This window comes from Pantoea ananatis PA13 (genome assembly GCF_000233595.1).
In the GTDB taxonomy this organism is placed as follows: domain Bacteria; phylum Pseudomonadota; class Gammaproteobacteria; order Enterobacterales; family Enterobacteriaceae; genus Pantoea; species Pantoea ananatis.
In genome coordinates, this window is record NC_017554.1 from 3045954 (window position 1) to 3160290 (window position 114337).

A 114337-nucleotide genomic window follows, 5' to 3' on the forward strand; every position below is an offset into this window, starting at 1 on the left:
GGCGACGCCACAGTCAGAAGCGCGCAACGGCACTATCCCGTTTGCCGCCGCCGCACCACTGGAGCTGGTTGCTGACAACCTGGTGGTCTGCGCGCCCGGCGGTAAAATCCTGTGTGGTCCTTTACATTTCACTCTGCGCTCGGGCGGACGCATCGCGCTGGTCGGTAAAAGCGGCGCAGGCAAAACCGCGCTGTTGAATGCGCTGCTGGGATTTTTACCTTATCAGGGCTCGCTTAAAGCCAATGGGATTGAGTTACGCGATTTGGTTCAACGCGACTGGCATCGGCATCTTGCCTGGGTCGGACAAAATCCCCAGTTACCGGCAGAAACCTTACGTGAAAATATCCTGATGGGCGCGCCCCTCGACGCCGCACGTCTGGATGCCTTAATCGCGGCTTGTGGCATCCACGAGTTTCTCTCACGACTGCCTGAAGGGTTGAATACCGCACCGGGCGATGCCAGCAGCGCGCTGTCCGTTGGTCAGGCACAGCGCATTGCGGTTGCGCGGGCGCTTTACAAACCGGCTCAGCTATTGCTCCTTGATGAGCCTGCAGCCAGCCTGGATGCGCTGAGTGAACATCATGTCATGCAGGCACTTCATCAGGCCGCGCGACAGCAAACCACCCTGATGATTACGCATCAGATCGATTCGCTGCGCGACTGGGATGAAATCTGGCTCATGGAGGCGGGAAAACTGGTACAGCAAGGCAGTTGGCAGGCACTGACGGCCCAGCCCGGCCCTTTCCGTGCACTGCTGCAACATCGTCAACAGGAGTGCATCTGATGTCTGCTCTGCGTCCTTTTCTGCGGCTGTGGCTGCGTCATCCCTTTCGGCTGGTGCTGGGGATTATACTGGCGATAGTCACGTTGCTGGCCAGTATTGGCCTACTCACCCTGTCTGGCTGGTTTCTGGCGGCATCGTCCGTTGTTGGCGTCGCGGGTCTGTACAGTTTTAACTATATGCTCCCGGCCGCCGGCGTGCGTGGCGCGGCCATTATACGTACCGCGGCACGTTACTTCGAACGGCTGGTCACGCACGATGCCACGTTCCGGGTGCTGCAGCATTTGCGCGTTTTCACCTTCAGCCGATTGATTTCACTGGCACCGGGTCAGCTTGCGGCCTTTCGCCAGGCGGATCTGCTAAACCGTTTTGTTGGGGATGTGGATACGCTGGATCACCTCTACCTGCGGGTAATATCGCCGCTGCTGGGCGCATTTATCGTTATTGTGGTGGTGACAGCCGGTTTAAGCCTGATTGATCCGCAGCTGGCACTCCTGCTGGGCGGTACCCTGCTTGCCCTGCTCTGTCTTTTTCCTCCCCTGTTTTACCACCTGGGCGCCCCGGCGGGCGTGGCGATAACCCGGCAGCGTTCGCACTGGCGCGTGCAGTTAATGCACTGGCTGGCGGGCCAGGCTGAACTGACGTTGTACGGTAACGCCTCCGCCTGGCGCGCGCGGCTGGACAGCAGCGAACAACAGTGGCAGGACGCGCAGCGCCAGCAGGCACGTTTTGAGGCACTGGCGCAGAGTCTGTTGCTGATGTGCAGCGGTATCACGGTGACCGCCTTGCTCTGGCTCAGCGCCGACAGCATTGCGCAGCAGCATCTTCCCGGTCCCTTTATTGCGCTGGTGGTGTTTTGTGCCCTGGCCGCTTTTGAAGCGCTGGCCCCGGTCGCGGGTGCCTTTCTGCCCCTGTCTCAGGTAATCACCGCCGCCCAGCGCGTCAATGAGATCATCGAGCAAACGCCGGCGATCGTTTTCCCCTCCGCAGCCGCTGTCCCGCCCGGCGCGCTCAGCATGAGCGTGCAGGCGCTTGAATTCAGCTATCCCGGTAGGCCGGAAAACGTGTTAAACCAGTTTTCCCTGCACATTAAGGCGGGTGAACATGTCGCGCTACTCGGGCCTACCGGCTGCGGAAAATCCACCCTACTTGGCCTCCTGACGCGCGCCTGGGATGTTGAGCATGGCGAGATAGCGCTGAACAACGTCCCGCTTGCCGAGTGGGATGAAGCGCAACTCCGTCAGCGCATCAGCGTTGTCACCCAGCGCGTTCATCTTTTCAGCCAGACCCTGCGTGATAATTTATTGCTGGCCTGCCCCGATGCCAGTGATGAAACCCTTACCGTGGCGTTAATGCAGACCGGCCTGCAGAGTCTGCTGGATAATGAAGAAGGATTAAATGCCTGGCTGGGCGAAGGCGGCCGGCCGCTGTCGGGTGGCGAACTGCGACGCCTGGCGATTGCCCGTGCGCTGCTGCACAACGGCGACCTGTGGTTGCTGGATGAGCCGACGGAAGGGCTGGATGCCGCGACCGAGCAGCACATTCTGTCCCTGTTGCAGCAGCTGACAGCGGGCAAGACCGTGATTATGGTTACCCATCGTCTGACCGGACTGGCGCAGATGGATAAAATTTGCGTTATGGACGGCGGGAAGATCATTGAGCAGGGAAATCATTCCGAATTAGTCGCAAAAGGTGGACGTTACTGGCGTTTCCAGCAACGCTTTGCGTTATAGTTTTGTAAAAGCTGATGGATAACTTAACGCGATGAGACTGGTTCAACTGTCACGGGAATCGTTGCTGTTTCCTCCTCCGGACACGGCGCTGCGTGAGCCCAATGGCCTGCTGGCAATGGGCGGTGATCTCTCGCCTGCGCGCCTGCTCAACGCCTATCAGCAGGGGATTTTCCCCTGGTTTTCCCCTGGCGATCCGATTCTGTGGTGGTCACCCGACCCTCGCGCGGTGTTACTCCCAGACCGTTTTCACCTCAGCCGCAGTATGAAGCGCTTTCACCAGCAATCACCTTATCGGGTTACGATGAATGAAGCCTTTTCCGACGTGGTCGAAGGCTGTGCGGCCGGTCGGGAAGAAGGGACATGGATTACTTTTGAAGTCAAACGCGCGTGGCTGAAGCTTTATGAGCTTGGTCATGCCCATTCCATTGAAGTCTGGCGCGAGCAAGACCTGGTGGGCGGCATGTATGGCCTGGCGCTGGGCCAGATATTTTGTGGCGAATCCATGTTCAGCCTGCAGACCAACGCCTCGAAAACCGCACTTTGGGTTTTCTGTCAGCATTTTATTAAGCACAAAGGACGCCTGGTGGATTGCCAGATACTGAATCCCCATACGGCTTCACTCGGTGCGGTCGATATTCCCCGCGAAGCTTACCTGGATGCGGTAAAAAACCTGTCCTCGCAGCCCGTTGACAGCGGCTGTTGGCGGAATCAAACCCTTTTTTAATCCGCGCGCAGATGTTTTGCACACATAAACCCGGTTAAGTGATATAATAGCGGCGTTTGGTATGTCGTCCGCGCTTGATTTTCAAGCCGGAATTGCCAGGCTGGGAATCTCATCGCACTCTCGGAACTGTTTCAATCGTGCGCGTGTTACCGGTTGATTCAGATTCTTAGCCCGCTAATCCCCCGCAGACGTCACATAAACACCCGAATTTAACCGACATGCTCGCGTTATAACGCGAAGCACGGCGATGCGTTGGCTTTATTGCCGACGGTTCTTTACATAACTTGTTGAATTGGGCATTATCTTGCCGGTTCAACTGAAAGGTAGTACACCCAGAGGATTCGATGGCCAAAGAAGACAATATTGAAATGCAAGGTACCGTACTGGATACGTTACCTAACACCATGTTCCGCGTAGAACTTGAGAACGGACACGTGGTTACCGCTCATATCTCCGGTAAAATGCGTAAAAACTACATCCGCATCCTGACGGGCGACAAAGTGACTGTCGAGCTGACCCCGTACGACCTGAGCAAAGGCCGCATTGTCTTCCGTAGTCGCTGAGTTGCGTTGATGCCGTTGCCTGCGCCTCGTGTGCGGGCAAACAAAAAAAGGCCGGATATTATCCGGCCTTTTCTCTTTCTGTCATACCGCGCTTAGTGCACGGTGCCTTCCGTTTTACGTTTTTGCGCACTCAGGAAGTGATAGGTCAGTTGCCCCTTCTCTTTATCCAGCGCAACAGAGACCGATCCACCGTCAACCAGCGAACCAAACAGCAGTTCGTTCGCCAGCGGTTTCTTCAGGCTCTCCTGAACGGTACGCGCCATCGGACGAGCGCCCATCGCTTTGTCATAGCCCTTCTCTGCCAGCCAGTCACGCGCTTCGTCACTGACCTCGAGTGAAACACCTTTCGCATCCAGCTGTGCCTGCAGTTCAACAATAAACTTGTCTACGACCTGATGAATAACGTCCGTTGACAGGTGGCTGAACCAGATAATGTTGTCCAGGCGGTTACGGAATTCAGGGGTAAAGATTTTCTTAATCTCTTCCATGGCATCCGTACTGTTGTCCTGATGGATCAGGCCAATGGATTTACGCTCGGTTTCACGCACGCCGGCGTTGGTGGTCATCACCAGCACCACGTTACGGAAGTCGGCCTTGCGGCCGTTGTTATCGGTCAGCATACCGTTGTCCATCACCTGCAGCAGCAGGTTGAACACATCCGGGTGCGCTTTCTCAATCTCATCCAGCAGCACAACGGCGTGAGGATGCTTGATTACCGCATCGGTCAGCAGGCCGCCCTGATCGAAACCCACATAGCCCGGAGGCGCACCGATCAAACGACTGACGGTATGGCGCTCCATGTACTCAGACATGTCGAAGCGCAGCAGCTCAATTCCCAGCGCTTTCGCCAGCTGAACGGTAACTTCGGTTTTACCGACGCCCGTTGGACCAGCAAACAGGAACGATCCCACCGGCTTGCGATCCTGCCCCAGCCCTGCACGGCTCATCTTGATGGCTTCGGTCAGCGCTTCAATGGCGTTATCCTGACCAAACACCAGCATTTTCAGACGGTCGCCCAGGTTCTTGAGCGTATCGCGATCGGTTGCTGAAACACTCTGCTCTGGAATACGGGCAATACGCGCCACCACGGTTTCGATGTCAGCCACGTTCACGGTTTTCTTACGTTTGCTCGCGGGCATCAGACGCGCACGGGCACCGGCCTCATCGATCACGTCGATGGCTTTATCCGGCAGATGGCGATCGTTAATGTATTTCACCGCCAGCTCAACGGCCGCACGCACGGCTTTGGCCGTATAGCGAACGTCATGGTGCGCTTCGTATTTGGTTTTCAGGCCGTTAAGAATCTGCACCGTTTCTTCCACCGACGGCTCGGTGATATCGATTTTCTGGAAACGACGCGCCAGCGCACGATCTTTTTCAAAGATGTTGCTGAATTCCTGATAGGTGGTAGAGCCCATCACGCGGATCTTACCGCTGGAGAGCAGCGGTTTGATCAGGTTTGCCGCATCGACCTGTCCACCCGATGCCGCACCCGCACCGATAATGGTATGAATCTCGTCAATAAACAGGATGCTGCTGTTATCCTGCTCCAGCTGTTTCAGCAGCGCTTTGAAACGTTTCTCAAAGTCACCCCGGTATTTGGTGCCCGCCAGCAACGAGCCGATATCGAGAGAGTAAATCGTGCAGTCTTTCATCACTTCAGGCACGTCACCCTGCACAATGCGCCAGGCTAGGCCTTCCGCAATGGCGGTTTTCCCGACGCCGGATTCGCCCACCAGCAGGGGATTGTTTTTACGGCGACGACACAGGACCTGAATAGTCCGTTCCAGCTCTTTGTCGCGACCGATCAGCGGGTCAATTCCGCCGACGCGAGCAAGCTGATTGAGATTGGTGGTGAAGTTTTCCATACGTTCCTCCCCGCCTGCTTGCTCTTCGTTAACCGGATTTTCAGCACCAGGTGCCTGGCCGGGTTCGTCTTTACGCGTGCCATGAGAGATGAAATTCACCACATCAAGGCGGCTGACTTCGTGTTTGCGCAGCAGATAAGCCGCCTGCGACTCTTGCTCGCTAAAGATGGCAACCAGCACGTTAGCGCCGGTAACTTCACTGCGTCCGGATGACTGAACATGGAAAACCGCACGCTGCAATACACGCTGGAAACTGAGCGTAGGTTGTGTGTCACGCTCTTCTTCGCTGGCTGGCAGCACAGGCGTAGTCTGTTCAATGAAGGCTTCGAGTTCCTGCCTTAGAGCCACAATGTCCACCGTACAGGCTTCCAGTGCCTCTCTGGCCGACGGGTTACTGAGCAACGCCAGTAACAGATGCTCGACGGTCATAAACTCATGACGGTGCTCACGCGCTCTGGCGAAAGCCATGTTTAAACTGAGTTCCAGTTCTTGATTGAGCATTAGGCACCTCCTCCAGTTAATCGCTCTGACCTGCTTCCTGTATGGAGAGAGGCTCAGGCTTTTTCAAGCGTACACAGCAACGGATGATGATTGTCCCGCGCGTAATTATTCACCTGCGCCGCTTTGGTCTCAGCGACCTCTGCGGTAAATACACCACAGATTGCTTTACCGTGGTAGTGAACTTTCAGCATCAGTTGCGTTGCACGTTCAATATCATAAGAAAAGAACTTTTGCAGAACGTCAATAACAAATTCCATAGGTGTATAATCGTCATTATTCAGAATGACTTTATACATGGAAGGCGGCTTTAACCCTTCGCGTACTTTATCGTCAGCTAATTGTTCAAAATTTAGCCAGTCATTTGTGTTTGCCATAGTGTTCCGTTGTGATTCTGTACATCGTCATAAACCCGGTTCATCTGTAGAGTTTAACACGTGTGTCAAGTGCACAGTCGCTAATGAATCATTCCGCTAAAAATGCCACACGCGACCTGTATCACAAAATTTCAAATAGCGTTAACTACCTCAAATTTTGATGATTTTTTCCCCGCCTTGCCCGGTGGTTTGCTTGACGACCACGCCAGTTTCTCTACATTCTACCTTCACAAGCTGATTGAGTTTTAATCAAACCCGACTCACGGCTTCAGTGACCTCACCTACTTATAAAATGTCTTGCGAGGGAAGTAAAAGCATGGAGACAGGTACCGTTAAATGGTTCAATAACGCCAAAGGTTTCGGCTTTATCTGTCCAATCGGGGGCGGAGAAGATATCTTCGCACACTACTCAACGATACAGATGGATGGCTACAGAACGCTAAAGGCGGGCCAGCAGGTCCATTTTGACGTTCATCAGGGCCCTAAGGGCAACCATGCCAGTCTGATAGTACCCGTTGAAGCGCAACAGGCTGTCGCCTGAGATCACCCCAACGTTGGACCGGTCCGTTGAAAATGCCAGCCTGCCGTGCTGGCATTTTTACTTGCGAATCGCTAACCCGCTTTACCCTGCGCCAGTCTGATAACGCGTGCAAACATGTCCCGCAGGCGTTCCGGTATGGCCTCGGTGCCGCGTTCGGCTGCCGCCATCGCGACCATAATGGCCAGTTCAGGTTTAGATGCACGATGAATCGCTTTGGTAATAATACGCCTGGGTTTCATCGGCACGTTTAACGGCAGGTGCGCTGCTTGTTGATAAATATCGCTAAAGCCATGCTGATAAAGGAAGTGCTCTATATCCGCCGCCGGTAGCGCCGTTAAGTGATGCTTCTCAACGTCAGGCGGCAGCAGCTGACTGCGCGCCGTGGCCGCGTATTTTTTCCCTGCCATATCACCGTCAGTCAGCACATGCCAGGCAATGCCCATACGCCGGGCAAATTTTAACAGCGGTTTTAATCCTGACTGGGCGAACTCAATCACCTTTATGCCTTCCGCGGCAAAGTGAAAGCCGCATTGTCGCGCCATCTCATTAATGATCCAGACTTCGGTTTCGCCTTCAACCAGGAGCCAGCAGCGGGCAAACAGGGCCGAAGGCCGGTTAACTTTAATATGGAAGCCGATTCGCCGGCTCTCTTCAGCACTCAGCCCTTCGGGACCGACGCGCCATGCGGCCACGCGCGCGGGCTCGCGAACCAGCCGGCAAACATGCTCGATCGCGACCTGAGAAAGCAGCTCTCCGGAATTGGTTGTCGCGATCTTCTGCAGCGGCAGCAGCGTCAGCAAATTCCACGCCACGGACAGCATAATGGGATGCAGGCGGGTCTCCGGATCCTCAATCAGCAGCAACGGCCGTGCGCCCGGCGCCAGAGGTTCGCTTCCCCGTGCCTGCACAAGCAGGGTAAACATGCGCAATAAAATAAGCTGACGGCTGCGAACGTCGGTGGCGGCAATCAGATGATTGAGCTGATCCAGCGAATGCCAGCCCCGGGCACCTTCACGGGACTGCGGCTCAACGCGGTGCGGCTCGCTGCCCCGCTCAGGATGCTGGATCAGGAAATAGTGTTCTACGAGCTGCTGCATCGTCTGCAATCCTTGCCGCAGCATGGCATTACTCATCTGCTGCGGGTGCTGCTCCAGATCTCGCGTGAGGGTATCCAGCTCTTTCGCCAGTTGGTTTAAGGTAGAGAGGCGGGCATCAATACCGCTCTCAACCGGTCGGATGCGGCGGCTGAAGCGGGCATCGCGCAGCCGTAATACCGGGTTCATGCGCAGCAGGTAATCTATCGCCGCCGCGCTTCCCGCTTCCGGTAATACCTGCCCATTCCCGTCGATAAAGCGGCGCGTCGAGGTAATCTGATCGTCACGCCGTCTGGCCTGCACGCTATAGCTCAGGCGGCGCTTTCCCTGCTCGCCGGGTTGCCAGAATGGCTGCAGCAGCTCGCTGGTGTCCGCTTCGTCATCCGCAAAGTGGAAAACAACCGACAACCGATGCACCCGATCCTTAACCTCACCCGGCGTAAAATGAAAATCATCAAGGGAGAACGCATAGTCGCGCGTGCAGGGAGAGAGCAGCAGGCTGAGCGCGTCGAGCAGGCTGGATTTCCCCCAGGCGTTTTCACCAATCAACAGGTTGATGCGCGTCAGCGGTAAAGAGAGTTGATTGATGCCGCGGAATCCCCGGATATCGATATGTTCCAGAATCATAGCGTTTTTATCCTCTTTGCTTTCCGAAGAATGGAGCGGCTTCATCAGGGGGTCAAGAGACTTTATGACAAAGGTTTACTCCCCTACGCTTTTTCGCTAGCGTGTCGTGACTTTCGACATGGACGAACCTTTCATTATGTATTCAGGACTCTTAATTATTCTTCTGCCTCTGCTGGCAGGCTGGCTGTTACCGCTTCGGCACGTTGCGTTCCTGAAGGCCGTAAACCGGCTGCTGGGTTGGATGGTCTACGTCATCCTGTTTTTTATGGGCATCAGCCTGGCCTTTCTTGATAATCTCAGCAGCAATCTGGTGACGGTGTTTTATACCGCCGCTGTGGCAACGGCTTGCATTCTACTGTGTAACCTGCTGGCGCTACGCTGGCTGGAACATCGCCTGCCTTGGCAGCACAGTCACAAACAACAAAAGCTGCCCTCACGTTTGCATATGGCGCTGGAATCGCTGACGCTATGCGGCGTGGTGATCGCCGGCTTTGTGCTGGGCCTGACCCAGTGGCCCTGGCTGCATCATGCGTCAGCCGCCAGTGAATATGCATTACTCTTTTTGCTTCTGCTGGTGGGGATTCAGCTGCGCGGCAGTGGGATGACGCTGCGGCAGATTGTGTTAAACCGCCGTGGCATGATGGTGGCGGGCGCGGTGCTGTTGAGCGCGCTGCTGGGCGGAATGATCGCGGCGCTGATACTGGGGCTGCCGCTGAAAACCGGTCTGGCCTTAGCCAGCGGCTTCGGCTGGTACTCGCTTTCGGGGATTCTGATGACGGAAGCCTTTGGTCCGGTGATCGGCAGCGCGGCATTCTTTAACGATCTGTTGCGAGAGCTTATCGCCATCATGCTGGTGCCCGCGCTGATTGCCCGCCACCGCAGCACAGCGCTGGGCTTATGCGGCGCCACCTCGATGGATTTTACCTTACCGGTATTGCAACGGGCGGGCGGTTCAGAAATCGTTCCGGCTGCGATTGTGCACGGTTTTGTCATGAGCCTGCTTGCGCCGGTCTTGATCGCGCTGTTCTCTGCCTGATGGCTGAATTCAACTTTTGATGCAATTTTTTACGGTTGAGTTGAATCAGCGTCGTCTACGCTTCTTGTGAGCTGTTTGATTCTGCTATCCGGTGGATGGCGACGGATGACCAAGGAGAAGAAGATGAAACAAACCGTAGCGGCGCTGGTAGCCAAAACGCTGGAAAACGCCGGTGTAAAACGTATTTGGGGCGTCACGGGTGACTCGTTAAACGGCCTGAGCGACAGCCTGAACCGAATGGGCACCATTGAGTGGATGCCCACCCGCCATGAGGAAGTGGCCGCCTTTTCTGCTGGTGCAGAAGCGCATGTCAGTGGGGAACTGGCAGTATGTGCGGGTTCATGCGGACCTGGTAACCTGCACTTGATTAACGGCCTTTTTGACTGCCATCGCAACCGCGTGCCGGTCCTGGCGATTGCGGCCCATATTCCTTCCAGCGAAATCGGCAGTGGTTACTTTCAGGAAACCCATCCTCAGGAGCTGTTCCGCGAATGCAGCCACTACTGTGAGCTGGTATCGAACCCCGAGCAGTTGCCGCAGGTGCTGGGCATTGCGATGCGTAAAGCCATCCTGAATCGTGGCGTATCGGTGGTTGTCCTGCCGGGCGATGTCGCGCTGCAGGCCGCACCCGAATCCGCCCGCGCTGACTGGTATCCACCGCAGTTGCCGCTGGTGCTGCCGTCCGCCGATGAGCTGACCACCCTGGCGCAAACCCTGAACGACGCGAAAAATATTACGCTGATGTGCGGCAGCGGCTGCGCAGGCGCGCACCGGGAAGTCGTGGAGCTGGCGGCGACGCTGAAAGCGCCGGTGGTCCATGCCCTACGCGGCAAAGAGCACATTGAATACGATAACCCGTACGATGTGGGCATGACCGGACTGATCGGTTTTTCCTCGGGCTATCATGCCATGATGAATGCCGACACCCTGGTCCTGCTTGGCACCCAGTTCCCCTATCGCGCCTTCTACCCGGAAAAAGCGAAAATTATCCAACTCGACATTAATCCGGGCAGCCTGGGCTCGCACTGCCATGTAGATCAGGCTTATATCGGCGATGTCAAAACCACGCTGCGCGCGCTGCTGCCAAAGCTGCAGGTCAAAACCGAGCAGCGTCACCTGGACAGCGCACTGAAGCATTATGCCGAGGCACGTAAAGATTTGGATTCGCTGGCAACCGCCAATGATAACCAGCCGATTCATCCGCAATATGTGGCCCAGCAAATCAGTCAACTTGCCGACGACGACGCGATCTTTACCTGCGACGTGGGCACGCCAACCGTCTGGGCGGCTCGCTACCTGAAAATGAACGGTAAACGCCGCCTGCTTGGCTCCTTTAACCACGGTTCAATGGCGAACGCGATGCCGCAGGCCATGGGCGCGCAATCACTCAACCGTGACCGTCAGGTCGTGGCGCTATGCGGCGACGGCGGATTCAGTATGCTGATGGGCGATTTCCTGACCGTCGCCCAGCTGAAGCTGCCGGTAAAACTGGTGATTTTCAACAACAGCTCGCTGGGCTTTGTTGCCATGGAGATGAAGGCCGGCGGTTATCTCACCGACGGCACCGATCTGCACAATCCTGATTTTGCCGCCATTGCTCAGGCCTGTGGTGTTAAAGGCATTCGCGTTGAGAAAGCCTCTGAACTGAATGGCGCGCTGGAACAGGCCTTTGCCCATGATGGCCCGGTCCTGGTCGATGTGATTACCGCAAAAGAAGAACTGGCGATGCCGCCGGAAATTAAGCTGGAACAGGCCAAAGGCTTTAGCCTCTACATGCTACGCGCCGTTATTAACGGCCGCGGTGATGAAGTGCTTGAACTGGCAAAAACCAACTGGCTGCGGTAAAACAGACGGATGTTACAGGCGGGTTCTCCGCCCGCCTGGCATTTTGCTGCCCAGGAGCACAATGTGATTGATCTACGCAGTGATACCGTGACCCGTCCCAGTGCCGCCATGCTACAGGCGATGATGGCTGCTGAAACCGGGGATGATGTTTATCGGGACGATCCTACCGTTAACGCACTGGAAGCCGAAGCGGCGAGGCTGAGTGGTAAAGCCGCTGCGCTGTTTCTGCCCACTGGCACCCAGGCCAATCTGGTGGCGTTGCTGAGCCACTGTCAGCGTGGTGAAGAGTACATTGTGGGCCAGCAGGCGCATAACTATAAGTACGAAGCAGGCGGCGCGGCGGTACTGGGGAGCATCCAACCCCAGCCGATTCTGGCGGCGGCCGACGGCAGCCTGCCGCTGGATGTGGTGGCCGACTTCATCAAACCTGACGATATTCATTTCGCCCCGACCCGGCTCCTGAGCCTGGAGAATACCCATCATGGCAAAGTCCTGCCCGCGGGCTATCTGGAGCAGGCGTGGCATTTTACCCGCAAGCATAAGCTGGCGCTGCACATTGACGGCGCACGTATTTTTAATGCCGTCGTGGCGCAGCAAACCACGCTGGAAAACCTTGCCCGTTATTGCGATACCTTAACCATCTGCTTGTCAAAAGGACTGGGCGCGCCCGTGGGTTCACTGCTCTGCGGCGATATAGATTATATTGAACGCGCGCGTCGCTGGCGCAAGATGACTGGCGGCGGTATGCGTCAGGCGGGGGTGCTGGCAGCGGCGGGGCTGTATGCGTTGCAACACAACGTCGCACGGTTACAGACCGATCACGAGAATGCGGCCTGGCTAGGAGAGGCGCTGCAGAAGATCGGCATTGAGGTCACGGAGCAGCAGACGAATATGCTGTTTGTGCGCGTCCCGGCAGACCAGGTTGACGCGCTGGGTCAGTGGATGAGATCCCATGATGTGCTGATGAGCGTGGGTCCCGTGACCCGAATCGTCACCCATCTGGATGCTGAGCGCCCGGCGCTGGAAAAGGTGCTGTCGCACTGGCGGGCGTTTTTGGCACAGCATCGTCCCGGAGCTCCCGTCACACCGTCTTCCCTTGCGGCGTCACCTTACGCGAGTCGCTAGATGTTGAGCGCGGTAACCACCGGTTATTGCGCTTCCCCATATTTTTCCAGCAGCGCCTCTGCAATCGCAAGGGTTTCAGCATCCGCTAAGCCCTGATAATTCGCTGGACGGAAATGCATCTGAAAGGCCGCAATCAAATTCTGTTGCTGGTTCGCGCTCATCCCTTCCGTGACCTCATAGCCGTAGCGCTGCAGGCGATCAAGCACTGTGGCAACCGGTACGGCGGCATCTCGATGCTGCCCGGCTAAGTAAAAAGCGACGCGCTGCGGAGCGGGCCAGGCGCCAATGCCCTGCTCAGCCAGCTGCCGCCAAGGGAATCGCGGGCCAGGATCCTGTTTACGCTGAGGGGCGATATCGCTGTGGCCCACGATATTTTCCGGCGCGATACCATACCTGCGGGCGATATCCTTGATGAGCGCGCCGAGCACACGGATTTGTTCGGGAGGAAAAGGCTGCCATTCCAGGCCGGTCAGGGTACGGCGATAGCCGTTGTTCACCAGCTCAATGCCCACTGACGTATCGTTGATACGGGTTGCGCCGCGCCAGAAGCTCGGCCCGGCATGCCAGGCCAGATCCTGCTCCGGTACCAGTTGCCAGATAATGCCCTGCCCCTTGTGCTGCGGCGGCTGGCGAGGAATAAGATAATGGACGCTGACGTCACGATCGGTCAACGTGGCCAGGGAAGAGGAAAAGTCTTCTGCGGTATAGTGAATCACCACCACTTTTACGCGCGGTCGCGCGCCCTGAGCGGGATGACGCAGATCGACCCAATAACCCGGTCGTGATTCAATGCCCGACTGGCAGCCCACCAGCAACCAGAGCGCCAACAGCAGCAGAATACGTTTCAACGAATCACAACCGCCGTGCCGGTCACGCTCACCATCAGCATGCTGCTGTCTTTACCCACGGTTTCGTAATCGATATCAATGCCGACGACCGCATTGGCACCCAGCACGCTGGCCTGCTCTTCCAGCTCTTTAAAGGCAATCTCGCGCGCTTTGCGCAGTTCCTTTTCATACGCGCCCGAGCGGCCACCGACAATATCGCGAATGCCGGCGAAAAAATCGCGGAAGATGTTGGCACCGAGAATGGCTTCCCCGGTGACCACGCCACAGTAATCCGTAATACTGTGTCCTTCCAGGGTTGGCGTCGTCGAAAATTTCATCGTTTTCTCCTGTTACGTAAACCGGCCAAAGGCTCTTTCACCTAAAAGCAGAACTATACTCTATGTTAAAAAGGCACCTTGCCAGAGAACAATAAGGAAATCGAGATGAGAAACAAAGGTTTTGCGCTTTTGCTCCCGGCCGCGCTTCTGCTGAGTGCCTGTACGACAGTAGAGCCGGTAATTAAGGATAACGGCCCACGACTCGCCCCTTGCGTTGAAGGCGGCCCCGACACCGTGGCACAAAAGTTCTACGATATGCGGATCGCACATCCCACCGCCGGTCTGCCTGATACCACCACGCTGGCAAACTATCGTCCTTACCTGAGCGAAGGCCTCTATCACGCCCTTCAGGAAGCAAGCCAAAGCCAGAACGCAACGCAATGGCACAGCGGCGATCTGTTCTCCAGCCTGGCACAGGGGCCAACTCAGGCTGATGTTGCTGATGCGTCGACCATTCCAAACCGGGATGCCCGCAATATCCCGCTGCGGGTAAACATGAGCCGTGACGATAAGCAGTGGCAGGATGAAGTGTTGATGATCCATCAGGGCAGTTGCTGGGTGGTGGACGATGTCCGCTACGTCGCAGACGTGCCTCACCCGGCAGGCGGTTCTCTGAGCCAGATGCTTGAAAAGGCGAAAAAATAAATAACCTTTACCTCCACGTCTGAACGCAAGGGCTTAACCGCCGGACGCGTTCAGACGGCATTCCGCCTGCCTTTCCAGAAACGCCCGCCGTTCACCTCACAACATCTTGTGCTAATCTTTTGGGTGTTTACCGCTTATTCGTAAATTTTAAGCCACCTTAATTGCATAACTATTTTGGTGACGTTAAAATCCGCAAAACTAATAGCTATTCAAAATTGGCGCATGAGTATTCAACTAAACGCGATTAACTGTTTCTACGGTGCTCATCAGGCGCTGTTTGACATTAACCTGGAATGTCCGCAAGGCGAAACCCTGGTGCTGCTTGGCCCAAGCGGTGCAGGGAAAAGCTCGCTGTTGCGTGTGCTGAATCTGCTTGAGCACCCGCGCTCTGGTCAGTTGCACATTGCAGGTCACGATTTCGACTTCAGCAAAACGCCTTCGACGGCAGCAATACGCGAGCTGCGCCAAAACGTAGGCATGGTTTTTCAGCAGTACAATCTCTGGCCCCATCTGACGGTACTGCAAAACCTGATGGAAGCGCCCTGCCGTGTACTGGGCTTAAGCAAAGCCGATGCCCGGGCCCGAGCCGACAAGCTGCTCGATCGTCTGCGTCTCACCAGCTACAGCGACCGCTTTCCCCTGCACCTCTCTGGCGGACAGCAGCAACGTGTTGCGATTGCCCGCGCGCTGATGATGGAGCCGCAGATCCTGTTATTTGATGAACCGACCGCTGCGCTCGACCCCGAAATCACCGCACAGATTGTCAGTATCATTCGCGAACTGGCCCAGACCCAGATTACCCAGGTGATCGTGACCCATGAGGTGGAAGTGGCGCGTAAAACGGCCAGCCGTGTGGTGTACATGGAAAACGGTCATATTGTGGAACAGGGCGATGCCAGCCGCTTTACACAGCCGCAAACCGAGGCGTTTGCACATTATCTTTCGCACTAAGTCAGGATGCTAAAAATGAAAAAAGTCGTACTTGCTGCACTGCTTGCCGGATTAAGTCTGAGCGCTTCCGCTGCCGAAACCATTCGTATTGCTACTGAGGCTTCCTATCCTCCTTTTGAATTTGTTGATGCGAATAACAAAATTCAGGGCTTTGATGTCGATCTGGCTAATGCGCTGTGTAAAGAGATGGATGCGACCTGTACATTCACCAACCAGGCCTTTGACAGCCTGATCCCCAGCCTGAAATTCCGCCGCTTTGATGCGGTGATGGCAGGCATGGACATCACCCCTGAACGTGAAAAGCAGGTCCTGTTCAGCAAACCTTACTATGACAACTCGGCGATCTTCGTTGCGCAGAAAGGCAAAGTGGCGAGCGTTGAGGCGCTGAAAGGCAAGCGCGTCGGCGTGCAGAATGGCACCACGCATCAAAAATACCTGACGGACAAGCACGCGGATATTACCGTTGTGCCTTACGACAGCTACCAGAATGCGGTACTGGATCTGAAAAATGGCCGCATCGATGCCGTCTTTGGTGACAGCGCCGTAGTCAACGAGTGGCTGAAGCAGAACGCTAACCTGGCCCCGGTGGGTGAGAAAGTAACGGATAAAGCGTATTTCGGTACCGGTCTGGGCATTGCTGTGCGTCAGGGAAATACCGAGCTGCAAAGCAAATTCAACACGGCACTGGACAAAATCAAAGCCGATGGCACCTACAAAACCATCTACAGCAAATGGTTCCAGCAGTAATTTCTGATGAATGAAATAATCCCGCTTGCAAGCGCCGCCGGCATGACCGTCGGCCTTGCTGTTTGTGCCCTCATCGCTGGCCTGGTGCTGGCGATGATCTTTGCCGGCTGGGAGTCACTGCGACTGAAGCCGCTGGCGTGGATCGGAACCACGCTCGTCACGCTGATTCGCGGCCTGCCGGAAATCCTGGTCGTGCTGTTTATCTACTTCGGCGCATCACAGCTGCTGCTGACCTTATCCGACGGCTTTACGCTGAACTTCGGCCTGTTTACGCTGCCGGTTCAGATGCACATTGAAAACTTTGACGTTAGCCCGTTCCTCTGTGGTGTTATTGCTCTGGCCATGCTTTATGCGGCCTATGCTTCGCAAACCCTGCGCGGCGCGCTGAAAGCCGTCCCGATTGGACAGTGGGAATCCGGCCAGGCGCTCGGCATGAAAAAGTCAGCGATTTTTTTCCGTCTGATTATCCCGCAAATGTGGCGCCATGCCTTGCCAGGCTTGGGAAACCAGTGGCTGGTTTTGCTAAAGGATACGGCGCTGGTGTCGCTGATTAGCGTTAACGATCTTATGTTGCAGACGAAAAGTATCGCGACCCGCACCCAGGAGCCTTTCACCTGGTTTTTAGTGGCGGCGGCCATTTATCTGGCGATCACGCTTTTCAGTCAGGCCGTACTGCGCCGAATTGAACTGCGCACCACGCGTTTTGAGCGGGGGAACAGCTGATGCTGAGCTATCTACCCGAACTGCTTAAAGGGCTTAACACCAGCCTGAGCCTGACCGCGGCCTCGCTCGTAACCGCGCTGCTGCTGTCGCTGCTCTTTACCATCGTACTGGCCTTGAAAACCCCGCTGTTTTCTCCGCTGGTAAAAGGCTTTATTACCCTGTTTACCGGCACGCCGCTGCTGGTGCAGATCTTCCTGATCTACTACGGGCCGGGCCAGTTTCCCAGCCTGCAAACGCTGCCCTGGTTATGGCATCTCTTGTCACAGCCCTGGCTCTGCGCCATGCTGGCCCTGTCGCTTAACAGCGCGGCCTACACGACTCAGCTGTTCTACGGCGCCGTTCGTGCCATTCCCGCTGGTCAGTGGCAGTCCTGTGAAGCCCTGGGCATGACGCCCCGCCAAACCCTGCGTATTTTGCTGCCTTATGCGTTTAAGCGCGCCCTGTCTTCTTACTCCAACGAAGTGGTGCTGGTGTTTAAGGGCACATCCCTGGCGTTTACCATTACGCTGATGGAGGTCATGGGCCATGGTCAACTGCTGTATGGCCGGACCTATGACGTCACGGTCTACGCGGCTGCCGGGCTGATTTACCTCTGTGTCAACGGGCTGCTCACCATTATGATGCGCCTGATCGAGAAACGCGCCCTGGCGTTCGAACGGCGAAATTAACCCGCAGGCAGGGCAGCCTGCCTGATTAATTTTATAATCATATTTATTGCATAAAAATTCATTTACTGGCATCGTGTGGCGCATTCACTTGCTGTGTTATTGATGGCTAACGGGAGCCTGTAATGAAAAAATGGATGATTGCCGCTGCACTGATAAGCCTGGCCGTAAGCGCTCAGGCTGCTGAGAAAATTCGCTTCGCGACCTCTGCCACCTACCCACCTTTCGAATCGCTGAACAGCGATAATCAGATTGTCGGTTTCGACATCGATCTGGCGAAAGCGCTGTGCGAACAGATGAAAGCGGAATGCTCGTTTACCAACACGGCCTTTGACAGCCTGATCCCCTCACTTAAGTTCCGCCGCTATGACGCCGTGATTGCCGGTATGGATATCACCGCTGAACGCAGTAAGCAGGTTGACTTCACTCAGCCCTATTACGCGAACTCCGCCATTGTGATTGCGCCTAAAGGGAAATTTACCGCTATTGATGCGCTGAAGGGCAAACGCATCGGCGTTGAGAACGGTACAACGCACCAGAAATATCTGCAGGACAAGCATCCGGAAATCAACGTCGTCGCGTATGACAGCTATCAGAATGCGATTCTGGACATGAAAAGCGGACGTCTTGACGGCGTATTTGGCGACAGCGCAGTTGTCAATCAGTGGTTAAAAACCAACAACGATCTGGCCAGCGTCGGTGAACACGTTACCGACCCGGCGTACTTTGGTACCGGCCTGGGGATTGCGGTGCGCAAAGGTAACGCCCCACTGCGGGATAAATTTAATCAGGCGCTGGCGGCCCTGAAAGCCAACGGCAGCTGGCAGAAAATCAATCAGAAATGGTTCCCTGAATAACGCTCATGGGCCAGCGGCGTTTCGGCTGATCGGTTCTGCACTCTCCTCCGTTCAGCAGAGGATCAGGCTGGCCCGCCTGACCGTTAACGCGTCAGTAGCGTCAGCACTTCAAAATGCGCCGTGTGCGGAAACATATCGAACAGCTGTACCTGGGTCACCTCGTAATCCTTCAGCCGGGCAATATCCTGTGCCATGGTCTGCGGATTGCAGCTTGAATAGAGCACATAGTCAGGCGCCATGGCGCTGAGATAATCACACAGCGCTTCCCCAATCCCGCGACGCGGCGGATTCACCAGCACCAGCTGTGGCACCCTATCCCGCTCAGTGGCAAACGCGGTGGAATCCAGTGCGGCAAAACTGACGTTGTTCAGACCCAGCATCTGCGCAGAGCGCTGCGCGCACTGGATGGCTTCGGGACTGATCTCAATACCGGTAAGCGCTAACGTGGGTGAGGCACAATGCAGGCCAAATCCGCCCACGCCGCAAAACAGATCCCACATGCTGGTCACCGGCAGTTGACGTACCCAGTCGCGCGCCGTCGCGTACAGCGCACTGGCGACCTGAGGATTGGTCTGGAAAAAGCTTTGTGGCCGAATCCACAACGGCACGCCGTTAAACTCGTCCGCCAGCGCCTGAGTGGATGTCAATGCGACCTCCTCGTCCCCTTCCAGAATAGCCATATGCACCGGCTGTATGTTGGCTGAAATGACCTTTAGCTGTGGGAGTTGCTGCTGTAGCCACGGCAGGGCGTTACGCAGCTGTGTCAGTTTGGTGTGCGACCGCAGGACAAAACGCAGCATCATGCCGCCCTGGGTACTTTCGGTGAGCAGCAAATACTTCAGTTCACCGCGCTGACGTTCAATGTTATACGGCGTTAAACCGGCACGCGCGATAAAGGGTTTTAAGGTCGCCAGTACCGGGGAAAAGCTGTCGGGATAAAGCGGACATGCGCAAAGATCTGTCGCCTCGCCGTTGCGCTGCACTATGCCGAAAACCGGACGCTCAACGCTGCCGCTTACCACCATCTTTGCTTTATTGCGGAACCCTTGCTGCGCTGAGGTTACCGGCGGCAGCCACTGTTTAACCGGAAACGCGGCCAGCAGTTGGTTCAGCCGGGCCCCTTTATCATCAAGCTGCTGGGGATAGGGTTTTTCAAGCCACTGGCAAGAGCGGCAACGGTGAGCGTCATAGAGCGCGCAGTGCATGGTAAAGCCTGTATTAACTGTCGGGAAGGTTGGCGGAGCGCGATTGTATCACCGCTTGCGGAAAAATGCGCGGCTGCTGGCGGGCAGAAAAAGCAGTAATAACACCATCAGATCGGGCAGTTTTTGCAGCAGCGTGCGGTGAATAATCTGCAGATTATTTTCACCTGCAATACTGTAGATTTCCGGATAGATCCCGCCTGTGGAGGCCATCAACATATATAACAGCACCACAATTTGCGCCGCCACGAATCCCCAGCGTCCCCGGTTGCTTCCGCGCATCAGCGTAAAGGCACAGCGCAATTCAAATAAGAAAATGACCTGGCTGGCGATGAAGATCAGCGTGGAATCCCATGACTGCGCACTGCGATGGACAAAGTTGGCCAGCTCGGTATAACCCAGTTCATTCGCCAGCATCAACACGCTCAGGCAGCGCGTCGCGATAATCGCCACGCCCGCCACCGTGACGGGGACCGGGGCAGCCGGTAAAACAGCGCCGTGTTTAAGCATTTCCGACATGTCTTTCACTCCACCATGACGATAAAAAGGCTGGATTAACCAGCCCTTCTATAGAATGGCAAAAGTCGGGGATTTCAGCCACGTTTCGCTTTCTGAATATCGCTTAAACGCTGTTTTTCTTCATGTGCCATGACGCGCCAGGCAATAAAGCCCACGATGCCCACAACGAACAGGATCAGGGAAGCCAGCGCGTTGATCTCCGGATTAACGCCACGTCGTACCGTGGCAAAAATCGCCATCGGTAAGGTGGTGGCACCCGGGCCGGTCACAAAGCTGGCAATCACCAGGTCATCCAGTGACAGGGTAAAGGCCAGCAGCCAGCCGGTCACGATGGCCGGCGCAATCATCGGCACCGTGATCACAAAGAAGACCTTCAACGGCGTCGCGCCAAGATCCATTGCGGCTTCCTCAATTGAACGGTCCAACTCGCGCAGGCGCGAATTGATCACCACCGCCACGTAGGCGGTACAGAAGGTCACGTGCGCCAGCCAGATGGTGAGCGTACCGCGTTCTGTCGGCCAGCCCAGCGCATTGCCGAGCCCGACAAACAGCAACAGCAGCGACAGGCCGGTAATCACATCGGGCATGACCAGCGGTGCAGTGAGCATAAAGGCAAAGCCGTTATGGCCACGAAAACGCCCAAACCGCACGATGATCACCGCCGCCATGGTACCCAGCACCACCGCCATGGTGGCGGAAAGCGCAGCAATGGTGAGGCTCAGCAGCACCGCATCGATCATGGCATCGTCCTGAAACAGCACCTGATACCAGTGAAATGAAAACCCTTCCCAGACCGTAACCAGCTGGGAACTGTTAAAGGAGTAAACCACCAGCAGCAGCATCGGCGCGTACAGAAACATAAAGCAGCAGGCCAAAATCGCCGTGCGCCAGGGAGAGCGGATCGTTGGCAGATTATTCATCCCTTCTCTCCCATTTCTCGGTTTTGATGTTTATGGAACCAGATAATCGGCAGAATCAAAATCAGCAAAATGATCACCGCCAGCGCGGAGGCCACCGGCCAGTCGCGGTTGTTAAAGAACTCCTGCCAGAGAATACGACCAATCATGATGCTGTCCGGTCCGCCCAGCAGTTCGGGAATCACGTACTCGCCGACCGCCGGGATAAACACCAGCATGGAACCAGCAATGATGCCGCCTTTGGTCAGAGGCACGATCACGCTGAAGAAGGTTTTCAGCGGGCGCGCGCCCAGGTCCAGCGAGGCTTCCACCAGCGAGTAATCGATACGCGTCAGCGCGGTATAGATGGGCAAGACCATAAACGGCAGATAGCAGTACACAATCCCGATATAGACCGCCGTATTGGTGTAGAGGATCACCAGTGGATGATCGATCACGCCTGTCCACATCAGAAAACGATTAAGAATACCGTTATTGTTCAGCAGCCCCATCCAGGCGTAAACCCGCACCAGGAACGACGTCCACGACGGCAATATGACCAGCAGCAGCAGGACAGACCGCATCGAGGGCTTACTGTGCGCGACGGCCCAGGCCAGCGGATAACCAATCAGCAGACAGATGACAGTGGAGATCGCGGCCACTTTTAACGACTGCAAATAGGCGTCGATATACAGCGGATCCTCACTGAGCGTGACATAGTTGCCCAGATTCAATACCAGACTCAGTTGATCGTCAGCCCAGGTGACCAACTCGGTGTAAGGCGGAATGGCACGGGCAATATCCGCAAAGCTGATTTTTAAAACAATCAGGAACGGCAACAGAAAAAACAGAATCAGCCACAGGTAAGGCAATGCAATGACGAGCTTGCGCCCGTGCTGCATTTTTATGCGCGTTGCCCAGCGCTGCAACGGTGTACCGAGCAGCTTAGCCGGGGCTTTCGTGCGTTGAAAAATCTGGCTCATCGCGCCTCCTTAAACTGTCAAAACCACGCAGCTGTCACTGTCCCAGCACAGGCGCACCTGGTCGCCCCAGGTCGGCATACCTTTGCGGTAGCGATGTTCATTTTGCAGCTGGGCACTGAGCATCTGACCGCTGTGCAGGCGAACATGGTAAATGGAGAGATCGCCCAGATACGCGATGTGTACCACCTCACCGTCCGCGACGTTACAGCCATCGGCAGGGATCTCTTCACACAGCATCACCTTTTCCGGGCGCAGGGCAACGTGAACCGGCACGTTATCGACGACCGACACATCGGAATCCACTTTCAGAGGATGCTTGAGGCCCGGACTGTCAATCACCAGGCCGTCTTCCTGACGTTCACGCAGCAGACCGTCGAACACGTTAACTGAACCGATAAACTCGGCGCTGTAGCGGCTGGTAGGATGCTCGTAAATCTCTTCCGGCTCACCAATTTGGACGAATTTGCCCCGGTTCATGATGGCAATTCGCCCCGCCATCGTCATGGCCTCTTCCTGATCGTGCGTCACCATCACGCAGGTCGCCCCGACCCGCTCCAGAATATCGACCACTTCCAGTTGCATACGGTCGCGTAGCTTTTTGTCCAGCGCCCCCATGGGTTCATCCAGTAGCAGCAGTTTAGGCCGCTTTGCCAGGCTGCGCGCCAGCGCCACGCGCTGCCGTTGACCCCCTGAAAGCTGGTGCGGCTTACGTTTGGCAAATTCCTGCATGTGCACCAGTGACAGCATTTCTTCCACGCGGCTGGCGATTTCGCCCTTTGCCAGTTTGTCTTGCTTTAGGCCAAAGGCGATGTTCTGCTCAACCGTCATATGGGGGAACAGCGCATAGCTCTGAAACATCATATTGATCGGCCGCTGATAGGGCGCGACATGGGAGAGATCGTGCCCATCCAGCACAATCTGGCCGCTGGTGGGCTGTTCAAAACCCGCCAGCATGCGTAAAAGGGTAGATTTGCCACAGCCGGACGCGCCGAGCAGAGCGAAAATCTCCCCTTTGTAAATGGTCAGGCTGACATCATCCACGGCATGCTGGCCGTCAAACGATTTGGTCAGGTTGCGAATTTCCAGCAGCGGCGTTAACGCTTTTGCGGTTTTATTTTGCGGGCGAGGGATGGCATCGTTCACGAATGTAGTTCTCCGGAGCCAGGCGGAACAACGCGGCAAACAGTGCCGCTAAAAATGGCACAACAGAGGCCTGCACTGCGCCTCTGTTGCTGTCACAAAACATATGCTGTCGAATTACTTACCGCTTTTAACCTTAGTCCATGCACGCGTACGCACACGATCCAGTTTTGGATCTTGGACCTTCAGCACAAACAGTTTGGCCATGGCATCCGGCGTCGGGTAAATACCCGGGTTATTACGGATATCGGCATTAATCAGCGGCAGTGACGCTTTATTGCCGTTGGCGTAATTCATTTTATTGGAGATGTCAGCAATCACTTTCGGATCCATGATGTAATTCAGCCAGGTGTAAGCGGCATCCACATCTTTCGCGTCTTTTGGAATCGCCATCATATCGAAGAAGGCCAGTGCGCCCTCTTTCGGTACGCTGTAACCAATGTTGACGCCATTCTTTGCTTTCTCCGCACGGTTTTTCGCCTGAAGAATATCGCCTGACCAGCCAATAGCCACACAGATATTGCCGTTCGCCAGATCGTTAATATATTGCGAAGAGTGGAAGTAACGAATATTCGGACGCAGCTTAAGTAGCAGATCCGTCGCGGCGCCAGAATAATCTTTTGCATCGCTGCTGTTAGGATCTTTGCCCAAATAATTAAGTACGGTTGCGAAGATCTCTTCAGGCGCATCCAGGAAAGACACGCCACAACTTTTCAGTTTTTCCAGGTTTTCCGGCTTCAAGACCAGATCCCAACTGTTTACCGGCGCATCCGCGCCCAGCGCAGCTTTCACTTTTTCGACGTTATAGCCAATGCCGGTGGTGCCCCACAAATAAGGAATCGCATATTTGTTACCCGGATCGTGTTGCGCCACTTTCGCCATTAACGCGGGATCCAGATTTTTATAGTTTGGCAGTTTGCTTTTATCTAGCGGCTGAAACACGCCGGACTGAAGCTGACGCGCCAGGAAACTGGAAGAAGGCACCACGACATCGTAACCCGTACTGCCGGCCATCAGTTTGCCTTCCAGCACTTCATTGGAATCAAACACGTCGTAGACGACTTTAATGCCGGTCTGCTTTTCGAAATTAGGCACGGTATCTGGCGAAATATAATCCGACCAGTTATAAACGTGCAGCGTCTTATCTTCCGCCATGGTACTGGCTGAAGCAGCCATCAGCACCCCAGCAACCACACCTGACAACCATTTTTGACGTTGGTTGAACATGCTTTTAATCCTCCTGAGCGGGTTATAACAACGCTGCACATCAGTGATTCAGTTTTGCGTTTTGTGATTAAAATTCAGTGACACAATGAATCATTATTCAGTGGACGTTTAATAGTAAAAACCTATACCTGCGCGGCAATCTAAGGCTTGTCGCCGCCCCGCAAGCATAGCCCCCCCGTTAAGGGTTCACCAGACCTCAGCGTAAAAAACGCCTGAACTCAATATTTTAGGCATGTTTAAGCTATGAGGTTCGGCTTTTATGGCATAAAGAACGTCATAAATCTGGCAATTAAGGGCTTAATGCAGAATAAAACATTACGGTTATAAATTAATCTATGTCGTTCACAATTGATAACATTAAGAATTACGCGTGCCGGAGACAGGGATCTTTGCGGCTGCATCGGCGGGGCGGGAAATAGCGCGGGTCAGCAAGTAGACATTCGCCGGGAATAAAAAAAGCCGTCACGGGTGACGGCTTAATCAGATCCTGTTCTTAGTGCAGAACAGAATGGATGCTGCTGCTTGAGACGTGCTCTTCGTCTTCACCTATCATCAGCAGATTATTGGCAAAGGCTTCCATAATGACCATGGAAATTTCTTCTTCGCTCTGCTTCATAAAGTGTGCAAACTGCCCGAAGGTTAACCCGGCAGTGGTCATCATTGACTGACAAACAATAAGCTTAGGCAGGTTGTCATCCTGTATATCGATGAACGCCTTCACCGTGAGCGAACTGGCGTTAATTTGCGATAAGTCACCCACCAGCGGAATAAGCGCAGTCGGTTTTACTTCGGCCAGTGCCGAAAACAGAATGACGTTATCGACCAGGTCGATTTTAGCGTCAAACACCCCGTCGAAGTTTTGCATGTGCGGCAAATGAAGTGCCTGACAAGCATCACATTCAAACCAAGTGATATTTTGCTGATCCAGCCAACGACGCAGCAGGTCGATATCCGGAACGACAAGAGAATCCATTGTAAAATCCCATGGGGTGATAAATAAGCGACCTAGCTTACGGAAAAACGTGGTGAGATTCCACGAAAACCACTGAAAAGCGCGGGTCAACCCGTGGTTTTAGGACGGAGCCCGGGGGTAGCATGCCGTTCAATGTGGTCAATCATCATGCCTGCGATGTCAAGACCGCTTGTGGTTTCAATCCCTTCCAGACCTGGTGAAGCATTCACCTCCATCACCAGCGGGCCGCGCGCCGAGCGCAGAATATCCACCCCCGCGACGTCCAGCCCCAGAACCGCGGCGGCTTTGACTGCCATCTCGCGCTCCTGCTCGCTAATGTCAACCGTGCAGGCTTTGCCGCCGCGATGTAAATTCGAGCGAAAATCGCCCTCTTTCGCCTGGCGCTCAATGGCCGCCACGACCCGATCGCCAATGACCAGACAGCGCACATCGCGTCCGCGTGCTTCCTGAATAAACTCCTGCACTAAAATGTGTGCATTCAGCCCACGAAAGGCATCGATAACGCTTTCTGCCGCCTGGCGCGTCTCTGCCAACACCACGCCGATCCCCTGCGTGCCTTCGACCAGTTTCACCACCAGCGGCGCGCCGCCTACCATGGCGATCAGATCCTGCGTGTCGTCAGGAGAAGAGGCAAATCCCGTTACCGGCATATCAATCCCGTCCCGTGCCAGCAGCTGCAGGGAACGCAATTTGTCACGCGCGCGGGTCACGGCGGCGGATTCATTTAAAGGATAACTGCCGCACATTTCGAACTGGCGTAGCACCGCCGTGCCGTAGAAGGTAATCCCGGTGCCAATGCGCGGAATAACGGCATCGAAGTGCCCCAGCGGCTCGCCACGGTAGTGAATACCGGGCGAGGCGGGGTTGATGTTCATGTAACACGAGAGCGGATCGATGATTTGAACAAAATGACCGCGCTGTTCGGCGACGTCACGTAAACGGCGACAGGAATAGAGCGTTCCATCGCGCGACAGAATGGCCATTTTCATCAATCAAAATCCTTGCGTTAAATTAGCGTGTTGCCCAGCCCTGCTGATGCAGGTAATCCAGCATAAACGGGCGCGTCTCTTTGATGATCAGGCGCTGAATCAACTGGCTCCAGGTTTCGCTACGCTGGTTGCTGTCGCGTTGTTCATAGTAGATCGCCGTGCGGCTATCGTAATCAGCCAGCACCGCAGGATCCACTGGTTGATAACGATTTTCGTGCACCAGCATCGACTGCGGGATGCGCGGTTTAACATCCGGTATGGATTCAGGATAGCCAAGACAGAAACCAAACAGCGGCAGCACAAATTTTGGCAGGCCCAGCAGTTCGGTAACCTGAGCGATATTATTACGAATGCCGCCAATAAAGACGCCGCCCAGCCCCAGGGATTCCGCTGCCACCATGGCATTTTGCGCCATCAGCGCCGTATCCACACAGCCCAGCAGCAGCTGTTCTGCCCGGCCTAACTGGGCATCAGGGCAGATTTGCAGGTGACGATTAAAGTCAGCGCAAAATACCCAAAACTCCGCCGCCTCGGCCACCCATGTCTGACCGCCCGTCAGGGTAACCAGTTGGTCACGTAACGCCGGATCGGTGATGCGTACAATAGATGAGCACTGCAAAAAGCTGGATGTGGACGCCGATTGCGCCGCAGCAATAATCGCCTCACGCTGTTCAGCACTCACCTTTTGATCCGTAAAAGAACGGATGGAACGGTGGCTGCATAATAAATCGATAGTCGGTGTCATAAAATCTCCAGCTAATTATCTTTTTTTTCAGAAAGGTTGAACAACTGCGGCGCAAGTGCTTTGGCACAGCGCCACATCAATAGCCAGGCGGCAGGTAACATCAGCAGAATGCCAATAATAAACAGTGCGGTCGCCAGGCGCGTGCTCCCGGCACCGGCAGGCAGTGCGGGTAACCACTGGTTAACGACCAGCAGCGCGCTCGCGATAAGTACGCCGCCCAGCGCCTCCATTGCCAGTATGGTCTTGGGCAATTTTGCGACATTCCGCATGGTTTCCTCCTGCCTCAGGGCTGACTGAGTCTCAATTATGGATAAGATCCTTAAAATTGCCCATCAGCGGTTTCGGAGAGTGCCATTGCAGAGCACCGGGCCCGGCTTTGCGACGTCATAGGATGCGGGCATCAGACTAACAGGTAAATCCTGCTTTCTTTAAGCACGACGAGCGGGCATCATTACCGGCTTTCCAGACTTTGTCGTGTGATCGTCATCACACACTGACCTCGCAAGGAGTTCTCAATGATTGCTGTTATTTTTGGTCGTCCCGGCTGCCCTTACTGTGTTCGGGCGAAAGAACTGGCGGATAAGCTGCAGGCCGGGCGTGACGATTTCAATTACCAGTATGTTGATATTCAGGCGGAAGGCATCACTAAAGCCGATCTGGAAGCCAGTGCAGGTAAACCTGTCAGCACCGTACCGCAGATTTTTCTGGATGAGCAGCATATTGGTGGCTACACCGAATTCGCCGCCTGGACAAAAGAGAATCTGGGATTTGTTGCCTGAGCAACGGATGTATCAGAACTGACGTCCTGAAAAGTGCGCGCTGGCGTGATGCCAGCCGCGCCTTGATGATCGGTTAAGCCAGCTCCGCGTGCGATAACGCGACAACGGCAGGATGCAGCTCAACACAGTAGCCTAACGCTTTGACGCCGCGATCAGTCGCAGCAATCGCACCAGCAATGCCCCGCATCCCGCCCAGAACATACCGCTCATGCTCCAGACAGCAATATAATTCCAGCTGGCACTCCCGGCAAACACGCTATGTAGCAGCAGTGCAGCCAGCACCGTTCCAGTAAACGCCATCACCAGCGTGCTTTTTAGCGGCGCCTCCCGCTGCATGAGCGCCATGACGGCACCCGGCAGTAAAAAAAGCAGCAATTCAGGCTGGCTGTGTAGCGTCTGCGTGCCTGACAGCCGGAAATCCTGGGTAAACATAAACACGACACAATAAAACACGCCACCTGATACGCAGGTTGCCCAGAAATAATAACGCTGCGGCATAACTCCCCACTCATTAAAAACATGCCAAAACTTCGCCTTTGACCTTGCCGAGCCTGGTGGAAATAAAAAGAAACAGTCGTTTTGAGAACGAATGAAAGTCGCCAATGGCTGAGAATGATTTTTCTGATTAGAATATTGGCCGCGTTACCTTTTCAGACATCAGTGATAGCTGGAGGTAATCTTACGGCCTGCTCAAGATAGCGAAAAACAGGCCTCTCTTCAATAGGTTACAAGTAAACAAGAAGTTAAAATGTTGAATGTTAACATCGCAGAATTGTTAAGAGGTAATGACATTCTGTTATTATTTTTCGTACTGGCACTGGGACTTTGCCTGGGGAAATTACGTTTTGGCTCGATACAACTCGGAAATTCCATTGGCGTATTAGTGGTTTCATTATTATTAGGTCAGCAACACTTCTCGATGAATACGGATGCCCTGAGCCTGGGTTTCATGTTGTTTATTTTCTGCGTCGGCATTGAAGCAGGCCCCAACTTTTTTTCCATTTTCTTTCGGGATGGCAAAAATTATTTCATGCTCGCCATTGTGATGGTGGTCAGCGCCCTGCTGCTGGCCCTGGGATTCGGCAAGCTCTTTGGCTGGGACATCGGCCTGACCGCAGGCGTACTGGCCGGCTCCATGACGTCCACGCCGGTCCTGGTTGGCGCGGGTGATACGCTGCGCCAGAGCATCAGCGATCCCAGACAGCTGAGCATCATGCAGGATCAACTCAGCCTGGGTTATGCCGTAACCTATCTTGTCGGGTTAGTCAGCCTGATTTTCGGCGCACGCTATCTGCCCCGTTTACAACATCAGGACTTACCCACCTGCGCCCAGCAGATTGCGCGCGAACGCGGTCTTGACGCCGACAGCCAGCGCAAAGTGTTTCTGCCGGTGATTCGCGCTTACCGCGTCGGCCCGGAACTTGTGGCGTGGAGCGGCGGCAAAAACTTGCGTGAGCTCGGTATTTACCGGCAAACCGGCTGCTATATCGAACGAATTCGCCGCAATGGCATCCTTGCCAGCCCGGATGGTGATGCGGTGCTGCAACTGGGGGATGATATTTCCCTGGTGGGCTATCCGGATGCCCACGCGCGCCTGGATGCCAGCTTTCGTAACGGCAAAGAAGTTTTTGACCGCGATCTGCTGGATATGCGGATTGTGACGGAAGAGATCGTGGTGAAAAACCACAATGCCGTCAACAAACGGCTAAGCAAACTCAACCTTACCGATCACGGCTGCTTTCTCAACCGCGTGATTCGCAGCCAGATCGAGATGCCTATTGATGACAACATCATGCTGAACAAAGGTGATGTGTTGCAGGTCAGCGGCGAAGCGCGACGGGTGAAGAGCGTAGCGGATCGCATCGGCTTTGTGGCGATTCACAGTCAGATGACCGACCTGCTGGCATTCTGTGCTTTTTTTATCATCGGTCTGATGGTCGGGTTAATTACGTTCCAGTTCAGCAACTTTAGCTTTGGCATCGGTAACGCCGCAGGGTTGTTGTTTGCCGGCATTATGCTGGGCTTCCTGCGCGCTAACCATCCTACCTTTGGCTATATTCCGCAGGGTGCGCTGACGATGGTGAAAGAGTTCGGGCTGATGGTATTCATGGCGGGCGTCGGGCTGAGCGCCGGCAGCGGTATCGACCACGGTATATCGGGTAACGGCGCACTGATGCTCTTATGCGGCCTGCTGGTCAGCCTGTTACCGGTAGTGATTTGCTACCTGTTTGGCGCCTATGTTCTGCGCATGAACCGCGCGCTGCTGTTTGGCGCCATTATGGGTGCACGCACCTGCGCGCCAGCCATGGAGATAATCAGCGACACGGCTCGCAGTAACATCCCGGCACTTGGCTACGCCGGGACCTATGCTATCGCGAACGTTTTGCTGACGCTGGCGGGAACATTAATCGTTATTATCTGGCCGTTACTGCCCTTATAAAATTTTTTTACTGACGTCCAGAACTTTTTTTCCCGACCACAGTCTGAATAAGTGCCACTGCTTTTCTTTGAAATCCCCAAATTGTGGAGCCCGCTGGTCTTTTTCCCAGCGGGTTTTTTTATGCCTTTCTCCTGCCCGCCCTGCCTGGACACTAAAACATCATTAAACTTAAACCGTTTTGCAACCTTAACGCAGATTAAGAACCTTGTGATGGACTCTCTGACCGTCTGCACGCAGGATAGGCAGCTTATTTTGTTAGCAGTATGTGCTAGCAGATGCGACAGACTCAATCCGGTTTCGCCCGTTAGCTTAAGCCCTTTTTCCCGGATTGAGAGAATCTGAACATCAGTAAGAGGAACCGAGCCCGTAATGGAAGAATTGAACCGCACCCTGTTTATGGCAATTAACGCAACACCGGATTCGCCTCACTGGTTATTGCAGCTTGCCATCTTCATCGCCAGAGACTTAATCGCCATCGTTCCGCTGCTGATTGTGGCACTGTGGCTGTGGGGACCGCGCGATCGGGTTGCCTCACAACGTGTGCTGGTATTAAAAACCGGCATTGCGCTGCTGTACGCGCTCGCCATCTCCTGGTGCGTTGGGCAGCTGTTACCGCATCCGCGCCCTTTCGCGATCAATTTTGGTCATCAGTTTCTTGCGCACGCGGCCGATGACTCCTATCCCAGCGATCACGGCACCACGATTTTCACCTTTGCGCTGGCTTTCCTGTTCTGGCATCGGCTCTGGTCGGGCATCATTCTGATGGTGGTCGCCACCGCAATCGCCTGGTCCCGTGTTTACCTTGGGGTTCACTGGCCAATGGATATGCTGGGCGGTTTTCTGGTGGGAATGCTGGGTTGCCTGGCGTCACACCTTGCCTGGCAACTGTATGGCGAACGCCTGCTCAATATCATCAACCCGCTCTATCGGGCGCTGTTCGCTTTACCGATTCGTAAAGGCTGGACACAAGGTTAAAAAAAAGGGACGCCACGGCGTCCCCTGTTTTTAGCTGAACCACTTCCCGAACCAGCCATTAAATTTCATCATGACGAAATCAATGATGCGGCTGAAGAAGCCGCCTTCCGGCACATCCTGCAGCACCACCAGCGGACGTTGTTCGATCGTTTTACCGTCCAGCTGAAAATCAATGGTGCCCACGACCTGATTTTTCTTCAACGGCGCCTCAAGCTGCGGCGATGTCAGGCTGTAGCTGGCTTTGAGGTTTTTCATCTGCCCTTTAGGAATGGTCAGTGCCGCGTCTTTTTCCACGCCCAGGTTGACCTGATTGTGTTCGCCAAACCAGACGCGCTGCTGGGCAAAAGGCGCACCTGCTTTAATTGGGGTCACGGTTTCAAAGAAGCGGAAGCCCCACGTCAGTAATTTTTCACTTTCCCGGAAGCGAATGGCATCACTGGCGGTGCCCAGCACAACCGAGATCAGTCGCATATCGCCTTCGGTGGCTGAAGCGACCAGGTTATTTCCCGCGCCAGAAGTGTGGCCGGTTTTAATCCCATCCACCTTCAGATTGCTGCTCCAGAGCAGACGGTTGCGGTTCATCTGACGAATATTGTTAAAGGTAAACTCTTTTTCCTTGTTCAGGGCGTACTCTTCCGGCACATCCCGAATCAGTGCCTGACCAATCAGCGCCATGTCCCGCGCGGTGCTGTACTGACCGTCGGCATCCAGACCATGCACCGTCATAAAGTGGGTGTTTTTCAGGCCAAGCGCTTTCACATAGTTATTCATCAGACCGATAAAGGAATCCTGACTGCCGGCAACATAGTCCGCCAGCGCGATGCAGGCATCGTTCCCGGACTGGATCACAATCCCTTTGTTCAGCTCATGCACCGGGATACGATCGCCGGGCTTCAGAAACATCAGAGAAGAGCCCCGCAGTTTAGGATTGCCGGTAGCCCAGGCATCCTGCCCCACTGTTACCATGTCGTCAGGTTTAATTTTGCCGGATTTGATTGCCTGGCCAACCACATAGCTGGTCATCATTTTTGTCAGGCTGGCGGGATCGAGTCGCTGATCGGCATTGGATTCGGTCAACACTTTGCCGCTGGCGTAGTCAATTAAAATCCAGGCTTTGGCGTCAATTTGAGGGGCGGCCGGTGCCTGTTCCGCGAAAACAGCCATCGGCGCAACGAGTAGCAAAGAGGTTGCAGCAATACGCCGCAGGTGAGATGAAAAGCAAGTATTTGTCATGGGCTTGGCCGGATTGTCCTTAGTAAAACGAGAGTCAAAGGCTTAACACCTTCTGTGAGAACGCTACCCGCTGGCGTCAATGAAAAAAACCGCTTAATCGTAAAGTTTTATAGATTTTAGTAGATTAACCCTGGCAAGCGTGCCGCGCGCGTGCCATTTTCCCTCACGAATGTCGCACATAAAAATGCGCTAAATTCTGATTTTTTAATCAGAAAGTTAAGGCCGTCACAAAACTGGGTTACCCTGACTTTATTCAATTGAGGAGAACCCCTATGGATCTAGCCCTGTTTGATCTGGACGAAACGCTGATTAGTGAGGACAGTACCGGCCTGTGGCTACGCTGGCTGGTCTCACAAGGCTTTGCCTCCAGTGACCTGATTGATGAAGAACAGGAATTAATGCGTCAATATTATGCCGGGACGCTGTCGATTGATGAGTACATGCATAAAACCCTTTCCCCGCTGACCGGCATGGCGACGATGACGGTGGAAGGATGGGTTCGACGCTTTATCCACCGTGATATCATGCCGCGCGTTTACCCGGAAGCCCGGGCGCGGCTTGACTGGCATCAGGCGCGCGGTGACAGAATTATCGTGATCTCCGCCAGCGGCGAACATCTGGTGAATCCTATCGCCAGCCAGCTCGGTGCCTGCGGGGCCCTGGCCATTGGTGTCGAAGTGGTGGACGAACGTTATAGCGGCAACACCTACGGCACCCTGACGTTTCAGCATGGCAAAGTGAAGCGGGTAGAAGAATGGAAAGCCGCGCGCCCTGCCGAAACCTACGCGCACACCTGGGCTTACAGTGATTCCATGAACGACCTGCCCATGCTGGCGCAGGCCGACTATGCACACGTAATTAATCCGGCGGAACCGCTGTTACAGGAAGCCGAAAAGCGCGGCTGGCAGGTCTGCCACTGGGCTCGCTGAGTTAACCGCGGGACGCGCTGGCGTCCTGCGTCAACCCAACCCTGAGCAATTTACCGTTAGCCTCATCCGTCAGTAAATAGAGATAGCCATCGGGCCCCTGACGGACATCGCGGATACGCTCATTGCGCCCGTCCAGCAACCGTTGTTCTTCGACGACCTTCTCGCCATTGATATGCAACCGAATCAGGTTCTTCTCTTTCAGCGCGCCAATAAACAGCGAATTTTTCCACTGTGGAAAACGTGCGCTGTTATAAAACGCCATACCGCTGATCGCTGGCGAGACTTTCCAGTAAAACGCCGGCTGTTCCGTGCCTGCCACATGCGTGCCTTTGGATTCCGGCACCTTATTGCCGTTGTAATCAATGCCGTAGGTTGCCAGCGGCCAGCCATAATTTTTGCCCTTCTGAATAATATTTACCTCATCGCCACCGCGGGGACCATGCTCACTTTCCCACATCACCTGAGTCCAGGGATTCAGTGCCAGCCCCTGAGGATTGCGTAAACCATAGGCCCAGATTTCGGGGCGCGCGCCGGGTTTATTGACGAAGGGATTATCGTTTGGCACGCTGCCGTCCGCGTTCAAACGCAGCAGCTTGCCCTGAAGTTTATCGAGGTCCTGTGCGGCACTGCTGACAAAGTTGTCGCCAAAGGCAATCCATAAAAAGCCCTGACGATCGAAGGCCAGCCGGGTGCCGATATTATTGCCACTTGAGAGGCGCGGCGTTTGCTGAATCACCTCATGAAAATCGGTTAACTGGCGGTTATCAGGGCTGAGTTTGCCGTAGCCCACCACGGCGCCGGCCTTGCCGTTGCTGTCCGCTTCGGTATAGCTGAGCCAGACGCGACGGCTCTGGGCAAAATCGGGGGCCAGCACCACATCCAGCAGTCCGCTCTGACGCTGCGCCCAGACCTTTGGCACGCCCTGAATCGGTTCGGACAAGCCGCTGTCAGGCCGCCAGCTGCGCAGTTGGCCGGATCGTTCAGTAATCAGCAACGTCTGATTATCGGGCAAAAATGCCACAGACCAGGGGTGATCCAGCTTATCCTGAAGCACCTCAACCTTAAGGTCACTCGCCCACAGCGGGCTGGAAAAGAGTAATGCGCCACTCAATAACAACGGGGTCGGAATACGAACCATAGTCTTCTCCTGACAGCGTGCAGTGCTGTTAAGCGTAGTCAGACCGTCTGGAATGCAGTAAAGGATTTACAAAAGATTAAACAAGGCGTTGGCAGCAGGATGGGCAATGGCATGCGCTGGGAAAACCGACCGAAAAGGGATCGTGAAGAGAAAAGAAGAGACCGCCCGAAAAGTGATCGTGAAGAGAAGAGACCGCCCGCAGTAAGATAGCGGGCGGAAGCGGTTATTCGAAACAGGTATCGGGATTTTCTGCCAGTGAGATAAACTCTTTACCGCCCGGCGTCAGCGCCAGAATCGTACCGCTCTCAATATCGTACACCCAGCCGTGCAGGCGCAGCTTGCCCTGACGTAACCCGACCGAGACTGACGGGTGGGTTTTCATGTTGTTCAGCTGGGCAATCACGTTTTCCTGCACCATTTCGTTGAGCTTCTTCTCAGGCGAATCGTATTCACGCTGCTCAACCACCGCTTTTGCCGCATCGGCATAACGCAGCCAGTGCTCGACGGCTGGCATCGAATCCATACAGGCACAGGAGGCGATAGCGTTCATCGCGCCACAGTTTGAGTGACCACAGATAATGATGTCAGAAACCCCCAGCGCCATTACGGCATACTCAATTGTCGCTGACACGCCGCCCGGTTCCGGACCAAAAGAGGGCACAATGTTGCCCGCATTACGGATGACGAACAGCTGTCCGGGTTCCTGCTGAGTAACGAGTTCCGGCACCAGACGGCTGTCTGAGCAAGAGATAAACAGCGCTTTTGGATTCTGATTAGATGCCAGACTTTTAAAAAGCGCCTTTCTTTCGGGAAAGACTGTCTGCTGAAAACTCAGAAACCCGTTGATGATCTCTTTCATTATTTTGCTCTCACATTGTCCACGTCATGATCTGAAGAAACGACGCCTTCAGTACTGGTTAAGCGATTCATTATTAATGAAAACAAGCAAATATCAACTTAGAATGTGACCAAAATCGCTGTCGTAAAGTTAAAGATGTTTAATATTTATCCACCTGATTATTCGGTGTTTATTAGAAATTCTTTTACACAACGGTGAGTTACTGACTTTCGGTTGCCCTCGTGTTCTGCCGTCCGACCCCGGGCGATGGGTGCAGACCTTTACGGGTTTTTGCGTTACTTTACGCTTAACTAATCCCTTACAGATAACGCTACAATTTTCATCACAACACAGGTAAAATCGCGCGCCATTGCTGTGCTGAACCGGAAACCACCTTATGTCCACTACCAATACACTGCCGCCGCGCGTCGGATTTGTCTCGCTCGGCTGTCCAAAAGTAAATAATCCAATCTAAATATTGAGACAAAAAAAGAGGCCGTAGCCTCTTAGATTAAGAGAAGGTTTTTAACCCTTCGGTGGGAATGGATCTTTGCCGTGTGAATCCCTTGCTCGGATCTGTCCATCACGTCCATGTATTAAAAGTTCACTACCCTGATTCTGGGCGATTGTTCTTGCAGCATCAATTGCTTGCTGTTGAGTATCATGAACTGATGTAGCCTTTCCATTACCCTCACCTTTTACTGCCCAATCGCCATTGTGAGGCACTACGTGTTGGTTCTTACCCATTCTACAGCCCTCCAGTTTAGTGAGGTTGTATTTTACACTAACAAACCGACCGCTAACACCATATATGGTGTTTAAATGAGAAATTGATCACTACATATATTCAACCGTCACTACCTCACACACTACGTTAGTCCCATGCCACTGATCCCGGTAGATCGACGTATCAATCCCACATCCTGCTTCAAAGTGAAAGCCAGTCTGTTCCGCAAACTTGCTGTACTTCGTCGATTCCTGACGTTCATAGCAACGAGCACCGCTGTAGACAAAGCCCGCCGAACCCTGTGGAACAATCCATACGCCATAAGGTGCCAACGATGCACCGTGGGTAATCACCTTGTATTCAAACTCAGAACCTCTGTAAGAGCCTGTAGCAGCCTCAGAGGTTTTGATCTTACCGAATGGTGGATTGCCATAAACAATGTCGTAAGGCTGTTCTGAGACGTATGTAAGGGCATCACCAACAATCCATTCAGCCTCTGGTAGTACTCTCATACCTATCTGAACGTAATGAGGATTGAGTTCTACGCAGGTGATATGTTGTGGTTTACATCTTGTGTACTGACAGAAACTTAACGCCCCTATACCAGCACATAACTCAAGGCATCGCCCCGATGAATAGCTATCAATGGTGAAATCCCATGCGAACATTTCAGGTGTGAAAAATGCCCCAGTACTGCCAATGCCATCACCTTGATAGTTCCAAAGAATGAATTCCTTTTCTTCAAATGATAGTGGCTTGTCTGAATGAACTAAGTCCATTACCTGTTGATGTAGTTTTGATTGTTGTTTCGTAATACGTGCCATAAAAAATACCTGCATAAGTCAATATGCAGGTATTTAGTTTTGAAATTACTTTACAGCGAAAAACTTAAATAGATGTGGTTCACCTTCGAAGTACGCAGCGTGTGATTTATTGAGTTCATCCTTTGCAGTTGAATAGTTACTCACAAAATTTATAACATTCAACTTGGATTCTTCATCTAAACCTTGAAATAAAGGCCGTCTGGTAACTAATTCATCAGCATTCAACTGTTTGACTTTTTTGGGGAAATCGTCTTTGAAAATACTACGATCCATCATAAAAGAGCCAGTGTAGTTAGTTAAAACTTGAAGAGCCATTGAATAGTTTCTTGCTGATTCGATAAGCTTTTCATATTGGGTTTGCTTACCGCTCACAACACCCCAACCACACGTAGATAGTCTCCTCAATACCTTATCGAATTCAAAAAGCAATTCCTGAAATCTTACACATTCAGCATCGCATACTTTGAATGATTCCATAAAATGAACAAAGTAATCCCTTTTTGAGAATGGTTTTTCAGAAATTAGTTTAACGCCGTGATTCATATTACTGATAGTTACACCGCCAAAAAAGTCGGGCTTCAAATGAGGAAGTATCTCTTCTTTTAGTTGAACAGCGGCTTCATAACCATCTTTAGTTGCAAGTTCATTGACATATTTACGAGCATATACAACACCAGTAATAGCAGCACCAGCCATTACAACGTTGGCAATTGCAATAATCCAGTTCGTTGTTTCATTAACAGCAGTTGATTTATTAACTATCAAGAACATAACGAATATTATCAAAAACGCATACGTTATGTGTTCCAAACGTTTCTTCATTAGCATCCCTCCTAAAAACCTCATTAAACTACTGAAGCATTTGGAAATCAACTACCATCTTTTTTGCTTCATGTAGTTAGGTATAAACATCCCCTTAGCTCACGGGATCATGGGATGCAATACTTGTTAGTAAAACACATCTTTAGCCATTTGATAATTGAAATCCATATAGCCATAATTATATATAAAATCAATCAACTTCAAACTAGATTATAATTTTTAGCCTTCACCTTAAGAAAAACTTAAAGTTTTCTTCAAACCAGCCGATAACTATTATTTATTCTTACTTCACAACACATGGAAGCAACATCTTTAATTTCAACTCAAATCAATGGATAATATCATGGAAAAGATAGACCTTCAGAAAGAAACTAATAGAGAAAAAGTACGCAAAGCTATTGAAGCAAAGATAAAAGAAATAAAAGACTACACACCTAAAATTGGTATCTGGGGCTCTACTGGCGTTGGTAAGTCCTCTCTTTGTAATGCATTATTTGGTCGCGACATTGCTAAAGTGAGCCATGTCGCCGCTGGAACTAGAGAAATTCAAGAAATACACTTGAAACCTGAAAATGGTGAAGGTGGCGGTGTAATTATCGTCGATTTCCCAGGAATTGCGGAAACCGTCGCAAGAAACGAAGAGTATTTGAAGTTATACAAAGAGAAAGTAAGCGAATTGGATGTTGTTGTTTGGGTTATAAAATCAGATGAAAGACAATATGCTGACTCACAAAAGGCATACCAAGAAATCCTACTTCCAAACATTAAAAAATGCCCAGTGATATTTGCTATCAGTGCTACTGAAAAAATTGAACCCATGGAAGATGATGATGGGGAAAGATACTGGAGTAAAGCAGAGAACAAACCGACCAGCTTACAACTGCATAGCGTAAGCGAGAAAGTGCTTGAAATTAGTCGTGCCTTTGACATGCCTGCCAAAAATATTATTGCAACATCATCGAAGAAGAATTACAACCTTTCCGAACTTATGGAGTTGATTATAGATGTGATCCCAAACGAAAAAAAGTACGGATTTTACCGAGAAGCAGGAGAAAGCGTAAAAACAGAAACCATGGCGGAAAAAGCAGAAAAAGGCGTGTGGGATTCAGTTAAAGAATGGGTTGGTGATGCCTGGCATTCAGTGAAAGATGTGGTAGTTGAAGCAGCGGCAGCAACACTAATCGCAGTTGGTTCTAAGCTGCTTGGTAAATTTAAGTTTTGGTAACTTCATTGTGATTGGTGTGTCTAAAAATTGGCAAGCTTTTATTCTTAAACTTGCCTGCATTAGGTATTAATTACCACCAACAAGAATAATCAGTACTTTCCACACATCAGCAAGTGGGATTGTGGGAAGTACAACCCCAAACAATGCCAATATTGGAATCACTACATAGTTCCATGCGACGATAAACGTAAGCACATAGCCTAATGCCTGACGCCACGTAAAGCCATTACGCGTCTCTTCAAGAGTGATTTCATTTTGTTGTTCTGAGTTCTTCGCATCTAACTCTAGTTTGCTGTCCTGCTTCTTAGTGAAGTACCCTACTGCGGTCTTCACCAAATCTATGATTGTCCCTAATCCGAACAATTTACTAACTCCTTTAGTTGTACGACGAATAGTTGAACCCATACGCCCTTTATATATACTTTTCTTTTACGTAGAATCCTACAAGGCCATTCTTCATCGTATCGTTTCCATACTGAAAACTGACCGGGTTTAAGTGATGGTTCAGAACCATCCATGTGACCTGCTCCTCATTGATCATCAGTCGTAAGAACGGATATGAATCATGCTCATGGTCGAGTACTGATACCGTTTGGAAATCTATTGGAACGACCAACACCAAGTTGTGATCCATGAAATACTGTACTTTGTCTTCCAGTCCTTCAAGCAACTCCCGGCTGAACTTGCCCTGATATTGAAGCCCTATAATTTGCCCATCGACATTGTTTAAAACTGAACAAAACGCTTCCATTTATCGATATCCAAAATGAATAAAAAAATCATTATTGATCACTTTTAGATATCAAAACAGTGCAAATAGCACTCAATGATCAATGTAAGTTGCTGAAAAAGATAATTTTTTATCTATTCCCCCTTTAACTTTGTAATTCATCAAAGAGACTGTGAATACATACAGTACTGTAATACTTAGAAGGTAAACCAATGGGGAACAAAGACGGATATGATCCGAGCACTACACGGTGGGCTTCAGTACTGCGTAATCCGTGGTGAACGTTTTTCAATCATCCATAAGTACGGTTATCTTCAGAAAATAGAGCAGGGTGAGCTGGTACTCTCTGAAACGAAGCCACGCGAGGCTGAAAGATTGTTTTGGGTTGGAAGAAAGACAAACACGGCATATTGGTTGAGGTTTGATACAACACAGACAATCTTTGAAGTGATTACTTGGTTAGGCTATCAGCAGGACATGATTCTTGCTCATGATGGAGAGTTTGATTTCGTCGATGTGGATAGGCAAGATGAATTGCTGTTTTGATAGTGCTAAACAACAACAAGTGATGCATAATTCTTAGAGCTAAAAACCTGGAGTTGAATATATGGAATTAGGTAATGCGTCAGATATTGTGAGTGCTGGATGTAATATAGCTATGGCTGTGGCTGCTATATATGCTGCATGGAATGCGAGAGATTGGTTTTCACAAAAAACTCATACCAAAGGCTTCGATAAAGCAGAAGATATACTATCTTCTATCGATGAATATACTTTGAACACAAAAAAAACCGTTAGCGAAACACACTCAACCTTTTCACTGTTTGAAGAAATATATCAAAGCCGTTCGGTTCCTAATAAAAGGTCACAATCTGAATATAATGTAAAGTTGTTATGGCATAGTAACTATAAAAATAGCGTTCAAACCTTGGTTGAGGACTTATTTCGTCTAGAGCGTTGGGCCATAAAAGTTTCAAATCCCGGTGATATTTTAAATGTAACGAATGAATTGATTAATATGCACATATCTGCTGCTCACTTCTATACATGTTGTGATAGTTGCCTATATCAACTATATAATATGGGTTGGTCTGAATTTGAGCAAGAGTTCAAATTACTTAAAACCAATTACAATGATTACCTTTCATCTTTAACTAAGCTAGAGAAGGCTTACGATAAGTTTAAAACCCAAAGATTTGAACATTTCTTTAAATTACAATAAAAATAGCCCTGAACCACGGAAAGTTTGTGCAGAACAACCCGCTGTTAACGGTCCAGGGTTGAAGTATAATATACTATTTTCCCGTCAATTACTCAATAAAAATCAAATCAATATCGTTGGCTATTGCATCGCCATTATATTCTGTGATAGGAATGCAGTGAATCAGCGTTGAATGAGATAACTCTAGGGTTCCCATTTGAGGTTGTTATCTTTTGATTCGTGATCATACTTCTCTTTGAGTACTTCCAAAGTAATCTTCTCTGGTGAACCATACTCAAGTTCAGCATATGACACTTCTTCGCCATCGATGAAGTATCTAATCACACCCTTAGTGTTTGTTAGACCGAAGCGGCCTATTGTGAATTTATCTATTTTCATAGTGTTAATCCTCTGAAGTTTATGGTATTTATCATGTTTTGGGTTGAGGGATAAAACCATGATTAGGAAGGTGTGGAAGGTAGTTAAGGAAGTAGCGATTGCAGTACTTTTAGTTGTGGGGTTGTGGTTAGTTATAGGCAGTGCTTATAAGAAAGATATTGGCAATCTATCTGATTGGATTAGTGCGGCATGTAATGTGGTAATGGCATGTGCTGCTGCTTATGCTGCTTATCAAGCTAAGAATTGGTTTCGTTCAAAATCACAGCAATTTGCATTTGACAAATCAGCAGATTTCTTCTCAAAACTAGATGATGTGGTCTACGAATACGATATGATTTTTCAAGAGTTTCGCGTGGTCAATCAATTTGTTGACAATCCAATTGAATCATTTGAAGAAACGATGATTAGGATTAATTCACTCGAGCTCGAGTTAGTTGAAATTATTAAAATGAAGAATAAACTTAATCGATTTAATGTTTCCTTTAATATCCCTATTGATGAAGCGTTGAAAAGCATCAAGCAATTCTCAAGAAAATTTAGCGAGCATCTTTACTTTAGCATTGATCATCATAGATCTTATAATCCTAATGCGAAACAACAAACACCCGAATACCTTACCAAATTTATAGAAAACATTGAGTCACTCAACTCCTTGTTTGAAACTATGGACAGGTCATCAAAATTAGTTATGGAATCTTCTAAAAATATTAAATCAGCAGTTAAAATAGGCTATTGAAATCTGCAATTTTAAACAATCTCAATTAAACTAAAAAACATTGAGTTATATCTACAACCCGTCTATCGGAGAGTAGTTTGGCAGTCATACTCAGCGTATATCCATTCTGATGTTGGTTAAATCTTCCATAGATCTTAACCAACTCATGAGGTATCTGTAACGCATATCGAATACTGAAGTCTGGATGGTAGATAACAGCAATGAGATCATCAAATTGATTGAGTTCATAGTTTCGAATTATACCAAGTATCATTGATTTATTCTTAGCATTATTCTTTCGTGACTTTATCTGAACTTTTCTACCACCACTGGTGATTGCGTCATACCCTTTGGTACTTGCAGGTGCAAGTACCATTCCCATACGATTTGATACAAGCCATTCTGTATACTCACTAACTGGATTATTTCGTGTACGTAAAACATTTCTAAGCTCAAGTTCAGCCAAGGTTTTTTGGTTAAGCTGCATCAACTCGATTGTACTTAGCTCTGATAATTCCATTACCGCATTTTCTCTTTAAGAGTTTCAATGCTAAGTACTTCACTACCACGATGCACCATTGCGTGACAATTGGGGCAAAGTGGAACCAAGTCTGTTATTGGGTTAACTTCGTAATCTTCACCGACTGTGTACAAAGGCTTGATATGGTGCACGTGAATGAAGCCTTTACCATGCTCGCCATAAACCTTCTCGAAGTCGAAGCCACAACACCCGCATGTAGTTCCATGATGGTCAATACAGGCTTGTCTTGCCTTTGGATCACGCTCGTAAGAGTTTACTGTTACTTGCTTCTTCGCACCTTCCGCGTAGTTCTCTGGTGCTGGGATTTCATCAGGAAATGGGTTTGGTAAGTAGTCAGCGTACCAGACAGTACCTTCTTTTCTCAGAAAACGTTTTTCGATTTTCCGCTCAAAGTCCTTAATGACTGCGACTTCTGGATTATCTGGATGCTCAGCAAACACCATATTGAAAGTGTATAGTTCGTAACCTTCGTGAACCAACTGTATGTGTTCAAGTGCCTGGGTATAGCCTGGTTGCTTCTTGTTATTGGAATTGAACTCCCAACGCTCACGAAGGATTACAGACCTCTCCTGCTCACTTTCCACGTCCCATGCACCAAAAATAACTTTCTTATTTTCATGGTCAACAAACGACCAACTCCAGGTCCAGTTGCTGCAAGTAGCCCCATGTGACTGGATAAACTGTTTTCTGTTCATATTCATGCCCATTTCCCTTTGAAGTTCTTCTTTGTACATACAAACAGAGCTAATGATCCAGTACTTTATGTGGTTTTAATCATGAGGGGGATTTGGACAATTGGTCGGCATGGTGGCTACTTGTCCAAGTCACATTGGCAGTACTTTAGAGAGGCTTAAACAGCCGAACGACCCAAGCAAGCGGAGCAAAGCGTAGTGCGGTAGTTACTCACGAAGACGGCAGACCAAATCATTTTGTTCAGTACGATTTAGTGACCGAGCAAAGCGAGAAACAAACGCGGCGTTCTTTGGAGTACTTCAGTGCGACAAAAACGCAAGTTATGATCTTATCATTGAGTTTTATAGAGACTGGCGAGCAAAGCGAGTCAGGCTCTCTGAGACTGAAAGATATGTAAGTCAATTGCCTTTTAAAGTAAAAAGTGAAAGTTATATTATATTAAGTTACGGTTATTCCTGAAAACGGCCAAGAACGCATAAACAATGAATAAAAAGGCTAAATTATGCATAAATTGTGCTATTTAATGCATTATTATGCACTAATTAATCACTTCAAAAAATTATAACCGTATTTTTTTACTACCATGTTACGGTTATAGTTACGGTTATCTTATGGTCTGTAGAAATGCGATTACCTCACTTGCGGATGCATTTGCATTCAGTAGTTCTTGTACTGCCTGCTTGTGGGCATCGCTCATTGGCTTTGGAAGTACTTTTTCCGTAGCGGCCTTTAGTCCACACAGTAGACCGCCACCTTCTGTAAATGCTTCAAGAGCAATAGCTACGGCTGAACATGCCTTCTTGTACTTCTCTATGGATGAAACGCTATTGGGTAGCTTTTGTGATTTGTCGCTACGGTAGATTGTTAGATGGTACTCAACCTGTGCCTTTGAAAGTTCACCAGCATTACGGATGATGTAGAAAACATCATCAACTGGTAGTTTGTACTGTCCGAGTGATGGACAATTCTGAATGGCTTCATTAATAACTATTTTGGCTTCATTTGATAGGCCATTGTAGGTTATACGCTTCAATGCTGCGTTAAGCTTGCTGTTGTCGAGAATTACTTCTTTTTTAGCCATGATAAATACCTGTGTGAAAAGATTCCTTTTTCATAATCAAAAATTTCCTTATATTAATCAAAGCCCGGTATTGTGACATTTACCGGGCTTTTCATTTTTTAGTATGTCTTGCGACTTGCGTTAAGTACTTTGATAGCCTCACGTTGTTCATCAGTGAGATAACCTTCATACCAGTCCTTGTAGTGCTGGCCTTTGATGATACACATGTACACGATTCGGTGTGAGTTACGCCCATACGTATCATTCATGTAATCGGTTATCTGATAGTGTGAGTACTTGCCAGTTAGAAATGCATACATCAAATCCATCCATTGATGTAACTCAAGATGTTTTTCCTGTACTTTGCGTACCTTCTGGTTAAGCTGTTGTTCAGTGCGTGTAGCCCAACGTAAGTTGACAAGTCGGTTATCTTCCCCGTTACGGTTGATGTGATCAGGTGTATAAAGTTGTTCATCATCAGGTTTAGGTACTTCAAAGATAGCCAACATTAGTTGGTGTACATACTTGTAATCGACTCCAACACTTTTAGGTATCATTACATACCCATTAGGGTTTGTAGTTAACTTCAAGTATTGTTCACGTCGATTACTCCAGATTTGACCGTTACTGTTTATTGAGTACTTGTCATTGATTTGTTTCCATTCCATATTGTATTTCCATATACATTAGGCAACGTCCTGTTACCTTCCCGGTGTTTTGCGACCACCAAACGCTTTTACTTTTTACCTAAGATCCCGTATTGGTTGATTAGGTAAACAAGTGCGGCACTTTGTGTTTTGACAGTACCGTTCTGTACGAGACTTTGAAGGATAGCTATCTGATCCTCAGTTAGTCGCACATTGATTTGTTTGTTCTTCATTAGCTATACATTTCCGTATTATTTCCAAACGAAAAAACACCCCATAACATGGAGTAATTTTTCGTTTGGAGGTTATAAACTGTCACGCTGAGCCGGTGACGGGATGATACATAGATTATACCGCAAGATATTTTTTCGTTCCAAAAACTTTCAATAAATCTTTCAGGTATTGTGATTCGTATTAGTGCCAGTACCGAAGAATGACTTTGCTAACTATCTTCAATGTTAATGGTAGTGATACTGCGATTAAGATAACTGTGATCATATGATTCTCCCTTTCATTTATTTATGAATTCGTGGGGAAAATCGTCTCAATTAAAACCGGTCAATGTTATGACCGCCACAAGTTTTTCACTTGTGTTTAATACTATAAGTTACTTCGCCATAAGAGCATTAGCAAAGGTAACATGATCATTAAACAGACCGTCAGGATCTTCACTCAAGAGTTGACCATTAATGTAAGTTGAAAGTGTTACATCATCAGCAAGGCGGAAGTAGAAACTATCATCCTCGTGATTCTGTTGAATCGTTCCTTTGTTAGTAATATACAATGTTTGAATACACTTCTTACCATAGAATGGAGAATCTGACTTCTTACCATCTGTATATTCTACTTCATCACCATTCTTACATGAGTATGTTAGATTACCATTGCTCCAGATCTCTTTGTCCTGGATATTTACATTATGGTCGTCGCTAAAGAATTTATGAGCTTCAAGAATGTTAAGCATAATAATTACCTTTTTATTCAATAGAATACCCGCTACTGTTTCAGTAGTGAATGTGTGTTTAATGTTTTTCACCCGCTCGTTTGGGCTGAATTTAATTTATCAAAGCACGGCGAGGTCAGCAAGTAATTTCATCAAATATTTAAAATTAATTCCTGATAAATTGATATTAAATAACGATCTATCACTATATACATTCCAAATAAGTATGTATTTTAATTTATCAAATTTGATAGTATTTAAAGGCTCAATAAGTCTTGTTACCCATCCAACGTTTCATAGACTATCTGAACTACAACATACCAAGAATCTGCTTCAACCCATTCCAAGAGTATCTCTTGTCTGAGTATGTTAGTCACCATTACACATGAAAAAACCCCATAGAATCGCTCCTATGGGGCTAGATGCATCTTGAAACGTGTCCTCGCTCTATCAAAAGCATCAACCATTGCTGGCTACTTCTGAAGAGGCTTACCTTTCTTATTCTCACTTTCAAGTTTCTCTTCAGCTTTCATTGCTGAAATAACCATACATTCAGCTATTCTCTCGTCAAAGCCTGCTTCAACAAGGAACTTCAATAACTGTGATTTTCTTTCTTCACTCATTGTCCAGTTCCAATACCTTGTGAGTATCAAGAAACTCTTTGCGTGTGTAACCACTGGCTTTGATCATATTCTTCACATCCTGTGGCAAGTTACCAGTTAATGAAACCGAATAACGAACATGCTGATATTCAATCATCACCTTTTTGCCACCACTGGTATTAGGCCAGAACATTTTTCCGTCGATCTCAGGATATCCAAGTGGGATTAGTGCTTTTGTCATAACATCACCAAGCAGTTTCCTATACTCACACAACACGTTATCTTTAATCCTAAAGGCTTCATTGAATGCGTCTGACTTAATCAAAAGATCTTCAATTGGTTCGCCTTCAATCATGAAATCCACATCAAATTTCCAATGAGGTTTCCTACCTTCACCAGTAAAGATAAAGGTAACATCATCATTGTATAACTTGGTCTGTATTGATATACAGCCATCTACTTTATCTACCACTACTTTTTCAATGATTGCATCAATAACAGGTCTGAGTTTATGTCTCATTTCGTTAGAAGTATCACTAATGACCGACCAAGTTATCATTGAGAAAAGTTCATCCATAGCAACATTAATCCCACCTTTTCCTTCAAGTGCGATCATCCGCTGCTTTATCTTATCAATATTAGTTATTACTCTTTCGCGTTCATTTGATAATTCTTTAAGACGCAATACCATAGCTTAAAGATTCACACCTTGCTCAAGAGCATATGACACATTTGCAATGGTTTTATCTAAACGCTCTAACTCACCAAGATCTTTTTCCAGTAGTGAAGTGTTTTCAGTATTATCAATCTGTGAATCTTTCTTGTCATTGATATAACCAATAACTAAAGTAGCGATTAAACAATATTCAATCAATAATGCATTAACTGACCATCCATGACAGTTTTTCTGTAAGTGTCTCCCATTGAGACAAATGTATCTTGGTTTCTCTTTATTCATAAAGGAAGACATTGTACCGCCACACTTACCACATCGTAATAGTGACAAACCTGATAACAGCTTAATGTTTACCACATCATCTTTATCTTTTGATTGATAATCATTCTTCCTTTTCAATTCCTGTAAACGTAGGTATTCAGCCTCATCAGTGCATAAGGAAGGATAATAGTTAACTAACTTAAATGCCTTACCATTGATGTTAAGTGTGCGTTCACCATACAATGCCTTATTCTTACGCATACGGATTAACATCTGGTAATCCCACTCCTTACCCTCATAACCATTTGGGTACTTTGTATCAAGGTGACGTTTCACTTTATACGCACCCTTTCCAGCCAAATAGAGATCAATGATTTCCCTTGCGATGGGCCAGTACTTTTCATCTTCGCGTACTGCTTCGTACTGGGAACCAGAATCATCAATCCACCAAGGATGTTTACCGACACTTTTGATGTTAACTGGTAGTCCTTCTTTGTGACGGGCAATCAGTGCCAGTACGTTTCCCTTTGTCCTTTCTGATTTGGTCTTACTCTCTTCATTCGCACGACTGAACAACAAAATGGAAATCATGAATTCAGTAGGATTGTTGTTAACTGAATCCAGCGTGTAAATCCGTTTATCCATTCCAGTTACAAGGGTTAAGCCAAGATTCAACAGTCGGATGAAAAGAGTTTGTGCTTCGGTTGCTGATTGACGCGTGAGGCGATCAAGGTTCTCAACATATAGCCAGCTATCCCGTTCAATGGCTCCGGCTTCAACTGCATTGATGAAATCACCAAGTTTACCGTCTTTTGCATTCTTACCTTTGAAGGCCGATACACCTGGTTCGATGATTTCAACAAGATCTAAACCATTATCATTAGCAAATAGCTTTGCACTCGCCATCTGACGTTCAAGGGTAGTGCCTTTAGTTTGTTTATCTGACGACCACCGAACGTAGGAATAAAGTTGAGGCATATGTATAATCCCGTAATCTTCTTGAGAGCAATGTACAATAAAATGTCTAAGATTGGATTTATATCACTCGGTTGTCCAAAAAACCTTGTCGACTCAGAGCGCATCCTGACGGAACTGCGCACCGAGGGTTATGAGGTGGTACCACGCTATGACGATGCTGAAATCGTTATTGTTAACACCTGCGGATTTATCGACAGCGCCGTCCAGGAATCTCTGGAAGCGATCGGTGAAGCCCTGAACGAAAACGGTAAGGTCATCGTGACCGGCTGTCTGGGCGCCAAAGTCGATCAAATTCGTGAGGTGCATCCGAAGGTGCTGGAGATTACGGGTCCACACAGCTATGAACAGGTGCTGTCGCATGTGCATCGCTACGTGCCTAAGCCGCAGCACAACCCGTTCCTGAGCCTGGTGCCGGAACAGGGCGTGAAGCTGACGCCGCGCCATTACGCCTACCTGAAGATTTCTGAAGGCTGTAACCATCGCTGCACCTTCTGCATTATTCCTTCGATGCGTGGCGATCTCGACAGCCGTGCCATTGGTGAAGTACTGGATGAAGCGAAACGTCTGGTTGAAGCTGGAGTGAAAGAGTTACTGGTGATTTCACAGGATACCTCGGCCTATGGCGTGGACGTGAAGCACCGGACGGGCTTCTGGAACGGTGCGCCGGTAAAAACCAGCATGGTCAGCCTGTGTGAGCAGTTAGCCAAACTCGGCGTCTGGGTCCGCCTGCATTACGTCTATCCGTATCCCCACGTTGATGACGTTATTCCGCTGATGGCTGAAGGCAAAATTCTGCCGTATCTCGATATTCCGTTACAGCATGCCAGCCCACGCATTCTTAAACTGATGAAACGTCCTGGCGCAGTAGAACGGACGCTGGAGCGCATTAAGCGCTGGCGTGAAATCTGCCCTGAGTTAACCCTGCGCTCAACCTTTATCGTTGGCTTCCCCGGTGAAACCGAAGAAGACTTCCAGATGCTGCTGGACTTCATTAAAGAAGCCCGTCTGGATCGCGTAGGCTGTTTCCAGTACAGCCCGGTCGAAGGCGCGACGGCGAACCAGTTGCCCGATCCGGTTGATGAAGCTGTTAAGCAAGAGCGTTACGACCGCTTTATGCAGTTGCAGCAGCAGATCTCTGCTGAACGCCTGCAGGAAAAAGTGGGACGCGAGATTATGGTCATCATTGATGAGGTCGATGAAGAAGGTGCGATTGGTCGTAGCATGGCTGATGCGCCGGAAATCGACGGTGCCGTTTACCTGAACGGCGAGAGCAACGTTAAGCCGGGTGATGTCCTGCGCGTGAAGGTGGAACACGCAGACGAATACGATTTGTGGGCCAGCCGCGCTTAACCGTACTTCTGCTGGTGCGCTTTTTTGCGTGCCAGGTAGTCATCATCAGCACGTAGCTTGTCCCAGTATGCTTTGAAAATGGCCGCCGCAGCGGCCTTTTCTTCGTCCCTGCCCCAGGGCAATTCCTTCCCCTGGGCATCGTATTTCCGTCCGCCCTTGTGGTTGCTGTAGCGACGCGCGCGGGTATAACCCATCTGGATAAATTTGCGTGCCATGTCCATGCCGACAAAATCATCCTGCTGACGATAGGCTTCGAACAGCGCCATGATTTCTTCTGCCGAAGCTTTGGCAACCTCAACGGTACGAAAACGCCAGTGCGGTAAGATCTCGCCCTTATAAGGCTGGACCATGAGCACGCCCTGCTCTCCGCGCCCCACCTGGTAACGCTCAGGCTGCTTGCGAAAATCGATGGTGCTGAAGTCCTGGTCATAATCAAAAGGTTTCATGCCTTAAGTTTAGGATCAAGTGCGTCACGTAGCCCGTCGCCAAGTAAATTAAAGGCTAAAACCGTAAAAAAAATGGCCAGCGCCGGAAAAATCGCCACATGCGGCGCAATGACCATATCGGCCCGCGCTTCGTTGAGCATGGCACCCCACTCCGGCGTGGGCGGTTGCGCGCCCAGTCCCAAAAATGACAGGCTTGCCGCCGTGATAATCGAGGTACCGATGCGCATAGTGAAGTACACCACAATGGACGATACCGTCCCTGGCAACAGGTGGCGCAGGATAATCGTCCAGTCGGATGCCCCGATGCTGCGTGCAGACTCGATATAGGTTTGATGTTTCAGCACCAGCGTATTGCCGCGCACCAGACGGGCAAACGCCGGAATACTGAAGATCGCCACGGCGATAATCACGTTGCTGATACCGGTGCCCATAATGGCCACCACGGCAATGGCGAGCAGAATACCGGGAAAGGCAAACAGGACGTCACAAACGCGCATGGTTATCCTGTCCCACCAGCCTTCGTAGTAGCCCGCCAGCAGGCCCGCCAGGGTGCCGATAAACGCGCCTATTGCCACGGAGACAAAACCGGCAATCAGCGAAATTCGGGTGCCCACGAGTACGCGGCTGAAAATATCGCGGCCCAGTGAGTCCACGCCAAACCAGTGCATCAGGGACGGCCCGTCATTCAGGCGGTCATAGTCAAAATAATTTTCAGCGTCGAACGGCGCAATGGCCGGGGCCGTAAATGCCAACACAATCAGCACCAGCACGAAGAGACCGGCCAGTAACGCCACGGGCTGATGGCGAAAGCGCCGCCAGAACTCGCGCCACGGTGTTCTCACCCGGTTGCCGTTTAACAGCGGCATACTTTTTAATGCCGCTTCCCGTCGCCAGTTTTTCATCAGGTGTCCTTAAAGCGAATCGCCGGGTTAATGACGGCATATAACATATCGACAAACAGGTTAATCAGGATAAACTCCAGCGAAAACAGCAACACCTCCGCCTGAATGACCGGATAGTCACGCATCTGCACTGAATCCACCAGCAGACGCCCCAACCCCGGCCAGTTGAACACCACCTCCACCACAATCGACCCGCCCAGCAGGAAACCAAACTGCAGGCCCATCATGGTCACTACCGGAATCATGGCATTCCGTAATCCATGTTTAATCACCACGCCGGATTCACGCACGCCTTTCGCGCGCGCGGTGCGCATGTAATCTTCCTGCATCACCTCAACAAAAGAGGCCCGGGTAAAACGCGCCATGACGGCGGCGACGGCCGCCCCCAGGGTAACGGAAGGCAAAATGTAGTGCTGCCAGCTATCGGCTCCCACCGTGGGTAGCCAGCCCAGTTGGACAGAAAACACCTGCATCAGCAGCATGCCAAGGGCAAACGCCGGAAAGGAAATGCCCGAAACCGCCAGCGTCATGCCCAGGCGGTCCGGCCAGCGATTGCGCCACACCGCAGAAACAATGCCAATCGCCATTCCCAGGATCACCGCCCATACCATACTAACTAAGGTCAGCCATAAGGTTGGCATAAAGCGGGTGGCGATTTCCTGTGAAACCGGCCGCCTCGACACCAGCGACTGGCCAAAATCCCCCTGTAGGGCATTGACGACAAAGTGCCAGAACTGCAGTGGCAGCGGTTGATCCAGCCCCAACTCCTGGCGTACCAGCGCGACGACGGAGGCATCGGCTTCCTGGCCGGCAATCAGGCGTGCGGGATCCCCTGGCAGTAAGTGCACAAACATAAACACCAGCACCGCCACGATAAACAGCGTGGGAATCAGGCCCAGCAGTCGTTTCAGAAAATAGTTAAACATGTCAGATCCTACACAGCCGCCAGCCGTCGCGGCTGGCCTGCCCGCCCGCTTCAGCACACACGGCAAAAGCGGGCATTACACGGCCCGCTCAGGTTTGGCTGTGGGCCGTGCCCCCTCGCGTCAACCTGAACGGGTCCGCTGGGTTACTTCAGCTCGGCATCGTCAAAACTAAATGAGGTATCCGGCATCATATAAAAGCCACTCAGGTTTTTGCTGTGGGCTGAAACCAACTGCTCCACCACCAGTGGAATCCAGGGATGATCGTTCCAGATCGTATCCTGCGCATCTTTGTAGAGTTCGGCTTTTTGCTTGCTGTCGGTGGTTTTCAACGCATCGGCCAGATCCTTATCGACTTTCGGATTGCTGTAGAAGGCAGTATTAAAGATCGCTGGCGGCCAGGCGGTCGTGGCAAACAGCGGCGTTAATGCCCAGTCAGCTTCCCCGGTGGAAGCAGACCAGCCGGTATAAAACATGCGTACGCCGCTCTCTTTCTGACCTTTGCCTTCCACTTCCGCCGCGCGCTGTCCCGCATCCATGGCGGTAACCTTCACCTTAACGCCCACCTGTGCCAGCTGCTGCTGCACAAACTGCAGAACTTTCTGTGCCGTACTGTGGTTGTGAGAGGACCAGAGCGTGGTTTCAAACCCGTTCGGATAGCCGGCTTCTTTCAGCAACACTTTTGCTTTGGCAGGATCATAGGGAATGGGCGGATAGGTTTGAGCGTACTCAATCGATGGCGGCACAATACCCGTAGCCGGTGTGGCATAACCGGCAAACGCGACTTTGACCAGGGCCTGACGATTAATCGCGTATTCCAGCGCCTCACGCACCTTGGGATTATCGAAAGGCTTTTGTGTCACGTTCAGGCTGATATAGCGCTGCATGATCGAGGGCGAGACCACCACGTCAAGCTTGCTGTTTTTCTCCAGCAGTTTGGCCTGCTCGTAGGGCACCGGGAATGCAAAGTTCGCCTCGCCCGTTTGCAGCATGGCCGCACGGGTGTTGTTATCCACCACCGGACGCCACGTGATACTGTCGAGTTTTGGATAGCCCTTCTTCCAGTAGCCATCCCATTTTTTTACCTTAACAAAGTCGGTCTGGTTCCAGGTGACGAATTCAAACGGCCCGGTTCCCACCGGATGGAACCCAATCTCCTTACCATATTTTTTCAACGCAGCGGGCGAGATCATCGCGGCGGCCGGGTGCGCCAGAATATTGATAAAGGCCGAGAAAGGCTGTTTGAGCGTGATTTTTACCGTCACAGGATCGACGGCTTCCGTGCTGGCGATATATTTGAACAGGTTATAGCGTTTCAGATGATTATCGGGATTACTGGCACGGTCGAGGTTGGCCTTCACCGCCTCGGCATTAAAGTCGGTGCCATCCTGAAACTTCACGCCGGAGTGCAGTTTAATCGTATAGGTCAGACCATCCTCGCTCACCTGGTAGCTGTCGGCCAGCACGTTGATGCGCTTCATGTCTTTATCAAAGCCGAACAGCCCCTGATAGAACGACTTTGCGACCGCCTGCGACAGCGTATCGTTAGCGTCGTAGGGATCGAGGGTGGTGAAATTAGAGGCCACGGCAATGACTGCATCCTGTGCGGCCCAGGCGGGTAACGCCATTGCACTGCTGAGTACGCCCGCTGCCAGTAAGCCTTTTCGCATCGTTATCTGCATTGTCTTCTCCTTGTTATCCCTGTCTGATTTGTCGCCGTAGCGACGGCTTAGTTATTCAGGTCGCGCGCTGGCGTGACGTGCCACGAAATGGCCGGGCGCGACTTCCATCAGCGAAACCGTTTCGGGTTCATCGCCCAGTAAACGAATTGGGCTGGGGATCTCATCGACCAATAAACTGCGCTCGCGCTGCCGCTGCGACGGATCGGCAATCGGCACGGCGGCCATAAGCTTTTTAGTGTAAGGATGCTGCGGGCGTTCAAACACCGCCTGACGCGGCCCCATCTCGACGATTTGTCCAAGATACATCACCGCAACACGATGGCTGATGCGCTCAACGACCGCCATGTCATGGGAAATAAACAAAAATGCGATGCCAAACTCGCGCTGTAAATCCAGCATCAGGTTAATAATCTGTGCCTGAATAGACACATCCAGCGCCGAAACCGACTCATCGGCAATCACCACTTTCGGGTTCAGCGCCAGCGCCCGCGCAATGCAAATACGCTGCCGCTGGCCGCCGGAGAACTCATGGGGATAGCGCCTTGCATGCTCCGGCAATAACCCGACCTTTTCCAGCAACCACGCGACGCGCTGCTCTGCTTCATGGCGCGGCATCACCTTGTGGACCAGCAGTGGCTCCATAACAGAGAAGCCGACGGTCAGGCGAGGATCCAGCGACGCATAGGGATCCTGAAAAATAAACTGAATATCGCGCCGCAGATGGGCCAGGGCTGGACCGGAGAGATCGTTTATGCGCTGACCGTTAAAGGTGATACTGCCGCCCTGGCTGGCAACCAGCTTTAGCAGGGAGCGTCCGGTGGTGGATTTTCCGCATCCGGACTCCCCCACCAGCGCCAGCGTTTCACCTGCGTAGAGATCAAAACTGACATTCTCGACCGCGTGTACCCGACTTTTCACCCGGTTAAATAACCCTGAGCGGATATCAAACCGCGTGACCAGATTGCGTACCTGTAAAATCGGTGGCCGATCGTGGCGTACGGTATTCTGTGGTACTGCCGGTTCGTCGTCGCTGCCAATCAGCGGGAACCTGGCGGGCAGCGGCTGGCCCCGCATGGCACCCAGCGCCGGTACGGCAGCCAGAAGGGCGCGCGTGTAAGCCTGGCAGGGCGCACTGAACAGCTGAGCCGTTTCGGCATTTTCCACCACTTCGCCACGGTACATCACCTGTACCCGGTCAGCCATTTCAGCCACCACGCCCATATCGTGAGTGATAAAAATCACCCCCATCCGCATCTCTTTTTGCAGTTCGCGAATCAGTTGCAGAATCTGCGCCTGAATCGTCACGTCAAGCGCGGTGGTGGGTTCATCTGCAATCAGCAGCGCAGGTTGACATGACAGCGCCATGGCAATCATTACGCGCTGACGCATGCCGCCCGAGAGCTGGTGGGGAAAGCGGCGCAGGATCTTTTGCGCATCGGGAATACGTACCCTGTCGAGCATGCGACGCGCTTCTGCCAGCGCCCCGGCGTGGGATTGGCCCTGATGAAGACGAATGGATTCGGCAATCTGCTCGCCAACCGAGAACACCGGATTAAGCGACGTCATGGGTTCCTGGAAGATCATCGCCATATCGGCCCCACGTACCTGCCGCATCTGACCGCGCGGCATGCGCATCAGATCCCGTACCTCGCCGTTACGACCGCGCAACAGGATCTCGCCGCTGACGTCTCCGCCGGCCTGCTCAATCAGGCGCATCAACGCCAGCGAGGTCACTGACTTGCCCGAACCAGACTCGCCCACCAGGGCCAGGGTTTTACCCCGGTAGACGTCAAGGGAAAGATGGCGTACAGCCTGGGTGACTACGCCGTCGTTTTCAAAACGCACGTTGAGATCGCGTACGGCCAGCACCTGCTCGTCGGTCAATACTGTTGTGCCAGACAGGCTGTTGTGGAGGGCCTCACGATTAGCTTTCACGGTAAATTGCCACCTCTGCGGCCTCATCTGTGCGGGCATAAGCCCGGTACATGCCTTCGCTGTTGAAAGGCAGCGCGACGTTGCCCTCACGATCAACCGCAATCAGCCCGCCGCTGCCGCCTAACTCCAGCACGCTGTCGTGAATAACATTTACGCTGGCCTGTTGTAACGTGCGTCCACCGTAGCGCATCTGCGCCGCCACATCGTAAGCGGCCAGCGTGCGGATAAACACTTCTCCGGTGCCGGTACAGGACACCGCAACACTGTCGTTGCTGGCATAGCAACCCGCACCGGGTAAGGGCGAGTCGCCAATGCGGCCAACCTGTTTATTGGTCATCCCGCCGGTAGAGGTGGCGGCGGCGAGATTGCCATCGTTGTCCAGTGCAACCGCGCCCACCGTGCCGAACTTACGGTCCGGATCAAGGGGATCGCCGCCCTGAGCCGCACCATCATGGTCCAACAGCGCGGTATCGCTGCCGAGCGCGCGCTGCAGTTGCTCCCAACGTTCAGGCGTAGAAAAGAAATCAGGCTCAACCTGCTCAAGGCCTTGTGCCCGGGCAAACGCTTCAGCGCCCTCGCCCGCCAACAACACGTGCGGGCTGTTTTCCAACAGCGCGCGGGCCGCCAGCACCGGATTGCGTATACGGGATACGCCCGCCACTGCGCCGGCCTGTAACGTCCGGCCATCCATGATGCAGGCATCCAGTTCATGGGTGCCCTGCCGCGTAAACACCGCGCCTTTACCCGCATTGAATAACGGGCACTCCTCAAGCCTGCGCACCGCCTCAGTCACCGTATCCAGCGCAGAAGCCCCCTGAGCCAGCATGCTCTGCCCGTGCGTCACAATGTCGTAAAGCGCCTGTCGGTATGCCTGCTCTTTTTCTGCGCTCATGGCGGCGCGGGTAATTGCCCCCGCACCGCCATGAATGGCGATCGCTGCTTTAGCCATACTGCGTTACCCTGTGGTTGCATCAGAAGGAAAAACACTGATTTTGAATGGTTTTAACTCGGTTTGGACCATTTTTGAATATAGAAAGCCCGCTATAGGTTGTAAAGCGGAAACTGACAATGCGCTAATAACCTTTCGTTGTGCCTTATGCCGATGTGACTCTGAAGGGAAAAGTCACCATAATAGACAGCCCTTGCAACAGACAAGCTGAGAATAGAATGGAAAGCTTTACTGCCGGACTGATTTCCCTTGAGGACGCGCAACAAAAGATGCTGGCGTCGCTAACGCCCATCACAGACTCGCTTGAGCTGAGCCTGCCAGACGCGGCCGGGCGCATTACTGCCTGCGCGGTCACGTCACCGATCGATGTTCCCCCTTTCAACAACTCGGCGATGGATGGTTACGCCGTCAGGCTGGCTGATATTGAGAGTAACCAGCCTCTGCCGGTTGCGGGTAAAGCCTTTGCCGGGGCCCCGTTTAGCGGTGAATGGCCGGCGGGTAGCGTGATCAGAATAATGACGGGCGCCCCTGTACCTGCCGGTTGTGACGCGGTCGTTATGCAGGAGGAAACCCGTCTGCAGGATGAGAAGGTGATTATCACCGCCCCGGTCAACGCCGGACAAAATATCCGGCTGACGGGTGACGATATTCGGGCCGGCCATCAGGTGCTGGCGGCGGGCGTGCGTCTGGGTGCTGCCGAACTGCCCTTACTGGCCTCGCTGGGGATCGCGACCGTGCGGGTGCTGCGTAAACTGCGCGTCGCGATTTTTTCCACCGGCGACGAACTTCAGCCTGTGGGCCAGCCGTTAGCGGCGGGGCAAATCTATGACACCAACCGTTTTGCGATTTCGCTGATGCTGCACAAGCTGGGATGCGAGGTTATCGATCTGGGCATTATCAAAGACGATCCTGCTGCACTGCGTGCGGCCTTTACCGAAGCCGATCGCCAGGCTGATGTGGTCATCAGTACCGGCGGCGTTTCGGTGGGCGAAGCCGATTTCACCAAAACGATGCTGGAAGAACTCGGCGTGATTCGCTTCTGGAAGCTGGCGATGAAACCCGGTAAACCTTTTGCTTTTGGTCGTCTGGCGAACAGCTGGTTCTGCGGCTTACCCGGAAATCCGGTTTCTGCCGTAGTGACCTTCTATCAACTGGTGCAGCCGCTGCTGTCCACCCTGACGGGACAAACGGCTGCCGCGCTGCCGCCCCGCCAGCGCGTACGCACGGCAACCGCGTTGAAAAAATCGCCTGGCCGGCTGGATTTCCAGCGTGGCGTTCTGCGGCAAAACAGCCAGGGTGAACCAGAGGTTGTCAGCACCGGCGCGCAGGGCTCCCATGTCTACAGCTCTTTTTCTCAGGCCAACTGCTTTATTGTGCTGGAACGCGATCGCGGCCCTGTTGAAGCAGGTGAATGGGTGGATGTCGAACCCTTTAATACGCTGCTGGAGGGGTAAATGCTGCCCGAACTGAGCCACGAAGAGATGCTGCGCTACAACCGACAGATTGTATTGCGTGGTTTTGACTTTGACGGTCAGGAACGATTAAAAGCCAGTCATGTGCTGATTGTCGGGCTGGGCGGTTTAGGCTGTGCGGCCTCGCCCTATCTGGCGGCAGCGGGCGTGGGCAATCTTACGCTAGTGGACTTTGATACGGTCTCACTTTCTAATCTGCAGCGACAGATTTTGCATTACGATGCCGATATTGGCCGCGCCAAGGTGGAATCCGCCCGGGAAACGCTGGCCGCCATTAATCCTCACTGCCAGTTACAGGCTGTGCAGGGTCAACTGGACGATGAGGCGCTCAACGCCCTGATTGCCCGGCAGCAGGTGGTGGTGGACTGCACGGACAATGTGGCGGTGCGCGAGCAAATTAACCGGTTATGCTACCAGTTGAAAGTGCCGCTGGTCTCAGGCGCGGCGATTCGTATGGAAGGCCAGCTCAGCGTGTTTGACTGGCAACCCGATACGCCCTGTTATCGCTGCATCAGCAGGCTATTTGGCGCCCAGGTTCTGAGCTGTGTGGAGGCCGGCGTAATGGCACCGCTGGTGGGCGTCGTCGGCGCTATGCAGGCGATGGAAACCCTGAAGCTGCTGACGCACTTCGGCTCACCGGCGCGCTCGCGTTTGCTGATGTACGATGCGCTGAGCGCGGAGTTCCGTACCCTGAAGGTCGCGCAGGATCCCCATTGTGAAGTCTGCGGTCATCATGATTGAGCCGTTAATTGGTAGGGTTCATGCGTAAAGCGGAGGGGGCTGCAGGTCAGGTAAAGAAAGGACTTTAAGCCGGATCGTCGCAGGCAATCCACCCTGACGCACAGACCCAAACGATAACGGGGTAGCCATCGCTACCCCGTTCTTGTTAGACGATGCCCTGGCTGCGCAGGTAATCTTCGTAATTACCGGTGAAGTCCACAATGCGATCGGCTTTGATTTCCATCACTCGCGTCGCCAGTGAACTGACGAACTCACGGTCATGAGATACAAAAATCAGCGTACCTTCATACATTTCCAGCGCCATGTTTAATGACTCAATGGATTCCATATCAAGGTGGTTTGTCGGCTCATCCATAATCAGGATGTTGGGCTTTTCCATCATCAGCTTGCCAAACAGCATCCGACCTTTTTCCCCACCCGACAGCACCTTAGCCGGTTTTTTAATATCGTCCTGTGAAAACAGGAGGCGGCCAAGAATCCCACGCACGGCCTGTTCATCATCGCCCTGCTGTTTCCACTGGCTCATCCAGTCGAATACCGTCAGGTCGTTAGCAAAATCGTCTGCATGATCCTGGGCATAATAACCAATCTTCGCGTTTTCAGACCATTTAACGCTGCCGCTTTCCGGCGTCAGTTCACCGACAAGCGTTTTTAACAGCGTGGATTTACCAATACCGTTAGCGCCGAGGATCGCCAGCTTTTCGCCCACTTCCAGCAACAGATTTAAATTTTTAAACAGCGGACCGTTATCAAACCCTTTCGTCAACGCTTCGACTTCCAGCGCATTACGGAACAGTTTCTTATCCTGTTCGAATCGAATATATGGGTTCTGACGACTGGAGGCTTTTACCTCTTCCAGCTTTATTTTGTCCATTTGTTTCGCACGCGAGGTCGCCTGACGTGATTTAGAGGCATTAGCACTAAAACGGCTGACAAAGGATTGCAGATCGGCAATTTGTGCTTTTTTCTTGGCGTTATCCGATAACAGTCGCTCACGCGCCTGGGTGGCAGCGGTCATATATTCATCATAATTACCAGAATAAACACGCAGTTCGCCGTAGTCCAAATCAGCCATGTGGGTACAGACCATATTGAGGAAGTGACGGTCGTGCGAAATGATAATCATGGTGCTGTCGCGTTCGTTGAGGACCTGCTCCAGCCAGCGAATAGTATCGATATCCAGGTTGTTAGTCGGTTCGTCCAGCAGCAAAATATCCGGGTTGGAAAACAATGCCTGAGCCAGGAGAACACGTAATTTAAAACCCGGGGCAATTTCGCTCATTGGGCCATAATGCTGCTCTACCGGAATACCGACGCCCAGTAATAATTCACCGGCGCGCGGTTCAGCGCTGTAGCCATCCATTTCACCATACAGCACTTCAAGGTCGGCGACTTTGTAGCCTTCCTCTTCTGTCATTTCAGGTAAGGAATAAATACGGTCACGTTCCTGCTTCACTTCCCATAATTCATGGTGCCCCATGATGACCGTATCTAACACGCTATATTCTTCGAAGGCGAACTGATCCTGACGTAATTTACCAATACGTTCATTAGGATCGTAAGAGACATTGCCGCCTGATGGCACCAAATCGCCACCCAAAATCTTCATGAAGGTGGATTTTCCGCTGCCGTTCGCACCGATTAAACCGTAACGATTACCGCCGCCAAATTTTACGGAGATATTTTCGAACAGTGGCTTGCTGCCAAACTGCATGGTGATATTGCTGCTAACTAACACGGCGTTGACCTTAGTGAAGAGAGTGGATGGAAAAACGGCGGCTATTATGCCAGATGTGACGTAGCGCACGCCAGTCTCCGGCAAGGATTGCCTGAGTGTCCCTTGAAAACGCGCAACTTTTAATTATCGTCCTGCACGGTTTCCTGCAGCTGGCGCGCAGGTCGCATCGGGTTGCCACGCATGCCACAGACGTTGCCGTCACGCACGACGAGATTAATTAACGTGTGGAGATCGTAAACAGGGAAACGGCACGCAGGGTTTTTTAAATAAAAAAAGCCGGGAACATAAATGCACCCGGCTACCGCTTACAAGGATTGTGTCGATTAATCGATCAGGAAACTGTCCAGGCTTTTACCTTCATCCAGCGCTTTTTTAATAGCTGCTGGGGTGCGACCCTGGCCGGTCCATGATTTTTTCTCGCCGTTTTCATCGGTGTAAGAATATTTAGCCGGACGCGGCGCACGCTTAGTGCGTTTTTTACCCTGCTCCAGGGCACCTAATAATTCATTAGGATCGATGCCGTCAGCCAGCAACATTTCGCGATATTTAGATAACTTCTCTTCTTTTTCACGATTCTGCTGCTCTTCAGCGTGAGCTTCTTCACGGCGTTCAGTCACAACGACGGTCAATTTCTCAAGAATCTCTTCCAGATCGCTCAGTGGCAGTTCACGAGCCTGGGCACGTAATGTGCGAATGTTGTTTAGAACTTTAAATGCGTCACTCATCACAATATCCTTGATTAAGGGGGTTTAATTAAACTGTAGCGACAAGACTACCTAATTCAAATAAAAAAATAAATTAATTTATTACTACAGATAATTCCGAGTGTTTTTTTAAATGGCCGTGAAGTATTCAGAATCCTTATGTGGAGAGATTATTAACCACGAATTAACACTAAACGCCTGCTATCCTTGCACAATGTAAACGATTTCATTGATTACGCACGCTGCATGAATCCACCCCAAAACTTTATAACGTTCCGGTCGATTATTTTATCGTCTTTAAAGAATTTGCATTAAATTCGCTGCCTTCCCGTCTGTTTTTCTCACCACGACCGCTCTGCCGCTCACAAAATTAACCTGCATATAACGGCAAAGTTATCCGGTTACTCGGGACAATATCGGGATGCTTTTTTATCATTCCGGCGTTTGTATCGCGCGTTCCTGCGTTTCTCTGACGTAAAAAAATACGCGCGCGTTTACAGACCCGGTGAGTGCTACTTCGGCGAGGACGTGATTCCTTCTCTTAACGTCGGGCGTAAAAGATAAATAGCGGAGCGTCGTTGGGCGGCGAGTTCGACAGAGTAACATGAGGCGTTTGATGATTTTTATTTGACGATAAAACGCATAAATAATAAATCATGGGTATCAGTAGAGCGGATTGTCAGGCCGCGCCCTTTTAACAGGGGGCACGGCCTGAACGCTTAGTTCACCTGCGTGGCGGGACCAAATACATCGTACTGCGGCAACTGCACGTTCTGGTAGGTCTCCCAGCCGCCCCCTAAGGCTTTATACAGGGCGACGAGATCCAGCCCGCTTTGCATGCGCGCCTGGGTCGCCTGTTCCCGGGCCTGCGCCAGCTGGCGCTGTGCATCCAGCACCTCAAGGAAAGTGGATAATCCCTGACGATAACTGTCACTGGCCAGATCGAAGGTACGCTGCAGCGCGCCAGTCGTCTCATCCAGTGCCGTTACCCGTTGCTGATCGGCACGGTAACTGACCAGGGCATTTTCCACATCCTGCAGGGCAGTCAGCACCGTCTGACGGTAGTTCAGTGCCGCGCTGGCCTGTTGCGCCCGCGCCAGCCTGACGCTGGAAACCAGCCTTCCTCCCTGGAAGATGGGAATAGATAACGACGGTCCCACGCTGTAGAAATGACTGCTCCAGTTATCAAGATAGCTGACGTCAGTGTTACGCACGCCCAACTGACCGGTCAGCGACAGGCTGGGGAACAGCTGCGCAACAGACACGCCAATCTCGGCGGTCTGTGCATGCAGTGTGGCTTCTGCCTGACGAATATCCGGACGACGTCGCGCCAGTGTGGAAGGAATGCCCACAGAAACAAACGCAGGCAGTGCAGACAGTGCTTTCGGCTCGCTTAACTCGGCATCCAGCGCGCCCGGCGTTTTGCCCAACAGCACGGCCAGCCCGTTCATCGCCTGGCGCGTTTGTGCCTGATACTGCGGCAACTGCGCCTGCAGACTGCTTAACTGCGCGCGGGCATTTTCGACATTAGTGACTGGCGCTAAGCCGTTGCGCTGTTGGCTTTCCGTCAGTTGCCAGGTCTGATCCGCCACCGCAATCTGTTGTTGTAACGTTTTTACCGTTGCCTGCGCGCCACGCAGCTGTAACCACGCGCGCACCACTTCGGCCTCAAGCGACACCAGCGCGTCGTTGCGCTGCTCAATCGCCGCCTGCTGTTGGGCATTCGCTGACTCGATCTGGCGGCGCACCTTGCCCCACAGATCCAGTTCCCAACTGGCATCGAAACTGCCCTGATACAGCGTGACGGGCTGTGTCAGGCCGTTCAGCTGGCTGGCGACATTACTGTCGAGCTGGTCGGCACCGTTGGCTTTCAGTAGCCCTTCCAGGCCAAGCTGCTGACGGGTAACTTTGGCTGAACCGTTAAGGCTGGGAAACAACCCGCCCTGCGCCTGTGATAACTGCTCGCGCGCCCCGGCAATGCGCAATACAGCCTGTTGTAATGAGAGGTTACCTTCGATGGCGCGCGCAATCAGGCTATCGAGCTGAGGATCCCCGAAATTGCGCCACCAGCGCGAATCCACCGCTGACGTTTGCGGCCTTGAGGTTTCCTGTGAATCCAGCGCGTGATAGCTGCCCGGGAGCTGGGGCTTTGGCGCCTGGTAGTCCGGGCCAACGCTGCAGCCCGTCAGGGCGAACAACAGCATCAGGTTGAGTGGATTCAGGCGATGCGTAGTCATAACTTTCATGTCAGTGTGCTCCTGCACTGCCTTCGCTCTTGACAGGCGACAGCAGCCAACAAAATGGAATCAAAATCAGGGCAACGATACTCAAGCCTGAAAAGACGTCGATATAAGCCAGAATGCGGGACTGGACAATCATCTCTTTGTAGAGCTGACCCGTTGCCAACGTAACGGGATCGCCCACCGCAGAAGTGAAGTCGCGAATCGCCTGTGCCCAGTGCTGAACGGTGATGTTGAACTGTTCGTTCAGCGGCGTCATGTTGTGCACCATATGGGCCGAACGCGCCTGCTCCCGTTCAGTAATCGCCGCAGTGGACAACGAGATACCAATCGAACCCGCTACGTTACGGAACATGGTGAACAGGGCTGAGGCGTCCGCATTCAGGCGCTGGGGAATCGTAATAAAGGCAATGGTAGTCAACGGCACGAACAGGAAGCCCAGGCCAATTGACTGCGCACTGCGCATCATGACCAGCGTAGTGAAATCGACATTAGGCGTTAAGGACGCTGAATAGAAGAAGGCCAGCGCCAGGCAGCTAAAACCAAAGGCAATAATGTAGCGGGTCTGCACCACCGGCATCAGTTTCAAGACCAGCGGAATGGTCAAGACAATCAACACCGCGCCGGGAGACAGCACCAGTCCCGACCAGGTCGCCGTGTAGCCGAGATCCTGCTGCGCCAGCTGGGGCAGAACCACCGAGCTGCCGTAAAGTATCATCGCCATGCCGGCCATTAATAAACCGGCGACCCAGAAATTGCGATCTTTCATGACCAGAATGTCAACGACCGGTTTACGGGCATACATCAGCCAGTAAATGGCCCCCACGATCCCGACCAGCGCCAGCACGGCAAACAGGACGATAAAGTGCGAGGCGAACCAGTCTTCATCCTCGCCACGATCCAGCATGACCTGCAAACATCCCAGGCCGAGCGTAATCAGGCTGATGCCGATATAGTCGATCTTGAGTTTGCCCTTGGCCCATTTACGCTCCCACGGCGGATCTTCCAGCAAGGGTAAAATGGCCATGATGGTCAGCACGCCGACCGGGATATTAATAAAGAATACCCAGCGCCAGCTGTAATTATCGGTGATCCAGCCACCCAGCGTCGGGCCAATAACCGGCGCAACGATAATCGCGATGGAAGAAAGGCCAAACGCTTTGCCCCGATCTTCGGGTTTGAAGTAGTCGAGCAGCACCGACTGTTGTACCGGCTGCAGCCCGCCGCCAAAAAAGCCCTGCAGGACGCGAAACAGAATAATTTGCCAGAGTTCCGTGGCAATACCGCACAGGAAGGAGCAGATGGTAAACATCACAATGCAGATTAAAAAAAACTGTTTGCGGCCAAACAGACGGCTGAAAAAGGCAGAGATGGGCAGCACGATACCGTTCGCTACCAGATACGACGTCAATACCCAGGTTGATTCATCGTAACTGGAAGAGAGTGAACCCGCAATGTGCGGCAGGGCCACGTTAACGATGGTGGTATCCAGGATTTCCATAAATACCGCCAGCGTGACCGTAATGGCCACTAGCCAGGGGTTACTGGCGGGTTTCCAGCTCTGCGATTCGCTCATTCCACGGTTACCTTGGGTTCAACCGATAATCCCAGTGGCAGCGGTCGGTTTGGATCCAGCCCTTTATCAATCACGATTTTCACCGGAACACGCTGGACAATTTTCACGTAGTTACCCGTGGCATTCTCAGACGGGAAGGTGGAGAAACGCGATCCTGTGCCCATCTGAATACTGTCGACATGCCCTTCCAGCTTCATGTCTGGCCAGGCGTCTACGCTGATTGCCACTTTGTCACCGGAATTCATTCGCTCAAGCTGAGACTCTTTAAAGTTTGCGGTGATCCAGATGTCCGGAGAAACCAGCGAGAACAGAGCACTTCCCGCCTGGACCAGCGTGCCCATCTGGACATTGCGCTTCGTGACAAAGCCATCGTAAGGCGCACGAACCTGAGTGTAAGAGAGATTCAGCTCAGCCACGTTGAGCTGCGCTTTGGCCTGCTCAACCTGCTCCTGACGCGCTTCAACATTGGTTTCCTGCTGACGAATTTGCAGGGCAACCTGCGAGGCCACTTCCACCTGAGCTTTGGCACTTTGCAGCTGTGCCTGCGCAGAACGGAGCTGTGCAGATGCCGAGTCGATGTTTCGCTGGCTGGTGGCGCGCGGATCGACGCCACGCTGGCGCCGGTAGTCCGCCTGGGCGTTCATGTAGTTGGCTTCGGCTTTCGCCTGGTCGGCCAGCGCCTGATCGCGCTGGGCCGGATACTGAACACGAGAGAGCGCTAACTGCGCCTGCGCCTGATGCAGCTGTGCCGTGGCCAGACCCAACTGGGCTTTAGCCTGAGCACGCTGGGCCTCATTGTCACTCGGATCGATTTCAACCAGCAGATCGCCCTTCCTGACGCGTTGGTTATCGTTAACCAGCAGTTTAACAACATAGCCGGACGCTTTTGCGGCGATGGTGACCGCATTGCCTTCGGTAAAGGCGTCGTCAGTGGTTTCTTCGTTACGGGTCGTAAACCAGAAGAAAAAGGCCACGATTAGCATGACCACCACGACAACGGCCAGGATGATTAACGGTTTTTTGCCGGGGCGTTTGCGCGGCTTTTCGTCGTCATGATCCTGATTGTCATGTGGCTGGCTGTTTTTATCTGGCGCGTTTTCTGCGTCTTCCTGATGTGAATCGCGGTTGTTGTTCTCGCTCATAGTGTCCGTCGCTGGCTAAGGCCCTCTGTCCTGGGCGTAGAAAGTCCACTAAACATTAGATCGAAAACTGACAAAATCCAGTACAACTTTACGTAACTTGAGAAAGGCAGCACATCCTGCACCGCGGCAGGATGTGTCTGAGTCAGGCGACCAGTTTCAGCAACAGCCAACCCGTGAGCATTGACCAGGCGAGTAAGGGCACGGAGAAGAGATGAAAACGCCACCAGATGGCGCGATCTTTGGCCATTCGTAGCGCAATAAGGTTAGCGAGCGAACCGGGAAGCAAACCAAAGCCACCAATATTGACCGCCCAGGCAAGCACTTCTGTCGGCTGCACTTTTTGCAGTAGCAGGATGGTGGCCGGCACATTACTGATGACCTGGGACAGACCGATGGCCAGCAGATAAAGCTCGCCTTTGCCCAGATGCGTAATGGCATCGAAATGCGCCTGAACGACCGGTAAACGCGTCAGCAAGAAGACATCCAGGAACATCACGATGAAGACCACCAGCAGGCTCCAGTCGATATTGAGCAAGACCTGACGAGCCATAATCAGGAAACACACCATAATCAGCAACAGGGCCCAACCGGTCACATGCCATTCCAGCGCGGCAATAAAAAGCAGATACAGCACGACACTGACGGCAAAAAGGGGTTTCTGCCAGCTGTGCTCTTCGCTGGTCTCGTGCTTGTCAATCGTGCGTTTGGCAAAGCTGAACCAGGTCACCACCATCAGGCTCAGCAGCAGCCAGGCGGCCAGCGGCGTCATTTGCAAGATAAAACCGCCCACGCTCAAAGAGCCGTGGCTCCACAGCAAAATATTTTGTGGATTGCCCACCGGGGTGAGTAGCGAACCGGCATTGACCGCCAGCGCTTCAAAGATAATCAGGCGCGAGATAGGTAAATGCGAAAATTTGCGTAACGTCAGCGTCAGCGGCACCAAAATAAACAGCGCCACATCGTTGGTTAAGAAGGTCGACAGCAGCGCCGCCGCCAGCACCATAAAGAGTGCCAGCGTGCGTTCGTGTTTGAAGCGCGCAATTAACCTGGCCCCGAGAACATCAAAATACCCGCTGGTTTCTAACCCTTTTGTGAGAATAAGTAATCCACTCAGGGTAATGATGGTATGCCAGTCCACCGCGGCGGGAAGATCCGGCCAGCGATAGTCAGCAAGAAACAGCAGAACAACCCCAACAACGACTAACAAGTGCAATATATGGTCATGCAAAAATGAGCGAAGCACGATGGGCATGATGTCCGGCGCCTTACCTGAGGGTTAATTGTTTTCGTAAAATTTCTGGAATACAGCCAGGGTTTCATCACTCACGTGATGTTCAATGCCTTCTGAATCGCGCCGTGCCGTCTCCGGACTGATGCCAAGCGCTAACAGAAAGGTTTCAACAATATGATGGCGGGCGCGGCTCTCTTCAGCCAGCTTTTCGCCTTCACGTGTCAAAAAGACACCACGATAAGGGACCTGCTCTACCAGCCCGGCGGTACCTAATCGCTTTAACATTTTTGCGACGGTGGGTTGCGAAACCCCCAGGCGCGCCGCCATATCGACCTGACGTGCTTCACCAAATTCACCAATTAAATCAGAGATTAGCTCAACATAATCATCAATCAGCTCACGGCGATGCGCCTCGCGCACCTGCCGAAACCCTTCGACATGCTCTTCAATATCTTTTAGTGGTCCTTGCGGGGCAGAAACCACGCTTTTGGCACGACGACTCATTCAGCTTCCTCTTTATTTTTTTCCACACCAGCCCTGCCGTATGGATTTAGCTGCGCTCATTGTAAACCAGGCGCAAATAAGCTCAAATTTTTCGTCGTTAGCCTTGGCTAAACGATATAGCCAATGCTATATTTGTTGATAATGTAAACAGAGTGGTGCATTAAAGCACGATTAGGCCAGTCTGCTTACCGTTGCGTTAAATTAATTGGGAGGTGATGTTATGAGCACCCTGAAAAGCTGCATCGACTGCGGCAAATGCTTTCAGGCAGAAAAATCTACATCAGGTATGAAATCCTGGTGGTGCCTGCTGACGCGTTCTCCTTTTACGCTGCGCCTGATGTTGATCAACAAACTCCTGGGTCACGAACCTGAAGAACGCCACTGCCAGAAACTGATCTGGCGCGGCTAATCGTTGATACCGCCTTCTGGCTGCAAGCCTGAAGGTGCCATCTTTCGGCTGCTCGCCCTTCTTTTTCGCTGTCTGGCTGTGCCATCAACGCACGATTTGCCTTTTGCTGTCGCCCGTTTGCACACCTCCAGCGCTTCTCGCTTTTGCATCACCCTGTCTGTGGCAATCCCACGTTTATTTTGCCACCCACGACCACGTGGCTGTCTCCGGCATCGCCTGGCGAATCGCTTTTCTCATTGTGCAGCCGTCGTTTTCAGCACGAGCAAGCCGGTAAGCTCAGAGGGAGACAGACTGCGGTGCCGCATCCGGTAGGGAGTCAGGGTACTTGAAGATATCGGGAAGACGTGAAGGCCAGGCTGACGCTCTCTGGCGGGCTGTTTTTTTGTCACCAATAAAAACGGCCCTTAACAGGGCCGTTTTTTTAAACTCGACTAAGATCACTTAGAAGCTGTAACCTACGCCAGCAATCCAGGTGCCAACGTCAACGCTACGGATGCGGCTCTGCTCATAGCCCACGTCCAGTGCAACGTTTTCCATTGGGTTGAACTGCATACCTGCGCCGTAAGAGAAACCGTAATCGCTGGTATCAGTTTTGCCGCGTGAAGCAGTGTCGTTCTGCTGGTATTTACCGTAGCCAACACCGACTACACCATAGATGCTTGCCCAGTCATTCAGACGGAATGCTGGACCACCGGTGATGCCGTAGTACTGGCCTTTATTGTAAATGCCATCTTCGGTACGATCTTTCTCGGTGTAGGTGAATGAGCCGATCCAACCCAGTGGGTTAGAACCGTCTTCATAACGATATTTCAGGTTGAAGCCGTTTGCTTTGTTAGCAACGCCCTGGTAGTCGCTCTGTGCGTAGCCACCGGTTACAGTGCTTTGTGCCATGGCGGAACCTGTCGCTACTGCTAACACACAGGCTAATGCTGAAAGACATGCAATTTTTTTCATAACCACCTCAAATGTGAAAGTACTTCTCTCCTGACAACGCTAAAAATATAACAAAAATTAGCGAGAAACTCTGCCCGCATTTTGTTGTCTAACACATAGTTTGGTGTAACAGGAAGTTAATGAAGTTTCGTATGTCATTATTTTTTCTTATAAAATACGTCATATGATTGCAACAAACCTGCTTAATAAATTTTCATGCTTTAAGTTAATTCCTAAAAAATCCTGACATTAATTTACTTTTGCAGCCGCAAATGTGCCTAAAATCCAGGCAAACAGACAAAATTAAAATCGGTTTACGTCCTCTTTTTGACCGCCACTTCCATTACACTGGTCATCTTTAGCTCATGTTTGGGAAGTGCCTACAGGATGTCAGCCACCTCATTAAAGTCCATTACACCCGTTTTTATTCCCGTTATTGTTCTGCTTGTCTCAATGTTGTCACTTCAGGGCGGTGCCTCGCTGGCGAAAACCCTGTTTCCCACCGTGGGCGCAACCGGCATTACTGCGCTGCGTCTGGGATTTGGCACCCTGATCCTGTGCATTATTTTCAAACCCTGGCGACTGCGTTTTAGCCGGGAACAACGTACGCCACTGCTGATTTATGGTTTGTCACTGGGCGCGATGAACTTCTTGTTCTACCTCTCCATCCGTACCGTGCCCTTAGGCATTGCGGTGGGCCTGGAGTTTGTCGGTCCACTGACGCTGGCGCTGCTCGGTTCGCGCCGCGCGCTGGACTTTGTCTGGGTCCTGCTTGCCGTGGCAGGGCTGTGGTTCCTGCTGCCGTTTAGCACCGGCATTGCCTCGGTGGATCCGGTCGGCGCGCTGTTCGCGCTGGGTGCCGGCGCCTGTTGGGCGATATATATCTTATCGGGCCAGCGCGCAGGGGCAGAACATGGTGCTGCGACCGTGGCCATCGGATCGCTTATTGCCTCGCTGGTTTTTGTTCCCGTGGGTCTGACGTTTGCCGCCAGTGGCATCTGGCAGTGGAGCGTGGTTCCCGTCGCGATTCTGGTGGCGTTTCTTTCTACAGCACTGCCCTACTCGCTGGAAATGGTGGCATTAACGCGCTTGCCGGCGCGCATCTTTGGCACATTGATGAGCCTTGAGCCTGCAGTGGCAGCTCTGTCGGGGATGATGTATCTGCATGAAAGCCTTTCGGGTAAGCAATGTCTGGCGTTGCTGGCCATCATTCTGGCTTCCGCAGGCGCCACCCTGACGATGCGTCCAAGAAAGAGTCAGTTAAATGAAGTTGAATTGACCGACAACGCAAAAAAATAATCCGCTTTAGCCTGTTGAAAAACAGGCTAAATAACAATAAAAATCATCTTGATAATTATTTCATTAGAAATGTCATTGAAAATTAATATTTTGAAACACACAAAACCTCTTTCCAGAACTCCCACCTAACCAACTGATTTTTATTACCTTTAAAGCGCTGTTAAATTTAACATATTATTAACTCTTTCGGTGTTTACGTCGTTAGAGCTAAGGCAGATGCTATTTCAGCCATTGATAAGGCCAATCCTGCAAACCCCGGAATCGCTGCTATACTTAGTTTCGTACTTGATTAGGACAACCATTGAATGAGAGGACTGAAACAATGAGTACCGCTAAACTGGTTAAAACAAAATCTTCTGATCTACTTTACACCCGTAATGATGTGGCAGATGACGAAAAGAGAGCCACCATTGAGGTGCTCAACCGCCTGGTAGTGGAGTTCATTGATCTGTCGTTGATCACCAAGCAAGCCCACTGGAACATGCGTGGTGCAAACTTCATCGGCGTGCATGAGATGCTGGATGGCTTCCGCACCGCGATTACCGATCACCAGGATACTATCGCAGAACGTGTTGTGCAGTTGGGCGGTGTGGCACTGGGTACGACCCAAGTTGTGAACGACAAAACGCCGCTGAAAAGCTATCCGTTAAATATTCACAGCGTACAAGATCATCTGAAAGCGCTGGCCGATCGTTACGGCATTGTCGCTAACGATACGCGTAAAGCGATTTCGGAAGTTAAAGACGAAGATACTGCAGATATTTTCACTGCCGCCTCGCGTGACCTTGATAAATTCCTGTGGTTTATCGAATCCAATATCGAATAATGCCAGACACTGAGGTGTCAACAGGCGGGGAAACCCGCCTTTTTTACGTCTGTGTAATTATAATTTTATGACTTTGTTAACAGTTCTTACTTCCTGCCCTTCCTGTTTTTCCCGTCTGATGCACACTACCTCTGCACCACCGCAGCACACCGCACCAACACAGAGCACCAAAACAGTGCACACCGTTTGACCTGTGCAGAATCGTGTCAGCGATTGTGTCTCAGGCGGTGAATTCTGCGGTTTTTGCAAAGTTGGCATAATTTTTTCATATGATAGCCCGCAAACGATAGCTCGCAAACCTGGCTTTGAGCCCGGTCGTAAAAAGGAAAAATAATGAAATCGCTGTTTAACGTCTCTGTGGCCGCCCTGGCGCTGGCCTTCTCTCTCTCCGCTACCGCAGCCGAAAAGAAACTGATTGTCGCCACTGATACCGCCTTTGTCCCGTTTGAATTTAAACAGGGTGATAAGTACGTTGGGTTTGATGTGGATTTGTGGGACGCCATCGCCAAAGAATTAAAACTGGATTACACCCTGAAGCCAATGGATTTCAGTGGCATCATCCCTGCACTGCAAACGCGCAACGTTGACCTGGCCTTAGCCGGTATCACCATTACGGATGAACGTAAAAAAGCGATCGAATTTTCTGATGGCTATTACAAAAGTGGTCTGCTGGTGATGGTGCGTAAGAACGAAAACGACATCAAAAGCATCAATGACCTGAACGGCAAAGTGGTCGCGGTGAAGAGCGGAACCGGCTCGGTGGATTACGCCAAGAGCCACATTAAAACCAAAGATCTGCGTCAGTTCCCTAACATCGATAACGCCTATATGGAACTCGGCACCAACCGTGCTGACGCCGTGCTGCACGATACGCCAAACATCCTCTACTTTATTAATACTGCGGGCAAAGGCCGCTTCAAGGCAGTCGGTGATTCCATTGAAGCACAACAGTACGGTATTGCCTTCCCGAAAGGCAGTGACGACCTGCGTGAAAAAGTGAATGGTGCCCTGAAAACGCTTAAAGAGAACGGTACGTATAACCAGCTCTACAAAAAATGGTTCGGCACCGATCCTAAATAATAACTGAAACGGTTTTACTTTTTTCAGCAGGGAAGATTTCCCTGCTTTTTTCCATCGCAACAACTGGAGTTTCACCATGGAGTTTGACTGGAGCGTCATTTGGCCAGCCATGCCCGCGCTGCTCGAAGGCGCAAAAATGACCTTAATTATTTCCATTATCGGCCTGGTGGGCGGTTTGATCATCGGGCTGGTCGCGGGTTTTGCGCGCGCTTACGGCGGCTGGATAAGCAATCATATTGCCCTGGTTTTTATTGAAATCATTCGTGGCACGCCTATCGTTGTGCAGGTCATGTTTATCTATTTCGCCCTGCCAATGGCTTTCCCGGATTTACGTATCGATCCTTTCACCGCTGCCGTGGTGACCATCATGATCAACTCGGGCGCTTATATTGCGGAAATCACGCGCGGCGCAGTGCTGTCAATTAATAAAGGTTTTCGCGAAGCCGGCCTGGCGCTGGGCCTGTCGAGCCGTGAAACCCTGCGCTATGTGATTATGCCGTTAGCGCTGCGCCGTATGCTCCCTCCGCTTGGTAACCAGTGGATCGTCAGTATCAAAGATACCTCTCTGTTTATCGTGATTGGCGTGGCCGAACTGACGCGTCAGGGCCAGGAAATTATTGCCGGTAACTTTCGCGCGCTGGAAATCTGGAGTGCGGTAGCGATTATCTATCTTGTGATTACGTTGGTGTTGAGCTTTGTGCTGCGCCGCATTGAGAAAAGGGTGAAAATCCTGTGATTGAATTTAAAGACGTCTCAAAGCATTTTGGCAAAACCCAGGTGCTACACAATATCGACCTGAAAATTAAGCAGGGAGAAGTGGTGGTGATTATTGGCCCATCCGGCTCCGGTAAATCCACACTGCTGCGCTGTATTAACAAGCTGGAAGAGATCACCAGCGGTGAGCTGATTGTCGATGGATTGAAAGTTAACGATCCGAAAGTCGACGATCGCCTGATTCGTCAGGAAGCGGGCATGGTGTTCCAGCAGTTTCACCTTTTCCCGCAGATGAGCGCCCTGGATAACGTGGCTTTTGGTCCGATTCGGGTACGGGGTGCCAGCAAAGAAGAGGCTCGTCAACTGGCGCAAAGCCTGCTGGCTAAAGTGGGCCTGGCCGAACGCGCCGGTCACTTTCCCTCTGAGCTGTCCGGCGGCCAGCAGCAGCGTGTCGCGATTGCCCGCGCGCTGGCGGTTAAGCCTAAGATGATGCTTTTCGATGAGCCGACCTCTGCGCTGGACCCGGAGCTTCGTCATGAAGTCTTGAAGGTGATGCAGGATCTGGCTGAAGAAGGCATGACGATGGTCATCGTCACCCATGAAGTCGGCTTTGCACAGAAAGTCGCATCGCGGCTGATCTTTATTGATAAAGGTCGCATTGCTGAAGACGGCGATCCTGATACGCTGATCAGCCATCCGCCAAGTGAACGTCTGCGCGAATTTTTACAGCACGTCTCCTGAGTGATTAACACAGCAGCCCATAACGGGCTGCTGTCTCATCGTGACAGACGCTGTGCGCGTTGGGCGGCGGACATAAAGCTCCACGCCAGAAAACGGCTCTGCTTCTGCCCCTGCGCCATATTGACGACCCGGACCACCGCGGTATCCAGTGCCTGTAACTGTTTTTCCAGCGCAGGCAAATGCTCTTTTCGCGATACCAGTGAGGTAAACCACACCACCTGACTTGCCAGGCCAGCGCTTTCCGCAATCATTTTCCCCACAAACGCTTTTTCACCGCCTTCGCACCAGAGCTCATTATGTTGACCGCCAAAGTTGAGCGGCGCCGACTGCTGTAAGCCCAGATTTCGTGATTTACGCTGTGAACCCGCCGCCGCCTCTGCAGCCGACGCATGAAATGGCGGATTGCAGATGACCGCATGGAAAAACGCACCTTTATTCACAACGCCGTTCAGCACCGCCTGAGGATTTTTTTGCCGACGTAAGCGGATCAGACGCGCCATACCGGCGTTGGCGGCGACAATTTTACCTGCGGCTTTCAGGGCAGCATCGTCGATTTCGGTTCCGGTGAAACGCCAGCCGTATTCTGCGGCCCCAATCAGGGGGTAGATGCAGTTTGCCCCGCAGCCAATATCCAGCACGTCGGCCGAGGGAACCCTGCCCTGATTATCCAGCGCCAGGAGATCCGCCAGATAATGCAGGTAGTCGGCGCGCCCCGGCACGGGCGGACACAGCGATCCCGGCGCCAGCTGCCAGTCGAGTCCGTAGAAGAGTTTAAGCAGCGCCTGGTTAAGCAGCATCACGGCCTCGGGATCGGCAAAATCAACCGACATGACGCCATAACCATTGGGCCGGACCTTTGCTGCCAGCGGTGGATGCGCCGCCGTGAGGGCAGCAAAATCATATTCACCCTGATGGCGGTTTCGGGCGTGGAAAAGCGACGGGCTGGCAGACTTTTTCATACTTTCTCTCATGTTTTCAGGCGCGCGTACAATACGCTGTGACTGGCAGAAAATAAACAGCATTCTCGGCTGAAAGCAGACTTTATGGCGGGCAAGCCAGGTGACGTTATGCAGGCGAACCGCAGTTTAGGGTGTTTTGCAAAGCGAATAAAAGGCAGACGAAGGGAAAAGCATGAGCAGAGAGCAAAATGCGCGCCGCCAGTCATCATGCTGGCGGCGCGACGCACGAATGCGGGATTATTTAAAATCGACGCGCATTAAATCCTGGATGGGCATCCCTTTCGTCGTTTCTACACAACGATCGATATAGCTGGTAAAGCCCGGGGGCGAACTCATTCCCAGACGCAGCAACTTATCATTAGAGAACACGACATTCAGACGGGCAAACTCGCCGTACAGACGCATCGCGCGCAGCATCAGGCGTTCGTTGCAAGGCCCGTAAATCTTTTTAAAGTTCTTACGCTCTTTAACGATTTCGCTGAAATCAACTTGCAGATAGTTAGGTGCCAGCGGTGCACTTTTTTCTGCGGTGGCAAAGGCCGAATCGATCTCAGAGAAGGTGTTGCTGCTGCGCTCACCGGCAGAAATATGGTAGACCATCTCTTTGGTGCAGCCGTGATCCATCAGAAATACCAGGGATTTTGCACAGTAGTCCACCGGGATAACATCGACACGGTCATCAAGCGAGCAGAGGAATTTCTCCAGCTTCATCACCATTTTAAATACCCAGAAAATACTGCCTGACGGCGTACAACCTTCCTGAGAATGGCCAACAACGATGGACGGACGGGCAATGACCAGCGGCAGGTGCGGTAACTCCTGCTTGATCTTGTTTTCGATATAAGATTTGGAATAGGTGTAATCGACAATGTGATCTTCACGTGACGACAGCACCAGGTCCTCTTTGACGACTTCACCCTGATCCGGCGCGGAAGACATTGCCGTGCCCACGTGAACAAATTTTACGAATTCAGGCAGCCCAGCCATCCTGGCAGCCAGCTTAAAGGTGCCTTCGACGTTGACGCGCCAGATATCGTTATTTTCACCAAATGACGCAATCGCTGCGCAGTTGATAACGTGGCTGACCTGATCGATACGCGCATCACCCAGAAAAAGTTCGGGTGCAAGGAGATCGCCGACCAGAATATGATCTGCGGTCAGGCGTTGAATCGCCTGTGCCGAACATGAAAACTTGGTTAAATTTTCTTTAACCCTCTCCAGTCCCTGGTTAGCATCGCTGGCTCTGACAAGCAGCAGCAACTCAACATCCTGGCGCATCAGCAATTCTGCCACAACTGCACCACCAACGAATCCAGAAGATCCTGTAACAAGAATTTTTTTCATATCGACCACGAGAACAATTGATGAGGTTGTATAGTGCACCTAATTCGTTAAACAAATACGAAACTTTGTTAGCACAAAATGTATAAAATGCAATCGTTTACTTTTCGTTTACTTTTGCACCATCTGTTTTCAGCAGTAAAATCGGAAAATAACACTTAACTAACTGATATAAATAAAAATTCATCCGTTAGCACAGAAAGTAACGGCTGTTATTATTCAGGAATAATCCGGTACCTGATCGAGACCTTTTTTACAGATTTGCCCCGCCAACAGCCATTTACCCACTACGCTTGAATCAGCTTTTACAGGGAGACAACCATGAACAAACGTTATTCATACCAGCCACGCGCCGGACACGGTCTGCCGCACGATCCACTCAATGCGATTATCGGCCCGCGCCCCATCGGCTGGATAAGCTCCACCAGCGCCAAAGGCATACGTAATCTTGCCCCTTACAGCTTTTTCAACTGTTTCAATTACCTGCCGCCGATCATTGGTTTTGCCAGTAGCGGCTGGAAAGACAGTGTGCAGAATATTGCTGAAACCAAAGAATTTGTCTGGAATCTGGCGACCCGTCCGCTGGCTGAGGCCATGAATGAAAGTTCGATTTCTGCGCCCGCCGATCAGGACGAGTTTGCCCTTGCCGGTTTAACGCCCCTGGCCGCCTCTCAGGTTAACGCCAGTCTGGTGCAGGAAAGCCCGGTGAATTTTGAATGTAAACTCACGCAGCTGATTCAGTTGCAGGATGCGCAGGGAAAAGCCATCGACAGCTGGCTGGTGTTAGGCGAAGCCGTCGCTATCCACATTGATGAAAGGCTACTGGAAAACGGGATTTATCAGACGGCAAAAGCCGAACCGATTCTGCGCGCGGGCGGCCCCAGTGCCTATTACGGGATCACTGAGGCGCAGCGGTTTGACCTGGTGCGTCCGGATGCGCGGCGGGGATAAATCTCAGAGCACCTCTGGCATCTGGGTTCGAAGGACCTGCACCGCGCGGGCAATCTCCGGTGCCAGCCAGCGATCCTCTTGCCAGCAAGGTACAATCTGACGCAGACGTCGCCAGGCGCGAAGGGTTCCACTTGCCAGTTGCGCCTCACCGTGGAACTCCAGCGCCTGGGCCGCCAGCAGGTATTCAATGGCGAGAATGTGATAGACGTTACTCACGGTTTTCAGCAATTTTAATGCCGCACCGGTTCCCAGACTGAGGTGGTCTTCCTGTAGCCCGGAGGTGATGTAGTTATCCAGCACCGCCGGCTGGGCCAACTGGCGATTCTCAGCACAGAGCGAGGCCGCCACGTATTGCGCAATCATCATGCCGGAGTTGACGCCGGGCTGGCCGACCAGGAAAGGCGGTAAGCCGCTGACCAACGGGTTGACCAGACGATCCAGGCGCCGTTCGGCAATGCTCCCCAGTTCCGCCAGGGCGATGGCCAGCAGGTCGCAGGCCATCGCGACCGATTCACCGTGTGGATGCGCTTGTGAGACCACCCGCCAGGCCTGCGGTGTGCCCATTACCAGTGGATTATCGGTACAGGCGTTGAGTTCGGTTTCAATCTGACGCTCGGCATGTGCAAACTGATCGCGGCAGGCACCGTGCACCTGCGGCATGGATCGCAGGCTCAATGCATCCTGGGTCCGGATGCCGCTGCTTATCTTCAATAGCGGGCTGTCGCCCAGTAAACGCCGTAACCGCTCGCCGCTGCGCTGGATACCCGGGCTGGCTTTAAGGGACAACACCTCTTCATCAAAGGCAACCAGTTGCCCACGCAAGGCTTCAAAACTCATGGCTCCGGTAACGTCTGCCCAGTCCAGCAAACGGCGGGCATCATCCAGCGCCAGGCAGGCCAGTCCGGTCATGCACGGCGTACCGTTTACCAGGCTAAGCCCCTCTTTTGCGCCGGGTCGATAGGGCGTGAGTCCGGTCCGCGCCAGCGCCTCACAGGCAGGCACAATCTGCCCATCAAGTTCCGCCTCGCCCACGCCAATCAGCGTCAGGCTGATATGCGCCATGTGCGTCAAATACCCTACCGATCCCTGCGAAGGCACCTGAGGCGTAATGTGCTGGTTAAGCAGCACCAACAGGCGCCGAACCAGTTCGACCGACACGCCGGATTTCCCGTGACTGTAGTTCGCTATCGCGGCGCATAAGATAGCGCGCACCTCATGTTTTGCCAGTAGCGGCCCCACGCCACAGGCATGACTTAACAAGGTGTTACGCGACAGCTGACTCAGCTCTTCTTCCGCCAGCATAATATTGCACAGCGCCCCCAGCCCCGTGTTGATGCCATAGGCGATCTGACCACTCGCAACGATATTCGTTACGATTTCTCGCCCCCGGCCAATGCGCTGCCAGGCACTCTCGCTCAGCACCAGCTCGGCATCGTGGCGGGCGACCTCAACCACCTCCTGCCAGGCTACCGGCGCGTCTCCCCAGACAACAACGCGACTCATTACACAGACTCCGCTGCATGGTGGCTGGAGATAAACTGCCTGAAGCGCGCCGAGCCGCCCTCACCGAACATGTCATCCGGCGTTCCCTGACAGTCAATGGTGCCTTGATGCATAAATATCACCCGGTTTGATACGTGGCGGGCAAACCCCATTTCATGCGTCACCACTAACATGGTGCGCCCCTCTTCTGCCAGACTGCGCATGACCTTCAGCACTTCACCGACCAGTTCAGGATCAAGTGCCGAGGTGGGCTCATCAAATAACATCACCTCCGGGTCCATGGCTAGCGCACGGGCAATGGCGACGCGCTGCTGTTGACCCCCCGACAACTGGGCCGGATAAAAACCTTTGCGATTCAAAAGTCCGACCCGGTCCAGCAGCTGTTCTGCCTGCGCAATACAGGTTTTCTTATCGCGTTTCAGAACATAGTGCGGCCCTTCAATGACGTTTTGCAGCACGGTCATATGGGACCAGAGATTGAAGCTCTGAAAAACCATCCCCAGGCGTGAGCGCAAACGTTCCACCTGTTTGGGATTCGCGGCCAGTTGATGCCCACGGGCATGGCGTTTCATCTCAATGGTTTCCCCGCCGACGCTTACCACGCCGGAATCGGGTGTTTCCAGCAGGTTAATACAGCGCAGCAAGGTACTTTTGCCCGAGCCGCTGGCACCGAGGATCGAAATGACGTCACCTTTGTGGGCCTGTAATGAAATGCCTTTCAGCACTTCCATGGCGCCAAATGATTTATGGATATCGCTGGCGGACAGCGTTACGGCGGATGAATCCTGCATCTTAATCTCCCCCAGGGACGGGTTTAATGGCCGCTAGCGGCTTCTTTGCGGGCTGATGAACCGGCGTCAGTCGACGCTCAAGCAGGGCATACAGCTGCACGATGATGAAATTGAGGATCAGGTAAATGGCGGCGGCACACAGAAACACTTCCATCGTGCGGTAGGTACGCTGGATAATCTGCTGCGCCACGCCCGTGACATCCCACACGGTAACCAGGCTGGCAAGTGCGGTGGACTTCACCAGCAAAATGGCTTCGGTTGAATAGGCCGGCAAGGCATAGCGCAACATCACGGGCGCAATAATGCGCCGCAGCAGCAGCCAGCGCGACATACCGCACGCCATACCGGCTTCCACCTGCCCGGCGGGCACCGCCAGCAACGCACCACGCAGGATTTCTGCCGTATAGGCAGCGGTGCACAGGGACAGCGCCAGCACGGCACAGCTGAATGGCTCACGTAAAAACGGCCAGACAAAACTGTGGCGAATCACGCCAAACTGGCCCAGGCCGTAATAGATTAAAAACAGCTGGATCATCAGGGGAGAACCGCGAAACACCAGAATATAGCCACGGGCAAAACTGCTCAGTATGCGCCAGCGGCTCATGCGCAGCGCCAGAATGCCCACCGCCAGCACGCCGCCGCACAGGAATGAACTGATAAACAGGCCGAGCGTAACCGGCAGGGCGGCGCTTAACTTCAGGAAAGTATCAGCAAGAAAGGCAAAATCGATCATGGTGCGGTTCCTTAATGCTGTGCCGCCGTTCGGCTCTGCCAGGCGCGGCCCAGACGAGCTTCCACGCGCAGAAAAGCCCGATTCGACAGCACAGTTAACAACAGATAGCATCCGCCGCCGATCAGATAAAAGGTGAAGTAGTCACGCGTAGAACCCGCCGCCACCTGACTGGCGCGCATCAGCTCCACGATGCCGGTGACCGAAACCAACGCAGAGTCTTTCAGGCTCATCTGCCAGACATTGGACAGGCCAGGCAGCGCGTAGCGCGCCACCTGAGGCAGCAGGATGCGCTGACGAATTCGCCAGCGCGACATGCCTGTTGCCACCGCCGCTTCCACTTCGCCCCGGGACAGCGCCAGCCGGGCAGCACGATAAACTTCAGCCTGATAGGAGCCCGAAATCAGCCCGATCGCCAGTGCGCCGATCAGAAAAGGCGGCGCCTCAATAAATCCCTGCGCACCAAATATTTGACCAATCTGGGTGATCAGGCCTGAACCACCAAAGTAAAACAGGTAGATCACCAGTAGCTCCGGGATGCCGCGAAAAATCACCGAATAGCCCTCACCCAACCAGCGTAAGGGACGGTGAGAAGACAATTTCGCCGCGGCGATGCCTGAGCCCACGACCGCTCCTACCATCAGCGCGACCAGCGACAACAGCAATGTAGTAAGCGTTGCGCTCACTATCAGCCGCCCCCAGCCATCTGCGCCAAAACCCAGCAGGCTTATCATGCTCGACCTCACTTATGGCGTAACGTCAGTTTTAAACCATTTCTCGCTGAGCTCTTTTACGGTGCCGTCAGCCAGCGCGGCCTTAATGGCATCGTCCAGTTTTGCTTTCAGATCGCCGTCTGCCATCCGCACGCCCATGGCTTCACCTTCGCCCCAGATCGGGCCGCCCAGTTGCGGACCGCTGAAGGCCAGGTTGCTGTTGTCTTTGCGCGTCAGCATTGATTTAGCAAAGGTCACATCGTCAAACACCGCATCAATACGTCCAGCCTGTAAATCCAGAATGGCATCGGCAGAGGTGGTGTATTCGCGTATGTCGGCCACGCCTTTGAAATATTTATCGATAAAAGGCGTGTATACCGTGCCGGAGGCAATACCGATGGTTTTTCCTTTCAGGGCCGCCTTTATCGGTGCCAGTGCGGCTTCAATCTCTTTTTCATCATCATGCAACTTCGTCACGCCCTTGCCCGGGGGGAGCAGCGTCCCTTTTACGGCAATAAAGGTGGCTGGCGTAGAGGCATAGGGAAGCGTAAAACTGACCACTTTTTTTCGCTCTGGCGTGATCACAATGGCGTCCATGATCACGTCGTATTTACCCGCATTCAGCCCGGCAATCATGCCATCCCAGTTCTGGACAACCAGTTTGCATTCCATGCCCATGCGCTTGCACAGGTTGGCCATGAGTTCCGGCTCAAATCCCCCGAGTTTGCCGCCGGGCAGCGTCAGGTTCCAGGGTTCATAGCTGCCTTCCGTCGCTATCGTGATCGATTTCCACTCTTTCGCCTGCACCGCAACGGTGCTGAGCAGCAGGCTGGAAAACAGGGTCGTAAGGCAAAAACGGCGAAACGCTTCGGGGTGCTTCATACGGCTTCTCCTGGATGAAAATGCGTTTTAAGAGTGTCAGTGTTGTTTTAACAAAAAACTTACAAGATGATGAATCATGTATATACAAGCTAACATTGTCGAATTCATTGTCGGCTTGATCGTTTTGTGAGCCAGACACGATAAATAGCAACGGGATATCGAACAGAGCTAACTTGTACATACAACCTAGCAAAGGTCGTGCCAGTTCAGGACGCTCGGCAACCGCCGCCCCATTGCCCGGTGAAAGTGCTCTTACCAGGCCAATGCCCGTTTCAGGTGCAGCACTGCACACATTCAGCGCAAACTTGCGCGCAGTGCTGCGGCGGACAGAAACAGATCGGCAACCGATTATGTTATCGCCTGGCGGGGATCACGGATAAGCGCCCTGCATTTAGCCCCTCTCACTGGTCTGGCGAACATCATCGCTCAGCCTCTTCATGCCTGGCGCGCACCTGTAAATGCCTTGCCTGAACAGGCGAAAAGATGCTGAGAGTCGTGGGAGAAAGTCGTGCGCTATGCGGTAAAAGGAGGCAGCCGGGACCCAGCGTGGCGCCCGGCTGTGTGCTATTGTGCCAACGGGCGCTAAGTGGCCGAAGCCCATCAGGTCCGTTATTCTGCGCCGGCCAAAACCGCCAGCCGGGCCGCGGTGATTGGGTTACGCCTCAGCCCGTTTTTCCCTGTTCGAGAAAGCTATGCAGCAGCGGTTTTAACACCTTCTTCAACTGCGCAGCCCGCGCTTCATGCCAGGTAAACGGCGGCGTTTCATCCATATAGTTAATTTGCGACAGCTCCAGCTGCACAGCCTGAACCTGCTGCTGCGGCTGCCCGTAAGCACGCGTGATATAGCCGCCTTTGAAACGGCCGTTCACCACCCAGCTGTAGCGATCCTGCGCGCGGCACACCGAGGTGAGTCCGTTAATCACGGCACTGCTGCAGCTCGCCCCATCGTTGGTACCAATATTGAGATCCGGCAACCGCCCCTCAAACAGACGGGGAATTTCACTGGCAATAGAGTGCGCATCAAACAGCAAAGCGTAACCAAACTCCGCTTTCATTTGCGCCAGCGTCTGCTGAATCTGCTGATGGTAAGGTTGCCAGATAGCGTTGATGTAGCCCTGGCGCTGCGCATCCGTGGGCGTTTTGCCCTCGATAAAAGTCGGCGTGCCGTCAAACAGGGTTTCGGGGAACAGGCCGGTCGTGGCCGTGGTATAGAGCGGTTGATTATCCGACGGGCGATTCAGATCGATAACAAATCGTGAGTAGCGACCGATGATAATGCTCGCTCCCATATCACGCAGAAAATCATAAAGTTGTGGCAGGTGCCAGTCGGTGTCAGGTAAGTTGCGGGCGGCCTCGCTGAGTCCCTCCTCCACTTCCGGTGTCAACAGCGTACCGGCATGAGGGATACTGACCAGTAGGGGAATATTGCCCTGGGTGAAATGAAAAGGTGTCATTGTGCTTCTCCGCGATAGATGACAGTACAGGGCAGTTCACCGCCCAGCCAGTAAACCAGTTCCGCCGGGCGAGCCAGCGGCCAGTGGACAAAACTGGCAACTTTGCCAGCCTCAAGCGAGCCGTGGCTGGCTTCCAGCCCTAGCGCCTTCGCGCCCCACAGGGTGACGCCGGCCAGCGCCTCTTCCGGCGTCATGCCAAATAACGTGCAGCCCATATTGAGCATTAACCGCAGTGACAGGGCCGGAGAGGTGCCAGGGTTGGCATCACTCGCCAGCGCCATGGGCACGCCATAGCGGCGAAACAGCGCCACAGGTGGGCGCTGCGTTTCCCGTAACAGGTAAAATGCGCCGGGCAGCAGTACCGCGACCGTGCCGTGCCCGGCCATCGCCTGGACATCCTGCTCGGTAGCATATTCCAGGTGATCGGCTGAGAGCGCGTCATGGCGTGCTGCCAGCGCCGCACCACCCAGCGCAGACAACTGCTCTGCATGAAGTTTTACCGGCAGCCCCAGCGCCTTTGCCCGCTCAAACACCCGGGCTACCTGCTGAGGAGAAAAGGCCAGATGTTCACAGAAAGCATCAACCGCGTCAGCCAGCCCTTCGGCTTTGACCTGAGGCAGCAGGCGTTCGCAGATAATCGCTATCCAGCCCTCGGGATCCTGTTTAAATTCCGGCGGAAAAGCGTGCGCAGCAAGGCAGGTTGCCTGCACATCCGCAGCCACCTCTTTACCCAGTTGGCGGATGGCGCGCAGCATACGTAATTCGCTCTCTTCGTCCAGCCCGTAACCGGATTTGATCTCGACAGTCGTCACGCCTTCAGCCAGTAAACGATTCAGTCGCCAGCGGGCCGATGAAACCAGTGCCTGCTCGCTGGCCGCGCGCGTAGCCCGAACGGTAGAGAGGATGCCCCCGCCCTGTGCCGCTATGTCGGCATAACTGACCCCGTTGAGACGCTGTTCAAATTCCTGACTGCGATCCCCACCAAAAACCAGATGCGTGTGACAATCGACGAGCCCTGGCGTGATGATCCCGCCCGGTAACTGATGATGTTTTTGTGCGCTAAAGGCAGGCATATCCGCGGCGGCGCCTACCCACACCAGCTTGTCTGCCTTCACCGCCAGCGCCCCCTGCTCAATCATCGCGTAGCGGCCACCGCGCATGGTCACCACATCAGCACCGGTCCACACACTGTCTACCTGGAGTTCTTCTGCCATTCCTGCCTCTCGTTACTCTCGCCGTTTACAGCCCACTTTAAAGTATGTATATGTATATACAACCACATCCCTTGAGGATCAACTATGGCAACTTTTTTTGCGCCCCGCGCACTGCTGGCTGACGGCTGGTACAAACAGGTACGCATCCACGTCAGTCCGGCCGGAATCATTGAGGCCATCACGCCCAACAGTGATGACCGTCAGGCATGTCGCTTACCCGGCGAGGTCATTCCCGCTATCGCGAATCTGCACTCTCATGCTTTTCAGCGCGCCATGGCCGGTCTGGCCGAAGTGGCGGGCGATCCGCAAGACAGCTTCTGGACCTGGCGCGACTTAATGTATCGCATGGTGCAGCGCCTGACGCCCCAGCAGGTGGGCGATATTGCCGCGTTGCTGTACATCGATATGTTAAAAGGTGGCTACTGCCAGGTTGCAGAATTCCATTATCTGCATCACGACGTTAACGGCCTGCCCTATGCGGATGATGCCATGCTGCAGCAGTTGATTGCCGCCGCCGAGACGGCAGGCATTGGTCAGACCCTGCTTCCGGTGCTTTACAGCTACAGCGGGTTTGGCGCGCAGCCGCCTGTGGCCGGGCAGAAACGCTTTATTCAGCAGACCGACAACTACCTGCAACAGCAGGCACGCCTGCAGACGTGGGTGAAAGACAAGCCATTGCACAACGTGGGCCTGTGCTTTCACTCACTGCGTGCGGTGAGCGAAGTGCAAATGCACGAAGTGTTAGCCGCCAGCGATCGGTCGTTACCGGTGCACATCCACGTTGCCGAGCAGGAAAAAGAGGTGAACGACAGCCTGGCCTGGAGCGGCGAGCGCCCGGTGAGCTGGCTGATGAACCGCTTTGACGTTGACGCGCGCTGGTGCCTGATCCATGCCACACATCTTGATGACAGCGAGGTGACGCGCCTTGCCACCAGCGGCGCGGTCGCCGGGTTGTGTCCGACTACCGAAGCCAATCTTGGCGACGGCATTTTCCCGGCGGTGGACTATATCGCTCAGGGCGGTCGCTGGGGCATCGGCTCTGACAGCCATGTCTCATTGAGCGTTCAGGAAGAGCTGCGCTGGCTGGAATATGCTCAGCGTCTGCGCGACCGCCGTCGTAACCGTATCGCCCTGGCTCACCAGCCTTCCGTCGGCGACCTGCTGTGGCAGCAGGCAGCTGCAGGCGGCGCTCAGGCCTGTGGGATCAGGAGTGGTTCACTGGCCGTGGGGCAGCGCGCCGACTGGCTGGTACTGCGCGATCAGGCCTGGCTGGGCAGCGTGAATGAACACGCCCTGCTTAACCGTTGGCTGTTTGCGGGCCAGCGCGATCAGATTCGCGACGTGTATGTGGCGGGCAATCGGGTCATTAACGACGGGCATCATGCCGAAGAACACGCCTGCGCGGCGCGCTTCGCCCAGGCAATGGCGGCGCTGCAATGAGAACATTATTTTCTCTGGAAAACTTACCCGTCAGCCGCTGGCGCAACGGCGGAGGCGAAACACGCGAGATTATCAGCTTTCCGCCTGATGCCGACGATTTCGCCTGGCGAGCCAGTATTGCGACCATTGCTCAGGACGGCCCGTTTTCGACGTTCAACGGCATAGATCGCACCATTACTCTGCTGAACGGCAGCCCGGTGCTGCTGCGCGGTCCGGCAGGCGAGCACCGCTTACTACCTGAAGTCCCCTGGGCTTTCGCGGGGGAATGGGCGCTTGAAGCCAGTCTGGAAGGCAAAGAGGCCAGTCAGGATTTTAACGTCATGACGCGGCGTGACGCATGGCGGGCGCAGGCCGACGTCGTTACGCAAGCCGTCTGCAGCGAGCACGGCGTAGCGTGGGTGTTAGCCGGAGAATGGCGCATCGCGGATGACGCGCGGTTAGAGGCGCAGCAGGGGACATGGTGGGTAGATCACTCCACCCTGCTCTCGCCAGCCAGTCCGGAGGCAAGACTGCTGTTCGTGCGCCTTACCCGTGTCCTTTGAAGCGGCCCAGCAGCTTATAGCGCGAGCCCGGATAGAGTAATCGCGCATAGGTCACGATTTTATTGTCGCTCCAGGTCTGGCGGCGGATAAGCAGACAGGGCTCATGCTCATCGATCGCCAGATGTTTACGCTGACGCGCATCGGGCATCACCGCTTCAACGATGTGCTCGCCTGCCGTTAACGGCGCCGCCCGCATCAGATAAGTATAAGGCGTGAGCGTATGGTAATCCTGAGTCAGATAGTCCGGAGCCAGCTGCGGATTCACCAGTCGGTCTTCAAGCTGCACAGGCAACTCGTTTTCATAATGCACAATCAGCGAATGAAACAGCGTTTGCCCGGTGGTCAGCCCCAGAACCGAAGCCTGCTCGGGATCGGCTTTGTTCTGACCCATCATCAGAATTTTGCAGCTGTGCTGGTGACCGCGCTGGGCAATTTCATCGGCGATGTTATGCACTTCGAGCATGGCCGTATAGCCTTTCATTTCGGCAACAAATGTCCCCACGCCCTGCATACGCACCAGAAACCCTTCGCTGGTCAGCTCGCGTAATGCACGATTGATGGTCATCCGGCTCACGCCGAGTTCATTGACCAGCTCGCTTTCGGAGGGCACGCGCTGATTTGCTTTCCAGTGTCCTTCACGAATCTGGCTGATGATAGCCTGCTTGACCCGTTGATAAATAGGCGCAGGTTCATCGCTCATGGCCGCCGCCAGTTGTGCAATTGCCGTATGCTCGGCCATAACGTTTTCCTTTCGCAGATAATGCGCAGAGTTTACTGCCTGCAGGGTTGGATGTATATACATTCAGACGCGGTTTCAGCACTTTAACCGTGCACCTGCTGCCTGATAAAGGTGCAGCAATACCGGTCGTTGCTCGCTCCCCCCTGTCCTGACGCCCGATCAATTTTGTGATCGGTTTGGCACGCTGATTGCAACTTGTATAGACAAGAATAGACACTTATGGTTCACTCGCGTTATTCAGTTGATCAGGGTCAATAAAGATGCCCTGCGGCAACCCAACCCTTGTATAGACAGGAGCAGGTTATGTCATGTTCGACTCAGGTATTACACCTGGTGCCAGGTAATGTTGATCTCGCGACGTTACGCGCAATTTATCAGGGCAACGTTACCCTCAGCCTCGACGATGGCGCCCGCCAGGCCGTCGCCGAGGCACAACGCACCGTTGACGCGATCGTCGCCTCCGGCAGCGTGGTTTACGGCATTAACACCGGTTTTGGCAAACTGGCCCAAACTCAGATCCCCGCCAGCCGTCTGGCGGATCTGCAACGTAATCTGGTGCTGTCCCACAGCGTCGGGTTAGGGAATTTACTGCCTGATAACGTCACGCGGCTGGTCGTCGCCAGCAAAGTGATCAGCCTTTCGCGGGGCCATTCGGGTGTACGCATCGAACTGATCGATGCCCTGCTGGCCCTGTTTAATGCCGGCATCATGCCGTGCATTCCGGAAAAAGGATCGGTGGGTGCCTCGGGCGATCTGGCACCGCTGGCGCATATGTCGCTGATGCTGCTTGGTGAAGGTCAGGTCAGGTTCAAAGGGGAACTTATTGCGGCGACAGAAGGCCTGGCTAAAGTCGGGTTGACGCCCTTTGTTCTGGGCCCGAAAGAAGGTCTGGCATTGCTTAACGGCACCCAGGTTTCCACGGCGCTGGCGCTGCGTGGCCTGTTTGAAGCCGAAAACCTGTTTGCCGCAGGTTTACTGGCGGGCGCCCTGTCATTAGAAGCGATCAAAGGTTCGTTAAAACCCTTCGATGCACGTATCCATCAGGCGCGCGGTCAGCACGGGCAGATTGCCGTGGCCGCCGCGATTACCAGCCTGATTGAAGGAAGCGAAATCCTCGGTTCACATACCCACTGTGGCCGGGTACAGGATCCCTATTCTATCCGCTGCGTACCTCAGGTAATGGGCGCCTGCCTGGATAACCTCTCTCATGCCGCGCGCGTCCTGCAAATTGAAGCCAACGCCGCCTCTGATAATCCGCTGGTTTTCAGCGAAACCGGCGATGTGATCTCCGGCGGCAACTTCCATGCTGAACCGGTCGCCTTTGCAGCCGACATTATTGCGCTGGCCGTGGCTGAAGTGGGCGCTATCTCGGAACGTCGACTGGCCCTGCTGCTGGATACCGGCCTGTCCGGACTGCCACCTTTCCTGGTTCGCGACGGCGGCGTGAACTCCGGCTTTATGATTGCCCAGGTCACTGCGGCGGCGCTGGCATCAGAAAATAAATCGCTGGCCCATCCCGGCAGCGTAGACAGCTTACCGACCTCGGCTAACCAGGAAGATCACGTTTCCATGGCCACCTATGCCGCCCGCCGCCTGGGGGATATGTGCTTTAACAGCGCCGCCGTGGTGGGCATTGAAGCGATGGCCGCCGCCCAGGGCATTGAGTTTCATCGTCCCTTGCAAAGTTCTGCACCGATAGAGCAGGCCCTTGGCCGCATTCGCGAACGCGTTGCCTTCCTGGAAGAAGACCGCCTGCTGGCACCCGACATTGAGGCGATGCGTCAGTGGGCAAGCCGCTGCGACTGGCCAGAGGCACTCACCGCATTACTACCCAGCATGGGCACCTATTCAGTTAAATAAGGAATCCGTCATGAGCGAAACCCTGTCTAAAGCGGTAGCACGCGAGATCCGTGCGCCGCGTGGAAATGAACTGCACTGCGCTAACTGGTTAATTGAAGCTGCTTACCGCATGATTCAGAACAACCTGGATCCCGACGTGGCAGAACGTCCGGAAGATCTGGTGGTGTACGGCGGTATTGGTAAAGCCGCGCGCAACTGGGAATGTTTTGAGCAAATTTTACGATCGCTGCAGCTCCTGCAGCCGGACGAAACCCTGCTGATCCAGTCGGGCAAACCCGTCGGCGTGTTTCGTACCCATGCGGATGCTCCCCGCGTCCTGCTGGCCAACTCCAATCTGGTTCCTCACTGGGCTAACTGGGATCACTTCCACGAACTGGATAAAGCCGGGCTGATGATGTATGGCCAGATGACGGCCGGCTCATGGATTTACATTGGCGCCCAGGGAATCGTTCAGGGCACCTACGAGACGTTTGTCGAGGCCGGACGCCAGCACTATAACAATGATCTAAGCGGACGCTGGATCCTGACCGCCGGTTTAGGTGGCATGGGTGGTGCGCAACCCTTGGCAGGCGTGCTGGCGGGCGCCTGCGTACTGGCGATTGAGTGTCAGGAATCCCGTATCGATTTTCGTTTACGCACGCGTTATGTCGATTACAAAGCCACCTCGCTGGATGAGGCACTGGCCCTGATTGATGAGGCGACCAAAGCGAAGAAAGCCATTTCTGTCGGCCTGCTGGGCAACGCGGCGGAAATCCTGCCCGAGCTGGTTAAGCGCGCCAAAGCGGGTGGACCTAAGCCTGACATCGTCACCGACCAGACTTCGGCGCACGATCCCCTTAACGGCTATCTGCCCATTGACTGGGACGTCTCACGCTGGGAGCAGGAACGCAAGACACATCCTAAAGCCGTGGAGAAAGCTGCCCGTGCCTCTATGGCCGTCCACGTTCAGGCGATGCTCGACTTCTGTCATATGGGCATTCCTACCGTCGATTATGGCAACAACATTCGCCAGGTCGCACTGGATGAAGGCGTCAGCAATGCCTTTGATTTTCCCGGTTTTGTGCCAGCCTATATCCGTCCCCTGTTTTGCGAAGGTAAAGGTCCGTTCCGCTGGGTTGCCCTGTCTGGCGACCCCGAAGATATCTATAAAACGGATGCCAAACTCAAAGAACTTTTCCCGCAACATAAAACGCTGCATCGCTGGCTGGATATGGCGCAGGAACGCATCGCCTTCCAGGGCTTACCGGCGCGTATCTGCTGGCTGGGATTGGGTGAGCGCCATCTCGCGGCCCTCGCGTTCAATGAAATGGTACGCAACGGCGAGCTAAAAGCACCGATTGTGATCGGTCGCGATCACCTCGACTGCGGCTCTGTTGCCTCGCCAAACCGTGAAACCGAAGCGATGAAAGATGGGTCGGATGCGGTATCCGACTGGCCGCTGCTCAACGCCCTGCTGAATACGGCGGGCGGCGCGACATGGGTGAGCCTGCATCATGGTGGTGGCGTGGGCATGGGCTTCTCCCAGCATTCTGGCGTGGTGATTGTGTGCGACGGCACTGAAGCGGCTGATGCCCGTCTGGGCCGCGTGCTGTGGAACGATCCTGCTACCGGCGTGATGCGTCATGCCGATGCGGGATACGAACAGGCACAGCAGTGTGCGACAAAACACGGTCTGAACTTACCGATGCAATAACCTGCAACGCCGATTTTATTGAGTCGCGTCATGCGGTAAAAAACGCTGTTCCGGGGAGTGCGGTTCCGGAACAGCGGCGCGAAATGCTCGCAACAGGCTTACTCAGGCTTCGCGGACGTCAGCGTAATCCGTTCCAAAGGCCCGACAATAAAGAGATAGGAAATCAGGCCGAGCAGCCCCATCGATCCCACATATAAAATCGCATAATCAAATGATTGCGTATTCGCCAGAATGATCCCGATCACCAGCGGGGTTACGATACTGGCCATATTGCCGCACATGTTGAAAACGCCTCCGGCAATGCCCAACACCTCTTTCGGCGATGTATCGCTCAGCACGCACCAGCCCAGATTGCCAAAACCTTTGGCGAAAAAGGCAACGCTCATGGCCGCAACCACCACAATTTCCGAGGACGTGTAATTGGCAATGACAATGACACAGGAGAGCAGCATCCCACAGATGACGGGGAGTTTACGCGCAACCGTCAGGCTGTAACCGCGTTTGAGTAACGCATCAGAAAACACGCCGCCCAACAGGCCGCCCACAAAACCCGCGATGGCCGGTATACTGGCAATGAATCCCACTTTCAGAATCGACATGCCCTTGGCCTGATAGAGATAGGTAGGGAACCAGGTCAGGAAGAACCAGGTAATTGAGGTGACACAAAACTGGCCAATGTAGACACCAATCATCATGCGGTTAATACACACGCTTTTAAACTGCGCCAGTGTAATTTTCTCTTGCGCCTTTTTACTGCCTAATGCGGGTTCTCCACCGCCGTCACGAATATACTCGATTTCCTCCTGATTTACTTTGGGATGCTGTAAGGGATCTCTGACTTTAAACAGCCAGACGATCCCTAAAATAACGCCAATCGCGCCGATATAATAAAAAACATAGTGCCAACTTAAATTATGAAGAATAATTGTCATCAAAGGCGTAATAATTCCGAGCGAGATATATTGTGCTGACTGATAAATCGACGTCACAAATCCCCGCTCTTTATTTGGAAACCACTGCACACTTAACCGACTGTTTGCCGGAAACGCTGGCGCTTCAATGGCGCCCATCAATAAACGCAAAATCACCAGAACGATAAGCGGACTGGCGTAGAGATAAATCGTGCCCTGCAGCATGGTTACCAGCGACCAGCCAATCAGCGCACAGCCGTATACCATGCGGGCACCGTAGCGGTCCAGTAACCAGCCGCCGGGTAATTGCATAATGACATAGGCAATACCAAAGGCCGAAAAGGCCAGCCCCATCGCTTCAGGATCAAAGCCCAACTCCTGACTCATAAAAGGTGCGACCACAGATAACGTCGCACGATCGGCATAATTAAATACGGTGGCAAGAAACAGAAATAGCAAAATAGAATAACGTACCTTGGTACGTTTTATTATTGTATTCATCACCCACTCCTGGATATCGGGTTGAGAGAGATTTAAAAGGAGAGGTGGCGGGAGAGATTCCCGCCAAAAAGATTAGGGACGTTTGCCGAACTCACAGGTTAATTGAGTCCAGCTTCGTGCCTGTTCGCTGAGCGTAAAACCAAGTCCGTGGCGATCTGAAACAAACATCCGTCCGTCACGTAATTCCAGTTGCTCATTAAATAACGGGTTCAGCCATTCGAAATGCTCCAGCCAGGGCTCAAGCGGATAAGCCGCCGCCAGATGCAGGTGAACCTCCATGGCGAAATGTGGCGCAAGTTTACGACCGTGCTTCGCCGCCAGATCCATGATTTTCAGGAAAGGGGAAATGCCACCCACGCGCGGCGCGTCCGGCTGAACGAAATCACTGGCGTTGCCCAAAATCAGTTGCTCATGCTCACGGAAGCTGGTGAGCATCTCACCGGTCGCAATGGGCGTGTCCAGCGCGGCGGCCAGTTGTGCATGGCCTTCCACATCGTAAGCATCCAGCGGTTCTTCAATCCAGATCAGATTGAACGGCTCCATTTTGCGGCCCATACGGATAGCGGTCTCACGATCCCACTGTTGGTTGGCATCAACCATCAACGGAAAATCGTCGCCCAGCGCTTCACGCACTGCCGTTAAGCGACGAATGTCTTCGGCACAGTTTGGCTGCCCCACTTTCAACTTGATCCCGCCGATGCCGTTTTCACGTGAAATCACCACGTTCTTTAATACCTGCTCCAGCGGTGTATGCAGGAAGCCGCCCGAGGTGTTGTAGCACTGTACGGAATCACGATGGGAACCTAACAGTTTTGCCAACGGCAGCCCGGCGCGTTTCGCTTTCATATCCCACAGCGCAATATCAATGGGAGAGATAGCCTGCACCGCCATGCCGCTTCGTCCTACCGATGCGCCCGCCCACAGCAGTTTGGTGTAGATTTTATCAATATCGTTTGGATCTTCCCCCAGCAGATTATCGGCAATCTCCTTAGCATGCGCGTAAATGCCCTGCCCACCAGCGCGTTTGGAATAGCTGAATCCCACCCCTTCAAAACCCTCACGGCTACGAATTTCAGCAATGATAATGGCCACTTCGGTTAACGGCTTTTGGCGCCCTGTCAGCACCTTGGCATCGCTGACGGGCGTGGCCAGGGGTAAAATCGACAGGGAGAGTTTGACCCATTCAATACGATCACCGACGTCAGCCGCCGTTTTGGCGTTCACCGTTTTGGCATAGCTCACGGCATGAGAATTTGCGCTTACAGACATAGTTATCTCCTGTGGTTTAAAAATGATTGCGCTAACATTTTTATCTTTACATCCCGGCATGCGGCAGAAAACCGCGTTGTGTTTATTTTGAACAACAGATCACATTTACCTTGCAAAAAGGGAGACATGCTGCCAGCGAGATCGCATTTATGACTTTTTCTTCGTGTTAAACAACATAATGATTGCGTTAACATCTATCGCGAATTTTTTTTAGTCATGTCAGCGCATATTGCTTAATGCGTAACGCACCGGCTGGAAATGCTCAGGAACATGAAGAATAATGCCAGTGCGAATACCGCCGTCACCGTGAAATGGATTGCCGTGAAAAGTTCGAAACCGACCCATGCGCCCACGCTTGAAGATGTCGCCCGTCATGCCGGACTGTCACCGATGACCGTCAGCCGCGCGCTGAATGCCCCGCAGTTAGTGCGGCCTAAAACGGCAGAAAGAGTCATGGAGGCGGTGCGGGTGACGGGATACATTCCTAATGCGCTGGCGGGAAGCCTGGCTTCAAGGCGCAGTAAGCTCATCGCTGTCGTGGTGCCGCAAATCAACAACAACATGTTCGTGGATACCATTCAGTCGTTGAGTGATGAGCTGGGCTTGCGGGGTTATCATATCCTGCTGAGCGTGGCGGGCTATCGCACTGATACTGAAGCCGAACTGGTGGCAACACTGCTGTCACGACGTCCGGACGGGATTGTTCTGACCGGGATCCATCATTCGGCCGCCCTTAAAAAGGTGATCCTGAATGCCGCGATACCGGTCGTTGAAATCTGGGATCTGACGCCAACGCCGCTCGATATGCTGGTGGGATTCTCGCATCAACGCGTTGGTCAGGCCACGGCAGAATACCTGCTTGAACAAGGCTTCCGTCGGCCCGGCCTGGTGTGGACGTCAGACAAACGTGCCGGACAGCGTAAACAGGGATTATGTGACGTCTTCAGCCAGCAGGGAATTGACGCAATTCCACAGGCAGACGCGGCGCTCCCCGCCTCTCTGGCATCCGGACGCGCCGGTTTAACGCAGCTCTTCGATCAGGGTGAGTATGACGTCATCGTCTGCAGTTCAGACACGCTGGCACAGGGTGCGATTATGGAGGCAGAAAGCCGTGGCCTGCGCGTGCCTGAAGATATTGCGGTGATGGGCTTTGGCGATCTGGATTTTGCTGCCAGCAATCGCCCTGCCCTCACCACGGTCAGCGTCGATCGGGTCGCTATAGGTCAACGTGCCGCTACGCTGCTGGCCGATCGGATTGAACAGCGTCCCTGCGCAGAAAGCATTATTGATATCGGCTTCCATTTAATTAAGCGTGAGTCGGCATAACAGGCGATACGGTTGCACGCTTGTTTATTACTTATTCCATTTTGATTTAGCCCATTCGCTATTTTATCGCGCCTGCCGATAGACGCGCTCTCGCCCGGCCTCTAAAGTGAAGCTTCCTGAATGATATGGAGCGCGACATTGCATGACTCTTTCCTCTGACCTGCTTGATGATGCGCTGCGCTGGCGCCACCAGTTTCATCGCGAACCCGAACTCGGCTATGAGGAACATCGGACCAGCGATAAGGTTGCGCATGAACTTGAGCAGGCGGGCCTGCAGGTATTTCGTGGTCTTGCCGGGACGGGCGTGATTGGCACCCTGAAAAATGGAAGCGGACCGGTCATCGGCCTGCGTGCCGATATGGACGCGCTACCCATCAATGAAAAAGGCGAAACCGCCTGGCGCTCCAGTAAACCTGGTGTGATGCACGCCTGCGGCCATGATGGCCACACGGCGATTTTACTGGCGGCCGCCAGACAGCTTGCCGCCACGCGTCAGTTCAGCGGCACGGTGCATTTTATTTTTCAGCCTGCGGAAGAAAACCTCGGCGGCGCCCGGAAAATGGTGGAAGAGGGATTATTTACCCGTTTCCCCATGGATGCTGTCTATGCGATGCACAACTGGCCCGGCCTGCCGCTGGGATCGCTGGCGGTAAACGCCGGTGCGATGATGGCCTCTCTGGATGCGTTTGAAATTACGCTGAGCGGTAAAAGCTGCCACGCGGCCATGCCGGAAAGCGGTGCCGACCCGATGGTGGTGGCGGCTGAACTGATTCTGGCCCTGCAAACGATCCCCTCACGTCGCCTTTCTCCCCTTTCCTCGGCCGTGGTGAGCGTCACGCAGATTCAGGGTGGTGAGGCAATTAACGTGATTCCCGAACAGATCGTTCTGCGCGGCACTGTGCGCTGCCTGCAAGACGATGTGCGCAAACGGGTTCATGCGCTTATTGATGATTTTGTCACTACGCTGCCGAAACCCTTTGGCGTCTGCGGCGCGATTCGCTGGCTACCTGGCTACCCGGTGACAACCAACCATGCAGGCCCGGCCCGGCAGGTTCACGACGTTGCCATCAGTACGCTGGGGGAAGAGCAGGTGCGGTGGCAGGTGAATCCCTCCATGGCCTCTGAAGATTTCGCCTGCATGCTGGAAGCCTGCCCAGGCGCCTATTTCTGGCTCGGTGCAGATGGCGCAACCCCATCCGCCCCTTTACATAATGCTCACTACGATTTCAACGATGCGCTCATCCCCACCGGTATCCGCTTCTGGCAAAACCTGGTTGAGCACGCCCTGCCACAGGCGCGCCGTTAAAAACCGGCCGCCGCCAGTTTCTCAAGGCCGGCTTCCCGCGAGGCGCACTGACCGCTTGCGCGCAGGCAGCAGGCAATTTGCAGTCGCAGCGCCTCTGGCAGAGGGCGCTGGTGATTCAGCACCTCTTCCGTCCACCGCGCCGTCTCGGCGGCCGACTTGTCGGCGGGTAGCGGCACCGCTACCTCCGGCTGTCTCTCTACCCAGACCTCTGCCTGCTGCGCTGCACCGCCCACATAGCTGATGGCCGGGCAGCGCTGCGGATTGGCATAAACCTCACCTTCGGTCCCGTTCAGCAGAATCGCGGGGGCATCGATAGCGCTAAAAAAGGTCGCCACCCGTGGAACATACTCCGGATGGGATACGCTTGACAGGCGCAGGGCCTCGCGCTCACCAAACGGCGTGGCCAGCTTCGCCAGCGTGTGGGCGCTGTTACGCACGCCCATGCGCCAGCGTAACGACAGCTGTTTTGCCATGGGTGGGCAGAGGTGATCGATGGTAATAAAGGCCAGCTCACCCCTGTCGAGCTTTGCCTGTGCCTGTTCGGCCGTAGTGACCGGCAAGATCCCCAGCGCGGCAAAGACCGCTTCGCTGGTCACGCGCGTGGCATCGTCACTGACGCCGTGAACCAGCACGGGCAGACCGAGCCTGTTAAGCACCTGCGCCAGTAATGGGGTTAAATTTCCCTGACGGCGCGCACCGTTATAGCTGGGAATGACCACAGGCATTGGACGACCGCTCGGCGCCTGCAGGCGCATCACACGCGACTGCATCGCCTGATAGAAGCCGCGCATTTCTGCTTCGCCTTCACCTTTGATTCGCAGGGCGATTAAAATACTGCCCATTTCAAGATCCGGCACCTCGCCGTCCAGCATTGCGCCGTAGAGTGCCAGGGCACTGTCGAAATCGATATCGCGAGCATGGTTCTTACCGCGCCCGACTTCTTTGATAATTTTATTCAGTTCCATCACGCATTTCCGCTCAGTGGCAACGACTTAACGCCGCTTCGCACGCGGTTTGCGCGTGCCGGGATTGGGTTTGGTGTTTCTGGCCTCGGGTTCAGGCGTGACCGGCTGCTCAATTGAAAACACCGGCAGCGCCGCCAGCAGCCGACTGCCGTAAGCTTTACTCAACAGGCGGCGATCGTAAATAACAATCTCGCCAAAACACTGATGGCTGCGGATCAAACGCCCGACCTGCTGAATCAGCGTAAAAGAGGCGCTGGGTAAGCTCTGTACCTCAAACGGATAACGCCTGAGGCTCTTCAGCCATTCGCCCTCGGTTAAAATTACCGGACTGTCTATGGGCGGAAAAGCAATTTTATGGATATGTACCTGACTGAGCAGCTCACCTTTTAAATCCAGCCCTTCCGCAAACGACTGCAGGCCGATGAGAATACTGGTATCGCCCTGCTCTACCCGTTTGCGGTGCAGGGCGATCAGGCGACTGCGGGGCTGATCGCCCTGCACCAGCATCATCAGTCGTAATTCCGGCAGCGCCTCGACAAACTGTTGCATGGCGCGCCCGCTGGCAAACAACACCAGCACGCCTTTATGCTTTTCTGTCTGCATTTGCTGGCGGAAAAAGGCCGCCATCTCCGCGATATGCTCAGCCTCATTCGCCATCAACGGTTCGTAGCGCATCTGCGGGATCACCAGCTTGCCCTGATCGACGTGGCTGAACGGCGACGCCAGTGCCACAAAACGGTCGCCCGCCTTTTCATTCAACCCCGACATTTCCTGCAGGCGGCTAAAGCTGTTCAATGAGCGCAAGGTCGCGGAGGTCACGACAACGTGAGGAATCTTGCGCCACAGCATTTTTTCCAGCTGATCGCAGACGCGAATTCCCGCGCAGTGGAAGAACAGGTGTGCCTGACCGTCGCGCAGTTCACGGGTTATCCATTTTGAAACGGGCGCACCAGAGGCTTTTTCCATCGCAGCCAGTCGCCACAGCTTGCTGACTGATTCAAACCAGCCAAAGTGGCGGTTGAGCTGCAATAAATTGCGGTGCAGACGCACGAGATCGACGCTTCCGGTTTGTTCACTCAAGGCGTTAATCAACCCTTCGCTGAGTCCACGTAGCCCGTCGCTCAGCTTGAACAGCCGGGCGCACAGCGCCAGCAGCTCGTCGGGTAAGGTGCCCAACACGAAACGAAACTCGCCGGGTTGATTGTGCGGCGGAAGCAATGGGCTTAATGCCTCACTTATGGTGGCAAGGCGTTCGCGCAGTTCATCACAGTGGGCTTTAAGACGTTCGGGATTAGCCAGCGGCGGGGGTGATTTGGGCCGCATCTGGCTCATAATCGCCTCCACCAGCTTCACAAACAGATCGAGCTGCAGGCTGGTCCAGCCGGGCGTGATATCGGCGCTCATCTCCAGTGCATCACGCGCCACTTCAGGCAGGTGATGCCCTTCATCCAGCACCAGCATCAGATTTTTGGCCGGGGGCAGCACCGATTCGTTTTCCATGGCCGCCATCACCAGCGCGTGGTTGGCTACCACCACATCGACCTGCTCGATTTCCCGCCGGGCAACGAAAAACGGACATTCGCGGTACCAGCGGCAATGCACGCCAAGGCAACTGGCTTTGTCAGTAGACAGACGCTGCCACAGGCTGTCGCTGACGTTCTCCTCGCTGTGATCGCGCAGGCCATCCCACTGGTAGCGATCCAGTGACTTTTGCAGCCGTCCGCACTGGATCTGCTCTTCTTTGGTGCTGCTGACCGCTTCGTCATCCAGGTAGAACAGCAAATCGGCCTGCTGATTATCGTCTGCAACCAGCGCGGCCAGATTGCGCGGACACACATAGCGCCCCCGGCCAAAGGCCGCCGTGAAGGTCAAATCCGGAATGATTTTTTTAAGCAACGGCAAATCTTTGCTGAAGATCTGATCCTGCAAGGCGACGTTGGCCGTGCTGATCACCAGCCGCTTCTCTTCCGCGCGGCTGACGGCGATGCCAGGAATAAGATACGAAAGCGTTTTGCCCACGCCAGTCGGCGCTTCTACAGCCAGGTGGCGCCCGTCATCACCCGACAGACATTTCGCGACCTCCGCGATCATCTGCCGCTGAGCAGGACGGGGAATAAAGTCTGGCACCTGTTGCTGCAGCGCTTTATACCACTGTGCGATCTGGCTTTTTAATGCTGCTGTCAGGGCCATGTTAAGATTACCACTTTACTCGATGGCCTGTATTTTTACACAGTATCGCAGTGACGTCAGCTTTCGGGTCTTTTTTTTCGTGCTGGCTTCAGAAAAGGCCTGCTCGTGCTGTCGGGTCAACAGCAGGCCACAGCCGCCGTATCGTGTTGTCGCGTCTTGCGCAGGGATAAGGCGGCGGCCCGAAGGCCTGTACTTCAGCCGCCGTGCGAATCCAGCACCTTAAACATCACCGTGGTCGCGTCCAGTTTTCCCTCAATAGACTGCGCATAGGCAGGAATCTCACCCGCAACCTGCCAGTGCAGCGCGCGATAAAGATCGCTGGCCACGTCCCCGGATCGGGTGTCCAGCACCAGCAGGCGCTTTCCCTTCTGATACGCCCGCTGTTCTGCCTGCTGCATTAACCTGCGCGCTATCCCCTGCCGCCGCGCCTGCGGATGCACGAGCAGCTTACTGACTTCGGCCCGATGGCTTCCATTGGGCATGGCGCTGTCATTGAGCATCACGGTGCCCACCACCCGGCCATGCTGGCGGGCAACCAGCAGTTCACTCTGGCCTTTTTCCAGCGCGGCAAGCTGATTTTGCCAAAAAAGGGTTATCACACTGATGTTTTCAGGATCGATAAAACCGATGCTGGCACCCTCGGCCACACAGGCCTGTAAGACCTGGGCCAGTTCGGGTAAAACCTGTTGTGCCTCAGCGGCGCTGAGTTGTTGATACGTCATCATGATTTGCAGACCACCAGTAAGTAGCGGGCACCTTCAGTAAGATGTGCCTGAAAAGCGGACGCGCCGCTAAGATGAAAACGCAGGCTGTCGCCGGGTGCCAAGGTCCAGCTCTGCGCGCCCATGGTTATCGTCAGCTGTCCCTGTTGCATCCAGATATGTTGTTCCATGCCCTGTAGCGGTGGCGCGTCGTATTCGACGCGCGCGCCGGGTCGCAGTGTGCCTTCGATCAGCTCACAGCGGAAATTATGGGCGGGCGGTGAGACATTGCGGCGGCTAAATCCACTGGCTTCGTCGTTCCAGATCGGCTGGCGTTCGCGAGGGATCAGGAGATCGCTTTCCGCTTCCACTTCACTCAGCAGGCGCGACATGGTCAGACTGTAAGCCACACACAAACGATTAAGCAGGGCAGCCGTTGGGCTGGTTTCAGCACGCTCAATACGCGATAATGTGGGTCGGCTAATGCCGGTGGCGGTTGAGAGTTCATCAAGTGACCAACCCTGCTTCATCCGTAATTCTGCAAGGCGGGCTGCTAAGCGTTGCTCCGTATTATCAAAAGACATGTTTTATCTCACTTATGAAAAATAAATCTCATAATTGAGATGGGACAACAATTAAGCGCAGCCGTCAAGTTGTACATCTAAAAATTGGTTGTACAACTTAACAGGCTTCGTTATGGTGTTTTAACTCAGGTCAGTTTAAAGAGGTAAATATGACCTTATACAGTATCGGCGATGTCGCCGAACGCTGTGGCATAAATCCGGTTACCTTACGCGCCTGGCAACGACGTTATGGATTATTGAAACCACAACGTACCGAAGGCGGTCATCGACAGTTCGATGAAGAAGATGTTCAGCGTATTCAGGAAATCATGCGCTGGATTGAAAGTGGAGTACCAGTAGGCAAGGTCAAAGCACTACTGGAAGGTGGAGATGTTGATTCCAACGATGGCTGGACCGCCATGCAGGACGAACTCATCAGCATACTGCGCCATGTAAGACCGGCTAAGCTACGCAACAAGATCGCTTTAATTGGTCGCGAACATGCGGTTGATGCCTTGATCGATCACGTTTTTATGCCCATAAGGCAGAAACTCAGTCTGGATCAGAATACAGCACGGACAATGTGCAGCCTGCTGGATGGCATCCTAATCGACTACGTGGCTTTTTGTCTGGCAAGCAGTCGCAAAAAAGCCGGTAAAGAAGCGCTGATTATTGGCTGGGGCATTGAAGATCGCACGCGCATCTGGCTGGAAGGATGGCGACTGTCGCAGCACGGCTGGCGTATCGACGTGCTTGCCGAACCGCTTGATGTTCCCCGACCCGAGTTATTTCCGGGGCTGAATATGTTTGTTTTTACCGGTAAAAGACTGACGCGCCGTCAGCAGGAACAGCTGGCACACTGGCAGGAACAGGGATTCTCTGTACGTTTGCACGACGCACACTGAAATAAAAACGCACGCTCGGCACTATGACGGCTGCCTTGCGCGCGCTATTATCCCCGCCTTGACGTAAACACCCTCAGGTTAGTTATGAACTGGAAAAAAACATTTTTTGCCACGCTGTTTGCCATTATGGCTATCGGCGGCACCAGTGGACTTATGCTGGTCGGCTATTCACTTATCGTTCATTCACGCTAAGACGGCGCTGCAGCCGTTCAAACAGGCGATCGCTGACGATCGCTAACAGCCCGACCAGCAACGCGCCTTGTATGACATAGGCGGTATTAAAGCCGCTCAGGCCGATGATGATGGGCGATCCCAGGCTCTTTGCCCCGACGGTAGAGGCGATGGCCGCCGTGCCGATATTGATGATGACGGAGTTACGTATCCCGGCAATGATCACCGGTGCCGCCAGCGCAAGCTCAACCTGCCACAAACGCTGCCAGCCACTCATGCCGACACCCACGGCGATCTCACGACTGCTGGCCGGGACGCTGTCCAGCCCCGCCAGTGTGCCCTGTAAAATTGGCAGCAGCCCATAAAGCAGCAATGCCACCACGGCAGGCCACGCGCCGAATCCCATGACAGGCACGGCTATCGCCAGCACCGCCACCGGCGGGATCGTCTGACCGGCGGCGGCGATGGTTTCCAACAACGGGCGAAAAGCCCGTCCCGCAGGGCGAGTGACCAGCACACCGCTGCCGACGCCGATAACAACCGCCATCAGGCTGGCGGTTACCACCAGAAAAAGATGTGCCAGGGTGAGCTGCCAGAAACTGTCCTGCTGATAAAGCGGGCGGGCCAGATCGGGAAACCAGGCGGCAAACACGGGGCCGCTGTAGGGCATGGCCGCCAGCAGGCTGAGATAAAACAGGACCAGCCACAGCAGAGGATCGGCTAACCGTCGCATTGTTGAGCCTCTGCGTGATGAAGGAGATCGCTGAAGTAGAGCACGCCCAGCGGTTGCTGATGCGCATCTACGACGGGCAGTTTATCCGTGCCGCGGCTGATAAACTGTGACAACGCTTCGCGCAGGCTCAGCGTCGCCGCCAGCGGCTCGGCATCCAGCCATTCCCCACGACGTACTGCGCGTCCCACCTGGCCAAGCGCCAGCAGACGCAGCCCTATCTCGCTGCGCCCCAGAAAATCACGCACAAAGTCGTTGCCTGGTCGGGTCAGCAATTCAAGCGGTTTACCCTGCTGAACGATCTCACCGTCGTCCATAAGTACAATATTGTCGGCCAGCGTCAGGGCTTCATCAATATCGTGCGTGACCAGCACGATGGTGCACCCTGAGGCACGGTGAATGCGTAACATCTCCTGCTGAAGCGCAGTGCGCGTGACCGGGTCCAGTGCGCCAAAGGGTTCATCCATCAGCAGTACGTCAGGATCCGCCGCCAGCGCCCGCGCAACACCAACGCGCTGCTGTTGTCCCCCGGAGAGCTGATGCGGATAGCGGCGAAGTAATGCCGGATCCAAATTCAGCAGTGCGATCAACTCGTCAATACGTTCGCGCCTGCGCGCTTTTGACCAGCCCAGCAAAGCAGGGACGGTGGCCATATTCTTTTCAATCGTCCAGTGCGGAAACAGACCAATCGACTGAATGGCATAGCCGGTACGGCGGCGCAGCGCCTGGGCATCCATCTGACGAATAGATTCACCTGCAAAGCGGATTTCCCCTTCATCGTACTCCACCAGACGATTAATCATTTTAAGCGTGGTCGATTTACCTGAGCCCGAGGTGCCCAGCAGCACGGTAAAGGTTCCTTTTGCGATGGTCAGCGACAGGTTTTTAACCGCGGCTTTACCCGCAAAGAACCGGGTGACGCCATCAAACTGAATCATCTTTTCTCTCCAGCAGGGAAATCAACAAGCGGAATAACGCATCCAAAGTCACCGCCATCGCAATCACCGGGATCACGCCTAACAGCACTAAGTCCAGCGCGTTGCTCAGCAGCCCCTGGAAAATAATCGCGCCGAATCCGCCTGCGCCGATCAGCGCCGCCACCACGGCCATGCCCAGTGTCTGCACCACCACAACCCGTATGCCCGACAACCACACCGGCAAGGCCAGCGGCACCTCCACGGCGAAAAACTGCTGCCTGCCGCTCAGCCCCATGCCGCGCGCACTTTCGCGCACGTCTGGCGGCACCTGTTGCAGTCCGGTTACCACGCTGCGCACCAGCGGCAACAGGGCATACAACACCAGCGCGATCAGCGCGGGCGCCATGCCAATGCCGCTGATGCCCCAGGCACCTGCCCAGGGAAAGCGTTTTGCCAGCCCCGCCAGTGGGGCAATGAGTAAGCCAAACAGGGCCACGGAGGGCACCGTCTGAACCACATTCAGCACGCCGAAGACGCTGCTTTGCCAGCCGGATCGCCGGTAAAGCACGATGCCCAGCGGGAAAGCAATCAGTAAAGCAGGCAGGACGGTGGCGACCAGTAGCGTCAGATGACGCAATAAGGCCGCATCAAAGACCGACTGGCGGTTGGCATATTCTTTCAGTAACGACAGGTCGTCCAGCTGGCCGCTGAACAGCAGCCAGAGGGGAAGGATCCATACCAGCAGATTCAGCACCAGTTGCCACAGCCTGCGGCGGGTGAGCGCACGCGCGGTATCGGTGATCAACAGTAGCGTCAGCGCGCTGCCGCACCACATGCCGCTCGCAAAGCTGGTTCGCGCCAGTCGGCTGCCCTGCCCGGTCAGCACCCTGGCCTGGTCGCCGCTGAGCCAGATCATGACCGCCAGCACCAGCCCGGCGCTCATTAACTGCAACGCGCAGCGAAACCCCGTCGGTCTGGCCCACAGCAGTAACCACAGCAACGCCAGCGGGGGCAGAAGCGCCATGCCGTGCGACATTTGCCAAAGCATCACCGGCTGGCCGGCAACCAGACGATTAGCCGCAAAGCTGACAAACGGCAGGCAGCCTGACGTCAGGCTCAGTAACATAATCAGTACCAGCGCCACCGGCTGCTGTCGAGGCCGGGATATCGCCTCCCGCGATAGCCACATCGGTTACAGCAGCTTTTTCTGTTCTAACCACGCTTTCGCCACGCTGCTGGCGTCCTGCCCTTCAACGGCAATTTTGGCGTTGAGCTGCTGCAATGTCTTTTCATCCAGCGCACTGAAAACGGGTTTAAGCCATGCAGCCATTTGCGGATAAGCCTGGAGAACCGCTTCACGCACTACTGGCGCAGGCGCATAAATGGGCTGAACGCCTTTTGGGTCGCTGAGCGTTTTCAGGCCCAACGCGGCAACCGGGCCATCCGTACCGTAAGCCATGGCGGCGTTGACGCCTGACGTTTGCTGCGCGGCTGCGCCGATAGTCACGGCGGTATCGCCCCCGGCCAACGATAACAGCTGATCCTGTTTTAACGTAAAGCCATAGGCTTTTTCGAATGCGGGAAGCGCATCACTGCGTTCGATAAATTCCGCAGAGGCAGCCAGCTTGAACGTGCCCCCTTTTTTCAGATAGGCGCTGAGATCGTCAAGGGAGTTAAGGTGATTTTTCTCCGCGACGTCGTTACGGACCGCGATGGTCCAGGTGTTGTTCGCCGGCGCGGGCGTCAGCCAAACGAGATGATTTTTTTCGGCATCAAGTTTTTTCACTTTTTCATAGCCTTCGCGGGCATGCTTCCAGGCACTGTCTTTTTCATCATTAAAAAAGAAGGCTCCGTTGCCGGTGTATTCCGGGTAGATATCCAGTTCGCCCGCGGTGATAGCGCCCCGCACCACCTGGGTTGCCCCCAGCTGGATTTTGTTAACGGTCTTGACGCCGTGCTTTTCCAGCACCAGCAGGATGACATTGCCCAGCAGTGAGCCTTCAGTATCTATCTTGGAACCCACACGCACCGGGTCGGCCGCGTGCGCCGTTCCCAGACTCAGCAGTAAAAGGCTGATGCCGGCCAAACCGCGAATGTTTGCCATGATGCTTTCCTTATTGATGTATTCATCTGGAAGTACGGTTGGCCGTAGGGATAACCTGCCAGGCACGCCCACCGTTTTAGAGGTTGCAATAAAAGCGTAGCCTGGCAATCGCATTCCGCGATCTGTTTTGTCCTGAAATCAGACGCGGCTAACCCTGACCGCATCGGCCAGGGCTCGGTGATTAAGCCGGGAAAGTGAAACTGTCGAGACAGGCAGGAATACGGGGAAAGGTATGAAGGAACCAGGGCGTAAACTGCTGGGGCTGCTGCTGCATTTGCTGGGCAATGTCCTGCATTGAGCGGTAGTCAAATGCATCCGCCTCCTGCGGGTTAAGCACGGGTAGCGCGTCGCTTACGGCAAAAAAGACATGGCCGTACTCGTGCTCTGTCAGGCCATTACTGAGCGGCAGGTTATAGCTCAGTTCGAAGACAGGCGTCAGCGACAGGATCATGCCCATTTCTTCGCGCAGACGGCGTTCGGCCGCCTCTTTGGTCGATTCATGAGGATAAGGATGGCCGCAGCAGGTATTGCTCCATAATCCGCCGCAGTGATATTTATCACTGGCGCGACGCTGGAGCAGCAGCTCCTGCCGGGTGTTAAAAACGTACACCGTGACAGCGCGGTGCAGTAATCCTTTTTCATGCACTTCCAACTTTTCCATTTTGCCGGTGGGACGATCAAGATGGTCGACGAGGATAACTTCAATAGCAGACATGAGGATTCCTTGAGTGTATTCCTCATTATTCTGGCACAAGATTGGGGAGGTTGAGGGGATAAAATTGTGCTGTTTATGCACAAATCTGTCAGACGGCAATGGCGATCGTCAAAAACGTCAGGCCAGCGGGCGCTGGCCTGACTGTGAATTACAGTTTGAAGCTTTGTACAACCTGTTCCAGTTGCAGACTCTGGGCTTCCATCGCCTGCGCGGCAGAGGAGACCTCTTCCACTAAGACGGCGTTCTGCTGCGTGGTGCCGTCAAGCTGAGTAATGGCAACGTTAACCTGTTCGATGCCCATGCTCTGCTCACGACTGGCGGCCATGATCTCGCTCATTAGCGTAGTGACGCTGCTCACGCCCTGCACCAGCTCGTCCATGGTTTGTCCTGCCTGTTCGACCAGCTGACTGCCTGCATCGATATTCGCGACCGACTCCTCGATCAGTTTTTTGATTTCACGTGCGGAGTTGGCCGAACGCTGCGCCAGATTACGCACCTCCGAGGCGACCACGGCAAAACCACGGCCCTGCTCGCCAGCACGCGCGGCTTCAACGGCGGCGTTGAGTGCCAGGATATTGGTCTGGAAGGCAATGCTGTCGATCACGCTGATGATATCGACGACTTTACGCGAAGAGTGGTGAATTTCGCCCATCGTGCTCACCACCTGACGAACCACTTCCGTTCCGCGCGACGCCACTTTAGAAGCCTCACCCGCCAGCTGGTTCGCATGCGTTGCGTTGTCGGCGTTCTGGCGTACGGTGCCGGTCAGTTGCTCCATAGAAGCCGCCGTTTCCACAATCGAGCTGGCCTGCTCTTCCGTGCGCGAGGAGAGGTTGGTGTTGCCGCTGGCAATTTCACGCGACGCCGCAGAGATGGCCAGGGCGCTGCTGCCGACCTGCTGCATTAACCCCTGCAGATAGCTGATAAAGTGGTTAAAGCTCTGCGCAACGGCGTTAAATTCCGGGCTGTTACTGGCTGGCAGACGCTGCGTGAGATCCGCGCCCCCTGTCGACAGCGCTTCGATATTTTGGTTGAGCATGCTCAAACGCTTCATCATGGCGCGCATGAAACCCAGCATGACCAGCAACAGAATAATGGCCAGAGGGATCTGCACCAAACCCAGGCGCATCAGCATATTGTGGGACTGGGCTTTCAGCAGGCTGGACGGTACGCTACTGGCCAGATACCACGGGCTGCCCGGAATAGCCTGCAGAAACAGCGTTTGCTCGCCATCGTTGCTGCTATAGGTTGACTCTGCGGACTTTGTCCCCGCACTGGCAAGCATCGCTTTCAGCGGCGCAGCCATAGGATTTTGCAGATCGCTCAGGTTTTCGAGTTTCGGCGTGCCGTTAACCAGCGCCGCGTTACCCACGACTTTGCCGTCGGACTCAACGATCAGGACGTCTCCATGAATCGCCTCGCCCATCTTTTTAGCCAGTTGGTTGAAGAAACCCAGCGTAACGTCGATGGTGGAAACGCCCCAGACTGTCCCGTCGCGGTAGATTGCCATGGCACAGTTGGTACGCGGCTGTGGGCTGGCGGCATCCTGATAAGCTTTAGCCCAGGCGCACTGCCCTTTCGGCGCGGCCATGCCGTCTTTATACCAGGGCTGCTCCCAGTATTTGTCCGCGGCTTCAGAGTTCCAGTAGGTGTTAACCTGGAGCTTGTTGCTGGCGTCACGTGCAAAAAAGCTGCTGTCTTTCTCTTTACCCGCCTCGCGACGATGGGGTAAAGGCCAGATACCGCCACCGAAAACGTTACTGTCCTGATACTGGTTAACCAGTGCAGGTAATAAGGTGTCGATGGCGGCGCTGTCGATGACCGAGGCGGCCTCGGTAATGGCACGTTGCTGTGCCTGAACACGGTTCATTTGCTCAACGATGCCGGTTGCCAGCGAATCCACCTGATAGCGAATCAGGCGGCTTTCATTGTCCACCAACTGAGGCGCGACAAACTGGTTGATCACCCAAATAGTGACCAACACTAGCGCAACAAAAAAACCGATAAGCGTTGCTGTGAAGCGGGATTGCGTGGTCTTTAACATCATTGTTCCCCTGGACCTTTTGTGGCGCTATTGCCTGATCGGGGTTAACGGCACGGCAAGGGGGAACTTGAGTAGACCAGATCACAAATTTAACAAGTCTTTTAACAATAAAGATATTTAGTTACGCCAGGTCAGTAACTTTTTCCATCAGGAGGAAAAATCGCCCTGTCTCCGGCGTTTATTCTGTGTTCACGACCTGTTCACGCGGTCGAAATATGTGCGTATTTCCCCCGGCGGTGAGCCGTTCACGCAGATGCTGCCCGCCCTGGGCTTCGCTCTGGGCAAATTGCCGTTCCGCTTCGGTTACCGGCGTGGCCCACAGGAGCGTGGGTCTGTCGCCATCCTGTCTCGGCAGCGCGAACTGGGCCTGTTCCGGGGCCAGCTCGTTGGCTAACAGGTAGCTTTCGAATCCCACCGGTGCCACCTCTGAGGCCAGCGTATGGCCTTCACCCAGCCAGGTCAGCCGCGCCCACGGCAAATGGACAAATTCAGCCAGCGCGCTGGCCATCTGGACCGCATTGCTTTCTGTCATGACTTCGCCATCGACCGCCATCGCCAGCTCTGCCCGGCGGTACTGCGGGGCCAGCTCATCGAACAGAAAATCAACCTGCGGCATGGGGCGAATGCTCATGCCCAGGGTCAGAAAGTACCAGATGCCGTTATGGTAGTGCTGAGAGAGCGCCATGGGCGGCCAGTTGCCCTGATCGATCGCGTAGTATTTGACCGACTCGCCAAACTGCGCCTGATAACAGGCCAGCAAGTCCTGTTGCACCTTGTCCCATTGGCTGCCGTCATGCCATTCACGCCAGAACTGGCGCTGCTGTTCGGCAAGGGCATAGTAATGATTGGTCGAGGCTGAACCGAGCGGCGCGGTCAGGCGGTTTTTTTTGATACAACCGGCGGAGAAACTGACCTGTTTATCCTGGTAAAGGCTCCAGCCAGGAATTACGGCAAGAAGTTGCCCGTAGTACCACAGTGCCGCTCCCGCATCTCCGGGTTCCCAGAGAATTTGCAGACCTGCGGGATCCAGCGGCGGTTCAGCTTCCAGATTACGGCAGTATTCTGCACTCAGCAGAGGGGCAATGCCCTGTTCCATCGCCTGGTGATCTTCCTGAACCGGCGCAGGGAGCAGGTTTCGTAACCAGCAGCCACGCACCGCAAACTGGCTACGAAACAGATCGGTTGGCCAGATATAGAAATAAGCAGTCCGCGCATCCTGTTCGACAATTGCCGTCAGGGTGCGCTGCTGATTGTGGACTTCAGCAATCAGTGATTGATACGTCATAGCGCCTCGACAGTACTTGAGGAATCCATTTTCCCCGAGGATAGAGCAGGATCACGTCTGCTGCCACGACAGGCAAGGGTAAAACTCTCAAAGTGAATCGATGAAGGCAGAAGGCAGAAGGCAGAAGGCAGAAGGCAGAAGGCAGAAGGCAGAAGGCAGGAACGGAGGATAAACCCGCCTCCCCGAACGGGGAAGCGGTGACATCGGCAGGAACCTGCAACCAGGTCCGTCTGAGGTTTACTGATAGGTGAACTGGGTGTTTTGCGTGCGGACTGAGTCCAGACCAATCATGACGTTAAATTTACCCGGTTCGGCAACGTGCTTCATCTGCTGGTTCCAGAACTTCAGCGCATCCACATCAATCTTAAAGGTCACCTGCTGAGATTCACCGGCTTTGAGCATGATGCGCTTAAAGCCATGCAACTCTTTTACCGGACGGCTGATGCTGGCAACGGGATCGTTAAGATAGAGCTGTACCACCGTGGCACCGTCCACTTTGCCGCTGTTCGTTACGGTTACGCTGGCTTCGATACTGCCGTTATGCGCCATCGTTTCTGATGAAAGCGTGACTGGCGATACGGTGAACGTGGTGTAGCTCAGGCCATAACCAAACGGGTAAAGCGGGCCGTTTTCCGCATCGTAGTAGTGCGATGTGTACTTGTTGGGCTTGGCAAAATTGTACGGGCGGCCGGTCGGTAAATGGTTGTAATAGATGGGGATCTGACCCACGGAGCGGGGGAAAGACATCGGCAGTTTACCCGATGGGTTGTAATCGCCAAACAGCACATCCGCGATAGCATTGCCCCCTTCTGTTCCGCTGAACCAGGTTTCCAGCATGGCATCGGCCATTCTGTCTTCATCAACCAGCGTCAATGGGCGACCATTCATCAGCACAATCACCAGCGGCTTGCCTGTCGCTTTCAGCGCGGCTAACAGCTTCTGTTGCGAAGGCGGGATCATCAGATTACTGCGGCTGGACGCCTCGTGCGCCATGCCCTGCGCTTCCCCTACCGCCGCCACGATGACATCGGCCTGCTTCGCTTTCTCGACCGCCTCATCAATCATTGCCTGCGGCGAACGCGGATCGACCGCCACGGCCGGTTCATACATGTTGAGGAAGTCCTGAATGCCTTTGTTATCTGACACGTTCGCGCCTTTGGCGTACAGCAGCGTGGCTTTGCCTTCGGTGGCGTTTTTCATGCCCTGCAGCAGGGAAACCGACTGTTTGGCGACGCCCGCCGCCGACCAGCTGCCCATGACGTCACGCTGGCTGTCGGCAAGCGGTCCAATCAAGGCAATGGTGCCAGATTTCTTCAGCGGTAAGGTATCAAGGCGGTTTTTCAGCAGCACCATACTCTTGCGGGCCACATCGCGGGCTTCCGGGCGGTGTAAGCGGCTTTCTGCGTTAGTATCCTGCGGATCGCTCTCTTTCGGGCCAAGATGACTGTAGGGATCGTTAAACAGCCCCATATCGTATTTCACATTGAGCACGTGCCGGGCCGCATCATCGATTTCGGCTTTGCTGACGATGCCGCGCTTCACCAGGTCGGGTAAATACTGGCTGTAGTATTCATCGCTCATACTCATATCTACGCCAGACTTAATGGCAATACGCACGGCATCCTGGGGATCGCTCGCCACACCGTGCTTGATCAGCTCTTTAATCGCCCCGTGATCGCTGATGGTTATTCCTTTGAATTTCCATTCATGACGCAGCAGATCTTTCAGCAGCCAGCTGTCGGCCGTCGCGGGCACGCCATTAATGGAATTCAGCGCGACCATTACGCCGCCGCTGCCGGCATCCAGCGAGGCTTTATACGGCGGCAGGTAGTCCTGGAACATGCGCTGTGGGCTCATATCCACGGTGTTGTAATCGCGTCCGCCTTCCACCGCGCCATAGAGCGCAAAGTGTTTCACGCTGGTCATAATGTTGTAGCGGTCTGCGGGGCTTTTGCCCTGCATCGCCTGCACCATGGTGCGTCCCATGGCAGAGGTTAAATAGGTGTCCTCGCCGAACCCTTCAGACACGCGGCCCCAGCGCGGTTCACGGCTGACGTCGACCATCGGTGCCCAGGTCATATTTAACCCATCGTCCGCCGCTTCATAGGCAGAAATGCGCCCCACTTCATTGACGGCGTCGAGATCCCAACTGGATGCCAGCGCTAAGGGAATCGGGAAAATCGTTCGCTGCCCGTGTACCACGTCATAGGCAAAAAACAGCGGAATTTTCAGGCGGCTTAGCTGCATAACCTGGTCCTGCATCGCGCGAATATCCTGACGCGTCACGGTATTAAAAATGGCGCCAACCTGACCTTTGTGGATCATCTCACGTACGGCTTCTTTTGGCGTATCCGGGCCCACGCTGATTAAACGTAACTGGCCGATTTTCTCGTCCAGCGTCATTTTTTTCAGCAGGTTGTTCACGTAGGCATCACGCGCCTGTTCGGTCATGGGATGGTGAACGGTGGGCTCCCCGGCAAATGCAGGTTGCAGAGCAAGGGAAACAGCGAGGCTAACAGAGCAAATCCATTTCATCAGGTTGGGTTCTCTTAAGTAACTGCGCAATATCGACTAAATGCAGAATGCCATCTTCAGAGCATAGCATGTCACCTGCGGCTATCACACTGCGCCCGACGCAACTCACGTGCTACAGTAATGACGCATGCATAAGACAAGGGAATTGCCCATGATGACACCTTCTGCCCTGATCGCCGATCTCCGCCGCCAGGTCGGCTCTGGTAACGTACTGACCGAGGCCGCCCATACCGCCCGCTATCGTAAAGGCTTCCGTTCCGGTGAGGGAGACGCGCTGGCGGTCGTCTTTCCTGCGACGCTGCTGGAACTGTGGCGCGTCCTGCAAACGCTGGTGACTGCCGATGCCATTATTCTGATGCAGGCGGCGAACACCGGCCTCACCGAAGGCTCAACGCCGCAGGGTAACGACTACGATCGCCCGCTGGTCATTGTCAGTACCCTGAGGCTGGATAAGCTACAGCTGATCGACAACGGCAAACAGGTGCTGGCCTTTCCGGGGAGTACGCTGTATCAGCTGGAAAAAATCCTCGCGCCGCTGGGCCGCGAGCCGCATTCCGTTATTGGATCATCCTGCATTGGCGCGTCGGTGCTGGGTGGCATCTGCAACAACTCCGGCGGTTCACTGATTAAACGTGGCCCGGCCTACAGTGAGATGGCGTTGTTTGCCCAGATTGATGCCCAGGGACGGCTGAAGTTGGTTAACCACCTTGGTATTGAGCTTGGCACCACGCCGGAAGAGATTCTGGGGCGGCTGGATGATGATCGCTGGCAGCCCGGGGATGTGCTGCATGACGGCCGTCATGCCTCCGATCACGACTACGCCGAACGGGTGCGTGATGTTGATGCGGATACGCCCGCCCGTTTTAACGCCGATGCCCGCCGCCTGTTTGAAGCGTCGGGCTGCGCAGGCAAGCTGGCGGTATTTGCGGTGCGCCTGGATACGTTTGCGCGCGAACCGCAACAGCAGGTGTTTTATATCGGCACCAATGATGCCTCGGTACTGGGTGACCTGCGCTGCCATATGCTGGCGAATTTCAACAATCTGCCCGTGGCCGCGGAATATATGCATCGGGATATCTACGACATCGCCGAAGTCTATGGCAAAGATACCTTCCTGATGATCGACAAGCTTGGCACCGATAAGATGCCGCTGTTTTTCAGTCTCAAGGGCCGGGTCGATGGCTGGTTGAACAAACTGTCGTTTATCAAACCGCATCTGAGCGACCGACTGCTGCAGCGCGTCAGTCGCCTCTTCCCCGCCCATCTTCCCAGGCGCATGAAACAGTATCGTGATAAATACCAACACCATTTAATGCTGAAAATGTCGGGTGATGGCATTGCGGAGGCGCGTGACTATCTGCGTGAGTTTTTTCGTGAGGGCGGCGGCGAGTTTTTTGAATGCGAAGGTAAAGAAGGTGCGCATGCCTTTCTGCATCGCTTTGCGGCCGCGGGCGCGGCGGTGCGCTATCACGCCGTTCATGCGGATGAGGTAGAAGATATTCTGGCGCTGGATATTGCGTTGCGTCGCAATGATAAAGCGTGGTTTGAGAGCCTGCCTGATGAGATTACCCAGTCGATAAGCCATCGCCTTTATTACGGGCACTTCTTCTGCCATGTCTTCCATCAGGATTACATTGTGAAAAAAGGCGTGGATGTTCATGCGCTGAAAGAAAAGATGCTGGCGATTTTGCACAGCCGCGGGGCGGAATATCCGGCAGAGCATAATGTCGGGCATCTGTATCAGGCCCAGCCACAGCTCACCGCGTTTTACCGCAAGCTCGATCCCACCAACAGCTTTAATCCGGGCATCGGTAAAACCAGTAAGCTAAAAGGCTGGGCGGTAAAACAGCCCTGACTGGGCACGTCGCACCTGAACAGAGTAAAACGGGCGGCCAGCGAAAATGACCGCCCGTTTATTTAGCGAGGAGGTTCTTCGGTTACCGCATCAGAAGAAACCAGCTGACGGCGCTCAATAATCATGGTCTGCGGCGTGGACAGCACAATGCCCTCTTTACGCAAGCGGGTCAGAATATCGAACAGTAGATCGCTCTTCGCGCCCGCGATCTGGCGCTGACTGGCAACGTTGCCGGTGACGCTCAGCACGATACCCTGGGCGGTAAGATCTTTAAAGGATACCGAGGGTTCCGGGTTCTCCAGAATACGCTCGTTTTCCTCATAGACCTTCAGCAAAATCTCCCGCACCTGTACCGGATCGATATCCAGCGGAAACGTCAG

At 53.3% G+C, this 114337-nt stretch carries 114 protein-coding genes (2 of these 114 only partly in view); 42 read left to right on the forward strand and 72 right to left on the reverse strand.

Annotation, left to right across the window (positions count from 1 at the left end; translation table 11 throughout):
- The 4 genes from cydD to infA all read left to right on the forward strand — a co-directional run.
- Window positions 1–784 carry the end of a heme ABC transporter permease/ATP-binding protein CydD gene (cydD, locus tag PAGR_RS14320; protein ID WP_014606201.1) on the forward strand. The gene continues 986 nt to the left of window position 1, outside the view, so only the last 784 of its 1770 coding nucleotides appear in the window; the start codon falls outside the window, past its left edge; the stop codon is at window positions 782–784.
- Window positions 784–2514 (forward strand): heme ABC transporter ATP-binding protein/permease CydC, encoded by a 1731-nt coding sequence (cydC, locus tag PAGR_RS14325; RefSeq protein WP_014606202.1) that lies wholly within the window; start codon window positions 784–786, stop codon window positions 2512–2514. Before cydD ends, cydC begins: the two co-directional genes overlap by 1 nt.
- A 31-nt stretch (window positions 2515–2545) precedes the next feature.
- Entirely contained in the window at window positions 2546–3238 is a 693-nt protein-coding gene (gene aat, locus PAGR_RS14330) for a leucyl/phenylalanyl-tRNA--protein transferase (protein ID WP_014606203.1), read from the forward strand.
- 344 nt (window positions 3239–3582) lie between these two features.
- Window positions 3583–3801 carry a translation initiation factor IF-1 gene (gene infA / locus PAGR_RS14335; RefSeq protein WP_002211347.1) on the forward strand — a complete coding sequence of 73 codons (219 nt, stop codon included), beginning with the start codon at window positions 3583–3585 and terminating at the stop codon, window positions 3799–3801.
- Window positions 3802–3893: 92 nt separating this feature from the next.
- On the opposite strand, the gene clpA is transcribed toward infA, so the two are convergent.
- Both clpA and clpS read right to left on the reverse strand, forming a co-directional pair.
- Window positions 3894–6170, reverse strand: a complete 2277-nt coding sequence (clpA, locus tag PAGR_RS14340; protein WP_013025222.1) for an ATP-dependent Clp protease ATP-binding subunit ClpA — start codon at window positions 6168–6170, stop codon at window positions 3894–3896.
- A gap of 53 nt (window positions 6171–6223) precedes the next feature.
- Complete coding sequence (clpS, locus tag PAGR_RS14345; protein WP_013025221.1) at window positions 6224–6544, reverse strand: ATP-dependent Clp protease adapter ClpS; 321 nt, start codon at window positions 6542–6544, stop codon at window positions 6224–6226.
- 316 nt (window positions 6545–6860) lie between these two features.
- Between clpS and cspD the strand changes: the two genes are divergently transcribed.
- Window positions 6861–7085 carry a cold shock-like protein CspD gene (gene cspD / locus PAGR_RS14350; RefSeq protein WP_006118603.1) on the forward strand — a complete coding sequence of 75 codons (225 nt, stop codon included), beginning with the start codon at window positions 6861–6863 and terminating at the stop codon, window positions 7083–7085.
- 71 nt (window positions 7086–7156) lie between these two features.
- Here cspD and PAGR_RS14355 read toward each other — a convergent pair whose 3' ends face one another.
- The gene (locus PAGR_RS14355; protein ID WP_014606204.1) at window positions 7157–8806 is read right to left on the reverse strand and encodes an ATP-dependent nuclease; all 1650 of its coding nucleotides are present in this window, start codon (window positions 8804–8806) and stop codon (window positions 7157–7159) included.
- 136 nt (window positions 8807–8942) lie between these two features.
- On the opposite strand from PAGR_RS14355, the gene PAGR_RS14360 reads away from it, so the two are divergent.
- The 3 genes from PAGR_RS14360 (at window position 8943) to ltaE (ending at window position 12812) form a co-directional block, all read left to right on the forward strand.
- Window positions 8943–9842, forward strand: coding sequence for a LysO family transporter (locus tag PAGR_RS14360; RefSeq protein ID WP_024470921.1), 900 nt, complete (start codon window positions 8943–8945; stop codon window positions 9840–9842).
- A 123-nt stretch (window positions 9843–9965) separates the two neighbouring features.
- Window positions 9966–11687, forward strand: coding sequence for a ubiquinone-dependent pyruvate dehydrogenase (poxB, locus tag PAGR_RS14365; protein WP_014606205.1), 1722 nt, complete (start codon window positions 9966–9968; stop codon window positions 11685–11687).
- 63 nt (window positions 11688–11750) lie between these two features.
- Window positions 11751–12812 carry a low-specificity L-threonine aldolase gene (gene ltaE / locus PAGR_RS14370; protein ID WP_237711068.1) on the forward strand — a complete coding sequence of 354 codons (1062 nt, stop codon included), beginning with the start codon at window positions 11751–11753 and terminating at the stop codon, window positions 12810–12812.
- A gap of 23 nt (window positions 12813–12835) precedes the next feature.
- On the opposite strand, the gene PAGR_RS14375 is transcribed toward ltaE, so the two are convergent.
- Both PAGR_RS14375 and PAGR_RS14380 read right to left on the reverse strand, forming a co-directional pair.
- Window positions 12836–13660 carry an N-acetylmuramoyl-L-alanine amidase gene (locus PAGR_RS14375; RefSeq protein WP_014606207.1) on the reverse strand — a complete coding sequence of 275 codons (825 nt, stop codon included), beginning with the start codon at window positions 13658–13660 and terminating at the stop codon, window positions 12836–12838.
- Window positions 13657–13977, reverse strand: coding sequence for a heavy metal-binding domain-containing protein (locus tag PAGR_RS14380; protein WP_014606208.1), 321 nt, complete (start codon window positions 13975–13977; stop codon window positions 13657–13659). The genes PAGR_RS14375 and PAGR_RS14380 overlap by 4 nt, the downstream gene beginning before the upstream one ends.
- Window positions 13978–14082: 105 nt before the next feature.
- Here PAGR_RS14380 and PAGR_RS14385 point away from each other — a divergent pair, with 105 nt between their 5' ends.
- From PAGR_RS14385 to PAGR_RS14410, 6 genes are all read left to right on the forward strand, one after another.
- Window positions 14083–14622 (forward strand): lipoprotein, encoded by a 540-nt coding sequence (locus tag PAGR_RS14385; RefSeq protein ID WP_014593303.1) that lies wholly within the window; start codon window positions 14083–14085, stop codon window positions 14620–14622.
- A 222-nt stretch (window positions 14623–14844) separates the two neighbouring features.
- Window positions 14845–15573 carry an arginine ABC transporter ATP-binding protein ArtP gene (gene artP, locus PAGR_RS14390; RefSeq protein ID WP_014606209.1) on the forward strand — a complete coding sequence of 243 codons (729 nt, stop codon included), beginning with the start codon at window positions 14845–14847 and terminating at the stop codon, window positions 15571–15573.
- Between the two features lie 15 nt (window positions 15574–15588).
- The gene (gene artJ / locus PAGR_RS14395; RefSeq protein ID WP_014606210.1) at window positions 15589–16320 is read left to right on the forward strand and encodes an arginine ABC transporter substrate-binding protein; all 732 of its coding nucleotides are present in this window, start codon (window positions 15589–15591) and stop codon (window positions 16318–16320) included.
- A gap of 6 nt (window positions 16321–16326) precedes the next feature.
- A complete protein-coding gene (gene artQ / locus PAGR_RS14400) occupies window positions 16327–17043 on the forward strand; it encodes an arginine ABC transporter permease ArtQ (RefSeq protein WP_014606211.1) in 717 nt (238 codons plus the stop codon).
- Window positions 17043–17711 carry an arginine ABC transporter permease ArtM gene (artM, locus tag PAGR_RS14405; protein WP_013025209.1) on the forward strand — a complete coding sequence of 223 codons (669 nt, stop codon included), beginning with the start codon at window positions 17043–17045 and terminating at the stop codon, window positions 17709–17711. Before artQ ends, artM begins: the two co-directional genes overlap by 1 nt.
- A 122-nt stretch (window positions 17712–17833) precedes the next feature.
- Complete coding sequence (locus PAGR_RS14410; protein ID WP_014606212.1) at window positions 17834–18565, forward strand: arginine ABC transporter substrate-binding protein; 732 nt, start codon at window positions 17834–17836, stop codon at window positions 18563–18565.
- Between the two features lie 83 nt (window positions 18566–18648).
- Here the strand turns inward: PAGR_RS14410 and rlmC are convergent, their stop codons facing one another.
- The 10 genes from rlmC to PAGR_RS14460 all read right to left on the reverse strand — a co-directional run bounded on the left by rlmC (window position 18649) and on the right by PAGR_RS14460 (window position 27508).
- Window positions 18649–19770 carry a 23S rRNA (uracil(747)-C(5))-methyltransferase RlmC gene (rlmC, locus tag PAGR_RS14415; protein ID WP_014606213.1) on the reverse strand — a complete coding sequence of 374 codons (1122 nt, stop codon included), beginning with the start codon at window positions 19768–19770 and terminating at the stop codon, window positions 18649–18651.
- Between the two features lie 48 nt (window positions 19771–19818).
- Window positions 19819–20286, reverse strand: coding sequence for a YbjO family protein (locus PAGR_RS14420; protein ID WP_014593297.1), 468 nt, complete (start codon window positions 20284–20286; stop codon window positions 19819–19821).
- 74 nt (window positions 20287–20360) lie between these two features.
- The gene (gene potI / locus PAGR_RS14425) at window positions 20361–21206 is read right to left on the reverse strand and encodes a putrescine ABC transporter permease PotI (protein WP_013025205.1); all 846 of its coding nucleotides are present in this window, start codon (window positions 21204–21206) and stop codon (window positions 20361–20363) included.
- Window positions 21203–22165, reverse strand: a complete 963-nt coding sequence (potH, locus tag PAGR_RS14430) for a putrescine ABC transporter permease PotH (protein WP_013025204.1) — start codon at window positions 22163–22165, stop codon at window positions 21203–21205. Before potH ends, potI begins: the two co-directional genes overlap by 4 nt.
- Before the next feature lie 9 nt (window positions 22166–22174).
- Entirely contained in the window at window positions 22175–23308 is a 1134-nt protein-coding gene (gene potG / locus PAGR_RS14435) for a putrescine ABC transporter ATP-binding subunit PotG (protein WP_014606214.1), read from the reverse strand.
- A gap of 114 nt (window positions 23309–23422) precedes the next feature.
- Window positions 23423–24532, reverse strand: a complete 1110-nt coding sequence (potF, locus tag PAGR_RS14440; protein ID WP_014593294.1) for a spermidine/putrescine ABC transporter substrate-binding protein PotF — start codon at window positions 24530–24532, stop codon at window positions 23423–23425.
- 493 nt (window positions 24533–25025) lie between these two features.
- Window positions 25026–25505: a type III secretion system chaperone family protein gene (locus PAGR_RS14445; RefSeq protein WP_014593293.1), complete on the reverse strand. Its 480-nt coding sequence runs from the start codon at window positions 25503–25505 to the stop codon at window positions 25026–25028.
- An 86-nt stretch (window positions 25506–25591) separates the two neighbouring features.
- Window positions 25592–26494: a 30S ribosomal protein S6--L-glutamate ligase gene (gene rimK / locus PAGR_RS14450; RefSeq protein ID WP_014593292.1), complete on the reverse strand. Its 903-nt coding sequence runs from the start codon at window positions 26492–26494 to the stop codon at window positions 25592–25594.
- 22 nt (window positions 26495–26516) lie between these two features.
- The gene (gene nfsA, locus PAGR_RS14455; protein ID WP_014593291.1) at window positions 26517–27239 is read right to left on the reverse strand and encodes an oxygen-insensitive NADPH nitroreductase; all 723 of its coding nucleotides are present in this window, start codon (window positions 27237–27239) and stop codon (window positions 26517–26519) included.
- Window positions 27240–27250: 11 nt separating this feature from the next.
- Window positions 27251–27508, reverse strand: coding sequence for a DUF1418 family protein (locus PAGR_RS14460; protein WP_014593290.1), 258 nt, complete (start codon window positions 27506–27508; stop codon window positions 27251–27253).
- A 246-nt stretch (window positions 27509–27754) separates the two neighbouring features.
- On the opposite strand from PAGR_RS14460, the gene PAGR_RS14465 reads away from it, so the two are divergent.
- Window positions 27755–28018, forward strand: coding sequence for a GrxA family glutaredoxin (locus PAGR_RS14465; protein ID WP_013025197.1), 264 nt, complete (start codon window positions 27755–27757; stop codon window positions 28016–28018).
- A 132-nt stretch (window positions 28019–28150) separates the two neighbouring features.
- Here PAGR_RS14465 and ybjM read toward each other — a convergent pair whose 3' ends face one another.
- Window positions 28151–28516 carry an inner membrane protein YbjM gene (gene ybjM / locus PAGR_RS14470; protein WP_014606215.1) on the reverse strand — a complete coding sequence of 122 codons (366 nt, stop codon included), beginning with the start codon at window positions 28514–28516 and terminating at the stop codon, window positions 28151–28153.
- A 253-nt stretch (window positions 28517–28769) separates the two neighbouring features.
- On the opposite strand from ybjM, the gene PAGR_RS14475 reads away from it, so the two are divergent.
- Together PAGR_RS14475 and ybjG are read left to right on the forward strand one after the other, a co-directional pair.
- Entirely contained in the window at window positions 28770–30458 is a 1689-nt protein-coding gene (locus PAGR_RS14475) for an aspartate:alanine antiporter (protein ID WP_024470916.1), read from the forward strand.
- Between the two features lie 369 nt (window positions 30459–30827).
- A complete protein-coding gene (gene ybjG, locus PAGR_RS14480) occupies window positions 30828–31433 on the forward strand; it encodes an undecaprenyl-diphosphate phosphatase (protein ID WP_013025194.1) in 606 nt (201 codons plus the stop codon).
- 30 nt (window positions 31434–31463) lie between these two features.
- Here the strand turns inward: ybjG and PAGR_RS14485 are convergent, their stop codons facing one another.
- Window positions 31464–32666 (reverse strand): serine hydrolase, encoded by a 1203-nt coding sequence (locus tag PAGR_RS14485; RefSeq protein ID WP_013025193.1) that lies wholly within the window; start codon window positions 32664–32666, stop codon window positions 31464–31466.
- Between the two features lie 272 nt (window positions 32667–32938).
- Here PAGR_RS14485 and PAGR_RS14490 point away from each other — a divergent pair, with 272 nt between their 5' ends.
- Entirely contained in the window at window positions 32939–33595 is a 657-nt protein-coding gene (locus tag PAGR_RS14490) for an HAD family hydrolase (protein ID WP_014593287.1), read from the forward strand.
- 1 nt (window position 33596) lies between these two features.
- Here PAGR_RS14490 and PAGR_RS14495 read toward each other — a convergent pair whose 3' ends face one another.
- The 5 genes from PAGR_RS14495 to PAGR_RS14510 all read right to left on the reverse strand — a co-directional run bounded on the left by PAGR_RS14495 (window position 33597) and on the right by PAGR_RS14510 (window position 37944).
- Window positions 33597–34733, reverse strand: coding sequence for a PQQ-dependent sugar dehydrogenase (locus PAGR_RS14495; protein WP_014606216.1), 1137 nt, complete (start codon window positions 34731–34733; stop codon window positions 33597–33599).
- Between the two features lie 223 nt (window positions 34734–34956).
- The gene (locus PAGR_RS14500; RefSeq protein WP_013025190.1) at window positions 34957–35592 is read right to left on the reverse strand and encodes a carbonic anhydrase; all 636 of its coding nucleotides are present in this window, start codon (window positions 35590–35592) and stop codon (window positions 34957–34959) included.
- 504 nt (window positions 35593–36096) lie between these two features.
- Entirely contained in the window at window positions 36097–36318 is a 222-nt protein-coding gene (locus PAGR_RS23230) for a DUF2188 domain-containing protein (protein ID WP_014606217.1), read from the reverse strand.
- A 90-nt stretch (window positions 36319–36408) separates the two neighbouring features.
- Window positions 36409–37122: a methyltransferase gene (locus PAGR_RS14505; protein WP_014606218.1), complete on the reverse strand. Its 714-nt coding sequence runs from the start codon at window positions 37120–37122 to the stop codon at window positions 36409–36411.
- A 45-nt stretch (window positions 37123–37167) separates the two neighbouring features.
- Window positions 37168–37944 carry a hypothetical protein gene (locus PAGR_RS14510; RefSeq protein WP_044042390.1) on the reverse strand — a complete coding sequence of 259 codons (777 nt, stop codon included), beginning with the start codon at window positions 37942–37944 and terminating at the stop codon, window positions 37168–37170.
- A gap of 343 nt (window positions 37945–38287) precedes the next feature.
- Here PAGR_RS14510 and PAGR_RS14515 point away from each other — a divergent pair, with 343 nt between their 5' ends.
- A complete protein-coding gene (locus tag PAGR_RS14515) occupies window positions 38288–39169 on the forward strand; it encodes a GTPase family protein (protein ID WP_014606219.1) in 882 nt (293 codons plus the stop codon).
- Between the two features lie 66 nt (window positions 39170–39235).
- On the opposite strand, the gene PAGR_RS14520 is transcribed toward PAGR_RS14515, so the two are convergent.
- Window positions 39236–39574 (reverse strand): hypothetical protein, encoded by a 339-nt coding sequence (locus PAGR_RS14520; RefSeq protein ID WP_049792156.1) that lies wholly within the window; start codon window positions 39572–39574, stop codon window positions 39236–39238.
- 7 nt (window positions 39575–39581) lie between these two features.
- Window positions 39582–39920, reverse strand: a complete 339-nt coding sequence (locus tag PAGR_RS14525) for a hypothetical protein (RefSeq protein ID WP_044042392.1) — start codon at window positions 39918–39920, stop codon at window positions 39582–39584.
- 210 nt (window positions 39921–40130) lie between these two features.
- Between PAGR_RS14525 and PAGR_RS14530 the strand changes: the two genes are divergently transcribed.
- Window positions 40131–40445: a hypothetical protein gene (locus tag PAGR_RS14530; protein ID WP_044042393.1), complete on the forward strand. Its 315-nt coding sequence runs from the start codon at window positions 40131–40133 to the stop codon at window positions 40443–40445.
- A gap of 61 nt (window positions 40446–40506) precedes the next feature.
- Window positions 40507–41121 (forward strand): hypothetical protein, encoded by a 615-nt coding sequence (locus PAGR_RS14535; RefSeq protein ID WP_014606221.1) that lies wholly within the window; start codon window positions 40507–40509, stop codon window positions 41119–41121.
- A 183-nt stretch (window positions 41122–41304) separates the two neighbouring features.
- On the opposite strand, the gene PAGR_RS14540 is transcribed toward PAGR_RS14535, so the two are convergent.
- Window positions 41305–41499, reverse strand: a complete 195-nt coding sequence (locus tag PAGR_RS14540; protein WP_044042394.1) for a hypothetical protein — start codon at window positions 41497–41499, stop codon at window positions 41305–41307.
- Between the two features lie 58 nt (window positions 41500–41557).
- Between PAGR_RS14540 and PAGR_RS14545 the strand changes: the two genes are divergently transcribed.
- A complete protein-coding gene (locus tag PAGR_RS14545) occupies window positions 41558–42235 on the forward strand; it encodes a hypothetical protein (RefSeq protein WP_044042395.1) in 678 nt (225 codons plus the stop codon).
- A gap of 25 nt (window positions 42236–42260) precedes the next feature.
- Here PAGR_RS14545 and PAGR_RS14550 read toward each other — a convergent pair whose 3' ends face one another.
- The 8 genes from PAGR_RS14550 to PAGR_RS24165 all read right to left on the reverse strand — a co-directional run bounded on the left by PAGR_RS14550 (window position 42261) and on the right by PAGR_RS24165 (window position 48615).
- Entirely contained in the window at window positions 42261–42734 is a 474-nt protein-coding gene (locus PAGR_RS14550) for a DUF6998 domain-containing protein (RefSeq protein WP_014606222.1), read from the reverse strand.
- Window positions 42734–43450 (reverse strand): HNH endonuclease, encoded by a 717-nt coding sequence (locus tag PAGR_RS14555; protein ID WP_014606223.1) that lies wholly within the window; start codon window positions 43448–43450, stop codon window positions 42734–42736. The genes PAGR_RS14550 and PAGR_RS14555 overlap by 1 nt, the downstream gene beginning before the upstream one ends.
- Window positions 43451–44052: 602 nt before the next feature.
- On the reverse strand, window positions 44053–44529 hold the full coding sequence (locus PAGR_RS14560) for a hypothetical protein (protein ID WP_044042397.1): 477 nt from the start codon (window positions 44527–44529) through the stop codon (window positions 44053–44055).
- Window positions 44530–44627: 98 nt separating this feature from the next.
- Window positions 44628–45176, reverse strand: a complete 549-nt coding sequence (locus PAGR_RS14565; protein ID WP_014606224.1) for an HNH endonuclease — start codon at window positions 45174–45176, stop codon at window positions 44628–44630.
- Between the two features lie 586 nt (window positions 45177–45762).
- Entirely contained in the window at window positions 45763–46119 is a 357-nt protein-coding gene (locus PAGR_RS14570; protein WP_014606226.1) for a hypothetical protein, read from the reverse strand.
- Between the two features lie 452 nt (window positions 46120–46571).
- Window positions 46572–46721 (reverse strand): hypothetical protein, encoded by a 150-nt coding sequence (locus PAGR_RS23905; RefSeq protein WP_158150532.1) that lies wholly within the window; start codon window positions 46719–46721, stop codon window positions 46572–46574.
- Window positions 46714–47391 (reverse strand): hypothetical protein, encoded by a 678-nt coding sequence (locus PAGR_RS24160; protein WP_071823388.1) that lies wholly within the window; start codon window positions 47389–47391, stop codon window positions 46714–46716. The genes PAGR_RS23905 and PAGR_RS24160 overlap by 8 nt, the downstream gene beginning before the upstream one ends.
- A gap of 3 nt (window positions 47392–47394) precedes the next feature.
- On the reverse strand, window positions 47395–48615 hold the full coding sequence (locus PAGR_RS24165; protein ID WP_071823389.1) for a recombinase family protein: 1221 nt from the start codon (window positions 48613–48615) through the stop codon (window positions 47395–47397).
- Between the two features lie 42 nt (window positions 48616–48657).
- Here PAGR_RS24165 and rimO point away from each other — a divergent pair, with 42 nt between their 5' ends.
- Complete coding sequence (gene rimO, locus PAGR_RS14580; protein ID WP_233266592.1) at window positions 48658–49965, forward strand: 30S ribosomal protein S12 methylthiotransferase RimO; 1308 nt, start codon at window positions 48658–48660, stop codon at window positions 49963–49965.
- Here rimO and PAGR_RS14585 read toward each other — a convergent pair.
- The 6 genes from PAGR_RS14585 to PAGR_RS14610 all read right to left on the reverse strand — a co-directional run bounded on the left by PAGR_RS14585 (window position 49962) and on the right by PAGR_RS14610 (window position 56802).
- Window positions 49962–50411: a DUF4385 domain-containing protein gene (locus tag PAGR_RS14585; RefSeq protein ID WP_014593286.1), complete on the reverse strand. Its 450-nt coding sequence runs from the start codon at window positions 50409–50411 to the stop codon at window positions 49962–49964. The two genes, rimO and PAGR_RS14585, sit on opposite strands and share 4 nt — an antisense overlap.
- Window positions 50408–51313, reverse strand: coding sequence for a glutathione ABC transporter permease GsiD (gene gsiD / locus PAGR_RS14590; RefSeq protein ID WP_014606228.1), 906 nt, complete (start codon window positions 51311–51313; stop codon window positions 50408–50410). Before gsiD ends, PAGR_RS14585 begins: the two co-directional genes overlap by 4 nt.
- Window positions 51313–52239 carry a glutathione ABC transporter permease GsiC gene (gsiC, locus tag PAGR_RS14595; protein WP_014606229.1) on the reverse strand — a complete coding sequence of 309 codons (927 nt, stop codon included), beginning with the start codon at window positions 52237–52239 and terminating at the stop codon, window positions 51313–51315. The genes gsiD and gsiC overlap by 1 nt, the downstream gene beginning before the upstream one ends.
- Before the next feature lie 143 nt (window positions 52240–52382).
- Entirely contained in the window at window positions 52383–53918 is a 1536-nt protein-coding gene (gene gsiB / locus PAGR_RS14600) for a glutathione ABC transporter substrate-binding protein GsiB (protein ID WP_014606230.1), read from the reverse strand.
- Window positions 53919–53969: 51 nt separating this feature from the next.
- Window positions 53970–55892, reverse strand: coding sequence for a dipeptide ABC transporter ATP-binding protein (locus tag PAGR_RS14605; RefSeq protein WP_014606231.1), 1923 nt, complete (start codon window positions 55890–55892; stop codon window positions 53970–53972).
- Entirely contained in the window at window positions 55843–56802 is a 960-nt protein-coding gene (locus PAGR_RS14610) for an isoaspartyl peptidase/L-asparaginase family protein (protein ID WP_013025183.1), read from the reverse strand. Before PAGR_RS14610 ends, PAGR_RS14605 begins: the two co-directional genes overlap by 50 nt.
- A gap of 218 nt (window positions 56803–57020) precedes the next feature.
- Between PAGR_RS14610 and moeA the strand changes: the two genes are divergently transcribed.
- Both moeA and moeB read left to right on the forward strand, forming a co-directional pair.
- Window positions 57021–58256: a molybdopterin molybdotransferase MoeA gene (gene moeA / locus PAGR_RS14615; RefSeq protein WP_014606232.1), complete on the forward strand. Its 1236-nt coding sequence runs from the start codon at window positions 57021–57023 to the stop codon at window positions 58254–58256.
- Window positions 58257–59015, forward strand: a complete 759-nt coding sequence (moeB, locus tag PAGR_RS14620; protein ID WP_013025181.1) for a molybdopterin-synthase adenylyltransferase MoeB — start codon at window positions 58257–58259, stop codon at window positions 59013–59015. It abuts the gene before it with no gap.
- 145 nt (window positions 59016–59160) lie between these two features.
- Here moeB and PAGR_RS14625 read toward each other — a convergent pair whose 3' ends face one another.
- Window positions 59161–60753: an ABC-F family ATPase gene (locus tag PAGR_RS14625; RefSeq protein ID WP_014606233.1), complete on the reverse strand. Its 1593-nt coding sequence runs from the start codon at window positions 60751–60753 to the stop codon at window positions 59161–59163.
- A 95-nt stretch (window positions 60754–60848) separates the two neighbouring features.
- On the opposite strand from PAGR_RS14625, the gene PAGR_RS24265 reads away from it, so the two are divergent.
- The gene (locus PAGR_RS24265; RefSeq protein WP_015700682.1) at window positions 60849–60974 is read left to right on the forward strand and encodes a hypothetical protein; all 126 of its coding nucleotides are present in this window, start codon (window positions 60849–60851) and stop codon (window positions 60972–60974) included.
- A 102-nt stretch (window positions 60975–61076) separates the two neighbouring features.
- Here PAGR_RS24265 and PAGR_RS14630 read toward each other — a convergent pair whose 3' ends face one another.
- The 6 genes from PAGR_RS14630 to mntR all read right to left on the reverse strand — a co-directional run bounded on the left by PAGR_RS14630 (window position 61077) and on the right by mntR (window position 68150).
- Window positions 61077–61478: an H-NS family histone-like protein gene (locus PAGR_RS14630; protein ID WP_014606234.1), complete on the reverse strand. Its 402-nt coding sequence runs from the start codon at window positions 61476–61478 to the stop codon at window positions 61077–61079.
- 698 nt (window positions 61479–62176) lie between these two features.
- On the reverse strand, window positions 62177–63703 hold the full coding sequence (locus tag PAGR_RS14635) for an efflux transporter outer membrane subunit (protein WP_014606235.1): 1527 nt from the start codon (window positions 63701–63703) through the stop codon (window positions 62177–62179).
- A gap of 1 nt (window position 63704) precedes the next feature.
- On the reverse strand, window positions 63705–65273 hold the full coding sequence (locus PAGR_RS14640; RefSeq protein ID WP_014606236.1) for a DHA2 family efflux MFS transporter permease subunit: 1569 nt from the start codon (window positions 65271–65273) through the stop codon (window positions 63705–63707).
- A complete protein-coding gene (locus PAGR_RS14645) occupies window positions 65270–66415 on the reverse strand; it encodes an HlyD family secretion protein (RefSeq protein ID WP_014606237.1) in 1146 nt (381 codons plus the stop codon). Before PAGR_RS14645 ends, PAGR_RS14640 begins: the two co-directional genes overlap by 4 nt.
- Before the next feature lie 142 nt (window positions 66416–66557).
- Window positions 66558–67667 carry an SLC13 family permease gene (locus PAGR_RS14650; protein ID WP_014593277.1) on the reverse strand — a complete coding sequence of 370 codons (1110 nt, stop codon included), beginning with the start codon at window positions 67665–67667 and terminating at the stop codon, window positions 66558–66560.
- A gap of 24 nt (window positions 67668–67691) precedes the next feature.
- Complete coding sequence (gene mntR, locus PAGR_RS14655) at window positions 67692–68150, reverse strand: manganese-binding transcriptional regulator MntR (RefSeq protein WP_013025174.1); 459 nt, start codon at window positions 68148–68150, stop codon at window positions 67692–67694.
- A gap of 220 nt (window positions 68151–68370) precedes the next feature.
- On the opposite strand from mntR, the gene PAGR_RS14660 reads away from it, so the two are divergent.
- The gene (locus PAGR_RS14660; RefSeq protein WP_014606238.1) at window positions 68371–68559 is read left to right on the forward strand and encodes a hypothetical protein; all 189 of its coding nucleotides are present in this window, start codon (window positions 68371–68373) and stop codon (window positions 68557–68559) included.
- 441 nt (window positions 68560–69000) lie between these two features.
- Here the strand turns inward: PAGR_RS14660 and ompX are convergent, their stop codons facing one another.
- On the reverse strand, window positions 69001–69513 hold the full coding sequence (gene ompX, locus PAGR_RS14665; RefSeq protein WP_014606239.1) for an outer membrane protein OmpX: 513 nt from the start codon (window positions 69511–69513) through the stop codon (window positions 69001–69003).
- Window positions 69514–69879: 366 nt separating this feature from the next.
- Between ompX and rhtA the strand changes: the two genes are divergently transcribed.
- The 5 genes from rhtA (at window position 69880) to glnQ (ending at window position 74152) form a co-directional block, all read left to right on the forward strand.
- Window positions 69880–70791 (forward strand): threonine/homoserine exporter RhtA, encoded by a 912-nt coding sequence (rhtA, locus tag PAGR_RS14670; protein WP_014606240.1) that lies wholly within the window; start codon window positions 69880–69882, stop codon window positions 70789–70791.
- A 322-nt stretch (window positions 70792–71113) separates the two neighbouring features.
- The gene (gene dps, locus PAGR_RS14675) at window positions 71114–71617 is read left to right on the forward strand and encodes a DNA starvation/stationary phase protection protein Dps (RefSeq protein ID WP_014593274.1); all 504 of its coding nucleotides are present in this window, start codon (window positions 71114–71116) and stop codon (window positions 71615–71617) included.
- A gap of 333 nt (window positions 71618–71950) precedes the next feature.
- Window positions 71951–72697, forward strand: coding sequence for a glutamine ABC transporter substrate-binding protein GlnH (gene glnH, locus PAGR_RS14680; protein ID WP_014606241.1), 747 nt, complete (start codon window positions 71951–71953; stop codon window positions 72695–72697).
- Between the two features lie 76 nt (window positions 72698–72773).
- Window positions 72774–73433 (forward strand): glutamine ABC transporter permease GlnP, encoded by a 660-nt coding sequence (gene glnP / locus PAGR_RS14685; protein WP_014593272.1) that lies wholly within the window; start codon window positions 72774–72776, stop codon window positions 73431–73433.
- Complete coding sequence (glnQ, locus tag PAGR_RS14690) at window positions 73430–74152, forward strand: glutamine ABC transporter ATP-binding protein GlnQ (protein WP_014606242.1); 723 nt, start codon at window positions 73430–73432, stop codon at window positions 74150–74152. The genes glnP and glnQ overlap by 4 nt, the downstream gene beginning before the upstream one ends.
- Window positions 74153–74187: 35 nt before the next feature.
- Here glnQ and rlmF read toward each other — a convergent pair whose 3' ends face one another.
- A complete protein-coding gene (gene rlmF, locus PAGR_RS14695) occupies window positions 74188–75111 on the reverse strand; it encodes a 23S rRNA (adenine(1618)-N(6))-methyltransferase RlmF (protein ID WP_014606243.1) in 924 nt (307 codons plus the stop codon).
- Between the two features lie 237 nt (window positions 75112–75348).
- The gene (locus tag PAGR_RS14700) at window positions 75349–76455 is read right to left on the reverse strand and encodes an SDR family oxidoreductase (RefSeq protein WP_014593269.1); all 1107 of its coding nucleotides are present in this window, start codon (window positions 76453–76455) and stop codon (window positions 75349–75351) included.
- Window positions 76456–76773: 318 nt separating this feature from the next.
- Here PAGR_RS14700 and PAGR_RS14705 point away from each other — a divergent pair, with 318 nt between their 5' ends.
- Window positions 76774–77403 (forward strand): flavin reductase family protein, encoded by a 630-nt coding sequence (locus tag PAGR_RS14705; RefSeq protein WP_014593268.1) that lies wholly within the window; start codon window positions 76774–76776, stop codon window positions 77401–77403.
- A gap of 3 nt (window positions 77404–77406) precedes the next feature.
- Here the strand turns inward: PAGR_RS14705 and PAGR_RS14710 are convergent, their stop codons facing one another.
- The 7 genes from PAGR_RS14710 to hutI all read right to left on the reverse strand — a co-directional run bounded on the left by PAGR_RS14710 (window position 77407) and on the right by hutI (window position 84690).
- The gene (locus PAGR_RS14710) at window positions 77407–78906 is read right to left on the reverse strand and encodes an HAL/PAL/TAL family ammonia-lyase (RefSeq protein WP_014606244.1); all 1500 of its coding nucleotides are present in this window, start codon (window positions 78904–78906) and stop codon (window positions 77407–77409) included.
- Window positions 78906–79697, reverse strand: coding sequence for an ABC transporter ATP-binding protein (locus tag PAGR_RS14715; RefSeq protein ID WP_013025163.1), 792 nt, complete (start codon window positions 79695–79697; stop codon window positions 78906–78908). The genes PAGR_RS14710 and PAGR_RS14715 overlap by 1 nt, the downstream gene beginning before the upstream one ends.
- A 1-nt stretch (window position 79698) precedes the next feature.
- A complete protein-coding gene (locus PAGR_RS14720) occupies window positions 79699–80430 on the reverse strand; it encodes an ABC transporter permease (RefSeq protein WP_013025162.1) in 732 nt (243 codons plus the stop codon).
- Window positions 80431–80441: 11 nt separating this feature from the next.
- Window positions 80442–81161 (reverse strand): ABC transporter permease, encoded by a 720-nt coding sequence (locus PAGR_RS14725; RefSeq protein ID WP_014606245.1) that lies wholly within the window; start codon window positions 81159–81161, stop codon window positions 80442–80444.
- Between the two features lie 12 nt (window positions 81162–81173).
- On the reverse strand, window positions 81174–82022 hold the full coding sequence (locus tag PAGR_RS14730) for a transporter substrate-binding domain-containing protein (RefSeq protein WP_014606246.1): 849 nt from the start codon (window positions 82020–82022) through the stop codon (window positions 81174–81176).
- A gap of 662 nt (window positions 82023–82684) precedes the next feature.
- Entirely contained in the window at window positions 82685–83476 is a 792-nt protein-coding gene (gene hutG / locus PAGR_RS14735; protein ID WP_014593263.1) for an N-formylglutamate deformylase, read from the reverse strand.
- Complete coding sequence (hutI, locus tag PAGR_RS14740; protein WP_014593262.1) at window positions 83473–84690, reverse strand: imidazolonepropionase; 1218 nt, start codon at window positions 84688–84690, stop codon at window positions 83473–83475. Before hutI ends, hutG begins: the two co-directional genes overlap by 4 nt.
- Before the next feature lie 84 nt (window positions 84691–84774).
- Here hutI and PAGR_RS14745 point away from each other — a divergent pair, with 84 nt between their 5' ends.
- On the forward strand, window positions 84775–86130 hold the full coding sequence (locus PAGR_RS14745) for a formimidoylglutamate deiminase (protein WP_014606247.1): 1356 nt from the start codon (window positions 84775–84777) through the stop codon (window positions 86128–86130).
- Window positions 86127–86672 (forward strand): HutD/Ves family protein, encoded by a 546-nt coding sequence (locus PAGR_RS14750; protein ID WP_014606248.1) that lies wholly within the window; start codon window positions 86127–86129, stop codon window positions 86670–86672. Before PAGR_RS14745 ends, PAGR_RS14750 begins: the two co-directional genes overlap by 4 nt.
- Here PAGR_RS14750 and hutC read toward each other — a convergent pair.
- Window positions 86656–87411: a histidine utilization transcriptional repressor HutC gene (hutC, locus tag PAGR_RS14755; RefSeq protein WP_014606249.1), complete on the reverse strand. Its 756-nt coding sequence runs from the start codon at window positions 87409–87411 to the stop codon at window positions 86656–86658. The genes PAGR_RS14750 and hutC overlap by 17 nt on opposite strands.
- A gap of 303 nt (window positions 87412–87714) precedes the next feature.
- Here hutC and hutH point away from each other — a divergent pair, with 303 nt between their 5' ends.
- Window positions 87715–89271 carry a histidine ammonia-lyase gene (gene hutH, locus PAGR_RS14760; RefSeq protein ID WP_014606250.1) on the forward strand — a complete coding sequence of 519 codons (1557 nt, stop codon included), beginning with the start codon at window positions 87715–87717 and terminating at the stop codon, window positions 89269–89271.
- A gap of 10 nt (window positions 89272–89281) precedes the next feature.
- Window positions 89282–90964, forward strand: a complete 1683-nt coding sequence (gene hutU, locus PAGR_RS14765; RefSeq protein WP_014593258.1) for a urocanate hydratase — start codon at window positions 89282–89284, stop codon at window positions 90962–90964.
- 98 nt (window positions 90965–91062) lie between these two features.
- Here the strand turns inward: hutU and PAGR_RS14770 are convergent, their stop codons facing one another.
- Window positions 91063–92376: an MFS transporter gene (locus PAGR_RS14770; RefSeq protein ID WP_014606251.1), complete on the reverse strand. Its 1314-nt coding sequence runs from the start codon at window positions 92374–92376 to the stop codon at window positions 91063–91065.
- Window positions 92377–92448: 72 nt separating this feature from the next.
- Window positions 92449–93645, reverse strand: a complete 1197-nt coding sequence (locus tag PAGR_RS14775) for an L-talarate/galactarate dehydratase (RefSeq protein ID WP_014593256.1) — start codon at window positions 93643–93645, stop codon at window positions 92449–92451.
- Window positions 93646–93915: 270 nt separating this feature from the next.
- Between PAGR_RS14775 and PAGR_RS14780 the strand changes: the two genes are divergently transcribed.
- Window positions 93916–94971 carry a LacI family DNA-binding transcriptional regulator gene (locus PAGR_RS14780; RefSeq protein ID WP_014606252.1) on the forward strand — a complete coding sequence of 352 codons (1056 nt, stop codon included), beginning with the start codon at window positions 93916–93918 and terminating at the stop codon, window positions 94969–94971.
- Window positions 94972–95113: 142 nt separating this feature from the next.
- Window positions 95114–96277 carry a M20 aminoacylase family protein gene (locus PAGR_RS14785; protein WP_014593254.1) on the forward strand — a complete coding sequence of 388 codons (1164 nt, stop codon included), beginning with the start codon at window positions 95114–95116 and terminating at the stop codon, window positions 96275–96277.
- Here the strand turns inward: PAGR_RS14785 and ybiB are convergent.
- The 4 genes from ybiB to PAGR_RS14805 all read right to left on the reverse strand — a co-directional run bounded on the left by ybiB (window position 96274) and on the right by PAGR_RS14805 (window position 100717).
- Window positions 96274–97242 carry a DNA-binding protein YbiB gene (ybiB, locus tag PAGR_RS14790; RefSeq protein ID WP_014606253.1) on the reverse strand — a complete coding sequence of 323 codons (969 nt, stop codon included), beginning with the start codon at window positions 97240–97242 and terminating at the stop codon, window positions 96274–96276. The genes PAGR_RS14785 and ybiB overlap by 4 nt on opposite strands.
- 27 nt (window positions 97243–97269) lie before the next feature.
- Window positions 97270–99432: an ATP-dependent DNA helicase DinG gene (gene dinG, locus PAGR_RS14795; RefSeq protein WP_014593252.1), complete on the reverse strand. Its 2163-nt coding sequence runs from the start codon at window positions 99430–99432 to the stop codon at window positions 97270–97272.
- 194 nt (window positions 99433–99626) lie between these two features.
- Window positions 99627–100157, reverse strand: a complete 531-nt coding sequence (locus PAGR_RS14800) for a GNAT family N-acetyltransferase (protein WP_014606254.1) — start codon at window positions 100155–100157, stop codon at window positions 99627–99629.
- Window positions 100154–100717, reverse strand: a complete 564-nt coding sequence (locus tag PAGR_RS14805; RefSeq protein ID WP_013025144.1) for a helix-turn-helix domain-containing protein — start codon at window positions 100715–100717, stop codon at window positions 100154–100156. The genes PAGR_RS14800 and PAGR_RS14805 overlap by 4 nt, the downstream gene beginning before the upstream one ends.
- Before the next feature lie 149 nt (window positions 100718–100866).
- Here PAGR_RS14805 and PAGR_RS14810 point away from each other — a divergent pair, with 149 nt between their 5' ends.
- Together PAGR_RS14810 and PAGR_RS24475 are read left to right on the forward strand one after the other, a co-directional pair.
- On the forward strand, window positions 100867–101601 hold the full coding sequence (locus tag PAGR_RS14810; protein ID WP_013025143.1) for a MerR family transcriptional regulator: 735 nt from the start codon (window positions 100867–100869) through the stop codon (window positions 101599–101601).
- Window positions 101602–101685: 84 nt separating this feature from the next.
- On the forward strand, window positions 101686–101793 hold the full coding sequence (locus tag PAGR_RS24475) for a YohO family small membrane protein (RefSeq protein WP_013025142.1): 108 nt from the start codon (window positions 101686–101688) through the stop codon (window positions 101791–101793).
- On the opposite strand, the gene PAGR_RS14815 is transcribed toward PAGR_RS24475, so the two are convergent.
- The 8 genes from PAGR_RS14815 to bglX form a co-directional block, all read right to left on the reverse strand.
- Complete coding sequence (locus tag PAGR_RS14815) at window positions 101774–102505, reverse strand: ABC transporter permease (protein WP_013025141.1); 732 nt, start codon at window positions 102503–102505, stop codon at window positions 101774–101776. The two genes, PAGR_RS24475 and PAGR_RS14815, sit on opposite strands and share 20 nt — an antisense overlap.
- Complete coding sequence (locus PAGR_RS14820) at window positions 102493–103440, reverse strand: ABC transporter ATP-binding protein (RefSeq protein WP_013025140.1); 948 nt, start codon at window positions 103438–103440, stop codon at window positions 102493–102495. The genes PAGR_RS14815 and PAGR_RS14820 overlap by 13 nt, the downstream gene beginning before the upstream one ends.
- Window positions 103427–104608 carry an ABC transporter permease gene (locus PAGR_RS14825; RefSeq protein ID WP_014606255.1) on the reverse strand — a complete coding sequence of 394 codons (1182 nt, stop codon included), beginning with the start codon at window positions 104606–104608 and terminating at the stop codon, window positions 103427–103429. Before PAGR_RS14825 ends, PAGR_RS14820 begins: the two co-directional genes overlap by 14 nt.
- Before the next feature lie 3 nt (window positions 104609–104611).
- A complete protein-coding gene (gene osmF / locus PAGR_RS14830; protein ID WP_014606256.1) occupies window positions 104612–105523 on the reverse strand; it encodes a glycine betaine ABC transporter substrate-binding protein OsmF in 912 nt (303 codons plus the stop codon).
- A gap of 181 nt (window positions 105524–105704) precedes the next feature.
- Complete coding sequence (gene idi / locus PAGR_RS14835; protein ID WP_014593247.1) at window positions 105705–106238, reverse strand: isopentenyl-diphosphate Delta-isomerase; 534 nt, start codon at window positions 106236–106238, stop codon at window positions 105705–105707.
- A 148-nt stretch (window positions 106239–106386) separates the two neighbouring features.
- A complete protein-coding gene (locus PAGR_RS14840) occupies window positions 106387–108282 on the reverse strand; it encodes a methyl-accepting chemotaxis protein (protein WP_026021034.1) in 1896 nt (631 codons plus the stop codon).
- A 178-nt stretch (window positions 108283–108460) separates the two neighbouring features.
- On the reverse strand, window positions 108461–109567 hold the full coding sequence (locus PAGR_RS14845) for a suppressor of fused domain protein (protein ID WP_014606257.1): 1107 nt from the start codon (window positions 109565–109567) through the stop codon (window positions 108461–108463).
- 237 nt (window positions 109568–109804) lie between these two features.
- Window positions 109805–112102, reverse strand: a complete 2298-nt coding sequence (gene bglX, locus PAGR_RS14850) for a beta-glucosidase BglX (protein WP_013025134.1) — start codon at window positions 112100–112102, stop codon at window positions 109805–109807.
- Between the two features lie 151 nt (window positions 112103–112253).
- Between bglX and dld the strand changes: the two genes are divergently transcribed.
- Complete coding sequence (gene dld, locus PAGR_RS14855) at window positions 112254–113957, forward strand: D-lactate dehydrogenase (RefSeq protein WP_014606258.1); 1704 nt, start codon at window positions 112254–112256, stop codon at window positions 113955–113957.
- 62 nt (window positions 113958–114019) lie between these two features.
- Here dld and PAGR_RS14860 read toward each other — a convergent pair whose 3' ends face one another.
- Window positions 114020–114337, reverse strand: the 3' portion of a protein-coding gene (locus tag PAGR_RS14860) for a DUF3772 domain-containing protein (protein ID WP_014606259.1). The gene runs 2133 nt beyond the window's last position; the window shows 318 of its 2451 coding nt (coding positions 2134–2451); its start codon lies beyond the right edge, outside the window; it ends in the stop codon at window positions 114020–114022.

Excerpts from the sequence above, each read along its gene's own strand:
- hutG (WP_014593263.1), bottom strand. The coding sequence starts at position 83,476 with ATGACACCTTTTCATTTCACCCAGGGCAATATTCCCCTACTGGTCAGT.
- ybjG (WP_013025194.1), top strand. The coding sequence starts at position 30,828 with ATGGAAGAATTGAACCGCACCCTGTTTATGGCAATTAACGCAACACCG.
- hutH (WP_014606250.1), top strand. The coding sequence starts at position 87,715 with ATGTCATGTTCGACTCAGGTATTACACCTGGTGCCAGGTAATGTTGAT.
- PAGR_RS24475 (WP_013025142.1), top strand. The coding sequence starts at position 101,686 with ATGAACTGGAAAAAAACATTTTTTGCCACGCTGTTTGCCATTATGGCT.
- PAGR_RS14630 (WP_014606234.1), bottom strand. The coding sequence starts at position 61,478 with ATGAGTGACGCATTTAAAGTTCTAAACAACATTCGCACATTACGTGCC.
- PAGR_RS14485 (WP_013025193.1), bottom strand. The coding sequence starts at position 32,666 with ATGACAAATACTTGCTTTTCATCTCACCTGCGGCGTATTGCTGCAACC.
- rimO (WP_233266592.1), top strand. The coding sequence starts at position 48,658 with ATGTCTAAGATTGGATTTATATCACTCGGTTGTCCAAAAAACCTTGTC.
- ompX (WP_014606239.1), bottom strand. The coding sequence starts at position 69,513 with ATGAAAAAAATTGCATGTCTTTCAGCATTAGCCTGTGTGTTAGCAGTA.
- PAGR_RS14545 (WP_044042395.1), top strand. The coding sequence starts at position 41,558 with ATGATTAGGAAGGTGTGGAAGGTAGTTAAGGAAGTAGCGATTGCAGTA.
- PAGR_RS14635 (WP_014606235.1), bottom strand. The coding sequence starts at position 63,703 with ATGAAAGTTATGACTACGCATCGCCTGAATCCACTCAACCTGATGCTG.
- dld (WP_014606258.1), top strand. The coding sequence starts at position 112,254 with ATGATGACACCTTCTGCCCTGATCGCCGATCTCCGCCGCCAGGTCGGC.
- PAGR_RS14770 (WP_014606251.1), bottom strand. The coding sequence starts at position 92,376 with ATGAATACAATAATAAAACGTACCAAGGTACGTTATTCTATTTTGCTA.
- aat (WP_014606203.1), top strand. The coding sequence starts at position 2,546 with ATGAGACTGGTTCAACTGTCACGGGAATCGTTGCTGTTTCCTCCTCCG.
- hutC (WP_014606249.1), bottom strand. The coding sequence starts at position 87,411 with ATGGCCGAGCATACGGCAATTGCACAACTGGCGGCGGCCATGAGCGAT.
- PAGR_RS14445 (WP_014593293.1), bottom strand. The coding sequence starts at position 25,505 with ATGGATTCTCTTGTCGTTCCGGATATCGACCTGCTGCGTCGTTGGCTG.
- PAGR_RS14560 (WP_044042397.1), bottom strand. The coding sequence starts at position 44,529 with ATGGCTAAAAAAGAAGTAATTCTCGACAACAGCAAGCTTAACGCAGCA.
- PAGR_RS14650 (WP_014593277.1), bottom strand. The coding sequence starts at position 67,667 with ATGCCCATCGTGCTTCGCTCATTTTTGCATGACCATATATTGCACTTG.
- PAGR_RS24165 (WP_071823389.1), bottom strand. The coding sequence starts at position 48,615 with ATGCCTCAACTTTATTCCTACGTTCGGTGGTCGTCAGATAAACAAACT.
- PAGR_RS14355 (WP_014606204.1), bottom strand. The coding sequence starts at position 8,806 with ATGATTCTGGAACATATCGATATCCGGGGATTCCGCGGCATCAATCAA.
- rlmF (WP_014606243.1), bottom strand. The coding sequence starts at position 75,111 with ATGAAAAAGTCTGCCAGCCCGTCGCTTTTCCACGCCCGAAACCGCCAT.
- PAGR_RS14745 (WP_014606247.1), top strand. The coding sequence starts at position 84,775 with ATGGCAACTTTTTTTGCGCCCCGCGCACTGCTGGCTGACGGCTGGTAC.
- PAGR_RS14825 (WP_014606255.1), bottom strand. The coding sequence starts at position 104,608 with ATGTGGCTATCGCGGGAGGCGATATCCCGGCCTCGACAGCAGCCGGTG.
- PAGR_RS14800 (WP_014606254.1), bottom strand. The coding sequence starts at position 100,157 with ATGATGACGTATCAACAACTCAGCGCCGCTGAGGCACAACAGGTTTTA.
- PAGR_RS14640 (WP_014606236.1), bottom strand. The coding sequence starts at position 65,273 with ATGAGCGAATCGCAGAGCTGGAAACCCGCCAGTAACCCCTGGCTAGTG.
- PAGR_RS14570 (WP_014606226.1), bottom strand. The coding sequence starts at position 46,119 with ATGCTTAACATTCTTGAAGCTCATAAATTCTTTAGCGACGACCATAAT.
- PAGR_RS14610 (WP_013025183.1), bottom strand. The coding sequence starts at position 56,802 with ATGGCTAAAGCAGCGATCGCCATTCATGGCGGTGCGGGGGCAATTACC.
- potI (WP_013025205.1), bottom strand. The coding sequence starts at position 21,206 with ATGAATAATCTGCCAACGATCCGCTCTCCCTGGCGCACGGCGATTTTG.
- moeB (WP_013025181.1), top strand. The coding sequence starts at position 58,257 with ATGCTGCCCGAACTGAGCCACGAAGAGATGCTGCGCTACAACCGACAG.
- PAGR_RS14780 (WP_014606252.1), top strand. The coding sequence starts at position 93,916 with ATGAAGAATAATGCCAGTGCGAATACCGCCGTCACCGTGAAATGGATT.
- PAGR_RS24160 (WP_071823388.1), bottom strand. The coding sequence starts at position 47,391 with ATGGTATTGCGTCTTAAAGAATTATCAAATGAACGCGAAAGAGTAATA.
- PAGR_RS14775 (WP_014593256.1), bottom strand. The coding sequence starts at position 93,645 with ATGTCTGTAAGCGCAAATTCTCATGCCGTGAGCTATGCCAAAACGGTG.
- PAGR_RS14490 (WP_014593287.1), top strand. The coding sequence starts at position 32,939 with ATGGATCTAGCCCTGTTTGATCTGGACGAAACGCTGATTAGTGAGGAC.
- PAGR_RS14705 (WP_014593268.1), top strand. The coding sequence starts at position 76,774 with ATGAACAAACGTTATTCATACCAGCCACGCGCCGGACACGGTCTGCCG.
- rimK (WP_014593292.1), bottom strand. The coding sequence starts at position 26,494 with ATGAAAATGGCCATTCTGTCGCGCGATGGAACGCTCTATTCCTGTCGC.
- hutU (WP_014593258.1), top strand. The coding sequence starts at position 89,282 with ATGAGCGAAACCCTGTCTAAAGCGGTAGCACGCGAGATCCGTGCGCCG.
- gsiD (WP_014606228.1), bottom strand. The coding sequence starts at position 51,313 with ATGAAAAACTGGCGACGGGAAGCGGCATTAAAAAGTATGCCGCTGTTA.
- artM (WP_013025209.1), top strand. The coding sequence starts at position 17,043 with ATGCTGAGCTATCTACCCGAACTGCTTAAAGGGCTTAACACCAGCCTG.
- mntR (WP_013025174.1), bottom strand. The coding sequence starts at position 68,150 with ATGAGTCGTCGTGCCAAAAGCGTGGTTTCTGCCCCGCAAGGACCACTA.
- PAGR_RS14555 (WP_014606223.1), bottom strand. The coding sequence starts at position 43,450 with ATGAACAGAAAACAGTTTATCCAGTCACATGGGGCTACTTGCAGCAAC.
- PAGR_RS14785 (WP_014593254.1), top strand. The coding sequence starts at position 95,114 with ATGACTCTTTCCTCTGACCTGCTTGATGATGCGCTGCGCTGGCGCCAC.
- PAGR_RS14715 (WP_013025163.1), bottom strand. The coding sequence starts at position 79,697 with ATGCAGGATTCATCCGCCGTAACGCTGTCCGCCAGCGATATCCATAAA.
- clpA (WP_013025222.1), bottom strand. The coding sequence starts at position 6,170 with ATGCTCAATCAAGAACTGGAACTCAGTTTAAACATGGCTTTCGCCAGA.
- dps (WP_014593274.1), top strand. The coding sequence starts at position 71,114 with ATGAGTACCGCTAAACTGGTTAAAACAAAATCTTCTGATCTACTTTAC.
- clpS (WP_013025221.1), bottom strand. The coding sequence starts at position 6,544 with ATGGCAAACACAAATGACTGGCTAAATTTTGAACAATTAGCTGACGAT.
- PAGR_RS14805 (WP_013025144.1), bottom strand. The coding sequence starts at position 100,717 with ATGTCTTTTGATAATACGGAGCAACGCTTAGCAGCCCGCCTTGCAGAA.
- PAGR_RS14505 (WP_014606218.1), bottom strand. The coding sequence starts at position 37,122 with ATGGCACGTATTACGAAACAACAATCAAAACTACATCAACAGGTAATG.
- PAGR_RS14460 (WP_014593290.1), bottom strand. The coding sequence starts at position 27,508 with ATGCGGAATGTCGCAAAATTGCCCAAGACCATACTGGCAATGGAGGCG.
- PAGR_RS14385 (WP_014593303.1), top strand. The coding sequence starts at position 14,083 with ATGAGAAACAAAGGTTTTGCGCTTTTGCTCCCGGCCGCGCTTCTGCTG.
- PAGR_RS14845 (WP_014606257.1), bottom strand. The coding sequence starts at position 109,567 with ATGACGTATCAATCACTGATTGCTGAAGTCCACAATCAGCAGCGCACC.
- moeA (WP_014606232.1), top strand. The coding sequence starts at position 57,021 with ATGGAAAGCTTTACTGCCGGACTGATTTCCCTTGAGGACGCGCAACAA.
- PAGR_RS14720 (WP_013025162.1), bottom strand. The coding sequence starts at position 80,430 with ATGATCGATTTTGCCTTTCTTGCTGATACTTTCCTGAAGTTAAGCGCC.
- dinG (WP_014593252.1), bottom strand. The coding sequence starts at position 99,432 with ATGGCCCTGACAGCAGCATTAAAAAGCCAGATCGCACAGTGGTATAAA.
- PAGR_RS14730 (WP_014606246.1), bottom strand. The coding sequence starts at position 82,022 with ATGAAGCACCCCGAAGCGTTTCGCCGTTTTTGCCTTACGACCCTGTTT.
- artQ (WP_014606211.1), top strand. The coding sequence starts at position 16,327 with ATGAATGAAATAATCCCGCTTGCAAGCGCCGCCGGCATGACCGTCGGC.
- osmF (WP_014606256.1), bottom strand. The coding sequence starts at position 105,523 with ATGGCAAACATTCGCGGTTTGGCCGGCATCAGCCTTTTACTGCTGAGT.
- PAGR_RS14565 (WP_014606224.1), bottom strand. The coding sequence starts at position 45,176 with ATGGAATGGAAACAAATCAATGACAAGTACTCAATAAACAGTAACGGT.
- rlmC (WP_014606213.1), bottom strand. The coding sequence starts at position 19,770 with ATGCACTGCGCGCTCTATGACGCTCACCGTTGCCGCTCTTGCCAGTGG.
- PAGR_RS14500 (WP_013025190.1), bottom strand. The coding sequence starts at position 35,592 with ATGAAAGAGATCATCAACGGGTTTCTGAGTTTTCAGCAGACAGTCTTT.
- PAGR_RS14815 (WP_013025141.1), bottom strand. The coding sequence starts at position 102,505 with ATGCGACGGTTAGCCGATCCTCTGCTGTGGCTGGTCCTGTTTTATCTC.
- PAGR_RS14840 (WP_026021034.1), bottom strand. The coding sequence starts at position 108,282 with ATGTTAAAGACCACGCAATCCCGCTTCACAGCAACGCTTATCGGTTTT.
- PAGR_RS14525 (WP_044042392.1), bottom strand. The coding sequence starts at position 39,920 with ATGGAAGCGTTTTGTTCAGTTTTAAACAATGTCGATGGGCAAATTATA.
- poxB (WP_014606205.1), top strand. The coding sequence starts at position 9,966 with ATGAAACAAACCGTAGCGGCGCTGGTAGCCAAAACGCTGGAAAACGCC.
- PAGR_RS14700 (WP_014593269.1), bottom strand. The coding sequence starts at position 76,455 with ATGAAAAAAATTCTTGTTACAGGATCTTCTGGATTCGTTGGTGGTGCA.
- PAGR_RS14605 (WP_014606231.1), bottom strand. The coding sequence starts at position 55,892 with ATGCCCGCACAGATGAGGCCGCAGAGGTGGCAATTTACCGTGAAAGCT.
- ybjM (WP_014606215.1), bottom strand. The coding sequence starts at position 28,516 with ATGCCGCAGCGTTATTATTTCTGGGCAACCTGCGTATCAGGTGGCGTG.
- potF (WP_014593294.1), bottom strand. The coding sequence starts at position 24,532 with ATGTTCAACCAACGTCAAAAATGGTTGTCAGGTGTGGTTGCTGGGGTG.
- PAGR_RS14380 (WP_014606208.1), bottom strand. The coding sequence starts at position 13,977 with ATGAAATTTTCGACGACGCCAACCCTGGAAGGACACAGTATTACGGAT.
- PAGR_RS14540 (WP_044042394.1), bottom strand. The coding sequence starts at position 41,499 with ATGAAAATAGATAAATTCACAATAGGCCGCTTCGGTCTAACAAACACT.
- PAGR_RS14535 (WP_014606221.1), top strand. The coding sequence starts at position 40,507 with ATGGAATTAGGTAATGCGTCAGATATTGTGAGTGCTGGATGTAATATA.
- PAGR_RS14820 (WP_013025140.1), bottom strand. The coding sequence starts at position 103,440 with ATGATTCAGTTTGATGGCGTCACCCGGTTCTTTGCGGGTAAAGCCGCG.
- PAGR_RS14750 (WP_014606248.1), top strand. The coding sequence starts at position 86,127 with ATGAGAACATTATTTTCTCTGGAAAACTTACCCGTCAGCCGCTGGCGC.
- gsiB (WP_014606230.1), bottom strand. The coding sequence starts at position 53,918 with ATGCAGATAACGATGCGAAAAGGCTTACTGGCAGCGGGCGTACTCAGC.
- rhtA (WP_014606240.1), top strand. The coding sequence starts at position 69,880 with ATGTCAGCCACCTCATTAAAGTCCATTACACCCGTTTTTATTCCCGTT.
- PAGR_RS14520 (WP_049792156.1), bottom strand. The coding sequence starts at position 39,574 with ATGGGTTCAACTATTCGTCGTACAACTAAAGGAGTTAGTAAATTGTTC.
- infA (WP_002211347.1), top strand. The coding sequence starts at position 3,583 with ATGGCCAAAGAAGACAATATTGAAATGCAAGGTACCGTACTGGATACG.
- glnH (WP_014606241.1), top strand. The coding sequence starts at position 71,951 with ATGAAATCGCTGTTTAACGTCTCTGTGGCCGCCCTGGCGCTGGCCTTC.
- hutI (WP_014593262.1), bottom strand. The coding sequence starts at position 84,690 with ATGGCAGAAGAACTCCAGGTAGACAGTGTGTGGACCGGTGCTGATGTG.
- artJ (WP_014606210.1), top strand. The coding sequence starts at position 15,589 with ATGAAAAAAGTCGTACTTGCTGCACTGCTTGCCGGATTAAGTCTGAGC.
- potH (WP_013025204.1), bottom strand. The coding sequence starts at position 22,165 with ATGAGCCAGATTTTTCAACGCACGAAAGCCCCGGCTAAGCTGCTCGGT.
- PAGR_RS14410 (WP_014606212.1), top strand. The coding sequence starts at position 17,834 with ATGAAAAAATGGATGATTGCCGCTGCACTGATAAGCCTGGCCGTAAGC.
- PAGR_RS14495 (WP_014606216.1), bottom strand. The coding sequence starts at position 34,733 with ATGGTTCGTATTCCGACCCCGTTGTTATTGAGTGGCGCATTACTCTTT.
- PAGR_RS14810 (WP_013025143.1), top strand. The coding sequence starts at position 100,867 with ATGACCTTATACAGTATCGGCGATGTCGCCGAACGCTGTGGCATAAAT.
- bglX (WP_013025134.1), bottom strand. The coding sequence starts at position 112,102 with ATGAAATGGATTTGCTCTGTTAGCCTCGCTGTTTCCCTTGCTCTGCAA.
- cspD (WP_006118603.1), top strand. The coding sequence starts at position 6,861 with ATGGAGACAGGTACCGTTAAATGGTTCAATAACGCCAAAGGTTTCGGC.
- PAGR_RS14710 (WP_014606244.1), bottom strand. The coding sequence starts at position 78,906 with ATGAGTCGCGTTGTTGTCTGGGGAGACGCGCCGGTAGCCTGGCAGGAG.
- PAGR_RS14510 (WP_044042390.1), bottom strand. The coding sequence starts at position 37,944 with ATGAAGAAACGTTTGGAACACATAACGTATGCGTTTTTGATAATATTC.
- PAGR_RS14420 (WP_014593297.1), bottom strand. The coding sequence starts at position 20,286 with ATGTCGGAAATGCTTAAACACGGCGCTGTTTTACCGGCTGCCCCGGTC.
- PAGR_RS23905 (WP_158150532.1), bottom strand. The coding sequence starts at position 46,721 with ATGAGTGAAGAAAGAAAATCACAGTTATTGAAGTTCCTTGTTGAAGCA.
- PAGR_RS14465 (WP_013025197.1), top strand. The coding sequence starts at position 27,755 with ATGATTGCTGTTATTTTTGGTCGTCCCGGCTGCCCTTACTGTGTTCGG.
- PAGR_RS14515 (WP_014606219.1), top strand. The coding sequence starts at position 38,288 with ATGGAAAAGATAGACCTTCAGAAAGAAACTAATAGAGAAAAAGTACGC.
- glnP (WP_014593272.1), top strand. The coding sequence starts at position 72,774 with ATGGAGTTTGACTGGAGCGTCATTTGGCCAGCCATGCCCGCGCTGCTC.
- PAGR_RS23230 (WP_014606217.1), bottom strand. The coding sequence starts at position 36,318 with ATGGGTAAGAACCAACACGTAGTGCCTCACAATGGCGATTGGGCAGTA.
- PAGR_RS14530 (WP_044042393.1), top strand. The coding sequence starts at position 40,131 with ATGATCCGAGCACTACACGGTGGGCTTCAGTACTGCGTAATCCGTGGT.
- cydC (WP_014606202.1), top strand. The coding sequence starts at position 784 with ATGTCTGCTCTGCGTCCTTTTCTGCGGCTGTGGCTGCGTCATCCCTTT.
- artP (WP_014606209.1), top strand. The coding sequence starts at position 14,845 with ATGAGTATTCAACTAAACGCGATTAACTGTTTCTACGGTGCTCATCAG.
- PAGR_RS14585 (WP_014593286.1), bottom strand. The coding sequence starts at position 50,411 with ATGAAACCTTTTGATTATGACCAGGACTTCAGCACCATCGATTTTCGC.
- PAGR_RS14660 (WP_014606238.1), top strand. The coding sequence starts at position 68,371 with ATGAGCACCCTGAAAAGCTGCATCGACTGCGGCAAATGCTTTCAGGCA.
- PAGR_RS14725 (WP_014606245.1), bottom strand. The coding sequence starts at position 81,161 with ATGATAAGCCTGCTGGGTTTTGGCGCAGATGGCTGGGGGCGGCTGATA.
- PAGR_RS14550 (WP_014606222.1), bottom strand. The coding sequence starts at position 42,734 with ATGGAATTATCAGAGCTAAGTACAATCGAGTTGATGCAGCTTAACCAA.
- PAGR_RS14360 (WP_024470921.1), top strand. The coding sequence starts at position 8,943 with ATGTATTCAGGACTCTTAATTATTCTTCTGCCTCTGCTGGCAGGCTGG.
- idi (WP_014593247.1), bottom strand. The coding sequence starts at position 106,238 with ATGTCTGCTATTGAAGTTATCCTCGTCGACCATCTTGATCGTCCCACC.
- PAGR_RS14645 (WP_014606237.1), bottom strand. The coding sequence starts at position 66,415 with ATGAGCGAGAACAACAACCGCGATTCACATCAGGAAGACGCAGAAAAC.
- ybiB (WP_014606253.1), bottom strand. The coding sequence starts at position 97,242 with ATGGAACTGAATAAAATTATCAAAGAAGTCGGGCGCGGTAAGAACCAT.
- nfsA (WP_014593291.1), bottom strand. The coding sequence starts at position 27,239 with ATGACACCGACTATCGATTTATTATGCAGCCACCGTTCCATCCGTTCT.
- gsiC (WP_014606229.1), bottom strand. The coding sequence starts at position 52,239 with ATGTTTAACTATTTTCTGAAACGACTGCTGGGCCTGATTCCCACGCTG.